Origin of the sequence: Citrobacter sp. RHB35-C21, from assembly GCF_013816515.1 — a bacterium.
GTDB lineage: Bacteria > Pseudomonadota > Gammaproteobacteria > Enterobacterales > Enterobacteriaceae > Citrobacter > Citrobacter braakii.
In genome coordinates this window covers 4022386-4137728 of the sequence record NZ_CP057147.1, presented here as the reverse complement: position 1 = coordinate 4137728, position 115343 = coordinate 4022386, and the positions used below count along the sequence as shown (strand labels likewise).

Annotated in this window: 113 protein-coding genes, 2 tRNA genes and 3 pseudogenes (2 of these 118 only partly in view); 77 read left to right on the top strand and 41 right to left on the bottom strand. The window is 50.5% G+C overall.

What is annotated here, in order from left to right; genetic code table 11:
• Positions 1 to 204: the 5' portion of a hydroxyacylglutathione hydrolase gene (gene gloB, locus HVZ39_RS20170; protein WP_181632895.1), read on the bottom strand. 552 nt of this gene lie to the left of the window's left edge; 204 of the gene's 756 nt are visible here — the first part of the coding sequence; the start codon lies at positions 202 to 204; its stop codon lies beyond the left edge, outside the window.
• Positions 205 to 237: 33 nt separating this feature from the next.
• On the opposite strand from gloB, the gene HVZ39_RS20165 reads away from it, so the two are divergent.
• Positions 238 to 960: a class I SAM-dependent methyltransferase gene (locus HVZ39_RS20165; protein WP_016155745.1), complete on the top strand. Its 723-nt coding sequence runs from the start codon at positions 238 to 240 to the stop codon at positions 958 to 960.
• On the opposite strand, the pseudogene rnhA reads toward HVZ39_RS20165, so the two are convergent.
• Positions 957 to 1535: pseudogene (rnhA, locus tag HVZ39_RS20160) on the bottom strand (ribonuclease HI). The gene HVZ39_RS20165 and the pseudogene rnhA sit on opposite strands and share 4 nt — an antisense overlap.
• On the opposite strand from rnhA, the gene dnaQ reads away from it, so the two are divergent.
• Positions 1489 to 2217, top strand: coding sequence for a DNA polymerase III subunit epsilon (dnaQ, locus tag HVZ39_RS20155; RefSeq protein WP_029139417.1), 729 nt, complete (start codon positions 1489 to 1491; stop codon positions 2215 to 2217). The pseudogene rnhA and the gene dnaQ overlap by 47 nt on opposite strands.
• A gap of 134 nt (positions 2218 to 2351) precedes the next feature.
• A tRNA-Asp gene (locus HVZ39_RS20150) sits at positions 2352 to 2428 on the top strand.
• Between the two features lie 155 nt (positions 2429 to 2583).
• On the opposite strand, the gene HVZ39_RS20145 is transcribed toward HVZ39_RS20150, so the two are convergent.
• Positions 2584 to 3102, bottom strand: coding sequence for a hypothetical protein (locus HVZ39_RS20145; RefSeq protein ID WP_016155747.1), 519 nt, complete (start codon positions 3100 to 3102; stop codon positions 2584 to 2586).
• A 1-nt stretch (position 3103) separates the two neighbouring features.
• A complete protein-coding gene (locus HVZ39_RS20140; RefSeq protein WP_223307926.1) occupies positions 3104 to 3787 on the bottom strand; it encodes a winged helix-turn-helix domain-containing protein in 684 nt (227 codons plus the stop codon).
• A 750-nt stretch (positions 3788 to 4537) separates the two neighbouring features.
• On the opposite strand from HVZ39_RS20140, the gene HVZ39_RS20135 reads away from it, so the two are divergent.
• The 9 genes from HVZ39_RS20135 to HVZ39_RS20095 all read left to right on the top strand — a co-directional run bounded on the left by HVZ39_RS20135 (position 4538) and on the right by HVZ39_RS20095 (position 13641).
• Entirely contained in the window at positions 4538 to 5086 is a 549-nt protein-coding gene (locus tag HVZ39_RS20135; RefSeq protein WP_181632893.1) for a fimbrial protein, read from the top strand.
• Between the two features lie 69 nt (positions 5087 to 5155).
• Positions 5156 to 5704: a fimbrial protein gene (locus tag HVZ39_RS20130; protein WP_019076063.1), complete on the top strand. Its 549-nt coding sequence runs from the start codon at positions 5156 to 5158 to the stop codon at positions 5702 to 5704.
• A 41-nt stretch (positions 5705 to 5745) separates the two neighbouring features.
• Entirely contained in the window at positions 5746 to 8217 is a 2472-nt protein-coding gene (locus HVZ39_RS20125) for a fimbria/pilus outer membrane usher protein (protein ID WP_016155751.1), read from the top strand.
• A gap of 26 nt (positions 8218 to 8243) precedes the next feature.
• The gene (locus HVZ39_RS20120; RefSeq protein ID WP_046275745.1) at positions 8244 to 9020 is read left to right on the top strand and encodes a fimbria/pilus periplasmic chaperone; all 777 of its coding nucleotides are present in this window, start codon (positions 8244 to 8246) and stop codon (positions 9018 to 9020) included.
• A 12-nt stretch (positions 9021 to 9032) separates the two neighbouring features.
• A complete protein-coding gene (locus HVZ39_RS20115) occupies positions 9033 to 9638 on the top strand; it encodes a fimbrial protein (RefSeq protein ID WP_019076065.1) in 606 nt (201 codons plus the stop codon).
• A complete protein-coding gene (locus HVZ39_RS20110) occupies positions 9635 to 10699 on the top strand; it encodes a fimbrial protein (protein WP_016155754.1) in 1065 nt (354 codons plus the stop codon). Before HVZ39_RS20115 ends, HVZ39_RS20110 begins: the two co-directional genes overlap by 4 nt.
• Before the next feature lie 9 nt (positions 10700 to 10708).
• Positions 10709 to 11251, top strand: coding sequence for a fimbrial protein (locus HVZ39_RS20105; RefSeq protein ID WP_181632892.1), 543 nt, complete (start codon positions 10709 to 10711; stop codon positions 11249 to 11251).
• Between the two features lies 1 nt (position 11252).
• A complete protein-coding gene (locus tag HVZ39_RS20100) occupies positions 11253 to 12920 on the top strand; it encodes an O-antigen ligase family protein (protein WP_181632891.1) in 1668 nt (555 codons plus the stop codon).
• Between the two features lies 1 nt (position 12921).
• Positions 12922 to 13641 carry an EAL domain-containing protein gene (locus HVZ39_RS20095; RefSeq protein ID WP_181632890.1) on the top strand — a complete coding sequence of 240 codons (720 nt, stop codon included), beginning with the start codon at positions 12922 to 12924 and terminating at the stop codon, positions 13639 to 13641.
• Between the two features lie 15 nt (positions 13642 to 13656).
• On the opposite strand, the gene HVZ39_RS20090 is transcribed toward HVZ39_RS20095, so the two are convergent.
• The 3 genes from HVZ39_RS20090 to fadE form a co-directional block, all read right to left on the bottom strand.
• The gene (locus HVZ39_RS20090) at positions 13657 to 14067 is read right to left on the bottom strand and encodes a Spy/CpxP family protein refolding chaperone (RefSeq protein WP_016155758.1); all 411 of its coding nucleotides are present in this window, start codon (positions 14065 to 14067) and stop codon (positions 13657 to 13659) included.
• 177 nt (positions 14068 to 14244) lie between these two features.
• Positions 14245 to 15012, bottom strand: a complete 768-nt coding sequence (locus HVZ39_RS20085) for an amidohydrolase (RefSeq protein ID WP_016151813.1) — start codon at positions 15010 to 15012, stop codon at positions 14245 to 14247.
• 110 nt (positions 15013 to 15122) lie between these two features.
• Positions 15123 to 17567 carry an acyl-CoA dehydrogenase FadE gene (gene fadE / locus HVZ39_RS20080; RefSeq protein WP_016151814.1) on the bottom strand — a complete coding sequence of 815 codons (2445 nt, stop codon included), beginning with the start codon at positions 17565 to 17567 and terminating at the stop codon, positions 15123 to 15125.
• 239 nt (positions 17568 to 17806) lie between these two features.
• Here fadE and lpcA point away from each other — a divergent pair, with 239 nt between their 5' ends.
• The gene (lpcA, locus tag HVZ39_RS20075) at positions 17807 to 18385 is read left to right on the top strand and encodes a D-sedoheptulose 7-phosphate isomerase (protein ID WP_016155760.1); all 579 of its coding nucleotides are present in this window, start codon (positions 17807 to 17809) and stop codon (positions 18383 to 18385) included.
• Positions 18386 to 18534: 149 nt separating this feature from the next.
• Positions 18535 to 19302, top strand: a complete 768-nt coding sequence (locus HVZ39_RS20070; protein ID WP_016151816.1) for a class II glutamine amidotransferase — start codon at positions 18535 to 18537, stop codon at positions 19300 to 19302.
• Here HVZ39_RS20070 and dpaA read toward each other — a convergent pair.
• Complete coding sequence (gene dpaA / locus HVZ39_RS20065) at positions 19273 to 20013, bottom strand: peptidoglycan meso-diaminopimelic acid protein amidase (RefSeq protein WP_016151817.1); 741 nt, start codon at positions 20011 to 20013, stop codon at positions 19273 to 19275. The genes HVZ39_RS20070 and dpaA overlap by 30 nt on opposite strands.
• Positions 20014 to 20362: 349 nt before the next feature.
• On the opposite strand from dpaA, the gene HVZ39_RS20060 reads away from it, so the two are divergent.
• Complete coding sequence (locus HVZ39_RS20060) at positions 20363 to 21124, top strand: C40 family peptidase (protein ID WP_016155761.1); 762 nt, start codon at positions 20363 to 20365, stop codon at positions 21122 to 21124.
• A gap of 38 nt (positions 21125 to 21162) precedes the next feature.
• Here the strand turns inward: HVZ39_RS20060 and HVZ39_RS20055 are convergent, their stop codons facing one another.
• Genes HVZ39_RS20055 through HVZ39_RS20025 form a run of 7 tightly spaced genes read right to left on the bottom strand, consistent with a single transcriptional unit; the run spans position 21163 to position 27420 of the window.
• Positions 21163 to 23256 carry a flagellar biosynthesis protein FlhA gene (locus HVZ39_RS20055; RefSeq protein WP_181632889.1) on the bottom strand — a complete coding sequence of 698 codons (2094 nt, stop codon included), beginning with the start codon at positions 23254 to 23256 and terminating at the stop codon, positions 21163 to 21165.
• Complete coding sequence (flhB, locus tag HVZ39_RS20050) at positions 23240 to 24379, bottom strand: flagellar biosynthesis protein FlhB (RefSeq protein ID WP_053389582.1); 1140 nt, start codon at positions 24377 to 24379, stop codon at positions 23240 to 23242. Before flhB ends, HVZ39_RS20055 begins: the two co-directional genes overlap by 17 nt.
• Positions 24369 to 25151 carry a flagellar biosynthetic protein FliR gene (gene fliR, locus HVZ39_RS20045; protein WP_046275396.1) on the bottom strand — a complete coding sequence of 261 codons (783 nt, stop codon included), beginning with the start codon at positions 25149 to 25151 and terminating at the stop codon, positions 24369 to 24371. The genes flhB and fliR overlap by 11 nt, the downstream gene beginning before the upstream one ends.
• A 1-nt stretch (position 25152) precedes the next feature.
• Positions 25153 to 25425 (bottom strand): flagellar biosynthetic protein FliQ, encoded by a 273-nt coding sequence (locus HVZ39_RS20040; protein WP_016151822.1) that lies wholly within the window; start codon positions 25423 to 25425, stop codon positions 25153 to 25155.
• A 12-nt stretch (positions 25426 to 25437) separates the two neighbouring features.
• On the bottom strand, positions 25438 to 26196 hold the full coding sequence (gene fliP, locus HVZ39_RS20035; protein WP_016151823.1) for a flagellar type III secretion system pore protein FliP: 759 nt from the start codon (positions 26194 to 26196) through the stop codon (positions 25438 to 25440).
• Positions 26193 to 26564: a FliM/FliN family flagellar motor switch protein gene (locus tag HVZ39_RS20030; RefSeq protein WP_016151824.1), complete on the bottom strand. Its 372-nt coding sequence runs from the start codon at positions 26562 to 26564 to the stop codon at positions 26193 to 26195. The genes fliP and HVZ39_RS20030 overlap by 4 nt, the downstream gene beginning before the upstream one ends.
• Positions 26557 to 27420: a FliM/FliN family flagellar motor switch protein gene (locus HVZ39_RS20025; RefSeq protein ID WP_019076071.1), complete on the bottom strand. Its 864-nt coding sequence runs from the start codon at positions 27418 to 27420 to the stop codon at positions 26557 to 26559. The genes HVZ39_RS20030 and HVZ39_RS20025 overlap by 8 nt, the downstream gene beginning before the upstream one ends.
• A 594-nt stretch (positions 27421 to 28014) precedes the next feature.
• On the opposite strand from HVZ39_RS20025, the gene HVZ39_RS20020 reads away from it, so the two are divergent.
• Genes HVZ39_RS20020 through HVZ39_RS19975 form a run of 10 tightly spaced genes read left to right on the top strand, consistent with a single transcriptional unit; the run spans position 28015 to position 38373 of the window.
• Positions 28015 to 29001 carry a sigma-54 dependent transcriptional regulator gene (locus tag HVZ39_RS20020; RefSeq protein WP_016151826.1) on the top strand — a complete coding sequence of 329 codons (987 nt, stop codon included), beginning with the start codon at positions 28015 to 28017 and terminating at the stop codon, positions 28999 to 29001.
• A gap of 47 nt (positions 29002 to 29048) precedes the next feature.
• On the top strand, positions 29049 to 29411 hold the full coding sequence (locus HVZ39_RS20015) for a flagellar hook-basal body complex protein FliE (protein WP_029139418.1): 363 nt from the start codon (positions 29049 to 29051) through the stop codon (positions 29409 to 29411).
• Positions 29412 to 29415: 4 nt separating this feature from the next.
• Positions 29416 to 31095, top strand: a complete 1680-nt coding sequence (fliF, locus tag HVZ39_RS20010) for a flagellar basal-body MS-ring/collar protein FliF (RefSeq protein ID WP_181632888.1) — start codon at positions 29416 to 29418, stop codon at positions 31093 to 31095.
• Entirely contained in the window at positions 31073 to 32089 is a 1017-nt protein-coding gene (locus tag HVZ39_RS20005) for a flagellar motor switch protein FliG (protein WP_003838846.1), read from the top strand. The genes fliF and HVZ39_RS20005 overlap by 23 nt, the downstream gene beginning before the upstream one ends.
• A 3-nt stretch (positions 32090 to 32092) precedes the next feature.
• Positions 32093 to 32803, top strand: a complete 711-nt coding sequence (gene fliH / locus HVZ39_RS20000; RefSeq protein ID WP_181632887.1) for a flagellar assembly protein FliH — start codon at positions 32093 to 32095, stop codon at positions 32801 to 32803.
• Complete coding sequence (gene fliI, locus HVZ39_RS19995; protein WP_046275400.1) at positions 32796 to 34136, top strand: flagellar protein export ATPase FliI; 1341 nt, start codon at positions 32796 to 32798, stop codon at positions 34134 to 34136. Before fliH ends, fliI begins: the two co-directional genes overlap by 8 nt.
• 2 nt (positions 34137 to 34138) lie before the next feature.
• On the top strand, positions 34139 to 34582 hold the full coding sequence (locus tag HVZ39_RS19990) for a flagellar FliJ family protein (protein WP_181632886.1): 444 nt from the start codon (positions 34139 to 34141) through the stop codon (positions 34580 to 34582).
• Positions 34579 to 34983 (top strand): adenylyltransferase/cytidyltransferase family protein, encoded by a 405-nt coding sequence (locus HVZ39_RS19985; protein WP_016151832.1) that lies wholly within the window; start codon positions 34579 to 34581, stop codon positions 34981 to 34983. The genes HVZ39_RS19990 and HVZ39_RS19985 overlap by 4 nt, the downstream gene beginning before the upstream one ends.
• Positions 34984 to 35040: 57 nt before the next feature.
• Positions 35041 to 37080 carry a glycosyltransferase family 9 protein gene (locus HVZ39_RS19980; protein WP_181633714.1) on the top strand — a complete coding sequence of 680 codons (2040 nt, stop codon included), beginning with the start codon at positions 35041 to 35043 and terminating at the stop codon, positions 37078 to 37080.
• A 36-nt stretch (positions 37081 to 37116) separates the two neighbouring features.
• Complete coding sequence (locus HVZ39_RS19975; RefSeq protein WP_181632885.1) at positions 37117 to 38373, top strand: class I SAM-dependent methyltransferase; 1257 nt, start codon at positions 37117 to 37119, stop codon at positions 38371 to 38373.
• 52 nt (positions 38374 to 38425) lie between these two features.
• Here the strand turns inward: HVZ39_RS19975 and HVZ39_RS19970 are convergent, their stop codons facing one another.
• From HVZ39_RS19970 to flgA, 5 genes are all read right to left on the bottom strand, one after another.
• A complete protein-coding gene (locus HVZ39_RS19970; RefSeq protein WP_181632884.1) occupies positions 38426 to 40987 on the bottom strand; it encodes a glycosyltransferase in 2562 nt (853 codons plus the stop codon).
• A gap of 56 nt (positions 40988 to 41043) precedes the next feature.
• Positions 41044 to 41988 (bottom strand): lysine-N-methylase, encoded by a 945-nt coding sequence (locus HVZ39_RS19965; RefSeq protein ID WP_137379578.1) that lies wholly within the window; start codon positions 41986 to 41988, stop codon positions 41044 to 41046.
• A 135-nt stretch (positions 41989 to 42123) separates the two neighbouring features.
• A complete protein-coding gene (locus HVZ39_RS19960) occupies positions 42124 to 42552 on the bottom strand; it encodes a flagellar protein FlgN (RefSeq protein ID WP_181632883.1) in 429 nt (142 codons plus the stop codon).
• Between the two features lie 12 nt (positions 42553 to 42564).
• Positions 42565 to 42852 (bottom strand): flagellar biosynthesis anti-sigma factor FlgM, encoded by a 288-nt coding sequence (gene flgM, locus HVZ39_RS19955; RefSeq protein ID WP_016151838.1) that lies wholly within the window; start codon positions 42850 to 42852, stop codon positions 42565 to 42567.
• 96 nt (positions 42853 to 42948) lie between these two features.
• A complete protein-coding gene (gene flgA / locus HVZ39_RS19950; protein ID WP_181632882.1) occupies positions 42949 to 43719 on the bottom strand; it encodes a flagellar basal body P-ring formation chaperone FlgA in 771 nt (256 codons plus the stop codon).
• A gap of 82 nt (positions 43720 to 43801) precedes the next feature.
• Here flgA and flgB point away from each other — a divergent pair, with 82 nt between their 5' ends.
• The 12 genes from flgB to HVZ39_RS19890 all read left to right on the top strand — a co-directional run bounded on the left by flgB (position 43802) and on the right by HVZ39_RS19890 (position 53871).
• Positions 43802 to 44149: a flagellar basal body rod protein FlgB gene (flgB, locus tag HVZ39_RS19945; RefSeq protein ID WP_016151840.1), complete on the top strand. Its 348-nt coding sequence runs from the start codon at positions 43802 to 43804 to the stop codon at positions 44147 to 44149.
• 2 nt (positions 44150 to 44151) lie between these two features.
• The gene (gene flgC, locus HVZ39_RS19940; protein ID WP_016151841.1) at positions 44152 to 44583 is read left to right on the top strand and encodes a flagellar basal body rod protein FlgC; all 432 of its coding nucleotides are present in this window, start codon (positions 44152 to 44154) and stop codon (positions 44581 to 44583) included.
• Complete coding sequence (locus HVZ39_RS19935) at positions 44583 to 45449, top strand: flagellar hook capping FlgD N-terminal domain-containing protein (RefSeq protein WP_181632881.1); 867 nt, start codon at positions 44583 to 44585, stop codon at positions 45447 to 45449. The genes flgC and HVZ39_RS19935 overlap by 1 nt, the downstream gene beginning before the upstream one ends.
• Before the next feature lie 26 nt (positions 45450 to 45475).
• Entirely contained in the window at positions 45476 to 46678 is a 1203-nt protein-coding gene (gene flgE / locus HVZ39_RS19930; protein WP_181632880.1) for a flagellar hook protein FlgE, read from the top strand.
• Positions 46679 to 46687: 9 nt separating this feature from the next.
• Complete coding sequence (locus HVZ39_RS19925; protein ID WP_016151844.1) at positions 46688 to 47425, top strand: flagellar basal body rod protein FlgF; 738 nt, start codon at positions 46688 to 46690, stop codon at positions 47423 to 47425.
• 30 nt (positions 47426 to 47455) lie between these two features.
• Positions 47456 to 48241, top strand: a complete 786-nt coding sequence (flgG, locus tag HVZ39_RS19920; RefSeq protein ID WP_019076088.1) for a flagellar basal-body rod protein FlgG — start codon at positions 47456 to 47458, stop codon at positions 48239 to 48241.
• A 68-nt stretch (positions 48242 to 48309) separates the two neighbouring features.
• Positions 48310 to 48975, top strand: coding sequence for a flagellar basal body L-ring protein FlgH (gene flgH, locus HVZ39_RS19915; RefSeq protein WP_029139421.1), 666 nt, complete (start codon positions 48310 to 48312; stop codon positions 48973 to 48975).
• Positions 48976 to 48989: 14 nt separating this feature from the next.
• The gene (locus HVZ39_RS19910; protein WP_016151847.1) at positions 48990 to 50111 is read left to right on the top strand and encodes a flagellar basal body P-ring protein FlgI; all 1122 of its coding nucleotides are present in this window, start codon (positions 48990 to 48992) and stop codon (positions 50109 to 50111) included.
• A gap of 8 nt (positions 50112 to 50119) precedes the next feature.
• Positions 50120 to 50422, top strand: a complete 303-nt coding sequence (locus tag HVZ39_RS19905) for a rod-binding protein (RefSeq protein ID WP_029139422.1) — start codon at positions 50120 to 50122, stop codon at positions 50420 to 50422.
• A gap of 98 nt (positions 50423 to 50520) precedes the next feature.
• Entirely contained in the window at positions 50521 to 51897 is a 1377-nt protein-coding gene (flgK, locus tag HVZ39_RS19900) for a flagellar hook-associated protein FlgK (RefSeq protein ID WP_094761461.1), read from the top strand.
• Positions 51898 to 51914: 17 nt separating this feature from the next.
• Complete coding sequence (gene flgL, locus HVZ39_RS19895) at positions 51915 to 52844, top strand: flagellar hook-associated protein FlgL (protein ID WP_131405636.1); 930 nt, start codon at positions 51915 to 51917, stop codon at positions 52842 to 52844.
• A gap of 25 nt (positions 52845 to 52869) precedes the next feature.
• Positions 52870 to 53871, top strand: a complete 1002-nt coding sequence (locus HVZ39_RS19890) for a hypothetical protein (protein ID WP_046275411.1) — start codon at positions 52870 to 52872, stop codon at positions 53869 to 53871.
• On the opposite strand, the gene HVZ39_RS19885 is transcribed toward HVZ39_RS19890, so the two are convergent.
• Together HVZ39_RS19885 and HVZ39_RS19880 are read right to left on the bottom strand one after the other, a co-directional pair.
• Positions 53868 to 54347 carry a hypothetical protein gene (locus tag HVZ39_RS19885; RefSeq protein WP_016151851.1) on the bottom strand — a complete coding sequence of 160 codons (480 nt, stop codon included), beginning with the start codon at positions 54345 to 54347 and terminating at the stop codon, positions 53868 to 53870. The two genes, HVZ39_RS19890 and HVZ39_RS19885, sit on opposite strands and share 4 nt — an antisense overlap.
• The gene (locus HVZ39_RS19880) at positions 54325 to 55272 is read right to left on the bottom strand and encodes a winged helix-turn-helix domain-containing protein (protein ID WP_181632879.1); all 948 of its coding nucleotides are present in this window, start codon (positions 55270 to 55272) and stop codon (positions 54325 to 54327) included. The genes HVZ39_RS19885 and HVZ39_RS19880 overlap by 23 nt, the downstream gene beginning before the upstream one ends.
• Before the next feature lie 555 nt (positions 55273 to 55827).
• Between HVZ39_RS19880 and lafA the strand changes: the two genes are divergently transcribed.
• The 11 genes from lafA (at position 55828) to dinB (ending at position 65112) form a co-directional block, all read left to right on the top strand.
• A complete protein-coding gene (lafA, locus tag HVZ39_RS19875) occupies positions 55828 to 56742 on the top strand; it encodes a lateral flagellin LafA (RefSeq protein ID WP_049040787.1) in 915 nt (304 codons plus the stop codon).
• A 196-nt stretch (positions 56743 to 56938) separates the two neighbouring features.
• The gene (gene fliD, locus HVZ39_RS19870) at positions 56939 to 58264 is read left to right on the top strand and encodes a flagellar filament capping protein FliD (protein ID WP_137367217.1); all 1326 of its coding nucleotides are present in this window, start codon (positions 56939 to 56941) and stop codon (positions 58262 to 58264) included.
• A 33-nt stretch (positions 58265 to 58297) separates the two neighbouring features.
• Positions 58298 to 58690, top strand: coding sequence for a flagellar export chaperone FliS (gene fliS / locus HVZ39_RS19865; protein WP_003843794.1), 393 nt, complete (start codon positions 58298 to 58300; stop codon positions 58688 to 58690).
• Positions 58691 to 58694: 4 nt separating this feature from the next.
• The gene (locus HVZ39_RS19860) at positions 58695 to 59012 is read left to right on the top strand and encodes a hypothetical protein (protein ID WP_016151855.1); all 318 of its coding nucleotides are present in this window, start codon (positions 58695 to 58697) and stop codon (positions 59010 to 59012) included.
• Entirely contained in the window at positions 59009 to 60184 is a 1176-nt protein-coding gene (locus HVZ39_RS19855) for a flagellar hook-length control protein FliK (RefSeq protein WP_181632878.1), read from the top strand. The genes HVZ39_RS19860 and HVZ39_RS19855 overlap by 4 nt, the downstream gene beginning before the upstream one ends.
• Before the next feature lie 7 nt (positions 60185 to 60191).
• Entirely contained in the window at positions 60192 to 60662 is a 471-nt protein-coding gene (locus HVZ39_RS19850; protein ID WP_047357630.1) for a flagellar basal body-associated FliL family protein, read from the top strand.
• 20 nt (positions 60663 to 60682) lie between these two features.
• Entirely contained in the window at positions 60683 to 61399 is a 717-nt protein-coding gene (locus HVZ39_RS19845) for a FliA/WhiG family RNA polymerase sigma factor (RefSeq protein WP_046275416.1), read from the top strand.
• A 29-nt stretch (positions 61400 to 61428) separates the two neighbouring features.
• On the top strand, positions 61429 to 62292 hold the full coding sequence (gene motA, locus HVZ39_RS19840) for a flagellar motor stator protein MotA (protein ID WP_016151859.1): 864 nt from the start codon (positions 61429 to 61431) through the stop codon (positions 62290 to 62292).
• A 2-nt stretch (positions 62293 to 62294) separates the two neighbouring features.
• Positions 62295 to 63293: a putative lateral flagellar export/assembly protein LafU gene (gene lafU / locus HVZ39_RS19835; protein WP_181632877.1), complete on the top strand. Its 999-nt coding sequence runs from the start codon at positions 62295 to 62297 to the stop codon at positions 63291 to 63293.
• A 55-nt stretch (positions 63294 to 63348) separates the two neighbouring features.
• Positions 63349 to 63990, top strand: coding sequence for a hypothetical protein (locus HVZ39_RS19830; RefSeq protein WP_016151861.1), 642 nt, complete (start codon positions 63349 to 63351; stop codon positions 63988 to 63990).
• A 66-nt stretch (positions 63991 to 64056) separates the two neighbouring features.
• Complete coding sequence (gene dinB / locus HVZ39_RS19825; protein WP_016155765.1) at positions 64057 to 65112, top strand: DNA polymerase IV; 1056 nt, start codon at positions 64057 to 64059, stop codon at positions 65110 to 65112.
• Positions 65113 to 65165: 53 nt separating this feature from the next.
• Here dinB and pepD read toward each other — a convergent pair whose 3' ends face one another.
• Positions 65166 to 66623 (bottom strand): cytosol nonspecific dipeptidase, encoded by a 1458-nt coding sequence (pepD, locus tag HVZ39_RS19820; protein WP_016151863.1) that lies wholly within the window; start codon positions 66621 to 66623, stop codon positions 65166 to 65168.
• A gap of 261 nt (positions 66624 to 66884) precedes the next feature.
• On the opposite strand from pepD, the gene gpt reads away from it, so the two are divergent.
• The 3 genes from gpt to crl all read left to right on the top strand — a co-directional run bounded on the left by gpt (position 66885) and on the right by crl (position 69145).
• A complete protein-coding gene (gene gpt / locus HVZ39_RS19815) occupies positions 66885 to 67343 on the top strand; it encodes a xanthine phosphoribosyltransferase (protein ID WP_003031380.1) in 459 nt (152 codons plus the stop codon).
• 98 nt (positions 67344 to 67441) lie between these two features.
• Positions 67442 to 68686: an esterase FrsA gene (gene frsA / locus HVZ39_RS19810; RefSeq protein ID WP_181632876.1), complete on the top strand. Its 1245-nt coding sequence runs from the start codon at positions 67442 to 67444 to the stop codon at positions 68684 to 68686.
• A gap of 57 nt (positions 68687 to 68743) precedes the next feature.
• Entirely contained in the window at positions 68744 to 69145 is a 402-nt protein-coding gene (crl, locus tag HVZ39_RS19805) for a sigma factor-binding protein Crl (RefSeq protein WP_123915716.1), read from the top strand.
• A 57-nt stretch (positions 69146 to 69202) separates the two neighbouring features.
• On the opposite strand, the gene phoE is transcribed toward crl, so the two are convergent.
• On the bottom strand, positions 69203 to 70258 hold the full coding sequence (phoE, locus tag HVZ39_RS19800; RefSeq protein WP_016151867.1) for a phosphoporin PhoE: 1056 nt from the start codon (positions 70256 to 70258) through the stop codon (positions 69203 to 69205).
• Positions 70259 to 70547: 289 nt separating this feature from the next.
• Between phoE and proB the strand changes: the two genes are divergently transcribed.
• The 15 genes and pseudogenes from proB (at position 70548) to HVZ39_RS19725 (ending at position 85914) form a co-directional block, all read left to right on the top strand.
• Positions 70548 to 71651: a glutamate 5-kinase gene (gene proB / locus HVZ39_RS19795; RefSeq protein ID WP_003031373.1), complete on the top strand. Its 1104-nt coding sequence runs from the start codon at positions 70548 to 70550 to the stop codon at positions 71649 to 71651.
• 11 nt (positions 71652 to 71662) lie between these two features.
• Positions 71663 to 72916 carry a glutamate-5-semialdehyde dehydrogenase gene (gene proA / locus HVZ39_RS19790; RefSeq protein WP_103765891.1) on the top strand — a complete coding sequence of 418 codons (1254 nt, stop codon included), beginning with the start codon at positions 71663 to 71665 and terminating at the stop codon, positions 72914 to 72916.
• Positions 72917 to 73197: 281 nt separating this feature from the next.
• Positions 73198 to 73917 carry a Crp/Fnr family transcriptional regulator gene (locus tag HVZ39_RS19785; protein ID WP_047498426.1) on the top strand — a complete coding sequence of 240 codons (720 nt, stop codon included), beginning with the start codon at positions 73198 to 73200 and terminating at the stop codon, positions 73915 to 73917.
• A gap of 595 nt (positions 73918 to 74512) precedes the next feature.
• The gene (locus HVZ39_RS19780) at positions 74513 to 75100 is read left to right on the top strand and encodes a common pilus major fimbrillin subunit EcpA (protein WP_046276283.1); all 588 of its coding nucleotides are present in this window, start codon (positions 74513 to 74515) and stop codon (positions 75098 to 75100) included.
• A gap of 52 nt (positions 75101 to 75152) precedes the next feature.
• A complete protein-coding gene (locus tag HVZ39_RS19775) occupies positions 75153 to 75830 on the top strand; it encodes a hypothetical protein (protein WP_046276284.1) in 678 nt (225 codons plus the stop codon).
• 47 nt (positions 75831 to 75877) lie between these two features.
• On the top strand, positions 75878 to 78370 hold the full coding sequence (locus tag HVZ39_RS19770) for a CS1-pili formation C-terminal domain-containing protein (protein WP_181632875.1): 2493 nt from the start codon (positions 75878 to 75880) through the stop codon (positions 78368 to 78370).
• Positions 78371 to 78374: 4 nt separating this feature from the next.
• On the top strand, positions 78375 to 79991 hold the full coding sequence (locus HVZ39_RS19765; RefSeq protein ID WP_181629151.1) for a fimbrial protein: 1617 nt from the start codon (positions 78375 to 78377) through the stop codon (positions 79989 to 79991).
• Positions 79988 to 80683 carry a fimbria/pilus periplasmic chaperone gene (locus HVZ39_RS19760; protein ID WP_047417050.1) on the top strand — a complete coding sequence of 232 codons (696 nt, stop codon included), beginning with the start codon at positions 79988 to 79990 and terminating at the stop codon, positions 80681 to 80683. The genes HVZ39_RS19765 and HVZ39_RS19760 overlap by 4 nt, the downstream gene beginning before the upstream one ends.
• Before the next feature lie 144 nt (positions 80684 to 80827).
• A complete protein-coding gene (locus tag HVZ39_RS19755) occupies positions 80828 to 81559 on the top strand; it encodes a winged helix-turn-helix domain-containing protein (RefSeq protein WP_181632874.1) in 732 nt (243 codons plus the stop codon).
• Entirely contained in the window at positions 81534 to 82007 is a 474-nt protein-coding gene (locus tag HVZ39_RS19750; protein ID WP_047498186.1) for a hypothetical protein, read from the top strand. The genes HVZ39_RS19755 and HVZ39_RS19750 overlap by 26 nt, the downstream gene beginning before the upstream one ends.
• A gap of 342 nt (positions 82008 to 82349) precedes the next feature.
• Entirely contained in the window at positions 82350 to 83798 is a 1449-nt protein-coding gene (locus HVZ39_RS19745; protein ID WP_181632873.1) for an EAL domain-containing protein, read from the top strand.
• Between the two features lie 313 nt (positions 83799 to 84111).
• Entirely contained in the window at positions 84112 to 84456 is a 345-nt protein-coding gene (locus HVZ39_RS19740; protein ID WP_249419251.1) for an isoprenylcysteine carboxylmethyltransferase family protein, read from the top strand.
• A 165-nt stretch (positions 84457 to 84621) separates the two neighbouring features.
• Positions 84622 to 84697 (top strand) — tRNA-Thr (locus HVZ39_RS19735).
• Positions 84698 to 84930: 233 nt separating this feature from the next.
• A pseudogene (locus HVZ39_RS19730) lies at positions 84931 to 85344 on the top strand (tyrosine-type recombinase/integrase); the annotation flags it as partial.
• Between the two features lie 51 nt (positions 85345 to 85395).
• The gene (locus HVZ39_RS19725; RefSeq protein WP_181632871.1) at positions 85396 to 85914 is read left to right on the top strand and encodes a hypothetical protein; all 519 of its coding nucleotides are present in this window, start codon (positions 85396 to 85398) and stop codon (positions 85912 to 85914) included.
• Positions 85915 to 86184: 270 nt separating this feature from the next.
• Here the strand turns inward: HVZ39_RS19725 and HVZ39_RS19720 are convergent.
• Positions 86185 to 86750, bottom strand: a pseudogene (locus HVZ39_RS19720) (integrase core domain-containing protein).
• 287 nt (positions 86751 to 87037) lie between these two features.
• Between HVZ39_RS19720 and HVZ39_RS19715 the strand changes: the two are divergent.
• Together HVZ39_RS19715 and HVZ39_RS19710 are read left to right on the top strand one after the other, a co-directional pair.
• Positions 87038 to 88717 (top strand): ATP-binding protein, encoded by a 1680-nt coding sequence (locus tag HVZ39_RS19715; RefSeq protein WP_053390072.1) that lies wholly within the window; start codon positions 87038 to 87040, stop codon positions 88715 to 88717.
• A complete protein-coding gene (locus tag HVZ39_RS19710) occupies positions 88714 to 89895 on the top strand; it encodes a hypothetical protein (RefSeq protein ID WP_181632870.1) in 1182 nt (393 codons plus the stop codon). The genes HVZ39_RS19715 and HVZ39_RS19710 overlap by 4 nt, the downstream gene beginning before the upstream one ends.
• A 698-nt stretch (positions 89896 to 90593) precedes the next feature.
• Here HVZ39_RS19710 and HVZ39_RS19705 read toward each other — a convergent pair.
• Together HVZ39_RS19705 and HVZ39_RS19700 are read right to left on the bottom strand one after the other, a co-directional pair.
• Entirely contained in the window at positions 90594 to 90938 is a 345-nt protein-coding gene (locus HVZ39_RS19705) for a hypothetical protein (RefSeq protein WP_181632869.1), read from the bottom strand.
• A protein-coding gene (locus tag HVZ39_RS19700; RefSeq protein ID WP_181632868.1) for an IS3 family transposase occupies positions 90925 to 92036 on the bottom strand; the annotation gives its coding sequence in 2 pieces (ribosomal slippage) (positions 90925 to 91775 and positions 91775 to 92036; 1113 coding nt in all). Before HVZ39_RS19700 ends, HVZ39_RS19705 begins: the two co-directional genes overlap by 14 nt.
• Positions 92037 to 92303: 267 nt before the next feature.
• Between HVZ39_RS19700 and HVZ39_RS26710 the strand changes: the two genes are divergently transcribed.
• A complete protein-coding gene (locus HVZ39_RS26710) occupies positions 92304 to 92591 on the top strand; it encodes a PfkB family carbohydrate kinase (protein WP_249419249.1) in 288 nt (95 codons plus the stop codon).
• Between the two features lie 578 nt (positions 92592 to 93169).
• Here HVZ39_RS26710 and HVZ39_RS19690 read toward each other — a convergent pair.
• Entirely contained in the window at positions 93170 to 94045 is an 876-nt protein-coding gene (locus HVZ39_RS19690) for an AraC family transcriptional regulator (protein WP_047498259.1), read from the bottom strand.
• A gap of 232 nt (positions 94046 to 94277) precedes the next feature.
• On the opposite strand from HVZ39_RS19690, the gene deoC reads away from it, so the two are divergent.
• The 6 genes from deoC (at position 94278) to HVZ39_RS19660 (ending at position 100073) form a co-directional block, all read left to right on the top strand.
• Positions 94278 to 94979 carry a deoxyribose-phosphate aldolase gene (deoC, locus tag HVZ39_RS19685; RefSeq protein ID WP_049281640.1) on the top strand — a complete coding sequence of 234 codons (702 nt, stop codon included), beginning with the start codon at positions 94278 to 94280 and terminating at the stop codon, positions 94977 to 94979.
• A 72-nt stretch (positions 94980 to 95051) separates the two neighbouring features.
• Positions 95052 to 95963 carry a ribokinase gene (locus HVZ39_RS19680; protein ID WP_047498266.1) on the top strand — a complete coding sequence of 304 codons (912 nt, stop codon included), beginning with the start codon at positions 95052 to 95054 and terminating at the stop codon, positions 95961 to 95963.
• Positions 95964 to 95992: 29 nt separating this feature from the next.
• On the top strand, positions 95993 to 96493 hold the full coding sequence (rbsD, locus tag HVZ39_RS19675) for a D-ribose pyranase (RefSeq protein ID WP_047498269.1): 501 nt from the start codon (positions 95993 to 95995) through the stop codon (positions 96491 to 96493).
• Positions 96494 to 96614: 121 nt separating this feature from the next.
• A complete protein-coding gene (locus HVZ39_RS19670) occupies positions 96615 to 97997 on the top strand; it encodes a sugar porter family MFS transporter (protein ID WP_181632867.1) in 1383 nt (460 codons plus the stop codon).
• A gap of 49 nt (positions 97998 to 98046) precedes the next feature.
• Positions 98047 to 99177 (top strand): Gfo/Idh/MocA family oxidoreductase, encoded by a 1131-nt coding sequence (locus HVZ39_RS19665; RefSeq protein WP_049281638.1) that lies wholly within the window; start codon positions 98047 to 98049, stop codon positions 99175 to 99177.
• Positions 99174 to 100073: a sugar phosphate isomerase/epimerase gene (locus HVZ39_RS19660; RefSeq protein ID WP_181632866.1), complete on the top strand. Its 900-nt coding sequence runs from the start codon at positions 99174 to 99176 to the stop codon at positions 100071 to 100073. Before HVZ39_RS19665 ends, HVZ39_RS19660 begins: the two co-directional genes overlap by 4 nt.
• A gap of 222 nt (positions 100074 to 100295) precedes the next feature.
• On the opposite strand, the gene cbdX is transcribed toward HVZ39_RS19660, so the two are convergent.
• The 13 genes from cbdX to puuD all read right to left on the bottom strand — a co-directional run bounded on the left by cbdX (position 100296) and on the right by puuD (position 113156).
• Positions 100296 to 100385 carry a cytochrome bd-II oxidase subunit CbdX gene (gene cbdX, locus HVZ39_RS19655; RefSeq protein WP_016151902.1) on the bottom strand — a complete coding sequence of 30 codons (90 nt, stop codon included), beginning with the start codon at positions 100383 to 100385 and terminating at the stop codon, positions 100296 to 100298.
• Positions 100386 to 100398: 13 nt separating this feature from the next.
• Positions 100399 to 101535, bottom strand: coding sequence for a cytochrome d ubiquinol oxidase subunit II (gene appB, locus HVZ39_RS19650; protein ID WP_181632865.1), 1137 nt, complete (start codon positions 101533 to 101535; stop codon positions 100399 to 100401).
• A gap of 11 nt (positions 101536 to 101546) precedes the next feature.
• The gene (gene appC / locus HVZ39_RS19645) at positions 101547 to 103091 is read right to left on the bottom strand and encodes a cytochrome bd-II oxidase subunit 1 (RefSeq protein ID WP_181632864.1); all 1545 of its coding nucleotides are present in this window, start codon (positions 103089 to 103091) and stop codon (positions 101547 to 101549) included.
• An 89-nt stretch (positions 103092 to 103180) separates the two neighbouring features.
• Complete coding sequence (locus HVZ39_RS19640; protein WP_016155779.1) at positions 103181 to 104038, bottom strand: hydrogenase expression/formation protein; 858 nt, start codon at positions 104036 to 104038, stop codon at positions 103181 to 103183.
• On the bottom strand, positions 104031 to 104438 hold the full coding sequence (gene hyaE, locus HVZ39_RS19635) for a hydrogenase-1 operon protein HyaE (RefSeq protein ID WP_016151906.1): 408 nt from the start codon (positions 104436 to 104438) through the stop codon (positions 104031 to 104033). Before hyaE ends, HVZ39_RS19640 begins: the two co-directional genes overlap by 8 nt.
• Positions 104439 to 104443: 5 nt before the next feature.
• The gene (hyaD, locus tag HVZ39_RS19630) at positions 104444 to 105025 is read right to left on the bottom strand and encodes a hydrogenase 1 maturation protease (protein ID WP_016151907.1); all 582 of its coding nucleotides are present in this window, start codon (positions 105023 to 105025) and stop codon (positions 104444 to 104446) included.
• Positions 105022 to 105756: a Ni/Fe-hydrogenase b-type cytochrome subunit gene (gene hyaC, locus HVZ39_RS19625; protein ID WP_181632863.1), complete on the bottom strand. Its 735-nt coding sequence runs from the start codon at positions 105754 to 105756 to the stop codon at positions 105022 to 105024. Before hyaC ends, hyaD begins: the two co-directional genes overlap by 4 nt.
• A gap of 18 nt (positions 105757 to 105774) precedes the next feature.
• Positions 105775 to 107568: a Ni/Fe-hydrogenase large subunit gene (gene hyaB, locus HVZ39_RS19620; protein WP_016155782.1), complete on the bottom strand. Its 1794-nt coding sequence runs from the start codon at positions 107566 to 107568 to the stop codon at positions 105775 to 105777.
• On the bottom strand, positions 107565 to 108692 hold the full coding sequence (gene hyaA, locus HVZ39_RS19615) for a hydrogenase 1 small subunit (RefSeq protein WP_046276297.1): 1128 nt from the start codon (positions 108690 to 108692) through the stop codon (positions 107565 to 107567). Before hyaA ends, hyaB begins: the two co-directional genes overlap by 4 nt.
• A gap of 208 nt (positions 108693 to 108900) precedes the next feature.
• Positions 108901 to 110181, bottom strand: a complete 1281-nt coding sequence (locus HVZ39_RS19610) for an FAD-binding oxidoreductase (RefSeq protein WP_016155784.1) — start codon at positions 110179 to 110181, stop codon at positions 108901 to 108903.
• 2 nt (positions 110182 to 110183) lie between these two features.
• Positions 110184 to 111671, bottom strand: a complete 1488-nt coding sequence (gene puuC, locus HVZ39_RS19605) for an aldehyde dehydrogenase PuuC (RefSeq protein ID WP_075846746.1) — start codon at positions 111669 to 111671, stop codon at positions 110184 to 110186.
• A gap of 137 nt (positions 111672 to 111808) precedes the next feature.
• A complete protein-coding gene (gene puuR, locus HVZ39_RS19600; protein WP_016151913.1) occupies positions 111809 to 112366 on the bottom strand; it encodes an HTH-type transcriptional regulator PuuR in 558 nt (185 codons plus the stop codon).
• A gap of 25 nt (positions 112367 to 112391) precedes the next feature.
• Entirely contained in the window at positions 112392 to 113156 is a 765-nt protein-coding gene (gene puuD / locus HVZ39_RS19595; RefSeq protein ID WP_016151914.1) for a gamma-glutamyl-gamma-aminobutyrate hydrolase, read from the bottom strand.
• Positions 113157 to 113367: 211 nt separating this feature from the next.
• Between puuD and HVZ39_RS19590 the strand changes: the two genes are divergently transcribed.
• Entirely contained in the window at positions 113368 to 114786 is a 1419-nt protein-coding gene (locus HVZ39_RS19590; RefSeq protein WP_046276299.1) for a glutamine synthetase family protein, read from the top strand.
• 386 nt (positions 114787 to 115172) lie between these two features.
• On the top strand, positions 115173 to 115343 hold the 5' end (the start) of the coding sequence (locus HVZ39_RS19585; protein ID WP_047498299.1) for an APC family permease. The gene runs 1218 nt beyond the window's last position; 171 of the gene's 1389 nt are visible here — the first part of the coding sequence; the start codon lies at positions 115173 to 115175; its stop codon lies beyond the right edge, outside the window.

Sequence of the window (115343 nt, the reverse complement as noted above, 5' to 3'; positions counted from 1 at the left end):
ATGTTGCAGAAGTTCTTTCACGCCGCCCACGTGATCCTGATGATGATGTGTCAGCAGAATGGCCTCGGGAACCCAGTTATGTTCTGCAATAGCTTTCAGAACAGGTGCTGCTTCACCCGGGTCCACAATCAGACAATGTTTGTCATTATTCGACAGGACCCAGATGTAATTGTCCTGAAATGCAGGAATACTGTTAAGATTCATAGATTACCTCTCAATGCGTAACGGAAGGTTGTGATGAAACCGGCAAGGATCCCTCAAACTGTCGTAGCGCCCGTTAGTTGGGATGATTTTCCCTGGGGCGAACACTATCGTCAGGCGCTGGAGCATCAGCTTAACCCGTGGTTCGCAAAAATGTACGGATTTCATCTGCTTAAGATTGGTAATTTAAGCGCAGAAATCAATTCTGAAGCGTGCGCGGTTTCTCATCAGGTAAATGTTTCTTTGCAAGGCGCTCCCATGCAGGTGACTGCCGATCCTTTACATCTGCCTTTTGCCGATAAGTCCGTGGATGTTTGTTTGTTGGCTCATACGCTGCCGTGGTGTTCCGATCCACATCGCTTACTGCATGAAGCCGATCGCGTGCTTATTGATGACGGTTGGTTGATTCTGAGCGGCTTTAACCCGGTAAGTCTGATGGGATTGCGTAAACTGGTGCCCGTATTGCGTAAAACATCACCCTACAACAGCCGGATGTTTACCCTCATGCGGCAGTTGGACTGGCTCTCATTGCTGAATTTTGAAGTACTGCACTATAGCCGTTTTCATGTCCTGCCCTGGAACAAGAAGGGCGGGAAAATGTTAAGCGCCCATATCCCTGCGCTGGGCTGTTTGCAACTGGTGGTTGCGCGTAAGCGAACCATTCCGCTTACGCTCAACCCGATGAAACAAAATAAAAGCAAAACGCCTATCCGCCAGGCCGTTGGCGCAACCCGGCAATACCGTAAACCAGACGTTTAAGCCTCAGCCTTATACCCAATATCATCCTGAGTGGGACGCATTGCTGCGGCGCGCGCAAGCTCATCACAGCGTTCGTTTTCCGGATGGCCCGCATGGCCTTTAACCCATTCCCATTTGATTTGATGCGGCCCCAGCGCGGTATCCAGACGTTTCCACAGATCGACGTTCTTCACTGGTTTTTTATCTGCTGTTTTCCAGCCGCGCTTCTTCCAGTTGTGGATCCACTGCGTAATGCCCTGGCGCACATACTGGCTGTCCGTGCTGAGTATCACTTCACACTGTTCTTTCAGGGCTTCCAGCGCAACGATTGCCGCCATCAGCTCCATGCGATTATTGGTGGTGAGGTTGTAGCCTTCGCTAAAGGTTTTTTCGCGCCCGCGATAGCGTAAAATCGCCCCATAACCACCTGGCCCTGGATTTCCCAGGCAAGAACCATCGGTGAAAATCTCTACCTGTTTAAGCATCTCTGGTAGACTTCCTGTTTTAGCAAATCGAAATCAAACGATAAGTCTGACATAAATGACCGTTATGAGCACTGGAATTACACGACAGATCGTCCTCGATACCGAAACCACCGGTATGAACCAGATTGGCGCCCACTACGAAGGCCACAAGATCATTGAGATCGGTGCGGTTGAAGTGGTGAACCGCCGCCTGACCGGGAATAACTTCCACGTTTACCTGAAACCGGATCGGCTGGTGGACCCGGAAGCGTTTGGTGTACACGGAATCGCAGACGAATTCCTGCTTGATAAACCTACGTTTGCCGATGTGGCCGATGAGTTTCTCGACTACATCCGCGGTGCGGAGCTAGTCATCCATAACGCATCGTTTGATATCGGGTTTATGGATTACGAATTCGCTAAGCTCAGGCGGGATATTCCGAAGACAAACGAATTCTGCAAAATTACCGATAGCCTGGCGCTGGCGAGGAAAATGTTTCCTGGCAAGCGCAACAGCCTTGATGCGTTATGCTCACGCTATGAAATAGACAACAGTAAGCGAACCCTGCACGGCGCATTGCTCGATGCCCAGATTCTGGCCGACGTTTATCTGATGATGACCGGTGGGCAGACCACGATGGCGTTCTCAATGGAAGGTGACAGCCAGCAGCAGAATGACACGGGGATCCAGCGTATTGTGCGACAGTCCAGCAAACTACGCGTTGTTTTCGCCACTGATGAAGAGTTAGCGGCCCATGAGTCGCGCCTTGACCTGGTGCAGAAGAAAGGCGGAAGTTGCCTCTGGCGGGCATAGTTTGTACGTTTTCCGTATGGAAATGACCATTCGGGTGATTTTTGCAGCAAACGATTAAAAAACGTGAGAAAAAGCGTTGACGAGGCGTGAGGCAATCCGTAATATTCGCTTCGTTCCCAAGCGGAACACAACGCGGAGTGGTAGTTCAGTTGGTTAGAATACCTGCCTGTCACGCAGGGGGTCGCGGGTTCGAGTCCCGTCCATTCCGCCACTATTCAGAAAGCCTGAATCAGAAATGATTCAGGCTTTCGTCGTTTTAGCCCGCCACAATAATAATCTCATCATCACACTTTATCGACCACGTCCGTGCTATCGGGCAGGCAACACATCAGGTCATCCTTAACCCGACGCATATCCAGGGGCAGATCAACCTGCGAAGTGATTCATCACGCAGGCGAAGCGGGGGGAAAAGTTATCGCCGATAAGCACCGTTTCTTCATTCAAGTGCTTTAGCATATACAGCTTGTCGGCACGTTCGTAAGCGTCGAAGAAGAGATAATCGACAGCATCCGTTGCTTCATCATCGGGAGATTTTTCACGTCCGTTGGGAGTGAGCATGAAAACACCGGCGGTATGGCCGAGTGGTCGGGCATAGCGAAAGAACAGTTTTCGGTTCACAGCAAACTCGCCATCATCACTTTTGAGTTTCCCTTGTACTGACAATGAAAGGTGTCCGGAGTTGTAGCTGGTAATCAGCATTATTCCATGGAGTACCTTTTTTGTATCCTGGATGTCGAGTATCGACGTGAATTCCGAGGAGCAGGAAAAACTGATTTCTTGTTTTTTCGCATTCCCGGCGATAATAAAAAAAGCGATAGCCGCCAGCCCAAAAATGGCAATCACGACTGACCATAGTAAAGGAGAGTGATCGCTTTCTTGCTTCATATCATTCCTCATGATGGCGATACTGGCTGATGCAATGGTAATAGCCGAGGTTCAGCCCGCATTCAGCGGCAAACGACCACTCAACCAGATTATGGTTGCTCGCCCAGGTATTGAGATACAGATCTTTTGGGTACGAACAGTCGGGGTTAATGCCCACGGACTTGAAAATATCCAGCGCTTTCTTTTCGGTTATGGTGTCGGTGAGGGCGTTTCCTAATATATGTACACGGCATTGTTCATAGTCGATAGTCCGCAGGATAGTCGCGTCCGTCATGGCGATTTCATTGGGTATCCATGTTAACCACGCTGTCGCCAGCACGGCGATTCCGGTAATTAACGCGGTTATCGCCACAGGCCAACGGCTTTGTTTCTTTTTGTTGAGCGTCGATGCAACATTGGCAATTCTGGCGGGAGCTTGCGCTTCTTCCAGTTGCTGAATATTGATATTAGCGTCGCCCATCCGAAATCCCATCCGCGGAATTGTGACGATGAGTTCTGCAGGATGACCCGTAGACGTTATTGCTTTGCGCAGAAATGAAATGTGCTGATTGAGATTCGCATCCGTCGCTCTGGCGCCATTATGCTGAAAAACATTCAGCAGAATTTCATCACGCGAGGATATCTCTTTACCATTTTGCAACAAATAGAGCAGTAATTGTGTTGCCACATTATTCAATGTGGCCATTTCACCAGATGCCAGGTCTTTTAGGGTATTTTTATGTGGTCTGAAAACTAAGCCATCACCAATAATTACGGATTTAATTTTGTTTATTGGTATATGAGAAATCACTGATGTCTCCTTTAAAGCAGGATATCTCGCATTCGAGTGGGTGAAGCAATAGCATAACATAATTCATTTATAAAAAATGGTTGTACCATAGATCGCTTTATTAATATTTATATAACAATATTTTAATATCTCTTATAGAATCCTCTTTTCTCCTTCCTCTCTTTCACTATCTTATTGTCATTACTCGCTTTTGATATCCAATTTCATTTTTACAAAAATTTCATAAATACATTTTGCCTGTTGTTCTGGCTAAATAAAAAAATAGTTGATAGATAAAAACTCTATAAAAATGCTAAATGATAGATACTAACACTGGCTAAGTCGTGATTTTTGGCGGTTTTTTAGGTAAACGATCGCTGTGCAGACAGTGTTACAACATGATTCCCTGAGTTTGATTAATACCGGATTTTTGCATTGTGTCATTTTCCCGTCGACTTAATATAAGCCCCGAAACAGCGTAAACAACTGTGGACGGTATTTCGGATGGAATACCAATGAAGTTCAAAATACGGGGCGGCTTGAGATGGATTGTTTGCAAGGATATGCGCTACCGCCACCTGCAGATCAGGATTTTCCGGACATAAATTATCTGCGGAAATAGATCTTCGGAATAACTAAAAAACAGATATAAGGTTAAGTAGTAATATGAAAATGAAAAACGTGGCTGTGGCCTGTGCGCTGATGGCGGGAATGACTTTTACTGCCTCTTCTGCTTTTGCTGCAAAAAATGTCGAACCGACTAACGGTAAAATTCACTTCACCGGTTCTCTGGTTAATTCCGCATGCGGTCTGGCGCCAGAATCCAGCCCGGTACAGGTTAATTTTGGTGAGATCCCAACTTCTCAGTTAAAAGACAACCAACGTGCTGGCGTTAAGCATGCCAAAATCGTTCTGCAGGGCTGTGATACGACCGTCGCGAAAACGGCCACTGTGACCTATACCCCGGCAACGATTGATACAGAGAACAACGCGCTGGCTGCATTCACCTCTGGTACTGCAAAGGGTGCGGGCATCGGTATGATTGACAGTGGCAACCAGGACGTGGAATGGGGTCAAGCCGCCTCTCAGGTCAACATTACCGATGGTGAAACCGACATTGATTTCGTCGCTTACCTGCAGGCAAACAACGCATCTGCCGCGGTAACTCCAGGTGATTTCGAATCTACCGTTAATTTCCAGATCGACTACCAGTAACGATCTGCAGCAGGCGCATTAACGCGCCTGCTTAACCCTTCCTGCGAATAACTGAAAGGAAATGCGGTGATGCCTGGATGGCGAATTTTACTGCTTTTTATCTTCATATCGCCTGCATGGGTTTTGGCTGACACCAATCGTCTTGTCAGTACGCCCGGCAAAATGCGCATGCGCGGAAATATTATTGAGGCTGCCTGTTATGTCGATCCACGCGACCGGTCGCTACTGGTTGAATTTGATGATCTCTCAGCGAGAGATATTTCCGGAAAACCAGAGAAAGTATCAGCGCATGATTTCAGCATTCATTTGTTGGGATGTTCATTAGGGGATTCTCAACACCCCGGGAATCTGTTTCAACGCGCCAATATTACCTTTTCTGGCGCACCGGATAGTGACAATCCTGATTATCTAAGCGTGCAATCGGAAACTGAAAATTTAGCGATAGAAATATATGACAGCAACGGACAGCAAATTCATCTGGGTGAGCCATCACCGGACTATGTGCTTAATCCAGGGAAAAATACGCTCAATTTTACGGCTTATTTGATCTCCCGCGACGGAAGAATGACATCTGGCGAATTTACTGCGGTCACGCATTTTGTTGTGAATTATCTCTGAGCTGCACTGCAATTCGGGTATCTGAAGGTATGCGAACGAAAATGATCACGCTGAAAACAGATAAAAAACGTCTGGCGCTTTTTATTGCTCTGGTCTGTGCCTCTTCATGGGCTGAAGCGGATGAGGCCATTGAATTTAATACCGACGTACTGGATGCCAGCGACAGGCACAATGTCGATTTGCAGCGTTTTTCCGAAGGCAACTTTGTGACTCCCGGAGAATATCTGCTGGATGTTCGTATCAACAGCCAGGAGATTCCACAGCAGTCGATCCGTTATATCGTCGATCCTGCCAACCCGCATAAATCCATGGCATGTCTGACCCCGCAACAACTCGAATTACTGGCGCTCAAAGAAGAAGCGCTGGCCTATATTCATCCGATTAGCGCGACCTGCTATGACATTTCCCGCCTGCCGGGTGTGGCGTTGAATAATAGCGCAGGCGTACTGGACATTATCGTGCCTCAGGCGTGGATGAAATATACCGATCCAGACTGGACGCCACCGGAACGCTGGGATAACGGCGTCGCAGGGCTGATTTTTGACTACAGCGTCTCGGGCCAGGCCACACATTATGAACAGGGCGGCGATCGTTATCGCTCTCTGTCTGGCTATGGGCAGACAGGTTTTAACCTCGGCGCGTGGCGATTTCGTGGCCAGTATCAGGCCAATTACGCTTCGGATGATAATCGCGGCCGTATCGACTGGGATCAGATCTATGCCTATCGACCGTTGCCGATGCAGGCTGCAAAACTGACGGTCGGCGAAATCTACCTGAATTCTCAGGTTTTTGATTCGGTACGTTTCACCGGGGCTAACCTCGCCAGCGACGAGCGTATGTTGCCACCGAATTTGCAGGGCTACGCGCCTGAAGTGCACGGCATCGCCCGCAGCAATGCGAAGGTTACCGTCAGTCAGCAGGGCCGTGTTATCTATCAAACTACCGTTCCCGCAGGGCCATTTAATATTCAGGATCTGCACGGTTCGGTACGCGGCACGCTGGATGTTCGCGTCGAGGAGCAGGATGGCAGCGTACACACTTTTCAGGTCAATACGGCCGATATTCCTTATCTGACGCGCCCAGGCTATGTGCGCTACAACGCCGCGGTCGGGAAGCCATCGCGTTATAACCACGACGTTCAGGGGCCTGCGTTTTATAGCGGTGATTTTTCATGGGGGGTCAGCAATGCCTGGTCGCTGTACGGCGGCGCGCTGCTGACTGGCGATCGCTATAACGCCTGGTCGATGGGGATTGGGCGGGACTTGAGCTGGCTGGGGGCGCTGTCGGCTGATGCGACGCAATCCGTGAGTCGGGTAAAGCATCAGGCTGAACAAAAAGGCATGTCTTTTAAGCTCAGCTACGCCAAAACTTTTGATGAGTACAACAGCGCCATCACCTTTGCCGGTTACCGCTTCTCACAGCGTAACTTCCGCACTTTCTCGCAGTTTCTCGACGAGCAGTATGAAAATAACAACAGTGCCGGCAACGAAAAAGAGATGTACACCATCACCGGCAACAAAACCTTCTTTGCTGACGACCCACTATTAGCGACCACGCTGTACCTGACCTATACCCACCAGAACTATTGGGATCGCGGTTCCCAGGATCGTTACGGATTATCGATGGGGCACAGCTTTTCATTTGCTGGCATCCAGGGGATCAGCGCCAACGTTGCGGCTTACCGCTCTGAGTATCAGGGCAAACGAGACGACAGTCTTTCGCTTTCAATCTCGGTGCCATGGAGCGATGGCCGCTCTATGGATTACGAATTGCAGAACAGCGGCAACCAGACCAGCCAGATGGTTTCGTATTCCGATAACCGCGACCGTAACAATCCGTGGCGTTTGCGCACAGGGGTTTCCGGTGAAGGGCGTACGGCGTTTGATGGCTATTACAAGCACCGCAGCATGATGGCGGAACTGGAATCTAACGTCAGCTGGCAGCAATCACGTTATTTCTCCGTTGGCGGCACGATGCGCGGCGGCTTTACCGCGACGCGTCACGGTGCGGCGCTGCACAACAGCCAGGCGTCGATGAATACCGCCAGAGTGATGGTTGATACCGACGGGGTGGCGAACGTGCCGCTGAACGGCGAACAGGCGCACTCAAACCGCTTCGGTATTGCCGTCGTACCGGACGTCGTTAGCTATCACAGCTTTGATACCCGTATCGATGTGGACGCAATGGACGAGGACATTTCCGCGACTAAAGCCATCGTGACCAACACTCTGACGGAAGGTGCGATTGGCTACCAGCATTTTGCCGTGGCACAGGGGCAAAAAATGATGGCGCTGCTGCGCCTGAAGGATGGTTCGGTACCGCCGTTTGGCGCCGAAGTGTTTAACGCTAACGGCGTTAGCGTCGCCATGGTAATGGAAAACGGTATGGCCTGGATTGCGGGTGTGAATCCGGCTGAGCGTCTTTCCGTTGCCTGGGCTGGCCGTGCGCAGTGCCACTTACAGGTGCCACAACAAATCAACCCGGAAGGTAACGTGCTGTTGCCTTGTGAATAATTTCAATAACCTGAATGAATTTTGTCATGAATAATCAAGCTTTTTACTCCGTGCAGCGTTGGCTTAAACCCGTGGCCTGTGGCCTGCTTTTGATTGCAGAGATCAACACCTCATGGGCAGGTATTGCGCTCGACCGTACCCGCATGATCATCACTGGTGATGCGCGCTCAGTCAGTGCGAACTTAACCAATACCAGCCCGAGCATTCCGTTTCTGGCTCAGTCGTGGGTGGAAGATGCCAACGGAACAAAAATTACCTCGCCGCTGATGGTCTTACCGCCGCTGCAACGAATTAATGGCGGGCAAAAGGGAATTGCCCGCGTGACGAAAACCAGCGGGATCAACGCCCTGCCGCAGGATCGCGAGAGCTTGTTCTACCTGAACGTACGTGAAATTCCACCTAAACCGGATAAGCCGAACGTGCTGCAACTGGCGATGCAGTCGCGCATCAAATTGTTCTACCGTCCGGCCGCCATTGTGCCGGAAACGCCGGGCGCCGTGTGGCAAAACCAACTGGTCTTTCACAAGCAGGGCCAGCGCTGGAGTGTGGATAACCCAACGCCTTACTTCGTCACCTTAATCGGCTTAAGCCGCAAGCCAGAAGCGCAGGGAGGCGGCAGATTGACCGACTTCCCCGGCGTTATGGTCTCACCAAAATCCTCTCTCGATTTCAGCGTCACGGACGGCAGCGTCAGCCAGTTCAGCATGATGTACGTGAACGATTTTGGCGGTCATCCCGAACTGAAATTCAGCTGCACAGGCAATGTATGTAAAGCATTGCCGATGGAGCAACAGCCCCGGTAACAGGAATCGTAAATGAAAAAGATGCTTTGCGCCCTGCTGATGGCGGGCATGGCCTGGCAGGTTCAGGCCACCAGCGGCCGCCAGGATATGAGCAACGTGTCCGGTGAGTATGGCAACGTCCGCTTTCACGGCCGGGTCTACGTGTCGCCGTGCGTGCTGGATATGGCCTCACGCGATCAGACCATCAATCTTGGTGATATTTCCGCCAGTCGGTTTCGCCAGGGCGGCGATCGCAGCGAACCGGTGTTGGTCACGCTGTACCTGAACGGCTGCTTAAAGGGCTCTGGTCATACCCTGAGGGATTTCCCCGGGCAGACCAGCGAAATGCCTGAGCTGGCGCACAGCACGGTGGAACGTGGCGTTTCGATGACGCTGATGGCCGAAGGCGCGCCGGAAAACAGTGACCTGGGGCGTATTCGTGGTGATGTGCGCGGCGCGGGCATTCGGCTACTGACCGAGCGTAATCAGCTGATCCATCTGAACCAACCGCAACGTATGTGGATCCTCAAACCAGGCGATAACGCCATTCACTTTCTGGCCACGCTGGAATCTTTTGGGCCAGAGGTGACTGCCGGAGAATTTAACGGCCTGGTGAGACTTAAGCTGGAGTATCTATGAGCGTATTACGCAAAGCGCTGTTGTGGGTTGCCCTGGCTGGCTGTCCACTGGCCGGGCAGGCATTTACACAGGGGGAAGGTGAGCCGGAGGGCGGGTCGCCGCATCAGTACGATATCGAATTGAGCTCGCTGGATGTCAGTAAAAACCACGTGGGTGGCAGAACGGATCCGTTTACCTGGAATCTGGGCAGTTGGTATGTGGTGAATTTCTATTGCGAGCAGGCTGACATCTCCCGGTCGCCGATTTACTACACCACCACGACTACGATGCCGCCTTCAAATCAGGGGGCGAACCGTTTTCGGCTAAATGAGTATCTGGATGTGGAAGTGCAGGTGTGGGTTGCCGGGGGCTATAAACAGTATGTTCAGGCGCCTTTTACCAACGTTTCAAACCGCAACAGCAATAACACTTGCAAAAAGCGCAAGGGCTACACGCGCGCCACTAACGTTGAAAGTGGTTCAAAAGGGAAAGTGACGTTTATTGTCACTAAACCCATTATCAACGGCATCAATATCACTTCCCAATCGCTGGTGGAGGTTGCCGGGCGCATGGGGAGCGCGGGACCTACGCCCACTACGGCGATTTCCCGTGTGGTGATTAAATCCGGGCTGATTACCGTACCGGACAAATGCACCTTCAACCGGGGAGACAAAATCAGTATTGAGTTTGGCGATCTGCCAGGATCCGCTGCCCGGCTCAATGGCACTAACTACAGCAAGTCGATCCCCATTCATGTTGTTTGTGAAGGCGGCAGCTTCGATCAGGGCGCGCTGAACATTAATCTTGGCGTACAAACTACCACGGCGTCAGGCACGGCGGGGTTCAACGATCATCTCCTCGGCACGCTGAGCGGCGGACAAAAGCGCGACGATCTCGGCATTATGCTTAAAGACGAGAGCGGTGGCACCGTCGTGCCCAATCAATTCTATAACGTGAAAGGTTTTTACCAGAATCAGGGCGACTGGAATCTCACCGCTGCACCGGTGGCAAAGCCGGGCGTGGGAAGCGTTAAGGAAGGTGAGTTTGAAGCCTCTGCCACCGTTGTTGCGCAGTTTCAGTAGGGGGATGCCATGAGATGTTCGGCGTTATTCGCGATCGGCGTGTTACTGCTTGGCGGCATGGCGCAGGCCGACACCAAACTGGTCGGCGGTGATATGTATTTTCACGGCACTATCAGAGCGCTGGCCTGCAGCCTGGCACCAGGAGGCGACAAAATCGAGGTCGATTTCGGGCAAATCGCAACGCAGGATCTCTATCTTTCGGGGCGCAGTAAGCCGGAAAAATTCAGCATTCAGCTACGCGACTGCAACCCCGAGGTTTTTCGCGGGATCTCGGTCACTTTCAGTGGTAGTGAGGATGCTGAACTGGACGATCATCTGGCGCTGGATAGCACTGAACAGGGCGGCGCGACAGGGATCGGTATTGGGATGAGCGAAGAGGACGGCACGGCAATCCGCCTTGATGAGAGCACGTCAGTCAAAGAGATAACTGCAGGCTCGATGACGCTAAATTTTTGGGCGTGGGTCGCAGCAGAGCCGTCGGCGATAAAAAATCAGTCTCTCGAATACGGTCCGTTCAGCGCCAGCGGAACCTGGACACTGAACTACCAGTAGCATGATGAACGCACTGAATCGTATTGCCCCGCTGCCTGCGCAGAAATTATTGCTCGTTATTAGTCTGTTTTTCTGGTGTGGGGTAATGCATCTCTACTGGCCGAATAACGGCGGCAGCGGTCTGTCGTTGCCGCTTAATATTACGAGCTGGATTTATGCCGTTGTGCTGGCTGCAAGCGCATCAGTGCTGGTGCCTCGTCAACGCTGGCGTATCACTGTCCCCGCCACGGTTTTTTCGATGGGGGCGCTCATCCTGACGCTGCTTTGTCTGCTGACGCCTGGCGTCTGGCAGTTCGAGGCGCAGCTGGTCGCAGGGGCGCTGCTGGGAGGCGTGCTCGTCTATCTGGTGACATTGCAGATTCCGCTTGCGGCAAACACCCTGACGGTACTGCTGACCCTGCTATGGGGCGCGAGCGTCATCGAATGTCTGGCGTTTTTGTATCAGTACTGGCATTTGCCGGGTGTTGATTACTGGGAGTTTGCCTGGCGACGCGGTACGCGGCCCTACGGTATTTTTCAGCAGGTCAATCTGATGGCCAGCTTCACTGCATCTGGTGTGCTGCTGTCAGCTCTGCTCTTTTTACGGCTACGCGACAGATATCGAATTGTCATCGGGGTTGCTCTGGTGATGATGGGCTTTGTGCTGCATGAATCCCAGTCGCAAACCGGCTATGTGTCTGTGGTGGTAGGTGAAGTCTTGCTGCTGGTGGTTTTCCCGGCGCAACGCCGTATGTTGTTGCTACTTCTGCTACCGCTGGCGTTAGGCATGGTGGCGGGCACGCTCGCTCGCCATTTTTTGTCCGTTGCTACAGTCGATCACCTGACCACTTCCCAGGTGCGCTGGACGGTGCTTAAAACGTCACTAGCATTATTTGCCGAACGCCCGTGGACGGGGTGGGGCGTGGGCAGTTTTGCCGCCGTGTTTCTCGAACGCGCGGGGCCGTTGGGGCTGAGCAGCATCTCGCATCCGCACAATGAGCTGGTGCTGTGGCTGGTGGAGGGCGGCCTGGTTGGACTGGCGGGGGCGCTGTGCTTTATTACGGGGGGCTTCTGGCTGTGGATGCACGGAAATCGCTGGCGTCGCGCCTGTCTGGTGGCGGCGCTGCCGGTGGTTATTCATATGTTGACGGAATACCCCGTCAGGCAGTCAACACCACACTGGTTACTGCTGATCCTGCTGCTTCGTTGTGCAGATAGCCCGCTAAAAGGGGCTCGCCTGACGCTTACGTCGACGTCGCTGATTCGTGCGCTGGCATTGATCTCGTTTTTAACCTTCACGCCATTGTTGCTTCTCTCACTGCACACGCAACAGCAGTTGACGCTGGCGGAGCGACAGTCAGCGCAGTGGCGTCTGGCCGAGTCGCTCCCGGTAGGAGGCTGGCTCCTTGCCCCTCGCTACCGGTTTGATGTTCAGATGGGGTATCTGCAACGGTATCAGCGTACCCGGGACGCTCGCTGGCTGGAAGCGGTTCGCCGCTGGGCGCCTGACTATGTGCGTGTTCACCCAGACCCAAATGTCTCCTTCACGCAAATCTTGCTGGCGTTACAGCAGCGCGACCTACCTGAGGCGCATCGTCTGGCGACGCGCTTTTACCTGACATACCCGAACGATCGTCGTATCCCGTGGCTGCAGGATGCACGACGTCCTTTCAATCAAAAAATGGAATGATATGAACAGATTCAGCGAACAGACCCGCCATGGGCCAGAGCTTCCCCGCAACGCCGAGCTGCTGCGGATCACCGGGATCCGTTTGCAGCGCATCCATTTTTTTGATGATGCATCGCTGGATGTCTGCGAGGTGTTAAGTCAGGTACGCACGCCGCTACCGCTCGATCTTTTTTTCAAGCACCTTTCCATCACCGCAAAACAGCAGCTATTTCTGTGGGAAATGCGGCAGGTACTGGCACTCTCAGGAAGTTATTCGCTGAATTTATCCGTCAGGATGCTGACCTGTCTGTCGTGGATTGCGCAGCTCGCCCGGCAGGCGCATCAGGGGCGGATTGTTATCGAAATACAGGATCCTGGCACCATGATGCGACTGGAAAAGGCAGAACAGCAGGCTGTATGCATTGCCGTCAAAACCCTGGTGCGTCACGGGTTTCGCGTGTGGCTGGATGATGTTTCGCCTGAGCTATTTTTTGTCTGGCGGCTGTCTGGCATCCGTTTCGATGCCATCAAAATTGAAAGCGGAATGTTTCATCAGTTCAGGACGTCGGAGTGGCAGTTGAGGGTACTGGTCAATCAATTTCGCGGGTTGGGAGAACGGGTTGTGATCGAGGGGGTGGAAACGCCGCAGGATTACGCCATTTGCCGTATGAGCGGCGCAGATGCTGTGCAGGGATTTTTGTTCGAGCAGGAAGTATTACCGAAAAGCCTGAATCATTGCTGATTCAGGCCATGGTCATTATTCGCTCAGCGTCTGTGCGATATCTTTTTGCACCTGCTGGCGCTGTTCTGGGGTCAGTACTTTGTTCAGGTCGAAATAGTATTTCACGCGGTAATAACGCGCCTGCTGTTCGATATTGCTGAACGCAGAAAGCTGTTTTTTGACGGCGGCTTCATCCCATTTCCCGGACTTGATGACGTCAATCAACGCGCCGTCTTTAACATCCTTCACCGATATCTGGCTAACGTTGGTTTCAAGCTGCTGGTGCAGTTTTTTAATCTGCGCAACCTGGTCAGTGCTCAGTTTAAGGTGCTGAACTACCGGGTCCTGAGCTGGAGCGGGTACATTGGATACGTTTGCTGCAAGCGTGCTAAAAGAAGCGCCAGCCACGGTTGCCGCCAGCAAAGTCATGCGTACGAAGTTCTTCATTTCGGGATCCTGATAAGGGAATTATTAACATTGTCTGTCACTCGCTGGTGACGAGTGATTATCCTTTGCAGAATACGATGCCCGAAGCACGTCGCCACGCGAATTTGTTTTGCGGTTGGTTACGGAGTGAAACAATCCCGCTACGCAAAACGTTGTGCAGCGGGAAGAAGGCGATATCTACAGCGTGAACGGGTCAGCGTCCTGCCAGGCGGGGAACTTCTCGCGGTACTCGCGCAGCGCCGAGAGTGACAGTTCAGCGTCAATGCGCGTAGCCTGATGCGGCTCGGCGGTGGCAATAATCTCCCCCTGCGGATTAATCACCCGGCTGTCACCGCGATAATGATGGCCGTTACCGTCAGTACCCACGCGGTTACATCCTGCTACATAAGCCTGGTTCTCAATTGCCCGTGCGGTGAGCAGAACCTGCCAGTGTAGCGAACGCGGCGCCGGCCAGTTGGCGACATACAATGCCAGGTCGTAATCGTTGCGGTTGCGCGACCATACTGGAAAACGCAGGTCATAACAGACCAACGGCAGAATGCGCCAGCCGCGCCATTCAAAAATAACCCGCGCGTCACCCGCCTGATAATGTTGATGTTCATCCGCCATGCGGAACAGGTGGCGCTTGTCATAGAAATGGACATTACCTTCGGGTTCGACCAGCAAAAAGCGGTTTACCGGGCCACGTTCAGACAGGAGAGCGGCGCTGCCTGCTATAAGGGCGTTCGTCTGTTGCGCCTTAGTGCGCATCCAACTGACAACCTCTTCCTGCGGCAGCGATTTGCTTGCCGCTTCCATGGCAAATCCGCTGGTAAACATTTCAGGTAACACAATGACATCACGTCCGGTGACGGTTTCCAGTTGGCGGTCGAAATGGCGCAGGTTAGCCGGGCCATCCATCCAGATCAGCGGTTGTTGCAGCAGAGTAATTTTCAAACCGGGCACGATCGAGGCTCCTCATTGAACAACATTTTGACACTGTAGCATGAGCTCTAACGGAAATGTGGCAATAAAAAGCCCCGCATTAAGCGGGGCTAAACGTTGTGCGTCTGTCGTTACGCGGCTTCGACTTTACGCACCTTCTCTGGCAGCTTTACCGGCTGAGTCGCCAGCGCCTCGGGTTCAAAGTCATCCACGTTGATGCTACGCAGACGACTCGCTTCGGCTTTCACCAGAATTGCGGCTTCGTCTTTATCAATCAGCCCTTTAGCCAGCGCATTGTGCGCCAGTTCATCCAGGCGGGTAAACGGCAGGTTTTTACCCAGCTCTTTGCAGATCCGCTGGTGGATAGGGTCGGCTGCAATCACATCCAGCAAAGCCTCTTCCAGCAAACCTACCGGGTTATGCTCGCTCGGCGTCAGGTATTGACCGCGGCCAAGGCGAGAACGAGTGGCGCTCGGAACCTGCAGAATCTTCGCGACTTTATGATCCAGCTTGTCAGACGGTGCATGGTAGTGGCGACCGGTAGGGAAGATAACCACATTCAGCAGGCCCGCGACCAGTCGGTTCGGGAAGTTTTTCAGCAGGTCGTCCATCGCCTGTTCCGCTTTGTACAACGCATCCTGAACACCCCAGTGAACCAACGGCAGGTCTGCTTCATTACGGCCTTCATCGTCATAACGCTTCAGTACCGCAGAGGCCAGATACAGCTGACTTAATACATCGCCCAGACGCGCGGAGATACGTTCACGGCGCTTCAGGCTACCGCCCAGTACGGCCATGGAGACATCCGAAAGCAGTGCCAGGTTAGCGCTCAGACGGTTCAGATGTTGGTAGTAACGTTTGGTCGCATCGCCGGTTGGCGTGCTGCTGGTTAAGCCGCGCGTCAGGCCCAACCAGAAGCTGCGCACTTTGTTACTACCGACGTGGCCGATGTGTTTGAACAGCAGCTTGTCGAATGCATTCACATCGTTACTCTGTGCCGCAGCCATCTCTTCCAGAACGTACGGATGGCAGCGAATCGCCCCCTGACCGAAGATCATCATGCTCCGGGTCAGAATGTTGGCACCTTCAACGGTAATGGCGATAGGCGCGCCCTGATAAGCACGGGCGAGGAAGTTGCTTTCGCCAAGCATAATGCCTTTACCGCCAGTAATATCCATTGCATCGATGATTGACTGCTGTCCACGGTGGGTACAGTGATACTTCACGATGGCCGACAGCACCGCCGGTTTTTCACCCAGCATAATACCGTAGGTAATCAGCGACGCCGCTGCATCCATCACGTACGCGTTACCCGCAATACGTGCCAACGGCTCTTCAATACCTTCCATCTTACCGATAGAGATTTTGAACTGGCGACGAATATGCGCATACGCGCCGGTTGCCATTGCGACCGATTTCACGCCGCCCGTCGAGTTAGACGGCAGGGTAATACCGCGTCCCACGGACAGACATTCCACCAGCATGCGCCAGCCCTGACCGGCCATTTTTGGGCCACCGATGATGTAATCAATCGGCACGAAGACATCTTTGCCCAGCGTCGGACCGTTCTGGAACGGCACGTTCAGCGGGAAGTGTCGACGCCCAATTTGTACGCCTGGCGTTGACGTTGGGATCAGCGCACAGGTAATGCCAAGATCTTCTTCACCACCCAGCAGTTTTTCCGGGTCGGAGAGTTTAAATGCCAGACCCAGTACGGTAGCGATAGGCGCCAGCGTGATATAACGCTTATTCCAGGTTAGGCGCATACCCAGCACCTGCTGGCCCTGCCAGTCGCCCATACAAACCACGCCGGTATCAGGGATCGCGCCTGCGTCGGAACCCGCTTCCGGGCTGGTCAGAGCAAAGCAGGGGATCTCCTGACCACGTGCCAGACGCGGCAGGTAATGATTCTTCTGCTCTTCGGTGCCGTAATGCTGCAGCAGTTCGCCAGGGCCTAAGGAGTTAGGTACGCCAACGGTGATCGCCAGGATCCCGGAAACGCCGGAGAGTTTCTGCAGAACGCGAGCTTGAGCATACGCGGAGAATTCCAGCCCGCCGTACTCTTTCTTAATGATCATCGCGAAGAAGCGGTGTTCTTTCAGATACGCCCACAGTTCCGGCGGCAGATCCGCGAGTTCATGGGTGATCTGGAAGTCGTTCGCCATGCGGCAGGCTTCTTCCACCGGGCCGTCAATAAACGCTTGTTCTTCAGCTGTCAGATGCGGCTGAGGATAGTTATGCAGTTTTTTCCAGTCTGGCTTGCCCTGGAACAGGTCGCCTTCCCACCAGGTTGTACCGGCATCAATCGCCTCTTTCTCAGTACGCGACATCGGCGGCATGACTTTACGGAAACCGCGGAACACTGGCGCAGAGATCATGGATTTGCGCATTGGCGTAAAGTTAAACGGTACGAGGAGAATGGCCAGAGGAACCAGCAGCCAGATTGACCACAGGCCAACCACGCCAAGCGCAGCTGTCCAGGCGAGCAAAATTAAGCTGCTGAGGAATAAGCTCACGCGGTGATAAAACAGAACGCTGAGCAGAACAACCGTAGCGATAATACTCAAAATCATCATAACGAAAAGCTCCCTTGCTTGTAGGAGGTCTGACCACTTGTGATGATATGGTTGTAGTGGATGTAAATTCTTTTAGCAATGTGTTTACAAAATAATTACAACAAAGCTCACATTGTTGCTGTTTTAACCGGCACAAAAAATCAAAAGCCGCAGCCATTCCTGTGGCTTGTACTTCTCGCTGGTAGCGCTATCCGGTACACTGCATCTTGTCATTTACATTCATGCTGAAGGATATCCTCATGTACCAGGATCTTATTCGTAACGAACTGAGCGAAGCGGCGGAAACGCTGGCTAATTTTCTTAAAGATGACGCCAATATTCACGCCATTCAGCGCGCGGCGGTCCTGTTGGCAGACAGCTTTAAAGCTGGCGGTAAGGTACTTTCTTGCGGTAACGGCGGTTCCCATTGCGACGCGATGCACTTCGCCGAAGAGCTGACCGGACGTTATCGCGAAAACCGCCCAGGCTACCCGGCGATCGCTATCTCTGATGTCAGCCATATCTCCTGCGTCAGCAACGATTTCGGTTACGATTATGTCTTCTCCCGCTACGTTGAAGCCGTGGGTCGCGAAGGCGATGTCCTGTTAGGCATCTCTACTTCAGGGAATTCCGCTAACGTGATTAAAGCGATTGCCGCAGCGCGCGAGAAAGGGATGAAAGTCATCACCCTGACTGGTAAAGATGGCGGCAAAATGGCGGGTAGTGCGGATATCGAAATTCGCGTGCCGCACTTTGGCTATGCTGACCGCATTCAGGAAATTCATATCAAAGTGATCCATATCCTGATCCAGTTGATCGAAAAAGAGATGGTGAAGTAAGAAGGCTATTTTATTTGCCATTTTGAATCCGGGCAGTGCCCGAAATCCTCACGTACTACGTGTACGCTCCGGTTTCTGCGCGCTGTCCGAATCTAAACTGGCTGCAACAATTACGCCTTCCCGCTTAAAGGCGTTTGTGGAGGTGATGTATGTGCGAACTGCTCGGGATGAGCGCCAATGTGCCAACCGATATCTGCTTTAGCTTCACCGGGCTGGTTCAGCGCGGCGGAGGTACCGGGCCGCACAAAGACGGCTGGGGTATTACGTTTTATGAAGGTAAGGGCTGCCGTACGTTTAAAGATCCGCAACCCAGCTTTAATTCGCCTATCGCCAAACTGGTTCAAGACTATCCCATCAAATCCTGTTCCGTGATTGCCCATATTCGTCAGGCGAATCGTGGCGAAGTGGCATTGGAAAATACCCATCCATTTACGCGTGAACTGTGGGGACGTAACTGGACGTACGCTCATAATGGACAGCTCAGCGGCTATAAATCGCTGGAAACCGGTAATTTCCGCCCGGTTGGGGAAACCGACAGCGAAAAAGCTTTCTGCTGGCTGCTCCACAAGCTAACTGAACGTTATCCGCGTACGCCTGGCAATATGACGGCAGTGTTTAAATATATCGCGATGCTGGCAGGAGAATTGCGTGAGAAGGGCGTCTTCAACATGCTGTTGTCTGACGGGCGTTATGTGATGGCTTTCTGCTCGACCAACCTGTTTTGGATCACCCGTCGTGCGCCGTTTGGCGTGGCGACACTGCTGGATCAGGATGTGGAAATCGATTTTAGCTCAGAGACCACACCCAATGATGTGGTCACCGTGATTGCCACTCAGCCGCTAACCGGCAATGAAACCTGGCAAAAGATTATGCCAGGCGAGTGGGCGTTATTTTGTCTCGGGGAGCGTATAGTTTGATGCCAGTTGCGGCTGAACCACTTCGTGACTCAACGGCTTGCTGATAACGTAACGGCCATCGACGACGGAAACGGTCGGTGGCTTACGCGTTTGTTCAAAGTAATCGTAGCCAGGCTTTAGCTGCGCCCAGAATTCTTTGTAATACGAGAACTTATGGCGCTGCATGTTGGCGTCGGTCATGCGGAATGGATAAATGCTAACCTGCACGCTGGACTGCCCAAACACCAGTGCGCCGGTGACAAACTGGAAAATCTCATCAATGCCGTTGTCGGTCATTGCGTAGCAGCCGACGGAAACGCAGGCGCCGTGGATCATCAGGTATTTACCTTCATAACCGTGTGCGCGGTCGTAGGCGTTAGGGAAACCAATGTTAATCGCTTTATAAAAGCGGCTATCCGGTTTCAGCTGTCCGCGCTGTACGCTGTAAAACCCTTCCGGGCTTTTGAAATCGCCCTGACGCTGTTTCGGACCTAAGCCGCCGGAATAATTGCAGATCTTATAGCTGTCGAGCAATTGGTACTGTTCGCCCATCTTGACGTACAGATCCAGCGTTCGCTCTTCTTTGAAGATCTGGATATAGACGGGGGAGCCCATTAATTGCTGCTTATATTCTTTGCTGACAGGCGTAGTCGGGCTGCTGCTGCTCAGCAAACCGGCAAATGAAACGCACGGCAATAAAAGCATCGCAAGAAAAAATGCGATTTTACGCATACTGCTTATTCCTTGATAAAACGATTACACACGCCAGGACGGCAAAAAGAGTTCCCAAATCGGATAAATCTGGATCTGGAGCGCTCACATTATCACCCAGAGAGTTTTTCGCAAGTCTCTCGTGCGGCGTTTACACTTTAGATTTTCTTTATACGGAAAATTGTGCTTAAAGGCAGTCAGACACTGACGTATTTTGTGGGTTAGCGCACGTCATTAAGTCTTCTGAGTGCAGAATTCCTAATATATTGAATTTAAAAAATTAATAATTTAATAATCGAATATTAAAATGGAATGCCCGGCAATAGCGGTAGACTGCGGCGAACGTGTTTGATTAGGTAGTGTTGTTTTCATGTCTTTTGTCTCTGCGCCCCGACGCTTTTTGCCGGGTCTGCTGTCTTTGTGTGTTGTGTTGTCCTCGCCGTCTGTCGCCAAAGTTCAGCCCCTCTTATCTGACGCCCATTTAAGCTATGCGGCGCAATTACGCATGCGTAACCGCGCCCGGCTGCTGAAGCAGTACCACGCGCAGGTAAAAAAGCAGGCAAGTTATGTGGTGGAAGGTAATGCGCAAAGTAAAAGCGCGCTGCGCCAGCAAAACAGGACGCTGATTAAACAGCACCCGGAGTGGTTCCCGGGGCCACTAAAAGCGAGCGATCAACGCTGGCAGGAGCTGGCTGAGAATGACCATTTTCTCAGTAGCGATCATCTGCACAACATAACCGAAGTGGCAATTCACCGTCTTGAGCAGCAGTTAGGTAAACCCTATTTGTGGGGCGGGACCAGCCCGGAACAAGGCTTTGACTGTAGCGGGCTGATCTTTTATGCCTACAACAAAATTCTGGCAGCAAAATTGCCACGTACGGCGAATGAAATGTATCACTATCGGCGGGCGACCATCGTCGCTAATCGCGACCTTCGTCGTGGTGATTTATTGTTCTTTCATATTCACAGTCGGGATATTGCCGATCATATGGGCGTCTATTTGGGGCAGGGACAATTTATTGAATCGCCGCGTACGGGAGAAACGATTCGGGTGAGCAATTTATCCGATGACTTCTGGCAGGATCATTATCTCGGCGCTCGTCGTATTCTGACGGAAAATACCATTCTGTAATCAAAAAGGCGGTGCGAATGGCACCGCCTCGTCAGGGGTTAACTCAACGCCCCCATAATCTTTAATTCCAGCTCATCCGGAACTTCGTTATATGACAACACCTGTAAGCCTGGTGCAAACAGGCGCGCATAGCGCGCAAGCAGAGGACGTAGCTGCGGTGCGACCAGCAGTACCGGCTCTTTACCCGCGGCTTTCATCTGTTCTTTAATCTGCGGCATATTGGTCTGGAACTGATTCAGCATATTAGGATCGACCGGTACGCTATCGAGCACCACTTTTCCACTTTGCTGAGCCTGATTCACTACATTAGCCAGCAGATTCTCCAGCTCATTATTCAGCGTGTAGACCGCCAGCTCATCTTTGCGCACAAACGGATGGGTAATGCTGCGACGGAGCGCCAGACGCACATCTGCCGTCAACAGAATATGATCTTTAGTGACGGCGCTACTGGCGACCAGTACGGTGGCAATGGTAACGATATCGCGCAGCGGCACGCCTTCGACCAGCAGCGCCCGATAAACCTTCAAGAGCTGGCTGTAATTCAGCGCCGCGCTCAGATCTTCCGCCAGACGGGGGGCCATCGAAGAGAGGCGGTTATGCAGTTGGGTAATATCATCGTAGTTAAACAGGTCGGGAATAAAGTTGCGAATGACCTTATTCACATGTGTCGCAATGACGCTGGCACTATCAATGACCTGATACCCCATATTTAGCGCTTTGGCTTTTTTCGCCGGGACAATCCACGTCACCGGCATACCATAGGCCGGATCGTGGCCTAAAACACCATCGATCTCGCCATACGTTTCACTGGAGGGCAGCGCCATCAGCTTATCTGAGGGAATATCAGCCTCATCAGCCTTGATCCCATTGATAAAAATGGCGTACTGGGTCGGTTTTAGACGGAAGTTTTCGCGGATGCGAATTTCCGGGAGCAGCACGCCGTTAGTGTCTGAGATAACCTGCCGTACACCGCGAATACGTTGAGTGAGCGGATTCCCTTTGGATTTGTCTACCAGCGACACCAGCTTGTACCCCAGGCTCAGGCTGATTGGCTCAATCAAAGGGATGGTTTCCCAACTGACCTGTTGCTCGGTGGTTTCAACGATGGTTTTGGTCAGCGTCTCAAGATTTTTCTCTTCAGTTTCAGCCACCTTCGGGCGCTTGCTCATACGCCAGGCGGTGAACCCCATCAGGGCGCTGAACACCAGGAACGGGAAATGCGGCATTCCCGGTACCACCGCCAGTACAAACATAATGCTGGTGGCGGTATAGAGTACGGAGGGGCTGGCCAGTAACTGGCTACGCACGTCTGTGGCGATATCACCGCTGTCGCTCACGCGTGTAACGATAATCGCCGCCGCCGTCGACAGCAGCAGAGACGGGATCTGGGCAACCAGACCGTCGCCGATGGTCATCAGTACGTATTGCTGGAATGCGGCTTCGGCGCTTAAATCGTATTTGAAAATACCGATACAGACGCCGCCTATCAGGTTGATGGCCAGGATCATCATCCCGGCGATGGCATCACCGCGTACGAACTTCGACGCACCGTCCATTGCGCCATAGAAGTCCGCTTCGCCCGCCACATCTTTACGTCGCGCCTGCGCCTGGGCCTGATTAATCAGGCCTGCGTTCAGATCGGCATCGATCGCCATCTGCTTCCCGGGCATGGCGTCCAGCGTAAAGCGGGCTGAAACCTCGGAGATACGCTCGGCACCCTTGGTAACCACGATAAAGTTGATGATCATCAGGATGATGAACACCACAAAACCGACGACAAAGTTACCGCCGATCACCACCTGACCAAAGGACTCAATCACCTTACCGGCAGCGCCTGCGCCCATATGGCCGTGCAGTAACACCACGCGCGTTGATGCTACGTTCAGCGTCAAGCGCATTAAGGTGGTGATCAGCAAAATGGTCGGGAACAGGCTGAATTCGAGCGGGCGTTTCGCGGAAACGGCCACCAACAGCACCATCACCGCCAGCACGATGTTAAAGGTGAACAGAATATCCAGCACGGCCGGTGGTAATGGCAGGATCACCATCGCCAGGATAGACAGTATGACCAGCGGAATGCCGATGTTACCGTTACGCAGCAGCGCGAGGAATTGTTTAGTTGTTTTCGGCATCCAGTTTAAGAACCTCTTTTGGAATGGAAATATGTCTGTTCAGCGAAGGGCGAGCTTGTGAACCGTCACGCCAGTGCTTCATTTGCAGTACATAGGTCAGGACGTGTGCTATCGCCCGATAAAGTTGAAATGGGATCTGTTGATTGACCTGGGTGGTGTAATAAACGGATCGCGCCAGCTTAGGAAATTCAACAATCTCAATATTGCTCTCCGCCGCCACCTGACGGATATACAGCGCGATTTCATCGGTGCCTTTGGCGACAACGAAGGGCGCGGCGGCGCGCGACTGGTCATACTGTAGCGCCACGGCATAGTGGGTTGGGTTGGTGATCACCACATCGGCTTTTGGCACCACCTTGCGAATTTGCCCCATCGCCATTTGCCGTTGCAGGCGACGGATCCTGGCCCGTACCTCCGGCTTACCTTCCTGATTTTTATACTCTTCCTTCACTTCCTGTTTGGTCATCTTCAACCCTTTGGTGAACATTTTTTTCGCCAGAGGAACATCAATCAGAGCGAAAAAAATAAACAGGATGACAAAGTTGCGCATGATGCTGCTGTACAGCGCCAGGCCATCGCTGACGGCCTGTTTGAAATACAGCTCCTGCAGTCCCAGAAAGGCGGCAACGTTATTGCGTACGCTAATCCACAGCATCACCAGCAGTACCATCGCTTTGAGCGTCATCTTGCCGGTGTCCACCAGATGGTCGGTGGAAAACAGACGGCCAATCCCTTTGAGCGGGCTTAATTTGCTAAAGTCCGGCAAAATTTTCTTCGGCAGGAACAGCCAGCCTCCGGGAATCAGCGAGGCAAACAACGCGGCGACCGGCATGGGTAACAGCGTCAGGATGAACTTGGCTAAAATCAGCAGATGGTGCTCAAGGAACTGGCCGATAATGTCCGGATCATTAATGTTCTGCGCATACTGATGCACACTGATAAAGCTTTCGCGGACAAAATCTTCATACCAGGGGAAGCTGCTGGAGATCACCATAAATGCGGCAAACATACTGGCGGCAAGCCCCATATCTTTTGAGCGCGGAATTTGCCCCTCTTGCCTGGCTTTGCGAAGTTTTTGCGCCGAGGGTTTTTCTGTTTTTTCTTCGCTGCTGCTATCCGCCATAGTGCCCCTTGAGCGCGTCAAGTTGCTGCAAAACGAAATTTGCCAGGTGCAAATAGTGGTCGGGCAGGTTGTAAAGCAGAGTCGCAAAGCAGACAAGACCCGCCAGCATGTTGATCGGAAAACCTAACGAGTACAGGTTGAGCGGAGGCGCAATGCGGTTCAACAGGCCAAAGCAGCCCTGGACAATCAACATGATAAAGGTTGTCGGCAGCGCCAGCAGGGTGGCCGCGGCAAACACCCAGCCCAGCCCCAGGGAAATGGTGCGCAAAGATTGTGGATGCAGCGCATTACCAATCGGCCAGTAAGTAAAGCCTTTGAATAAAATGCTCACCAGCAGCAAATGCCCATCCATCGCAAAGAACAGGATCACCGCGTAGATGTTGATCATCTCCGCCAGTACCGTCGTTGATGCGCCGCTGCTCGGGTCGTTCATCACCGCCATGCTCATCCCCATATTGAAAGAGAGGATCTGGCCGGCCAGCTGCAACGCTAAAAATAAAAACTGCAGCATCAGGCCGAAAAGCATGCCCCACAGAAACTGCTCTGCGGTCAAAATAATGCTGTTGATCGACAGCAGGCTGTCAGGAACCGGATGGGGAATAAGCGGCGTAATGATAAAGGCCAGCGCCAGGGACAAAATTATGCGTATTCGCACCGTGAGCGCCGCGTTATCCAGTACCGGCGCGTAGTGAATAAACGCCATAATGCGCACGAATGGAAACCACATGCCCAGTATCAGGTTACTTAACTGTGTAACGTCTGTTTCGCGCATGTCAGTGCACCAGAATGGCGGCCTGAGTGAACAGATGCACGCAGAGATCGCTTAACTGGACGATCATCCATTTTCCGCTAATGCCCAAAACTGCGAGGGTGACGATAAGCCTGGGCAAAAAGCTGAGCGTTTGTTCGTTAATCTGCGTAACGGCCTGAAAAATGCTGACCAGCATCCCCACCAGCAGGCTGGGAACGACCAACACGCAGACTAAAATGATCACGACTTTTATGCCGCTGGCGACGATATCTGCGGCTACATCAATGGTTAACATATCCGATCTCCGTTAGCCCAGTCCCAGACCGCGAATACTGGAGGTCAGCGTACCGACGGTCAGCGCCCAGCCGTCAATAAGCACAAACAGCATCAGCTTAAAGGGGAGGGAAACGATCAGCGGGGACAGCATCATCATCCCCATCGCCATCAGCACGCTGGCGACGATCAGGTCGATCACCAGGAACGGGATGTAAATCATGAAGCCTATCTGGAAGGCGGTTTTAAGTTCGCTCAGCACATACGCCGGAACGATAATGGAGAGATCCTGATCGGCTGCATTACCTTTCGCGTTGGCGATCGTCATGATCTGCGCAATCGCTTTTTTGTTGGTCTGCGCCAGCATAAAGCGCTTCAGGGGCGAGGCGGCGGTGCTCAGGGCGTCAGGGAGTGTGATTTGATCGTTTTCAAAAGGCACAACCGCATGGTCGTAAATATTGATCCAGACCGGACGCATCACCAGCATGGTTAACGACAGCGCAATGCCTATCAGTATGCGGTTGGGCGGCGTTTGCTGTAGCCCCAACGCCTGGCGCAGCAGGGAGAGAACAATAATAAAACGCGTAAAGCAGGTCATCATCAGCACCAGGGTTGGCAGAATGCCCACCAGGGTCATCAGGATTAGGACCTGGATTTTTACGCTGTATTCCTGGCTATTACCGTGTGAAATCACATTCAGCAACGGGATATCTCCCCCTTGCGCGCAGGCAAAGGGAGAAAGGATGAGTAATGAGATACCCAGTATGAGCGTGAGGGTTGGTGCGCGTTTCATGGTGCCAGGTCGTTGATTTCATGCGTGTTGAATTCAAGGACGCGCAGGCCATATTTTTCATTGACCACCACCACTTCAGCCTTGCCCAGCAGGATGTTATTAACCTTAATATCCAGCGGTTCACCGGCAAGCTTGTCCATCTCAATGACGGTGTCGTCATCAATGTTCAGCAGATCGGACAGCATCACTTCCACGGATGACACTTCCAGCGTTAGCGTGACCGGAATACGTTTGAGTAATGACATCGACTCGGAAAAGCGGTCTTCTAAACGCGCCACCAACGTTTCTGTTGCCGACGGTGCCGTTGGCGTGGTTGTTTCGGGCGCTAACTCGAAACCTTGCTCTAAAATATCTTCTGGCTTACTCATAGGATTTCTCCGTCTTGCTCGTTAATTCGGATAAAAACAGTTTGTCTTTGTCCTCTACGATCAGGGCATTAAATAATTCGGATTTCCCAATATAAACAGGGAAAGTTTCAGGCATTGCGATAGGTAAAATATCCCCGGGTTTAATTGTCGTCAGGTCGGCGACATTGAGGGGAATTTCTGCAATCTTGACGTTCATGGTCAGCGGCAGCGTATGAATGATTTCTTTAATCAGCGTTTTTTTACGCATCTCAACGTTGGCTTTATCAACCTGCTTTTTCTTCTCGCCGTGCTCGCTACGGCGGATTAAATTCAGAATGTAATCGGTATGGGAATCGTCCAGTAAGATGCGGAAACTGCAATTCTCCTCATCACCTAAAACAAAAGTGAGCTGATAAGCCCAATGTGTTTGTACAGTACTGCTGTCAGGTTTAAGCGTCAGCGGAATGCCTGATATGTTTTTATTAAAGATGATATTGCTAATATCCAGCGCCAGCCTGCTTCTCAGCCGGGTTTCCGTCTTGGTTGGTAAATCATCTTCTGAATTTTCGTCCGCAAGCGATGAAGTCAGGCCATAAAAGTTACCTAATAACATTAACAATAATGCGCGATCGATATCAAAAGCCAAATGTCCAACCTGCGAGACTAATAACTCAGCGCTTTTATTGATAACGTCCATCTCACATTGTATTTTTCTGAGTGTTATATTTGTGCGATGTTTTTTCAGAAAATAGTTTCCGAGATGTGATTCAATTGTATCAAAATTACCCGTAAACATAGTCGGCAGACGATGATAAGGACGCCCAAGCCGGTTGCCTTCAAGTTTAAAGATTCCGGGCGTTTGACTATATTTCAGCATGGTACGCTTTCTCAGCTGTAATTTCTGGGGCGGATGAGTTGATATCAAATCCCGCGGTTATAAAAGAAAATACTACTCCATTTAATTTATGGTTCATCCTTGACGCTTTCTCATATTGTTGAAGTCCATTAGATATGAAATGCAGTACCTACTCTCGTCTCTGATGTAGGGCTGGACATTAGATATTTTACCTCTCTCCTCTGCAAGTTATTAATGGCGTCAGGTTATAATTAAAAAATAATTAATTACGTATACGTGATGCTCCCCGCTAATCCTCTTACCTTGGTAAGTCACGTCTTGCGTGCCTTGGTTTTATACCCATATATCCATAACTTGTTGTTTTTTATGTAATAATAATTTTATTATCTTTTAATTTAAGATTGTTAAAGGCACCGGTGTTACTATTTTTTTAGGAAAAACCCTATTTTGAAATAGTCTTCGATAGGGCTGCCCTTTGATGGGGCGGTAAAACATGAGCAAGGATGGGATTAAAACATGGCACGGGCGATATCTATTATTCGATGATTGTGCTTTGGAATGATTTGTATATTTCTCGTAACGGATGTTAACTTTACTTCTAAGTGTAAAATAATCATGTTTGAACTTATTGCCGAAGCAGCCTCCAGTATCAATGTTTTTTCAATGGCAAGGCGTATTGCTGCGTTTAATGTTCCAGTGCTTATCCATGGTGAAACCGGTACTGGTAAAGAATGTATCGCCAAATTTATCCATTCAATTACGTTTGCGCAGGAGCCACAGGCCCCCTATATCGGGGTGAACTGTGCCGCTATCCCTGAAAATATGCTCGAAGCCACGTTGTTTGGTTATGACAAAGGGGCATTCACCGGAGCAGTGGCGACCGTGCCGGGGAAAATGGAATTAGCCAATAACGGTACATTATTACTGGATGAGATTGGCGATATGCCTTTAGCGCTACAGGCTAAAATATTGCGTGTATTGCAGGAGCAACAGGTTGAGCGCTTAGGCAGTAACCGTTTAATCAAACTGAACTTCCGTTTAATTGCCTGTACCAATAAAAATCTTGAAGAAGAAGTGGCTGCAGGACGCTTCAGAGAAGATCTCTATTATCGGTTGTCAGTTATTCCGTTGACGATGCCGCCGCTGCGCGAGCGTATGGAAGACATTATTCCGCTGGCGGAGTCGTTTATCAAAAAATACTCCACGGTACTGGTTAAAAATATCAAGCTTTCTGAATCATCACGCCGGGCGTTACTCAGCTACGAATGGCCGGGGAACGTGCGTCAACTTGAGAACGCTATCCAACGGGGAATGATCCTGAATCGTGATGGTGTCATTTATCCCGATACCTTAGGTCTGCCATCCATTGAATCTGATTCCTGGAGCGAACCGCAATGGCAGCCAAAGCCCAGTATGCCAATAACGACCAGCGATAATCTGGGTCAGCATGGCCGTAGCGCGCAGTATCAATATATCGCTGACCTGATGCGTAAATATCAGGGTAATAAAACCAAAATTGCTGATTTATTAGGCATTACCCCACGCGCGCTTCGTTATCGTCTGGCGTCAATGCGAAAACAGGGAATAGAGATCTTTTCCTGAATCAGTCTGTGGTAGCGAGAACGCTTTTTTAATTTTAAGAGTAGGTCATGAGCATAAATACGATAGCCCCAGCCAGTACGATGCAGACGCAAATGATGCAGGACATGCAGCAGATGAAAGCGGTCGCTCAGGCGCCTGTCCTTTCGCCGATGCAGATTAACGCCGTGGGCGCCCAGTCGGCATCATCTCCGGTCTCGTTCGACCACGTCATGCAAGGCGCGCTGAATCATGTTGATCAATTTCAGCAGGTCGCGGAGCAAAAACAAACGGCCATTGAGATGGGGAAAAGCGACGACCTGGCGGGGGCCATGATTGCCAGTCAGCAGGCATCGTTATCGTTTTCTGCTCTGGTTCAGGTCAGAAATAAAGTCGCTTCCGGATTCAATGACCTGATGAGCATGTCAGTCTAACGCTATGAATGAATTAATAAAAAAACTCACTCAGTTTTTACCCTCGTTCTCTTTTCGCCTGGATGGTAATAAACGTCTGGCGTTACTGGCGGCAGCGGCCATTGCGGCGACTGCCATTATTGTCAGCGTGCTGTGGAACAGCAATCACGGCTATGTTTCGCTGTACGGTAGTCAGGAACATCTCCCGTTTTCACAAATAGTCACCGTGCTGGATGGTGAAAAGCTGGAATATCGTATCGACCCGCAAAGCGGGCAAATTCTGGTTCCGGAAGAGGCGCTGTCGAAAACGCGGATGACGCTGGCGGCGAAAGGCGTGCAAGCCATGCTGCCCAGCGGCTACGAGCTGATGGATAAAGACGAAGTGCTGGGCGCCAGTCAGTTTGTGCAGAACGTCCGCTATAAGCGGAGCCTGGAAGGTGAACTGGCGCAGAGCATCATGACGCTGGACGCCGTCGAGAGCGCCCGCGTGCATCTGGCGCTGAATGAAGAGAGTTCATTTGTCGTCAGCGATGAGCCGCAAAACAGCGCTTCAGTAGTGGTGCGTCTGCATTATGGCAGCAAGCTGGACATGGACCAGGTAAATGCCATTGTGCATCTGGTGTCCGGCAGTGTGCCCAATTTGAATGCCTCGAAGGTTAGCGTTGTCGACCAGGCGGGGAATTTACTGTCCGACGGTATTGGCGCGGGAGAAGCCGTTTCTGCGGCGACGCGTAAGCGCGACCAGATCCTCAAAGATATTCAGGATAAGACCCGCGCCAGTCTCGCCAATGTCCTCGACTCGCTGGTCGGAACCGGCAATTACCGCGTGAGCGTGATGCCAGATCTCGATCTGAGCAATATCGATGAAACCCAGGAGCACTACGGTGACACGCCGAAGGTTAATCGTGAAGAAACGGTACTCGATAGTGATACCAACCAAATCGCCATGGGGATCCCCGGCTCGCTGAGCAATCGTCCTCCGTTGGCAGCAAACCAGGTGGGAAATGGCGCCACAGGGACGACGCCTGAGGATTCACGCCAGCCAGCCGCGCTGTCAAAACATAGCGAGAACAAACGCGACTACTCCTGGGACCGTAGCGTTGAACATATCCAGCACCCTGGATTCGACATCAAACGTTTAAATGTGGCCATAGTCCTCAACCAGAGCGCGCCGGCATTAAAGAACTGGAAACCGGAACAAACCACGCAGCTGACGGCGCTGTTGAATAACGCTGCCGGGATTGATGCAAAGCGTGGCGACAATCTGTCCTTATCCCTGCTCAACTTTGTGCCGCAGTCGATCCCCGTCGAGCCGACGCTGCCTTTATGGAAGGATGACAGCATTCTGGCCTGGGTTCGCTTAATTGGCTGTGGCCTGCTGGCGTTACTGCTGCTGCTGTTTGTCGTGCGCCCGGTCATGAAACGATTGACTGTCGAGCGCCGCCGGACCTCTACGCCTGAACTGGCGCTGGACGCCGCACCGATCGCGATCCCTGCGGACAAGCCCCATTTTGCGGCTGCTGAAGATGAACGCAAAAATATCGAACTGCCTTCTTTCCCTGGTGACGACAGCCTGCCTTCGCAGAGTTCCGGCCTGGAAGTGAAGCTGGAGTTCCTGCAAAAACTGGCGATGAGCGACACCGATCGCGTAGCTGAAGTTCTCAGACAATGGATTACCAGCAATGAGCGAATTGACAATAAATAACGGCAGTAACAACAGCTACCTGGAACAGGCCGCAATTTTATTGCTGTGTCTGGGCGAGGAGGCGGCAGCCACGGTGATGCAAAAGCTCAGCCGTGAAGAGGTGGTTCGTCTGAGTGAAAACATGGCGCGTCTGTCTGGCGTGAAAACCAGCATGGCGAAAAAAGTGATCAATAACTTTTTTGATGAGTTCCGCGAGCAGAGCGGCATCAACGGTGCCTCGCGTTCCATGCTGCAAGGGATCCTCAATAAAGCGTTGGGAACAGAAATCGCCAGCAGCGTGATCAACGGCATTTATGGTGATGAGATCCGCTCGCGGATGGCGCGTTTACAGTGGGTGGAACCGCGCCAGTTGGCGATACTGATCTCAGAAGAACATTTGCAATTGCAGGCTGTCTTCCTTGCCTTCCTGACGCCGGAGATCTCGGCCACGGTACTGTCTTACATGAATGAGTCGGTGCAAAACGAGATCCTCTATCGGGTTGCCAAGCTCAACGATGTGAATCGCGATGTTGTGGATGAGCTGGATCGGTTGATCGAACGTGGGCTGTCGGTGCTGTCCGAACATGGTTCGAAAGTGAAGGGGATCAAGCAGGCCGCGGATATCGTTAACCGCTTCCAGGGTAACCAACAGGTGATCCTCGATCAGCTGCGTGAACGCGATGAAGATGTTCTTGAGCAGTTGCAGGACGAAATGTACGACTTCTTTATCCTGAGCCGCCAAAGTGATGAGGTGCGCCGTCGTCTCCTTGATGAAGTGCCGATGGAAGACTGGGCTGTGGCGCTGAAAGGTACCGAAGCGCTGTTGCGCCGGTCGATTTATGCCGTGATGCCTAAGCGTCAGGTACAACAGCTGGAGGCGATAACGTCGCGCCTGGGTCCGGTTCCGGTGAGCCGTATTGAACAGATCCGCCGTGAAATCATGGGGATTGCCCGCGAGCTTGAGGAAGCGGGTGAAATTCAGCTACAGCTGTTTGCTGAACAGACGGCGGAGTAACACATGGCGATTGAAACCATTCGTGGTCGTTACCGACTGCACCGCTTTCCTCCTCGCCAGCGCCATTTGCAGGCTGAACAGCTCACGCCGGGGATCACGCCTGCGGATTATCAGCGCCAACTGATGGACGGCTTCCAGGAGGGCCTGCAAAAAGGCTTTGAACAGGGGATGACGGAAGGTCAGGAGCAGGGCTTTCAGGAAGGTCATCAGAAGGGGCACGATGAAGGCCGTCGTCAGGGATACACTGAAGGCAGCCTGGCCGGGCAACAGGAAGGGCGTAAGCAGTTTGAGCAAGCAGCGCAACCGCTGGAAACCATCACTGGCAAAGTGAACGACTACCTGGCGCACATTCAGCGTAAACAGCGGGAAGATCTGCTGCAACTGGTTGAAAAGGTCACTCGCCAGGTGATTCGTTGCGAGCTGGCGCTGCAACCGACGCAGTTACTGTCGCTGGTTGAAGAGGCGATTTCGGCCTTTCCTGCGATGCCTGAGTCGCTACAGGTCCTGCTAAGTCATGAAGAATTTAACCGTATCAAAGATGCAGCCCCGGAGAAGGTCGCTGAATGGGGGCTGACCCCATCACCCGAACTGCAGGCGGGCGAGTGTCGGGTGATTACCGATAAATCCGAGCTGGATATTGGCTGCGAACATCGACTCGACCAGTGCATGTCGGCGCTCAAAGAGTCGCTTTTGCCGGAGCCGACGGGTGAGTGACCTGTCCAGCGTTGACAACGCGCTGCGTTCCATTGAGTCGATCCCTTTAGCCCGGGTTGCCGGGCGACTGGTGCGCGTAAACGGCATTTTGCTGGAGAGCGTGGGCTGTCCGCTGGCGACTGGCCAGCTGTGCCGCGTCGAAAGCGCCGACCATACGTTGATCGACGCGCAGGCGGTGGGGTTTAACCGCGATATCACCTACCTGATGCCCTTCAAGCATCCCGTCGGACTGATGGCGGGGGCGCGCGTTTTCCCCGAAGAAAAAACCCAGGAGATCCTGATTAGCGAAAGCTGGCTGGGGCGGGTAGTTAATGGCCTGGGCGAACCGCTGGATGCCAAAGGGCGTCTGACGGGCAATGACGTATTGCCGCCTCAGGCACCTTCCATTAACCCCCTCACGCGTCGGTCGGTGAACCAACCGCTGGATGTTGGCGTTAAAGCAATCAACGGTCTGCTAACTATCGGCAAAGGCCAGCGCGTGGGCTTGATGGCCGGCAGCGGCGTGGGAAAAAGCGTACTGCTGGGGATGATCACCCGCCAGACCAAGGCCGACATCGTGGTGGTGGGGTTAATTGGCGAGCGTGGCCGCGAGGTGAAGGAGTTTATCGATCACGCTCTGGGCGCGGAAGGGTTGGCAAAATCAATTATCGTGGCGGCGCCTGCGGATGAGTCACCGTTAATGCGTTTGAAAGCCACCGAGCTTTGCCACTCTATTGCCGCCTGGTTTCGCGATCGCGGACATCACGTTTTGCTGCTGGTGGATTCGTTAACCCGTTATGCCATGGCGCAGCGCGAGATTGCGTTGTCACTGGGTGAACCTCCGGCGACGAAAGGCTATCCACCGTCGGCGTTCGGCATGATCCCAAAGCTTGTGGAAAGCGCTGGCAACAGTGAAAGCGATGGGTCAATGACCGCCATTTATACGGTTTTGGCGGAAGGAGACGATCAGCAGGATCCGATCGTCGACTGCGCGCGTGCGGTGCTGGACGGGCACATTGTTCTGACCCGTAAGCTGGCGGAGGCCGGACATTATCCGGCTATTGATATCGGGCAGTCGATCAGTCGATGCATGACCCAGGTAACGCCCCACGCGCACCAGCAGTCGGCCCGCCTGCTCAAACAGAACTATGCCGCCTATATGGAAATTAAGCCGCTGATCCCGTTGGGCGGATATGTTGCAGGAGCCGATCCCGGCGTGGATAAGGCCGTCAAAGTGTTCCCCGCCATTGAGCGTTTTCTGCGCCAGGAAGTCAGTGAACCGGCCTCTCTGGAGCTGGTGCAAAGCCGCTTACAGGCCCTTTTCCCGCAGGCAAAGAAAACGGAAGGTAAATAATCATGCGGCAAATTATCGATACTCTGGCGCAACTGCAGCGCCTGCGGGGTAAATCAGTCAAAGATATGACGGTACAGCTGGCTAAACAGCAACAAGTTTGCATCGGTTTTGACAATAACATCAAAGCGCTGGGCTACCTGATTCAAAAAACAGGCACCGGCGTGGAGGTGCCTTGCGTTGAATCGCTCAAAAATGTGACCGGATACAAAGGCACGCTGCGCACGGTTATTGCCTGGCAAGAGCAGGAGAAAACGCTGGCTAAAATCAAAGAACAGCGTATTCAGAAAAACCTGGTGTCAGCGGCATGCGAAGAGAAAATTGTCGCCATGACGCTCGATGATAAGCGCGATGAACTGAGCAATGAGGCACTGGTTAAAGAGCAAAAAGCCGTAGATGAAATTGCCGCACAATGCTGGCTAAGACAGAAGACGCTTGGAGTGGTATGAAAACGATCATTACTTTCGGCACCTTTGATGTTTTTCATATCGGGCATTTGCGTATTCTGCAACGTGCCGGACAGTTGGGGGAGCGACTGATCGTCGGTATCTCTTCAGATGCGCTAAATATGCAGAAAAAAGGTCGGATGCCGGTTTACAGCCAAAGCGATCGCATGGGGATTGTTGCCGGGCTGAAATGTGTGGACAGCGTGTTTCTCGAAGAGTCGCTGGAGAAAAAAGCGGACTATATTCGCCAGTTTAACGCCGATACGCTGGTGATGGGCGATGACTGGGCAGGGCGCTTTGATAGTTTGTCGTACCTGTGCGAAGTGGTCTATTTTCCCAGAACGCCATCGATATCCACCACCTCGATTATTGAGGTAATTACCAACCAAAATCAAAACCTGTAAAATAATATGAAAATAAGACTATTCATTGAAACTAAAGAAGTTACGCTGCCGCTTCAAATGTCTAATTTTATTCAAGATATGTATGGAGTAGTTAATATATTATTTATTTGTTCTGATAAATTGAGTGAAAAATGGCTGGAAAAGAATTCAAATATTGTTTTTAAATATAATGAATCCACACTACTGCCTGCGCTGGATAAAATATCACATGTACTAACTAAGCTCTCGCCAACAGCACTAGATATCCATGCGGCGCTGGCTGAAAGCTATGACTTACTTATTCCGTTGTTGATGAGATTAAACTCTCTTCGGTCGCTAATCCATCTTCATGTTTATGAAGGAGAGATAGCTGAGCTAGTTGCTGCTTCTGCACTTGAAAAAATCCCAGTAAATTTATTTAATAAATTGGTCACTGGATATGGTAATACCATAAGTATGGCATTAAATAATAATCATAACATGCCAAAAGATGAGTGGAATATTGCCGCCGGATATGCTTGGCATAAAGTGTTAACAACAACTTATTATCTACAAGAGAATAGCTCATTCAAAAATTCAAAGAAATTGCCTTGTGGTAATGTACCGGCAATCGATGAAAATAAAATAACGGATTTTCTGGAACTATTCAAGATACCAAATGGTATTTATTCTCAATTACGAAAGATAAGCTCGTCATCTCTACTATTACTCAGCACTTCACCTCGTTTTCCCTCGCTGAAAAAACAACATCAAGAAGCGCTTGTGGACGTTATTCAGCATGCAATCAATGAATTTGCAATTTCTGAAGAGAAAATCCTCCTCTTCCGCGAAAAGAAAGAGGGTGAAGTCGATGGTGAAATATTACGTCAGTTGGGATGCAAGGCTATCAAACTCCCTGAGTTAATTACTCTTAATTTTTTAAAGGTTCTAGAAATATTACCTTTAGCCATTGCCGGATATTTTTCAGATGAACTATATCAAGCGCCAGAGAAAAGTATTCTATTTTTTCTAACAACAGAGTTACCAGAAGATACTGATAAGTACGCTGGTCACATCAACTTTAGCAATAAGAAAATTTATCATGTAAATGAGTTGGTTGGTGTTAAACCCGGTTCGTTTAAGAAAAGGGTATTTTATTGTCCTGGGTCGATGGGGGACGCGATCTACGCGTTGGGTTGCCTCACTGCATTTAGAGAATGTCATGATGAGGATTTTATCTTTATTGCACACAAATTGTATCATGACCTTATCGCTTCAAGTCCTGTGGTGGCACAGTATTGGGATATCAATGCGCTGACAGAAGATGCTTTTATTGATATTGCGATTGCGCGTCAGGAAAATAAATTTCATTTCCTTGGCCACTGGGAGGATATAGTAGCATCTGAACATATGACGGATGCTTTTATCGGTGATAGTATTCATAATCATTCCTTGTGTAATAAGCAGCCTATGATTTCATTGGCGTCATTGGATAAGAAAAACGTCAATGATTTTATTCATAATCATCATTTGCAGAAAGAAAAAACAGTCTTATTACATCCCAATATAGGCTCTCCAAACCGGACGTGGACCGAAAAGGGATGGAATCAACTCGCGAAATACTTTATTGCTGCAGGCTGGAAAGTTGTCATTATTGGCAGCGATAATAATAAGTATCAAGAGAAGAAGATGATGGATATAGATATCCCGGAGGCTATCAATTGCATTAATCAGTTCTCTATGCTTGAGATGATTTATTTGATGGAGCGGTGTCAGCTACTGGTTGCTTGTGATTCTGGTCCTGTCGCACTTGCTGGACTCACTTCAATTGCTATTTGCGCGTTGTACTCTATTATTCCGGCCAGTTACCGATTGCCCTACAGGAATGGTCGGTATGGGTGGAATGCTATGGGTATTGATACAGAATGTCAGTTTGGTCAATGCGGTCACCTTATCATGAGTCCGCAATTCGTTAAAAACAAACTGGGCAAAGAATTTACACGTCCACGAGGTGATGAATTTTCTGTCTGGTGTCCGAATGATAAAAAATATCGGTGCATGAAGAAGGTTACCGCCGAATATTTTTGGCATCAGATTCAATTATTTTTGAGTTCTGATGATTATGTGAAAAATTCTTAAGTATTTCTATGATTAAATATTCTAAATGGAGTGGTTATGGGGTTTTTAGGTCGTTTTCCTTTACGCAAAATAGTTGAAAAATACCAGGTGACGCATTTGGTTGAAACTGGGTATGGTATTGGTAACTCATGTCGTATGGCATTGTCGGCAGGTTTTCACCATGCGTTGTCCTGTGAGATATATCAGCCATTGTATGAAAAAGCACTACAAGAAAAAAATGAAAATATTACAGTTTGTCCGGATGATAGCTTATCATTTCTGAACTCGGAAGCGGTCAATGATATTTTGAGGAGCCGCCGTAGTCTCATTTTTCTGGATGCTCATTATCCTGGTTCAGATTACTGCAATGAACACTATCGCAGTGACGAATGGGATAAAGATATTCGCTTGCCACTAATTAACGAGTTGCGAATTCTGGAAGGCAAAATTGATAATGCGATCGTTATTATTGATGATTGCAGAATATATTTGAAAGACTTTGCCGTGACAAGTGGTACTTTACCCGAATATGCCGATCATGGGTTTGATCGTGCTAATGAATTTATTGGACTATTAGAGAGTTTTGCCGATACACACTCCTTGCACTGGTATCCTGAAGATACTGGATACGCAGTTTTATGGCCTCATAGTTTAGCTGGTGAAGCGATTAAACCACTCATTTTACCTGGGGATGTTACCAGTAAGTTTCTGATTAACCGGGGCGTTGTGGGGACGACCAGTATGTCTGTAAATCGTCGACTTATGGATGCACGGTTTACTTCTCGTTGGTTTGTTGGCGCTGGTTTGGATATAGGTGGAGGACCGGACAGTATTGGGATTTACCACTCGCTTTTCCCTCTAATGAGAACGGTGACGGTCTATGACTTACCGCAAGGTGATGCCCAATACTTAGATAATGTTAGTGATGATAGTTTTGATTTTGTGTATTCTGCACACTGTCTGGAACATGTGGTTGACCCGTTCATTGCTATCAATAACTGGATGCGAGTGCTTAAACCAAATGGTCATCTCATTATTACTGTTCCTGACGAAGATATGTATGAACAAAAAGTATGGCCATCGACTTTTAATACCGATCACAAGCATACTTTCAGTATCTTCAAAAAAAGTAGTTGGTCACCGGTATCGATAAATGTATTGGAATTGATTCAGACGATAACCGCAAATCATGACGTTCAGAAAATTGAATTACTAAATCATAGCTATTTGTCTGGTCTCCCTCGGTTTGATCAAACTCGCACACCATTTGCGGAAAGTGGTATCGAGATTGTTATAAAAAAACGACCACAATAAAATTAAAACCACCGGTTTAACGGTGGTTTTATCGCCAATTCATATCAGAAATTTAGCTAAAAAGTTTTCTCTGTAGACTATGTAATAGCGTATTACTGTGGGCATTCTCTGTTTCCGTAAGCAAAGCGGCGATCTCCTGAGCCGCCCGTTTCCCCGCCTGACCATCCCTAAACGCATCGCAATAATGGTGGCGAATCTCCTCCAGTGGCGCTTCCAGCGCAGCCCAGTCAAATGCGGATGACAGGGCGTGGCGCAACGTCTGTATATCCTGTGCCACCGGGAGAACATCGCGAATACGCTGATCAGCGCTGTCAGGAGTAGAGAAACTTTGTTGACCATCGAGCAGCAAGGGCATCTCTGACCAGCTCAGTAAAATGACGCGTTTATTCATATGAATGGCGTCAAAAATAAAGCCGCTGCTGTCTGTCAGGACGTAATCCGCCTGCGCGATAAGCGCCAGCAGATGCTGTGGATCGTCAATTCGGTTTTTTAAATAGCGCTGCGCCAGCGCCAGAGAGGCGGCTTCTTCCGGTCTGTGCAGGGTGCCATGATGTAGTTTGGTGACGACATTGTATTCATGACTTAACCGGCTGAGCTGTTCCGCCCAGTGAGGGAGAGAGCTTAGCGCGCCATAGGTTGGCGCATACAGGATGGTCTGCTTTTTCGCATTCAGCTTCAGGCTTTTTGGCAGCGCAGTATCGTAAGTGTGATTATGCCACTCATCGAAACGGGGATTGCCCACCACTTTGGCGCTGCCACCGATATCAAGCGCGTGCTGGCTATAGTGGCTGTAACACAGGATGCGGTGATAAAAGGCGTTCCACCAGGCATGATTCCACTCTTCTTTCGCCAGGCCATACAGGGTGCGTACATGGGTATCCGCCAGCCCGTTCAGCAGTGGCGTGTAGTAAGGGCTGACCAGGCACCGGAAGCGCTGACGGTTCTCAATGACCGCTGAAAGACGCGTACCGCCGAGCGCAGGGTCGTTGATGGCTTTAATCGTCGCGGTCATCTCATCCAGAAACGATTTAGGTATTTTGTCACTGACCAGCAGCGAGCAGGTATGGCCCATCGCCTGAAGCGCGGTAATGATAGGGCGGTAGACCGCGTAGTGCAGCGAGGTTTCCATATAGAAGCCAATGGCATCTATCTGTGTGGATGCCGTAGGAAGCGGGTTGCTTACCAGCGTGTTGACGGTGGCGGGTTTCTTATTGATTTTGTTGAAGTAGTAACCGATGTTATCGGTTTCTTTTTTCTCAATATCGCTGTATCCCGCGCGCTGATAGCAGATGCTCGGATAACAGGAGAGCCATTTCCCTTCACGCAGCAGCGGCTGCCATTGCCCTTCGAGCGTATCTGAGAGGTCATGCTCCATCTGCTGAGCCAGCACCGGATAATAGCTGCTGTTGACCAGATAGGCGCAAACCTTATTGCAGTCGCGGGCATGGATCATGCCATTGAGGCTTTTGAGTTCGCGGCCTTGTTTAATTTCTCCGCCGAGGATAACCACTTCCCACGGAAAGCCAGGCAGCGCGTTCAGAAGCGAGTTGAGTACCCGAATATGCTTTTCCTGCTTCAGGATCACGCTATCGTCTTCAAGTAGCAGGTAGTTTTTCCAGCCGTTACGCTGTGCCAGTTGCAGCGCCTGCAGATGGGACTGGCGGCGACCAGCCTGGCCGTTAGTGGCAACGGACGCCGCAAGGCGGGTGATCTTTTGCGCCGGGAAATTGAGAAACGCCAGCTCTTGCTGGATGTGGGCTAAACGATCCGGGCGTGAGTCCAGATTCACGATCACCACCTGATCGATGTCATCCCACTGGATCGGCTGATGATGGGTGGCGTTATGCAGACTTTGATACCAGTTTTTCAGCATCGGGTCTGTAATCGCCTGTGCCAGCGAGGTTTCCAGCGGCTCGCTGCTGCCCAGCACAAAGTCTTTATCGAACGTATTTTGACTGTGCGAGATACAAATAATGGTGCGCTCGCCCGGCAATTGCAGCGGGTTTGCGGTGAATTGATTAGTGAATCCTTCCTCTTCGCCTAAGTTACATTCATCATCGTAACGGTGCTTTTTTAAATAATTGCGGTGGTAGCAAAAGGTGCCGTTGAGAATGTTCTGCGGGCCAAAGCTGCGGCTTTTGAACACGCGGTTGATATGGCTATACCAGATGGGGATCTGATCGGAACCTGAAATCAACGCCCGGTGGCGCTGCATCATGTCGATGGTGTAGGAGATCTTATCCGCCGGATAATAATCATCGTCATCCATACAGAGAATATATTCGCCTAACGCCAGCGCATTGAGCATGTTGCGCTTTTTTCCCAGCGTCAGTTTTTCCGCATGGTAGATATAACGAATATTGAATTTCTCCGGGTGATTCTGCGTCAGCCTGTCAATGATTGACTGATGGCTTTGTGGGGAATCATCCAGGATCACCAGCTCCCGGCGGTCGGCAGGGTAGTCCTGATAGCGGAACATATACAGCAAATAGGGTAAGAAAGCGCCGCGGTTCCACGTGGGAGTAATGACGCTGATAAACGGTTTTTCGCGACCAGTGTCGAGCGTTTTAACGATGCCGGTCAGGGCGGAACGTGCTTTGGAGGATTCAGACATGGTGATGTGTATTCGCGATTCGAAAAAGGACCGGGTATGCACCCGGCCAACAGGCGCTAACGTGTAATCAGGGAAAACGCCGAGAGCAGAGGATCTCCCGGCAGCATATCCAGAATATGCTGACGTAACGAGTGGGCATTCTCGCTGTTGCGCCACGCTTCAAACAGCGCGAAAAGGGCGTAGATTTCGTCATGGCTCAGCGTGGAATCATCCATTGTCCACAGGCAAAATAGGGTGCGAAGCATAAAGATGTCAGCCACCAGCCAGAAGAAGCGCTGCAGCGCGCTTTCACTCTCGTGCTGCGGGAAGGTATCGTGATACAGGCGATAAATCAGATAGTTACTGAATATCCATGCGTCATGGGCAAAGTAGCGCTCATAGGTATTTAACCACTGATCCTGCAACTGCTGCTGAAGCATAGCCTCACTGTTTGCATCCTGGAGCATCAGCAGACTTACCTGCAGAGGTAAGGTCAGCTTGCGCGTGCTTTCCGGCAACAGATCCCAATTGAACTCACAACTGCCCATTTGGGTGATCAGCTCCCGCTGCAGCTGGGGCAGGCTGGGCAGTTGCACGAACTGCTCCTGCAGTTTTCCGCTTTGCGCGTGGGCGGCCAGAACCTGCGGCAGCGAGGCCAGTTTTTCAAGCATAGGATCGCTGTCGCCAGGGCATTTCTCGGAAAAAGAGAGCATGATGCCCAGCGCATACAAGCGCAGTTCCGGCGACAAACCGGGGAGCGTGATGGTATGCAGAGCAGATTGATTAAGTACCTGATCGCGTGGAGATAACGCCGGGCTGTCCGCATCGGCTGCACATTGCGAGGTATGCAGCACAAAGGCGTTGGGATCGCCTAATGCAGCCTGACAGCTGGCCGGATCGGTTAATACCAGACTCTGACGTACTTCCGTTTTCCAGCGCATTTCGGCCAGTAAAGCGGAATCCGGATGGTGGGATAAAAACAACCGGACAAAGTCAGGTTCATAACAATCAATCATACTCATAATGTGTTCTCAGCAATCCCTAAATTCAAAATCTGGCTACATCATTGCAATATCCATGCCTGAATTTTTATTGTATTTATATCAATTAGTTAGGGTGTGCGCGGAAAGTCGTTTTCCGCGTCAGGGAAGGAAGGTTTAGCGCTGGTAAATAAAATCCGGCTCGGTGCCTAAAAAAGTCTGAATAAATTCATACTGGCGGATCAGCAACTCGCCGTTTTTTTCGTTGTACGCCTTGCAGCGTTTCGCTTTTTGCTCAAGGCTCTGCCACCAACTCTTTGCGGCATTTTTCTGTAAGCCCGGCAACCAGCTAAATACCTGTTCCATCCCTGCACGATCGACGCTTACGCCCAGCAATTGCAGGATTGAGCGGCGCTGCTGGCTGCTGTTTTGCAACTGCTCATAATGCTGTTTAATCGTCTCATTGACCGCCAACAGCTCTTCACTGGCGCGACGGATCATGCACAGACGTTGTTGTTCCAACTGCTGTCTGAGCGCGTCATATCGCGTCCCGTCCTCCCGGATACCCTGAAGCAGCGTTTTCACCTGCTGTAGCCTGGTACTCACAATTTTGGCCTCTTATTTCTGGAAAAAGCTGAGCATGTCACCAGCCAGTTGCTGGGTATCAACCTGCATGTCGCCTGCGGCCAGCATGGCCTGCATTTGCGCCACTTTGTCGTAATCAACGTCGCTTTGCGGATCGCTGTTCAGCGTTTGCTGCGCCGTTTGCAATCCCGCCTGAGTAATATCGTCGGCGGAAAGCGTCGCGGCGCTGGAGGTAGTGGTCTGCGTGCTGCTCTTGTCTGAACGCGTCTGCCCGGTTGTAGATGCAGGGCGATCGCCTGGCAGAGTCGGGGTAATTTTCATAGCAACCTCGTACATATTTCGTTGGGTTGGTTATCTGTTATTGGCTAAAAGCGACGGTAAGAGAGGAAAACTTTAATCCCATCACAAAAAATCCCTTCACTGCTCGGCCGTCAGCGTGGTGACCACGCCGATATCGTCCACCATCCCGCTAATGATCCGCTGGCTGCTGCTGTTGCGAATTTTTATCACATCCCCTTTGCGCCCGTTCTTCAACGCCACGCCCGGCATCGAGGCGGTAATTCCGGCCGTATGGGAGACGATCATCACCGGTTGGTCGCGTTTGACCAGCACCGGTTGAACCAGTTCGCTCCGGGTAATCGGTTTGCCCGGTTGCAGGGCGCGCTTGCTGGTGAGACCAATCGCCTCATCCATATTTGTCATTAACCCTTCCCGCTGGTTGCTGATATTGAATTTTTTAAGCTGCAGGTCGTTGACCGTAATTACCGTATCTCGGGCAATCAACGACTTTGGCATCACTACCGGCACCGACACGTCGGGGCGTACCGCAACGTTAAATTGCCAGCCCGCGCTGCCCGGACAACTGACCACAAAGTTCATTCGCGTCAGGGCCATTCCTGGGGATGTGTTGGAGGTGATCTGGGGCGCTGTTGCGCATAGCGCGCTGGTGCTCACCGTTGAGGGAATATAGACGTTGAACGTGTAGCGATAGTCCTGCCACTGTTGTTTTTTCGCCAGCGCGTCAATTTCATGACCGGCGGCAGTTATGACCCGCGCGTTGATCTGTTCCCGGGCGCTGTGCTGAATGGGATGGACGGCGGCATGTGCGGGTAAGACACAGCATAACGCCAGCATTATTTCCGCGGCAAAGGGGAAAGAAGGCTTCCTTATGTCGAAGGGGAATTTCATAAAGTCATTTCTCATCAATCACTTAAAAGTTGGCATACATATTGCTAATAACAGCGATATCTACGCAGGAGTGATGCAAGAAATGGGAATCAGTTTTCAGCAGGCATTGGGTGTACATCCGCAGGCAGTGAAGTTACGTCTTGAGAGGACCGAGCTACTGACTGCGAATCTGGCAAACGTCGATACACCAAATTTCAAAGCTAAAGATATTGATTTTGCCGCTGAGATGCAACGGGCAAGTCGCACAAATGTGCTGCCCGAGGCTGACGTGAAATACCGTGTGCCGATGCAGCCCTCAGAGGATGGCAATACCGTAGAGCTGAATACCGAGCAGGCCCGGTTTTCACAAAATAGTATGGATTATCAAAGCAGTCTGACCTTTTTGAACCTGCAACTTAGCGGTATCAAAGAGGCCATCGAAGGGAAATAACCATGTCGTTTACTGATATTTACCAGATTTCCGGCTCGGCGATGACGGCGCAAACCATCCGTCTGAATACCGTCGCCAGCAACATGGCGAATGCGGAATCTCCCGCCAGCAGCGAGGCGCAGGCCTATAAGGCGCGCAGCCCGGTTTTTGCCGCGGTTTACCACAATAGCCTGATGGGTGGGCATAACCGCCATGCCATTGATGGTGCCAGCGTACAGGTACAGGACGTCATGCAAAGCGGCGGGGCGGTGAAGCGTTATGAGCCACACCATCCGATGGCGGACCAGAACGGTTTCGTCTGGTATCCGGATGTCAATGTGGTCGAGCAAATGGCCGACATGATGTCCGCCTCACGTGATTTTGAAACTGACGTTGATGTGCTGAATAACGTCAAAAGTATGCAGCAAAGCTTACTCAAACTGGGAGAAGTGTAATGAATACCCTGACTCTGTATGCCCAATCTCAGGCGCAGGCTCCTTCTTCGGAGAATACGGCGGTGGCTGAAAATAACGTCGGCGCCACAGCGCAAAGCAGCAATCTGGGAGACAGCAGTTCTTCCTCAACGTCGTCAACAACGAATACCAGCGGGACAAGCGGTACTCCAACCACGACAACGTCCACCGAAACGTCCGCGGTTGATACGTTTTTGACGCTGTTCGTGGCTGAAATTGAAAACCAGGACCCGACCGATCCAACCGATCCTACGGCCTATATCGATCAGCTCGCCTCCATGGCGCAGGTTGCCATGATGGAAGAGATGAGCGTTGAGGCAAACACTAACGCCGTACTGATGAGCAACATTCAGGTGATGGCGCTGGGGAATATGGTCGGCGACGACATCATGGTGCAAACCACCTCGCTGGATATCGAAGACAACAGCAAAGAAATCCAGGGACGCGTGACGCTGGATGACAGTTGTACCGATGTGGATCTGCACTTTACCGATGAAGCCGGTGATGACTACACCGTGTCGCTGATCCCTGAAGGTGAAACCTCCGTCGGGCCCGGCCAGGTGGATTTCGACATCAATCCTGCGGATTACGGCATCCCGCCGGGCGATTACAGCGTATCCGTGGTGACCAATACCGGAGAAGAGGAAGTGCCGATTGAGGTGACCGGAACGGTGGAAGATGTGCGTATTCCGCTCGATGGCAGCACGCCAGTGCTCAACGTTGACGGCGTTGGCGAAGTGCCTTTCACCATGATCACCCAGTTTGGCGTTCCGGACAGCACTGATGACATCACGCCGCCGGATACTGACGGCGGCGGCGATAACGCCGACAGCAACACCGTGATCTGATCTCGTTTACATTACAGGAAGAAACAATGAGTTATGAAATTGCAGCGACGGGACTGAACGCCGTCAACGAACAGCTTGATGGCATCAGTAACAACATCGCAAACTCCGGGACGGTCGGGTATAAATCGATGACCACCCAGTTTTCCGCCATGTATGCCGGAACGCAGGCGATGGGCGTGAGCGTGGCGGGTTCGGCACAAAGCATCTCCACCGGCGGCTCTATGGTTTCAACCGGCAATGCGCTGGATCTGGCGATCAACGACGATGGTTTTTTTGTGATGTGCGACAGCGCCGGGAACATCTCCTATACTCGCGCGGGTTCCTTCGTGACGGACAAAAACGGCTATATCGTCAATGCGTCTGGCGATTACCTGCAGGGCTATCCGGTTGATGACAGCGGCACGCTGCAAACCGGTACCGTTACCGATATCCAGATTAAAACCGGCAACATCCCGGCGCAGGCCACAGACAGTATGACCTTCACGGCAAACTTTGACGCCAGTGATGAAACAATCGATCGCGCAACCGTGCCGTTTGATGCCAACAACAGCGATACCTACACCGACAGCTACACCACCACCGTGTATGACTCGCTGGGTAATGAGCACTCGGTTAGCCAGTACTTTACTAAAACGGCGGATAACACCTGGGAAGTGCAATATACCTTTGATGGTGAAGCGCAGAGCGGCGTACCGCCGACTACGCTGACCTTCGACCCAAATACCGGCAAGCTGACGGCTCCAACCACGCCGCAAACCATCACCTTCACCACCGATGAAGCCGCACCGATCTCAATGACCGTCGATTACACCGACTGTACCCAGTACGGTTCTGACTTCTCGGTTACCACCAATTCCGCGACCGGATACGCATCGGCAACGCAAAACGGCGTGCAGGTCGATGACGACGGTAAAGTGTACGCCACCTACAGCAACGGTGAGCGCATGCTGCAGGGCCAGGTTGTACTCGCCACCTTCCCGGATGAGAACGGACTGGAAGCAGTGAGCGGTACTGCCTGGGTACAGACGGGCGAATCCGGTACGCCGCTGATAGGTACGCCTGGCTCCGGCTCCTGCGGCACGCTCTCCTCCGGCATGCTCGAAAGCTCTAACGTGGATATCACCAACGAACTGGTCAATCTCATGACCGCCCAGCGTAACTACCAGGCGAACACCAAGGTGATTTCCACCAGTACGCAGCTGGATCAGGCTCTCTTCCAGGCGATGTAAGGCTAAGAAATGGATCGGTTGATTTATACCGCGCTGAGCGGCGCCACCCAGACGTTGCAAGAGCAGCAAATTAGCGCCAACAACCTCGCCAACGTCAACACCAATGGTTTTCGCGCGGATATGGCGATGGCGAGTAATGACAAAGTGAAGGGCGGTGGTTTTGATACGCGTTTTATGGCGAAGGAAAGTCCCAGCGGCGTCAATGACAGCACCGGCGTGGCGGAAAAAACCGAGCGCCCGCTGGACGTCGCCATTCAGGGGACGGGCTATATTGCCGTGCAGGACAAAGCCGGAAACGAGGTCTATACCCGCAACGGCAATATTCAGCAGGACGATCAAGGGCAGCTGACCATCGACGGTAACGTGGTGCTCGGAGATAACGGCCCGATTATTTTGCCGCCGAACGCGATTGCCTCTTTCGGCAGCGACGGCACGCTCTCGGTTACGCCTGACGACGGTGATGTTACCGCCACGATGGATATCGATCGGCTGAAGCTGGTGGATATCCCGGTCGCCAATCTGGCGAAAAACAGCGAGGGAATGCTGGTGACGGCGGATGGCGTACCGGCCCAGCGTGATGAAAACATCAAAGTAAGCGGCGGCTTTCTGGAAGGCAGTAACGTGTCTGCGGTGAGCGAAATGATGTCGTCCATTGCGATGAACCGCCAGTTTGAAGCGCAAATCAAGATGATGAAAACCGCTGAAGATCTCAGCGACTCCGGCAACAGGCTGCTACGCGGCTCCTGAGTCGTAGCCTTTAATCAGGGATAAAGTTTTATGAACGCAGCGTTATGGATCAGTAAAACCGGCCTGTCGGCGCAGGATGCTGAGATGAGTGCGATTGCCAACAACATCGCCAACGTCAACACCACGGGCTTTAAGCGTGACCGCGTGATGTTCCAGGATCTGTTTTATCAGACTCAGGAAGCGCCGGGCGCCATGCTCGATCAAAACAACATCATGCCGACCGGAATGCAGTTCGGTAGCGGTGTGCGCATCGTTGGAACCCAAAAAACCTTCACCGAAGGGAATGTGGAAACCACCGACAATGCGATGAACGTTGCCATCATGGGGCAGGGGTTCTGGCAGGTGCAAAAGGCCAACGGGGATATTGCGTATACCCGTGACGGCAATATGCAGATTAACGCCGACGGCGTGCTAACCAACGCCCAGGGCTTGCCGCTGCAACCGGAAATTGATGTTCCCGCTGGTGCGACCAACGTGGCATTTGGCGAAGATGGCACCGTGACGGCGATCCTGCCCGGCGACAGCGATCCGACCGAACTGGGGCAACTAACGCTGGTGAATTTCGCCAACCCGGCGGGGCTTTCAGCCGAAGGCGACAACCTGTATCTGGAAACGGCAGCCAGCGGTCAACCGACGGAAGGTATTCCGGGGGAAGATGGTCTGGGCACCTTGCAGGACAGCGCGCTGGAAGGCTCGAATGTGGATATTGTCAACGAAATGGTGGCGATGATTAACGTGCAGCGCGCCTATGAGATGAACGCCAAAATGGTCTCTGCGGCAGACGATATGCTGCAGTTTATTAGTCAGACGCTGTAATTCAAGAATGTGAAATGCCGGATAGCGGCTTCGCCTTATCCGGCAAATTTAAAGTAAACAGGCAGAACGTGAAAAATTATCTCTGGCTGGTGGTACTGCTGCCCCTGTTAAGCGGGTGCGAATCGCAGGCCCTCCTGGTCAAAAAAAATGACGAATTCTTTGCTCCTCCCAAAACCGAGTTGCCGCCAACGGCGGATGGTCGCGCGGGAGGGGTGTTCGAAACGGGTTACAAGTGGTCGCTGACGGCAGACCGCCGCGCCTATCGGGTGGGCGACATCCTGACCGTGATGCTGGAAGAATCCACCCAGTCGAGCAAACAGGCGAAAACCAATTTCGGCAAGAACAATACCGTTGATATCGGTGCACCGACTCTTTTTGGGCATACCAAAGATAATCTTTCCGCTTCCGTGGACGCCAATCGCGACTTCAACGGGACGGCGACCTCGCAGCAGCAAAACAGTTTACGTGGCGAAATTACGGTGTCGGTGCACTCGGTACAGTCGAACGGCATTCTGGAAATTCGCGGTGAAAAATGGCTCACCCTCAACCAGGGGGATGAGTACATTCGCCTGAGTGGTCTGGTACGCGCCGATGATATTCAAAACGACAACTCCGTTTCATCGCAGCGCATTGCCGATGCGCGTATCTCCTATGCGGGCCGTGGCGCATTGAGCGATGCCAATGCGGCGGGCTGGCTGACGCGTCTGTTTAACCATCCTCTCTTCCCGATCTAATGCAGGATTTTAATATGCAACACATAAGCGGGCGCTGGATGAAGGCGTTAAACGGCATCGTTATCGCCCTGAGCCTGGTGCTACCCGGCACTACGCAGGCGCAATCTCTGGAGTCGCTGGTCAACGTCCAGGGGATCAGGGAAAACCAACTTGTTGGCTACAGCCTGGTGGTGGGGCTGGACGGAACCGGGGATAAAAACCAGGTCAAATTCACGAACCAAACTATTACCAACATGCTGCGCCAGTTCGGGGTACAGCTGCCGGGTAAAATCGATCCGAAGGTGAAAAACGTCGCGGCGGTAGCGGTCAGCGCGATGCTGCCGCCAATGTACTCGCGTGGGCAGACCATTGATGTCACGGTCTCGTCGATTGGTGATGCCAAAAGCCTGCGCGGCGGTACGTTATTGCTCACCCAGCTACATGGCGCAGATGGGGAGGTTTATGCCCTCGCACAAGGGAGCGTGGTGGTGGGTGGGATGAACGCGACCGGGGCTAGCGGCTCCAGCGTGACCGTGAATACCCCCACAGCCGGACTGATACCGAATGGCGCGTCGGTCGAACGTGAAATTCCCAGCGATTTCCAGATGGGTGACACCATTACGCTTAATCTGAAACGTCCCTCCTTTAAAGATGCCAATAACATTGCGGCGGCGATCAACGCTTCGTTTGGCGGCATTGCTACGGCACAAAGCTCGACCAACGTCAGCGTTCGTGCGCCAACCAGCCCAGGGGCGCGCGTTGCCTTTATGTCTCAGTTAGATGATGTCCAGGTTCAGGCAGAAAAAGTACGCGCCCGCGTGGTGTTTAACTCGCGTACCGGCACGGTGGTGATGGGGGATGGCATTGCCCTGCACGCGGCGGCGGTATCGCATGGCAGCCTGACGGTTTCCATCAATGAAAGCAGCAACGTCAGCCAGCCGAATGCCTTTGCCGGCGGTCGTACGGCGGTGACGCCGCAGAGCAATATTTCGGTGAATCACGCCCGACCGGGGATGATTACGCTGCCTGAATCCAGCAGCCTGAAAACGCTGGTTAATGCGCTCAACAGCCTCGGGGCCACGCCGGACGACATTATGTCCATTTTACAGGCCCTGCATGAAGCCGGGGCACTGGATGCCGATCTGGAGGTCATTTAATGGCCGACATCAAAGTGAATCATAGCGGGGGCATTGACGGTAGCGATGCGTTAATGGGCCCGAAAATTAAAGATAACGATTTACAGAAAGCCGCTCAGCAGTTTGAAGCCATTTTCTTACGCAACATGCTGAAAGAAATGCGTAAAACCAATGAGATCTTCGACTCCAAAGATAACCCGTTTAACAGCGACTCGGTGCGCATGATGCAGGGGTTTTACGACGATCAGTTATGTAACAGCCTGGCCCAGCAGCACGGTATTGGGATTGCGGCGATGATCGTTAAACAGCTCTCCCCGCATCATAAAGGATAAAGGTTGCGCGGCGGCTTAAGAACTGAGGTTTTTTCGCCGCTTTTAATCGGCAAGGTTGTTAACGACAGACCGGGGAACTGACCGGCGAGGACTCTTTGATGGACATGATTAACATTGGCTACAGCGGCGCATCTACTGCGCAGGTGGAGCTTAACGTAACGGCGCAAAACACAGCGAACGCCATGACCGACGGTTATACCCGGCAGGTGGCCGTCACCAGTACCATTGGCGCCAGCTCAGGCTCGGCGAACAGCGCGGGTAACGGTGTGCAGGTGGACAGTATTCGCCGGGTATCCAACCAGTATCAGGTGAACCAGGTCTGGTATGCCGCCAGCGATTACGGCTATTACAACACCCAGCAGACGTATTTAACTCAACTGGAAACCGTGCTCAGTGATGATAACAGCAGCCTGAGCGGCGGCTTTGACAACTTTTTTGCCGCGCTAAACGAAGCCACCACCAGCCCGGATGACTCCGCTCTGCGTGAGCAGGTGATCAGCGAGTCCGGCGCGCTGGCGCTGCGCGTGGATAACACCCTCGATTATATCGATTCGCAAAGCAGTGAAATCGTTAGTCAGGAGCAGGCGATGGTGGCGCAGGTGAATACGCTGACCAGCGGTATTGCCAACTACAACCAGCAGATCACTGAAGCCGAAGCCAACGGGGATAACGCGTCTGCGCTCTACGATGCCCGCGACCAGATGGTGGAAGAACTGAGCGGCATCATGGATGTTCAGGTCAATATTGATGATGAAGGTAACTACAACGTCACGCTGCAAAACGGTCAGCCGTTGGTGAGCGGGCAAGAGAGTTCCACCCTCGAACTGGAAACCAACGCCGACGGCACGCAGAGCATGTCGCTGACGTTCGCCGGAACCACGTCATCCATGAACACTGATACCGGCGGCTCGCTGGGCGCGCTGTTTGATTATCAGAATGAGGTACTGACGCCACTGACGGGGACGATTAACAGCATGGCAGAGCAGTTTGCCGATGCGGTTAACACCCAACTGGCGCAGGGCTACGACCTGAACGGAAATCCCGGCGAGCCGCTGTTTATTTATGACGAAAACTCCTCGGATGGCCCGCTGGAAGTGAACCCCGATATCACCGCCGATGAGCTGGCGTTTTCCAGTTCGCCGGATGAAAGCGGCAACAGCGATAACCTGCAGGCGCTGATCAACCTCTCAACCGAACCGTTAGATATCGAGGGGCTTGGTAGCGTAACCGTGGGCGAAGCCTGTTCATCAATCATCAGTAACATCGGTATTTACAGCCAGCAAAACCAGACGGAAGCGCAAGCGGCGGCGAACGTGTACTCCGAAGCACAGAACCAGCAGAGCAGCGTCAGCGGCGTCAGCATGGATGAAGAAGCGGTGAACCTCATTACCTACCAGCAAATTTACGAGGCCAACCTCAAAGTTATCTCAACAGGCGCAGATATTTTCGACTCTGTGCTGGAAATGTGTAGTTAATCTGGAGGGCTATTATCATGCGCGTGTCTACCCAACAATCCTATGTGTCTATGACGCAGAGTTTTAACGACCTTTCCAGCGATCTTTCCCACGTTGTCACGCAGATGGCGACAGGGAAAAGTATTCTGCTGCCGTCAGACGATCCTATCGCTGCGACACGAATCACCCAGCTTAACCGCCAGCAATCGGCTCTCGATCAGTATCAAACCAATATTGATTCCGCCTCGGCGGGGATGAGCCAACAGGAGTCTATTCTGGATGGCGTGAATAACGATCTGTTAGCGATTCGCGACGATCTGCTGGAGGCCGCCAACGGCACCAACACCGCCGAGTCGTTATCCAGCCTGGGGCAGGATATTCAGTCGATGACCGAAGCGATGGTCTCGGCGCTGAATTATCAGGATGAAGACGGTCACTATGTGTTTGGCGGGACGGTGAACGATCAACCGCCCATTGTCGCGGTAGATGAGGACGGTGACGGGGTGACCGACAGTTATACCTATCAGGGTAACGACGATCATCGCCAGACCACGGTGTCCAATGGCGTTGAGGTTGATACCAATGTGGCAGTCAGCGATTTCTTCGGCGATAGCCTCGACGTTCTGAACACTCTGACGTCGCTGTCGAAAGAGTTACAGGATCCGTCGGTTGACCCTGCCGATCCACAGGTGCAAAGCGATATTCAAAATGCCATTGATACGGTGGATGCGGCCTCTGACGCGCTCAACGCCTCTATAGCCACCATTGGTGAAACGCAGAATACGATGAGCATGCTGAGCAGTGCTCAGACGGATATCACTACCTCCAACGATCAGCTTATCAGTCAGTTGAGCGATCTGGATTATGGCCCAGCCTCCATTACCTTTACCGGTCTGGAAATGGCGATGGAAGCCACCTTAAAAACCTACTCCAAAGTGAGTGAGTTAAACCTTTTCAGTGTGATTTAACAGTTAGCAGTAGCTCAGGAATAGTATGCAGGTCGGTTTAAATACAACATCACTCTCCGGTAGCGGAGCGCTTAATCCTTCTGTGCAGCAGCATACCGTTGCGCAGAATGCCCCTGTCCGTCAAAAGTTACCCGCAACGGCGAGTGATTACCCGGCCTCACCCCTTATTACTACCCGGCCTCAGCGCTACAGCGTGCAGCTTAACGATCAGCTCACCACGCTGCAGCAAGCTGACCACTACCTGGGTCAACTGGAGCAGCATTTGCTGGACTTTCGTCACGCTTCTCGCCGCGGCGGACAGGCGCTGCAGCAGAAGGGGGCTGAACTAACTCAGTGGCTGGAAAAACGGCCAGCATTGTCCGGTGATGCGGTCGACAGGCAGTTGCGTCCGGTTTTACAGGGTGAGGCACGCGTCACTTTTCACTCGCCTGAACTGGCGCAGATGCTGCAAAAAAACGCGATAAGTTCACGCATGTTCAGTGTTTCTGACGGGCGGCAGACGCAGCACTCTGCGGTAGTGGTAGGCGAGGACCTGGATCCTGGTCAATACAAAATGATGATGAGCAACGCGCTGCGCCGTGTCGGTGTACAGGTGCACGATCAGCAGGGGGCGCTGAGCTTTTCCACGACGGAGAAGCAATGGCAGCAGATCCAACAAACCCTGAGCGTACGTGATGTTGACGCGAAGTCCTCGGCGTTTACTCTGCTAAAGACATTTGCCGATCCCTCTCGTTCAGATGAGCTTCTGCAACATATCGCGCAGGGCAGTTCCCGCACTCAGGATGGGTTACAGCAGGCGCTGGATGCGATTGGCGATCAGCGCGCGCAAATGGCCGCGCAGCAGGAGAAGGCCCGGCAGCTGATTGACGGTATGGCGCGTTTTCCACAGGCAGAAAGTGCGGTTAAAGCATCTGAATCACTGGGCGGGGTACTGGATCATGCTAATCACAACTATCAGGTTTTAGCCCAGGCGGTCAACGGACAAGCCCGGCTTTCCAGCCAGACTGTCCGTAGCTTATTAAGTTAATTCTGCTGACAAGATGTTGTCGAAAAGGTAAATGCCGAGGGGTCTGTGATTAACAGGCCTCCTACATCCTGAGTGAAGAGCAAATTTTGCTGCGGGTTTAAATGAATCCACCACGTATGAAGGTTATGCTCAACAATAAAGGAACTGAAATTGGATAAGCGGAGATCGTTATTATCCGCTTTCGCATCGCTAAAATGAAGCTCACCTTGTTGAGATGATTCTGTAGAACGATTAAGGCAAGTGGAGATCTCGAATACTGAAGGAACCTGGTTATTATGTTCCAAAGGGATGAGCGTAAGGGCCGTATCCTTGTGCTGTGGGCTCAGAATAAGTTGGTAATGTGCATTCCTTCCGGCGTTAAGATCATAATAGGCAATAACCGTGTGCTCAATGTGGGCATGGGCCAGAAAACTAAAAAATAGGGAGGAAATAGCCAGGATATAAAAAGCGTAATTATTTGCATTTTGGCATTTCATTTAACATTTTCTCCACTTCTTTAATTAAAATACCATTCATTTCGTTATCTTTATTTAGCCAGTTATCAAAGCTTAGTGCTAACTGCCAGCTATCATTGCATTGATTGCTCATCACAATATCAAGTGCGAGTTTGTTCAACGAGACCCGATAATAAAGGGTCATCGAGGCGCTATGCGCGACCAACAGTTGATTGATTTGCTCTATACCAGGAAGAATATGTTTTGAAACAAGCGATAACGATTTCTTATTCTCACCTGGATCGTAAAGTTGATAGACCGTAATACGGTTGGCATTTTCAAGCGTTTCTTTAACCAGTTGTGGGGTTTCTTCCGTTTTCGTGGCTGATGGCGCTTTAAAATAAGAGATCAGAGCAAACAGCGACAGAGCGACAACGATAACGGGCAAGGTAATCAGAACAGCCCGATAAGGATGATGTTTGGTTGCCAGTTTTTTCTTGCTGACTTCATGTAATGAACTGTTATTTAAAGTTATTTTTTCTGTTGTTGATGGCAGTTGCTCCTCAGACGCGAGGGTTTCAACCACCTCAGCATTCTCTTCGGTTACCTCACTGGCGCGGTCATCAACCTTATTTTCATTAGGAGCAATGATTTCAGTTAGATAGAGTTTATTAAACAAATACCCTTTTTTTGGTATGGTTTTTATAATTTCTTGTTGTTTACCATCATCATCAATAGCGACGCGCAGGGCATGAACGGCTGTCGGCAGACTATTTCCACCGACGATGCGATTCTTCCAGACAGCGGTCATTAAAAATGAACGAGATAAAACAACATCGGCATTTTTAGCTAATGTCTCTAACAGAATAAAATGGTATTCGCCCAGGCGACGTATCTCACCTGTTTCACAGTGGATTAACGCATTAAGCGAAGAGTCCATCCGCCAATTGTTGACTACAATACTCATGGTTTATTATACCCGCGCAAGATTTTTATATCCCTGGTGCCACACCGTTAAAAATCAGTGCATTAAAATTCTGGAGAAATTGAGATGTCTTCTGCCTGAGAAACAGCAGGTAAATCGGTATTGAGTGTTTTTTATGCTGTGCAAAAGAGGATTGGAAATGTAGCGAAAGTGTCTGAGACTCACAATATAAAAATACATGGCATTTGCAACCAAATGTAAAATAAAGTTATAACCAGGCTCTTTAAAACATTTTTATCTAAGCATAATCTTATTTTTATCATAAGGTTAACATAGCAGGTGCGTAATCGATCGGTTCGTTATTAGATATTTCTAATAATCTTTTAATTAAATCTTGATTGAGATCTTCCTTATGCAGTGATTGTTTTGGTGAGGAGCACGGAAAGCTAAAATAGAGGTGGGAGACGTTTTATCTCTCGCGTTAACGATGTTGTGCAAGGCGTAAAAAATTTTTCTGCAGCGCTTTAAGTTTTCCGAAGGGGTGGTCGTTTTTACAGAGTATCGAAACGAAAACGATTATTCCCAAGGAGCAGTACCATGTTATCGATTAATACTAATACCGCATCAATGTCCGCTGTTAACGCTATCAACAAAAGCAGCGCATCACTGTCTACTTCTATGGAACGTCTGGCGACAGGTAACCGTATTAACTCTTCTGCAGATGATGCTGCGGGCAAACAGATTGCCAACCGTCTGACTGCGCAGTCCAGCGGTATGGGCGTTGCGCTGAGCAACATTCAGGACGCGACTGCGATGCTGCAAACTGCAGACAGCATGTTTGACGAAATGACCGACGTACTGGGCCGTATGAAAGACCTGTCCACTCAGGCAGCGAACGGAACCTACAGCGACGAAGATTTGCAGGCGATGCAGGACGAATACGACGAACTGGGTCAGCAGATGTCCGATATGCTGCAGAACACCACTTACGGCGGCACCAACCTGTTCGGTGTTTCCGGTACCAGCAACACCGGCAAAGACGGTCTGTTCCAGGGGGCGGTAACCTTCCAGGTTGGTGCTGAATCTTCTGACACCATGACCGTTGATATCTCCAGCCAACTGGACTCTCTGGTTACCGATTTAAAAAGCGTTAGCAACTCTTTCGAAGCTGATCAGTTAGATGCGACCGGTACTGCAGGCATTTCCGGTGGTACTGAGCTGACCGCTTCTGGTTCTGCAAACCAGATGATCACTACTATCCAGACTGCAATGGACGACGTGTCTAAGATCCAGTCCAAACTGGGTGCATCTATCAACCGTCTGAACGATACCGCCGCTAACCTGACCAGCATGCAGGACAACACTGAAGTGGCGATCGGTAACATTATGGATACCGACTACGCGACGGAAGCGTCCAACATGACCCAGCAACAGGTGCTGATGCAAACCGGCATCACCATGCTGAAGCAGTCCAACAGCATGTCCAGCATGGTTTCCAGCCTGCTGCAGTAATTCCTGACTTAACGTCATTTACAACACCGCCACCCGGCGGTGTTGTGCTTTTAGCGACCAGGCTTTTACCTGGAAACCTTCCTGGGGAAGGGAAAAATCATTTCCGCTACTAAGTTAACTCACTGAATTTTAATTATAAAAATTATTGGCATGTATTTTGCTTTTACATAAATAACGTTGCACGGAGTCATTGATCATGAGCTATACGAGTCCGATCCAAAAATTAGCACAACAATTTGCCTACGCCGATATTGCCACCCAGGCGACGAATCTGCAGAACCAACAGAACGAGTTGAATGCTGAGAGCAGCGGTCTGGACTCGCTCAGTAGCGCGCTGACTGATTTTCAGACGGCAATCGATGCGCTGAACAGCGACACCGACGGCCCACTGACGTTTTCCGCCACCACAAATAATGAGTCGAATACGGTGTCGGCAAACTCGCAGGCACAGGCGGGGACCTACTCATTTTATGTTTCGCAGTTAGCACAGGGGCAACAAACCACGTTCAGCATGAGCGACGATACTTACGCCGCGACGGGTTCATTTGAGATAACCATGGATGACGGCACAACCATGGATATTGACCTGTCTACGGTCGATGAGGATGGCGATAACTGTGTTGATGCCAGTGAACTGGTTGATGCGATTAATAACTCGGACGATAACCCAGGCGTGTCGGCGGCATTGGTTAAGACCGACGGCACGACCACCATCATGCTGACCTCTGATACCACCGGTGAGCAAAGCGGTTTTTCGGTGAGCGTTTCGGGTAACACCGATCTGGCTACGGCGGAATCCTCCAGTGAACAACAGATAACGCAAGCGCAGGACGCCATTATTCACCTCGGTAACGAGGATGGCCCTGCGATCACCAGCAGCACCAATACCTTTGACGATGTGATCCCCGGCGTGACGATGACTTTTTCTGAGGTTAGCGATCCTGATGATCCTAACGATGTGACCACTTTTACCGTCGCGGAAGACTCCAGCGGATCGCAGGCCAAAGTGCAGACCTTTGTTGATGCCTACAACACCTTGGTCGACACCATCGATTCACTGACCAGCTATGGCGATGACGACACGGCGTCCGGGGTTTTTGCGGGTGACGCCGGGATGAATTCGCTGGCAAATCAGATGGATGATATTGCTCACGCGTCTTACGGTGGCGTGTCGATTGTTGATTATGGCATCACGCTGGATTCCGACGGTCACTTACAAATTGACTCCACTCAGTTCAGCGAAGCAATGGAAGAAAACCCGGACGGTTTGACCGCTATTTTTGTCGGGGAGGACAGCATGGTCGCGCAGATGGACGACCTGATGGAAAGCTATCTGGATTCCAGCAACGGCATCATCGCCCTGCGCCAGGAAAACATTGATGACCAGCAGAGCAAAATTCAGGACGAAAGCGATCAGCTGACTGAAACCTATAACACCAACTACGAGCGCTATGTGGAAGAGTACACCAATACGCTGGTGGAAACGTACACCATGAAAATGAGTATGGCCGCGTTTATGTAACCGGCTGATTTAAGAGAAGGATTGAGAATCAATATGTACGACACGCAGGATGGTTATTCGCAATACAAAGAGATGGATCTTGCTGCGCGTACCGCAGCAGCATCGCCATTAGAGCTGGTGCTGGTGCTGTTTTCGGGGCTGATGGACGAGCTGGAACGCGCCAAAAGCCACATTGAGAACAAACGCTATGAGCGCAAGGCGCAAAGCATCAACAAATGCATCGATATTCTCAACGCCTTAACCAGCTCGCTGGAGTTTGAAACGGGCGGCGAGTTGGTGGTGAATTTGTCCCGGCTGTATGACCACTGCGTCTACCGCCTGTATGAAGCCAGCGGCGAATTGTCGCTGGAAAAAATTGATGAAGTGATCCTCATCCTGACCAATCTACGCACAGGCTGGGAAGGTCTGTCGGCAAAGCTGGGATAAGACGATGGAAAGAGAGCGTCAGCAACAGCAGCTTTATGCCCTGGTAAAAGAGATGAACGAGGCGCTGGATCGAAAGCGTTGGCGCCGATTACCCGGCCTGCATCAGCAGGTGATGCGCGTTTTTCATGATTATGCCGCCTGGGAAACCGATGCCACCGCGTTGCGAGAGGTCAAAGACACCCTGCATGCGGCGTTTGAGGTGCTGATTGCCCGACGAACGCAGCGTGCGGAAGAACTCAAAGCGCGCATGGATCAACATCAGCAAAACCAGGAAGGAATGTTGGCGTACTCAATGGTTAATTTAATTTCGGAGAAGGCATGAATCCTGTATTACTGGCCTCGGCCAGTGCGTTGGCAGAGGCCACACCGGAAAAGGCGGCTATTTCGGCCCCAACAACGTCAACGAGCGGCAGCACGTTTTCTTTACCGCAGGCCGGGCTTAACGCGGTGGCTGAACGTTTGATCGGCACAAAAATAAACCAACAGCAGGCGTCGTTGCCTGAGCATCAACGCGATGATGCAGATCCTGCGGCCATGCAGGCATTGCTGGCGATGTTACTGGCGCAACCGGCACAGCCGTTAACGCCTGCGGCGGCGCAGAAGCAGCCTGACGGTGAGATGCTGAAAATGCTGACGCAGGCGCAAACTACGGGGGCGGGGTCTGCGCTTTTGCGCCAACTGGCGAGCGCGATGGCCGGGCAAGGAAAACAATCCATGCCGTCGGCTGAGCAGCACGCCACGGATTTATCGTCACTGTCGCCAAAGCTGCAAACGTTACTGGCATCGATCACCGAGAATTTGCCCCAGGCAACCCCGGATCAGCAGGCCAAACTGGCGACATTCTCCGCCCAGGATCTGCGCGCGATCGCGCCTGAACCTGTCTCGCTTTCGACCTCACAGCAAATTTCCGCCCGGGTGAAGTCAGCGGATCACGCCGTTCCTCGCCCGATGGCGGTGAGAAAAACGGATAGCGTAACGGTTAACCCATCGCTTGCGTCGCAAAGTTTGCTCAATACGGCGGTGCAGGGAACTCAGCCGGTAAATGCCCTGAGCGACCACAACGTGGTGTCGACGCAAGTTTCCGCGCCTACCACGCTGTCAACAGAGGAGCTCGGCGAGAAGCTCACCGCGCTGCTCAAAGACAGAATTCAGTTCCAGTTGGGTCAGCAACAGCAGGTGTCGACCATTCGTCTAGACCCGCCATCGCTGGGCAAACTGGAAATTGCCGTGCAGCTGGACGCAGGAAAGCTGATGGTGCACATCGGCGCAAATCAGAGTGATGTCTGCCGCTCGTTGCAGCAATTTAGCGAGAACTTACGCCAGCACCTCACGGCGCAGAACTTCATGGAAGTGAATGTTCAGGTCTCTTCCGAGGGACAATCGCAACAGCAACAACAGCAGTCAGGTCATCAACAGGACGAGGTGACGTCGGCGCTAACGCTTAACGACGAACCTCAATTTCAACAGAACGAATCCGTTCTGATCAAAGTGTAAAAGCAAGATGAAGAAAATTGTTATTGCGTGTGTGATCAGCTCTGTCGTTGCTCTGGGTATTGCTGGTGGGGCTGGATGGGGTATTTATCATTTTATGAATAAAGGTGCGACAGCTAAGGCAGCAAAACCCGCTGAGATACCCGAAGAAAATCAGGATGAGAGCAGCAGCATATTTGTCTCTCTGCCGGAAACGGTGGTTACGCTTCATGATAGTGAAGGGACAGACCGATACATGGTGGCAGAGCTGGTAATGGTCGTTGATTCAGAGAAAGACGCTGAAAAAATTAAGAAAGACGAACCGCTCTATCAAAGTATTACGGTAGATGAACTTTCGAATATGAAATATGAAGAGATTCGGGCGCTGAAGATCTCCGATATCAGAAAGAAAGTTTTTGAAAATCTGAAAATTGAATTAGCGAAACGCAAAATGGCGACACCGTATAAGGACATATTGGTGAAAAAAGTCGTGTTTCAATAAGCGACAAGCCAGGAAATAACATGATCCAGGATGCTTACGAGTCAGAAGATTTTAATGCGACGCCCGTGCTAACGCCAAAGCAAGAGAGCCATTATTTACAGGCTTATCTTCCTTTGGTGCGCAAAGTGGTGCGTCAACTTGCGCCGCAATGTACCTGCGTTATGGACAGGCAGGATATGGAGCAAACGGCGCTGATGGGATTGCTGAATGCGATTCGCCGCTATGGTCAACCGGATGAGGGCTTTGCCGGTTATGCCGTCCATCGTATCCGCGGAGCCATACTCGATGAGCTGCGCAGCCTCGACTGGCGGCCTCGTCAGCTACGACAAAAATACCATCAGATTAAAGATTTGATTCGTGATGCGCGTACTCAGCTCGGGCATGAACCCTCATGGGAAGAGCTTTCCCGGTTGGGTTTGTCGTCTGAAGATTATCAGGAATATCAACAGCTGGAAGGTGCTGAATCGCTGGCCAGCCTGGATGAATTACTGAATGGCGATATACCGATTGCGCCGCTCGAAGGGCGGGGGCTTGAAGAACAATTCGTCACGCAGGAAATGCTGGGTTATGCCCTGAGCCAACTCAGCGAAAAGGAGGGACTGGTGCTCTCAATGTATTACCAGCACGATATGAATTTAAAAGAAATCGCGCTGGTATTAGGGCTGACTGAAGCTCGAATTTGTCAAATGAATAAAAAAATCACGCACAAGATTCGTGATTGTTTATATCCAGATTAACAATTCCGAATCAACATGCGGAGGACGTAATGCAAAAGATTTTTGGTTTATTGGTGGTTTTAGGCTGCGTATTTGGTGGCTACTTTGAGGCTGGCGGACAGTTAATTGCTATCTGGCAGCCGGCAGAAATTATTATTATCGTGGGGGCCGGTCTGGGGGCGATGATTATCGGTAACCCAATGCATGTGCTTAAAGAGATTGCTCACCAGATCAAAGGCGTGGTCAGCAAAAAGAAAATGGGGCCGGAGTTCCAGCGTCAGTTGCTGATGTGCCTGTATGAACTGCTGGAAATGGTGCAAAACGGCGGTCTGCGTATGTTGGATCAGCATATCGAACAGCCGGAAGAGAGTACCATTTTCCAGAAATACCCGCTGGTACTGACCCAGAAACGACTGGTGACCTTTATCGCCGATAATTTCCGTCTGATGGCGATGGGGAAAATTGATGCCCACGAGCTGGAAGGGATCCTCGATCAGGAACTGGATACCGCGGAAGAATCGCTGTTAACCCCTTCGCGCTCCCTGCAGCGTACCGCCGAGGCGATGCCTGGCTTCGGCATTTGCGCGGCGGTGCTGGGTATCATCATCACCATGCAGTCAATCGATGGTTCCATTGCGCTTATCGGCCTGAAAGTGGCGGCGGCGCTGGTGGGGACATTCTTAGGGGTCTTCATCTGTTATTGCGTGATGGATCCGCTGGCAAACGCCATGGAACAGCAGGCGCGGGCGGAACATTCGCTGCTCGAATGTGTACGTACCGTGCTGGTGGCGCAAGCGGGCGGTAAGCCGACGCTGCTGGCGGTTGATGCGGGACGTAAACTTCTTCATCTGGCTTCCAAACCCACATTCGCCAATCTGGATGCGTGGGTGAATGCGATGCTGGAGCAAGAATAAGCATGAGGAAGGGGCCAAATCGTCGCGATCGCGGCGCGAAAACCACCATTATCCGCCGACAAATCAAAAAGAATCATGCAGGTCATCATGGGGGAGCGTGGAAGGTGGCATTTGCTGACTTTACGCTGGCGATGATGGCGTTGTTTATGACGTTGTGGATTGTGAACAGCGTCAGTAAAGCTGACCGCGAAAATATCGTGGCGGCGCTGCATGGTCAGTCAATCTTTAACGGTGGCGGTATGGCGCCGTTAAATAAGCTGGGCAAGCAGCCGATAGCGCCGGGAGCGCAGAAGAAAAACGTCACGCGCAACAAACTCGATAAAACCGTCAACCCGCAGGAGACGGCGAAAATTACGGAAGAGAACGCGAAAAAGGCGCTGGATGTGAATGAAAAAGCGGTGCTGCTGAAACAAAAATCAGCCCGCGAATTGGGCGAACTGGCGACCGACATTAACGTTATCGCCCGCAATGCGCATATGGAAACTAACCTTGAGATGGAGATTGTTCCTCAGGGGCTGCGCGTACTGATTAAAGATGACCAGAATCGCAATATGTTTGAGCGCGGTAGCGCCAGGATTATGCCGTTCTTTAAATCGCTGCTGGTTGAACTGACTCCCGTGTTTGACTCGCTGGATAACAAGATAATCATCACCGGGCATACAGACGCGATGAGCTATAAGAGTAACATTTACAACAACTGGAACCTCTCCGGCGACCGCGCTTTGTCGGCGCGACGCGTGCTGGAGGATGCCGGAATGCCGCAGAATAAAGTCATGCAGGTCAGCGCGATGGCGGACCAAATGCTGCTGGATGCGAAAAATCCGGAAAGTGCCGGGAACCGTCGCATTGAGATCATGGTGCTGACGCAAAGCGCTTCCGATACGTTGTATCAATATTTTGGCCAGCAGGGAGAGAAGGTTGTGCAACCGCTGGTGGATAAGCTGGACAAGCAAAAGCAAGTGACTTCTTTACGTCAACAACCTGCTCCCGTCACTCATTAATTCTGTTCTCGTCCCCCACGCAACGTGGGGGCAATTTATTCCTCAGGAAGGCAATGTGATAGATGTAACCCATATTATTCCATTGGAGATTCATACTGATAACGTCACCGATGTAGCCTGTCAGGGGGCGCATTTCGACAAGGTCTCAGGTATCTGGTACACCGAACCCCACGAGCTAAACGGGGCGCTTCGTGACTATGTCTACGACACCGACAATTTTAATATTGTCGCGCCGTACTATCTGGTGATTACCTCGAAGATGCACTGCTGGAGCTGCCACCAAATTACCCGCATCCATGGCGTGATGTTTACCCGCTTTATTAAGAAAAATCAGGATGGTCAGGGCTGGCAGTCGGTCAGGCGTAACAGCTTTTTGTTCCACATTAATTCTCTGCCTGAAGAGATAAAAAAGAACATCAAAGCCAGCAATTACTACCTCGATAAAAGTAAAACCACCGGGCTACGTTACTGGATGAATCACTGTGAAATTTGTGGTGAACGTCTGGGCGACTACGAACTTTTCTGCGTTGAAAATGATGCCTTCCGCCTGATGACAATCGAAAAACTGCTGCGGGCAAATGTTCGCAAAGTGAATAAACTGTTTGTCAGTACGGCGGGTAATCCCGCAGAACATACGAAAAAGGATATTGTGCGTTACCTGTGCGATGCCCGCTTCGTCATGAATGGTCCGGCGTAAGGAATAATCATACTTCTCACACTATAAAAATACTGTATACTTAAACAGTGTTGTGGGAGGCGAGTAATGCGCAAAATCATACATGTTGATATGGACTGCTTTTTCGCAGCGGTGGAAATGCGCGATAACCCCGCTCTGCGTGACATTCCCATTGCCATCGGCGGCAGCCGGGAGCGCCGGGGGGTTATCAGTACAGCCAATTACCCGGCGCGCAAATTTGGCGTGCGTAGCGCGATGCCAACGGGAATGGCGTTAAAGCTATGCCCGCATCTTACCTTATTACCCGGTCGCTACGAGGCTTACAAAGAAGCCTCCCGCCAGATTCAGGCGATTTTCTCCCGCTATACCTCGCTGATTGAACCCCTGTCGCTGGATGAAGCCTATCTGGATGTAACCGACAGCACCCACTGCCACGGTTCTGCCACGCTGATCGCCCAGGAGATCCGCCAGACGATTTTTAACGAGCTGCAGCTAACCGCCTCCGCCGGGATTGCGCCGGTTAAATTTCTGGCAAAAATAGCCTCCGATCTCAACAAGCCCAACGGGCAATATGTGATTACCCCTGCCGATGTTCCTGAATTTCTCAAAACGTTACCGCTCGGCAAAATTCCCGGCGTCGGCAAAGTCTCCGCCGCGAAGCTGGAATCAATGGGATTGCGTACCTGCGAGGATGTTCAAAAATACGACCTGGCAATGCTGCTCAAACGTTTTGGTAAGTTTGGTCGCGTGCTGTGGGAGCGAAGCCAGGGCATTGACGAGCGGGACGTTAACAACGACAGACTGCGCAAATCCGTCGGCGTGGAGCGCACGCTGGCGGAAGATATTCATGAGTGGTCAGAATGCGAGGCGATTATTGAGCGGCTTTATCCCGAACTGGAACGGCGTCTGGCCAAGGTAAAGCCGGATCTCCTTATCGCTCGCCAGGGGATAAAACTCAAGTTTAATGATTTTCAGCAGACCACGCAGGAGCACGTCTGGCCGCGCTTAAATAAAGATGACTTAATTGCGACGGCGCGTAAAACCTGGGAAGAACGTCGGGGAGGGCGAGGCGTGAGGCTGGTGGGATTACACGTCACGCTACTGGATCCCCAACTGGAAAGACAGCTGCTGTTGGGGCTGTGACTCTGATGGATTGCCGGATAAGCGTAGCGCTATCCGGCATTTAGCGCAGAATCTTACTTCGCCGGAATCGACTTCAGCAGTTCAGTCAGCAGCGTCCAGTAGTGACCAACGCTTTCGATATGAACCTGCTCATCCGGGGAGTGCGGACCGGTGATGGTTGGCCCGATGGAAACCATGTCCATTTCCGGATACGGTTTCTTGAACAGACCACATTCCAGACCGGCGTGAATGATCTGGATGTTTGGCGTTTTGTTGAACAGACGCTGGTAGGTTTCGCGAACCAGGTGCATAACCGGAGAGTTAGCATCCGGCTGCCAGCCTGGGTATCCGCCTTTGGCCTGGGTTTTCGCGCCAGCCAGTTTACCCAGTGAATCCAGCATGCTCACCACGTAGTCTTTACCGCTGTCGATCAGGGAACGGATCAGGCAGTGAATTTCAACGTTGTCGTCAGTCATGGTTACAACGCCGACGTTCAGGGAGGTTTCTACCACGCCTTTGGCTACGTCGGAATTGCGGATAACACCGTTCGGGGTGGCGTTCAGCAGACGTACGAAGCTGTCGCGAGACTGAGTGGTCAGCGCGGCTTTGTCGTGAGTAACGGCATCCAGCAGCAGAGCCAGGTTCTTCTCTTTGGCTTCCAGTTCGTTTTTCAGGATTTCCTGGTAGGTGTTGACCAGCGCTTTTAACGCATCAACTTTATCTGCCGCCACGGCGAGGGTGGCAAAGGCTTCACGCGGAATCGCGTTGCGCAGCGTACCGCCGTTGAAATCAACCAGACGCAGATCCAGCTCTTCAGCGTGACCCGCCAGGAAGCGTACCAGCAGCTTATTAGCGTTACCGAGACCAACGTGGATTTCGCCGCCGGAGTGACCGCCTTTCAGGCCTTTCAACGTCAGCTTAAAGCTCTGGAAGCCAGCCGGGATTGCTTCACGGGACAGCGGCAGGTTAGAGGTAAAGTCGATACCGCCTGCGCAACCCATATAGATCTCACCTTCTTCTTCAGAGTCGGTGTTGATCAGAATATCTGCCTGCAGCCAGTTAGCCTGCAGACCAAACGCGCCATCCATACCTGCTTCTTCGGTCATGGTCAGCAGCACTTCAAGCGGACCGTGCACCACGTTGTCATCAGCCAGAACGGCCAGTGCGGACGCCATACCGATGCCGTTATCCGCACCCAGCGTGGTGCCACGGGCTTTTACCCATTCGCCGTCAATATAAGGCTGGATAGGATCTTTAGTGAAGTCGTGCACGGTGTCGTTATTTTTCTGCGGGACCATATCCAGGTGCGCTTGCAGAACGACCGGCTTGCGGTTTTCCATTCCTGCGGTAGCGGGTTTGCGAATCAGGATATTACCGACCTGATCGCGCTCGACGTGGAAACCTTTCTCTTGGGCCCAGCTCAGAATGTGTTCAGCGAGCTGCTCTTCATGGTAGGACGGATGAGGAATAGAACAGATTTTGGCAAAAATATCCCACAGCGGTTGCGGGGATAACTGAGACAGTTCAGACACGTTGAGTCTCCTTGGCGATGTCCTACAAAACTTGCTTGCAGGCCACAGGGTTAGCAGAATTAAAAACATCACAAGTCAGGCTTGCGCGATGCGATTGAGAATACCACTTTCTCCGCTGACGGCTAGCATAAAGCATGCAAAAAGAGGCGCGGATTCCGCGAAACACTGGTTTTTAGTGCGTCAGATCTCTATAATCTCGCGCAACCTATTTCCCCCTCGAACACTTTTTAAGCCGTAGATAAACAGGCTGGGACACTTCACATGAGCGAAAAATACGTCGTCACCTGGGACATGTTGCAGATCCATGCACGTAAACTGGCAAGCCGCCTGATGCCTTCTGAACAATGGAAAGGCATTATTGCCGTTAGCCGTGGTGGTCTGGTGCCGGGCGCATTGCTGGCGCGTGAATTGGGTATTCGTCATGTCGATACCGTATGCATCTCCAGCTACGATCACGACAACCAGCGCGAACTGAAAGTGCTGAAGCGTGCCGAAGGCGACGGTGAAGGTTTCATCGTAATTGATGACTTGGTTGACACCGGTGGTACCGCCGTAGCGATCCGCGAAATGTACCCTAAAGCGCATTTCGTCACTATTTTCGCTAAGCCGGCAGGTCGCCCGCTGGTGAATGATTATGTTGTTGATATCCCTCAGGATACCTGGATTGAGCAGCCGTGGGATATGGGCGTAGTGTTCGTTCCGCCGATCTCGGGTCGCTAATCTAAAAAGTTTTCAACGCCCGCACTGTCGGGCGTTGTTCTTTTTGTGCTGTGTCAGGTTACACTATGCCTTAGTGAGTACTCATGGAGGCTGCAATCATGTCACAGGCTAACCTCAGCGAAGTCCTGTTTAAACCCCGCTTCAAACACCCTGAAACGTCAACGCTGGTTCGTCGTTTTAATCACGGCGCGCAGCCGTCCGTACAATCGACCCTGGATGGCAAAACCATCCCGCACTGGTACCGTATGGTGAACCGCCTGATGTGGATCTGGCGTGGCGTCGATCCGCGCGAAATCCTCGAAGTGCAGGCACGTATCGTCATGAGCGAAGCCGAACGCACCGATAAAGAGCTTTACGACACGGTTATCGGCTATCGCGGCGGAAACTGGATTTACGAGTGGGCGAAGCAGGCGATGGACTGGCAACAGAAAGCCTCTATGGAAGAGGATCCGCAGGTGAGCGGACGCCACTGGCTGCATGCTTCCACGCTCTATAACATCGCCGCTTATCCGCACTTAAAAGGCGATGAGCTGGCAGAGCAGGCGCAGGCTCTGGCCAATCGCGCCTATGAAGAGGCCGCACAGCGTCTGCCGGGCACGCTGCGTGAGATGGAATTTGCCGTTACCGGCGGCGCGCCGATTACCGGCTTCCTGCATATGCCAAAAGGCGACGGTCCGTTCCCGACGGTGCTGATGTGCGGTGGCCTCGATTCCATGCAAACGGATTATTACACTCTGTATGAGCGCTACTTTGCCCCGCGCGGTATTGCCATGCTGACGCTGGATATGCCGTCGGTCGGGTTCTCGTCAAAATGGAAACTGACCCAGGACTCCAGCCTGCTGCACCAGCACGTATTAAAAGCGCTGCCGAATGTTCCATGGGTGGATCACACCCGTGTGGCGGCCTTCGGCTTCCGCTTTGGCGCCAACGTGGCGGTACGCCTTGCGTATCTGGAATCATCACGTCTGAAGGCGGTGGCCTGTTTGGGTCCGGTGGTTCATGCGCTGCTTAGCGACCCGCAGCGTCAGGCAAGCGTCCCGGAAATGTACCTTGACGTTCTGGCCAGTCGTTTGGGGATGCACGACGCATCCGATGAAGCGTTGCGCGTTGAGCTTAATCGCTATTCATTAAAAGTGCAGGGCCTGCTGGGCCGACGCTGCCCGACGCCAATGCTGTCGGGGTTCTGGAAAAACGATCCGTTTAGCCCGGAAGAGGAGTCGCGTTTAATCACATCTTCATCTTCTGACAGTAAGCTGCTGGAGATTCCATTCAACCCGGTGTATCGCAATTTTGACAAAGGGCTGCAGGAAATAACCGGTTGGATCAATCAGAGATTGTGTTAAAAGTTTGCTAAATTTTATCGATTTGGTAAAACAGGTGCTTCACCTAAGGAGATCGTAATGACGTTACCGAGTGGGCATCCGAAAAGTAGATTGATCAAGAAATTCACCGCGCTTGGCCCGTACATCCGGGAAGGGCAGTGCGAAGATAATCGGTTTTTTTTCGATTGTCTGGCTGTTTGCGTCAATGTGAAACCCGCCCCAGAGAAACGCGAGTTTTGGGGCTGGTGGATGGAACTGGAGGCGCAGGAAAAACGCTTCACGTACAGCTACCAGTTTGGCTTGTTTGATAAAGACGGGAACTGGACTGCAGTGCCGGTGAAAGAGATTGAAGTGGTAGAGCGACTGGAATATACCTTACGTGAATTTCATGAAAAATTACGTGGGTTGTTAACGTCGCTGAATCTGGCGCTGGAGCCTGCTGACGATTTTAACGATGAACCGGTTAAATTAACGGCATAATGAACAGTAAAATGCCGGATGGCGGCGCAACCCCATCCGGCATTTTTTTATGCTATATCAGAACTGATAAACCATACCGACAGCAACGATATCATCATTGTTGATGCCCAGTTTATTGTCGCTATCGAGCTGGTTGATTTTATAATCGACAAACGCGGACATATTTTTGTTGAAATAGTATGTTGCGCCAACGTCGATATAATTCACCAGATCCTCATTGCCTACGCCTTCAATATCTTTCCCTTTTGACAGCACATAACCCAGTGACGGACGCAGACCAAAGTCAAACTGGTACTGAACTACCGCTTCGAAGTTCTGTGTTTTATTAGCGAAGCCACCGGAAATTGGCGTCATATTGCGCGTTTCAGAATAGAACGTCGCAATATAAATATCGTTAGCATCATATTTTAAACCGGTTGCCCAGGCTTCTGCTTTATCGCCAGTCCCACGCGTTTGCAGATTCTGTTGGTTGGTACGATCGGAGTTGGTATACGCACCGCTCACCGCGAAATCGCTGCCGCCAAAATCATAGGTAACGGAAGTACCAAAACCGTCGCCATTTTGTTTTTTCACATCGCGGTCCTGATTTTTCCCCTGGTATTGCAGGGTGAGATCCAGACCATCCACGACGCCGAAGAAGTCGGTGTTACGGTAGGTCGCCAGGCCGCTGGCGCGTTTGGTCATAAAGTTATCGGTCTGCGCGGAGGAGTCGCCGCCGAATTCCGGGAACATATCGGTCCACGCTTCCACGTCGTACAGCGCGCCGAGGTTACGACCGTAATCAAACGAGCCAAGGTTTTTTAATTTCAGACCGGCAAAGGCCAGACGGGTTTTTTGCTGGTTTGAGTCGCTTTCGGCTTTATTGCCGGCGAACTCTGCTTCCCAGCGGCCATATCCCGTCAGTTCATCGTTAATTTGCGTTTCGCCTTTAAAACCTAAACGGATATAGCTCTGGTCGCCGTCTTTGCTGTCATAATCCGTCATGTAATGCATGGCTTTTACTTTGCCGTACAGGTCCAGTTTATTACCGTTCTTGTTATACACTTCCGCTGCCTGTACGGATGCCGACGCAGTAATACCCATCACCACTAATGCCAGAGTGCTCTTTTTCATTTTCATTCCTGATTAAAAGTACGCGCTAATATTCACTGGGTGTGATCCCCGTTAAAAGACAGGAGGGTTTTTAACGTCTGGTAATGAACGTTTTATGACAAAGTAAGAATATTTTTAAAAAAGGATGTTTTTTTGTTTCTGTAATAAATGCGTCAAAATCTGCCGCTACGCTTGCTGATCCTGCGCAATAAAATTTCATGCTTTGTGCGCTGGTTGTTGGCAACCGGGGCCAGTCCTGCTAAAACGTTCGTTTGATATCATTTTCCCCAATTTTGAATGGCAGAGAATCATGAGTGACAGCCAGACGCTGGTGGTAAAACTTGGCACCAGTGTGTTAACGGGCGGATCGCGCCGCCTGAACCGCGCCCACATCGTAGAACTGGTTCGCCAGTGTGCGCAGCTCCATGCCGCAGGGCATCGTATTGTTATCGTTACCTCGGGCGCGATTGCCGCCGGACGTGAGCATCTGGGTTACCCTGAGCTCCCGGCAACGATAGCCTCGAAACAGCTGTTGGCGGCGGTAGGGCAGAGCCGATTGATTCAACTATGGGAACAGTTGTTCTCGATTTACGGTATTCACATCGGACAGATGCTGCTAACGCGTGCGGATATGGAAGACAGAGAGCGCTTCCTTAACGCCCGCGATACGCTACGCGCGCTGCTGGATAACAACATCGTTCCTGTCATTAATGAGAACGACGCCGTAGCGACTGCCGAAATTAAAGTCGGTGATAACGACAACCTTTCAGCGCTGGCGGCGATTCTGGCCGGGGCCGATAAGCTGCTGCTGCTGACCGATCAGCAAGGGCTGTTTACCGCCGATCCGCGCACCAACCCGCAGGCTGAGCTGATCAAAGACGTTCACGGTATTGATGATGCGCTGCGCGCCATTGCCGGTGATAGCGTCTCGGGTCTGGGAACCGGCGGTATGGGGACTAAACTGCAGGCCGCTGATGTTGCATGCCGCGCCGGGATTGACACCATTATTGCCGCAGGCAGCAAGCCGGGCGTAATTGGCGACGTGATGGAAGGCGTTTCCGTTGGGACGCGTTTCCATGCACAGGCCTCTCCGCTGGAGAACCGTAAACGCTGGATCTTCGGCGCACCGCCAGCCGGGGAAATTACCGTTGATGAGGGGGCGACCGCAGCGATTCTGGAGCGTGGCAGTTCATTACTGCCAAAAGGCATTAAAAGCGTGACAGGCAACTTCTCTCGTGGTGAAGTGATCCGCATCTGCAATCTCGAAGGGCGCGATATTGCCCACGGCGTTACCCGCTATAACAGCGATGCGCTGCGCCGTATTGCCGGACATCACTCACAACAGATCGACACCATCCTGGGCTACGAATACGGTCCGGTTGCTGTCCATCGCGACGACATGATTACCCGTTAAGGAACAGGCATATGCTGGAACAAATGGGCATTGCTGCCAAAGCTGCGTCATACAAGCTGGCGCTGCTCTCCAGTCGCGAAAAAAACCGCGTACTGGAAACGATAGCTGATGAGCTGGAAGCGCAAACGGAAAGCATCCTCAGCGCGAACGTACAAGATGTTGAGCAAGCGCGAGCCAACGGCCTGAGCGACGCGATGCTCGACCGCCTGGCGCTGACTCCGGCGCGTCTGAAAGCGATTGCCGACGATGTGCGTCAGGTATGTAATCTCGCCGACCCGGTCGGGCAGGTGATTGACGGCGGTCTGCTGGATAGCGGCCTGCGTCTCGAACGTCGTCGCGTTCCGCTGGGCGTGATTGGCGTGATTTATGAAGCGCGTCCAAATGTCACCGTTGACGTTGCTTCCCTGTGCCTGAAAACCGGTAATGCGGCGATCCTGCGCGGTGGGAAAGAGACGTACCGAACGAATGCTGCAACCGTGGCGGTTATCCAAAAGGCGCTGGAAGCCTGTGGTTTACCCGCTGCAGCCGTGCAGTCGATAGATAACCCGGACCGCGCGCTGGTCGCTGAAATGCTGCGTATGGATAAGTACATTGATATGCTGATCCCTCGCGGCGGCGCGGGTCTGCATAAGCTGTGCCGTGAGCAGTCGACTATCCCGGTCATCACCGGCGGCATTGGGGTCTGTCATATTTATGTTGATGATAGCGCGGAGATCGACCCGGCGCTGAAGATTATCGTCAACGCCAAAACCCAGCGTCCGAGCACCTGTAACACCGTAGAAACCCTGCTGGTGCATCAGGATATCGCTGCGCGTTTTCTGCCTGCGCTGAGCCAGCAGATGGCACAAAGTGGCGTCACGCTGCATGCCGACGACATCGCGCTGGCCACATTGCAGGCAGGGCCCGCTAACGTGGTTGCGGTGAAAGCCGAAGAGTATGACGACGAGTTTCTGTCGTTGGATCTGAACGTGAAAATCGTTACCGATCTGGACGATGCTATCACCCACATTCGCGAGCATGGGACCCAGCATTCCGATGCCATCCTGACGCGCACCCTGCGTAACGCCGATCGTTTCGTGAATGAAGTGGACTCTTCTGCCGTGTACGTTAATGCCTCTACTCGTTTTACCGATGGCGGCCAGTTCGGACTAGGGGCGGAAGTGGCTGTGAGTACGCAAAAACTGCACGCGCGCGGCCCAATGGGTCTGGAAGCACTGACCACCTATAAGTGGGTTGGCTTCGGTGACGACACGATTCGTGCGTAATTGAAAACGGGCGATGCCATAATAGGTCTATGATTTTCAGGTCTGTTAAGGCATTGCTCGGTTAATTCTACTCTTTACCCCGCTACCGCATTTGTTTTCTATCCTGTGTTTTATCATCATCCGCATCAGTCTGGTTTTTAGCCATGTGCTCCCCGGCGTCGAAAAGGCGACGTATCACAGAATTTTCCCTACCAGCATGAATTTTCTGGGTCTGCGGCTCACGTATTGTTCCTATGGTCCAATCTATTAGAATCAGTCTCATTTTTATGAGGAGTCGTTGCGTGAAATCGGATATTCACAAACATAGCATTCCTGTTGTGCCACTCGGCAACCCGTTTCCCCCCCGCCATTGTTCACTGTGTCCAAAGGGCGCGGCGATTGATCGTGATAATCAATACCGATTAATAGACAAAAGAAGGAAGTTTAAAGCGGGGGAGATACTCGCCCGCCAGGATGGAGCCGCGGACATGCTTTTTGTTATTCACGAGGGGTACTGCACGTCCAGCGTGGAATGTGGTGATAACGATTTTATCAGTCGCTTTTATGTTCCGGGAGACATCATGGCGCTGGATGCCGTTGAGGGGGGTAAGTATCTGACAACGATCAAGGCTGCAACGGCTGCGGAGGTATGTCATATCGATATTGCGCGGTTATTCAAGGCAGCAGAAAAGGAGCCGTCGGTTGCAGCGGCAGTCATCAAGTTTCTCTGCAGGGACAATGGATTCATTGTTGAAAAACTACGGCGTTATGCCAATAAACATGCTGAGGCCAGAATCGCTGCTTTCCTCGTGGAGTTTTACGAAATGCATTTACGTATTGGCAGGCCAGAAACGACGCTTCGCTTGCCATTCTCGCGGGAGGAAATTGCCAGTTATCTCGATCTTAAAATTGAAACCGTTAGCCGCTCATTAAAATCCCTCGAACATCAAAAGTTGATTAGCTTACATCGGGTCCGTACGGTAACAATTAATAGTTATTTGGGGTTGAAAGGTTTCAGCTAACGCTATCTTTGCCGTGCGTTATTTATCTCTTGATATTCCAGGAATATTCATTTTATATAGAAAATTCCTGGTTTTATTTATGTGGAATAATTATCAATTCGAATGATAATCCTACAGGTCAGCGCTATTTTTATAAGAATATTCCCCCTTAAATAAATATTTCATGAGAATTTTCTTGTGAAGTTAAAAAATTAGCATGATTGCAACAAATAATAAACATTATAGAGAGAGTATGTGGATGTTAATTATCTTTATGTTTTTTAAGGGTTTTACTCCTGGGCTATTTGTATGATCTTTTTGATATTTATCAAAAACTTAAAAAAGATGAATTGTTTGGTTTTTATTGTTCGTGTGGATAATAATTCTAAAAATGTACGTATTTTAAGTAATTATATCTTAGGAAACTTCTTAGATAATGTTTTTTATAGGAAAATTCTTAGTGTTTTGTAATTTTTACGTTTTAGGGTTTGTTGAGATGTTACTTAATCCAAATGATAATTTTCTGGCGCGGCAATTCTGGCTCGCAATTAATGGAACCGCTGGAGTGACTTAATAATAAGACTCGGTGGTGAGTTTGTTCTTAGGAGAAGATAAAATGAAAAAAATATTATTAGTAACATCTCTGGCTTCTGTATTTGTTGCAGCAAATGCAATGGCAGATGTTACTGCTTCTGCAACAGCCTCGTGGGACGCGACGGCAACGAAAGATACCACCAGCATGTTGGTTGTCACCCCGCTGAACTCTTTAACTTTCCAGTATGCTGAAGGGCTGAATGCCTTCAACTCTCAGGACGGTGCTTTTGATGTGACGATTCAGGGTCAGGAGACGGCAACTGATTTTGAACTGACTGCTCAGATTATTAGTAACACTCTGATCAACGCCAGTGGTGATGCTTCTACCCTGAACGTAGGGGTGGCATGGAATGGCACTGCGCTGACTAATTCATCAGATACTGTCCTTGTTAACTCCAGCTCCACTTCTGGTCTTGAAAGCTTGATGGCTGATGGCGCTTATAACGGTGCCGATCGTGTCAGCGATCAATCCAACTTCAAATTCACCATCGCGTCAGCGACTTCTGATGGTAGTCAGACAGTAGCAGATTACTCTGCACTGCCAGACGGCTATTGGACTGGCGATGTAAAAGTACAGTTCAATGCAACCTGGACGACTCCGTCTGCCTAAGTAATAAAAATTCGGGAGAATTTGTTCTCCCGAATTTATCAGGAATGGTGTCATGAAAAAATATTTACCGGCAGCAATGTTGGTAGGGTTAGTAGCATCTTTTCCCGGATGGGCAATTAATGTTGGTGAAATTACATCGATCATGACTTCTGCTGAGAGTTCATTATCGAAAGAAATTATCAATACGACAGATGCGGCGCGTTATGTCAGTGTTTCGGTAAAACAATTGTCATCACCTTTGGCGGGGGGAATCGAAATAAAGCCCGTTAATTCCGGAGAATTACTCTCTACACCTGCCAATCTTATTCTTCCAGGTCAGGCGAAGGATGTTTTTCGTTTCTTTTATAAAGGACCTGCAGATGATGTCGAGCGTTATTATCGTCTGCAATGGATAGATGAGCCGGTCACCGAGAGCGCGGAAACCCGGGCGAATAAAATGGCTGTTGCAACAGCGTCGGCTGAAATTGGCACTATTTTGGTAGTCGCGCCGCGCAAGGAGCGTTTTGAATATAGCCGAAATGGCGATGTTATTACCAATACCGGCAATGTTTCGTTTCGTGTGATCGCCTATGGGGCTTGTAAAGATAAGGCTCGCGATCGGGGGCGAGGCTGTCGCGAACGTTATTACATTATGCCGGGTACAAAAATAAAATTACAGTTTACCGACATTAGTAATAGCCGTTCACGCATCGGTATCTGGCACGGTAAGCAGTTTATTACAGTGAAGTGATGGTCAATAGCAGGGATAAATAAAATTACCGGAATGTAAGGATGCAGATGACAACAACAAATATTGTCGGCGGTAGCATTTGTCTTTTTCTTGCGCTGACACCAGGATTTTCACATGCAGCCCCAGTAAAAGTGGGTAATTATGTTATCCCCAGCGCTTTCGCCCGTTCACTGGAGCAGGGAATGACGGTGCCGGTATATATTCGTTACAACGAGACTGATGAGAAAAGTCAGCAAAAAGTTGCCGATGCGGTGATTTCCCTTGTTGATGGCAATATTACGGTTAAAGCCTTGACTCTTGCTGAATTGCCCAATAATGCCGTGTTATCTGGAAAAACCCGCGCGTTGGTGGAAAAAATTCGTGATGTGAAGTTTCACGATAACACCAACATCGAGCTATCGAATGATGCACGTCTGCAACTCAACGTCTCCTCATTTCATCTGGAGATGATTGTCAGCAAAGATGCGTTAACTGAAGCGATTGTCGCACGCAGCAGCCTGCTTGGACCTTCCAGCGTGGAGACTCTCTCTAACGTCCTGAACTATAACTTTGGCACCTACTACAACGATTATCATAACGGCAGCAGTACCCGCAGCTATCTGACGATGGACAATACAACATCGCTGCGTGAACACCATGTCAACATTAACGGTTCGTTTTACGGCATAGGCGACAGCAACAGCACCAGTAAACTCTATCGCGCGATGTATGAGCGTGATTATGACGGATATCGACTGGCGCTCGGGATGCTCGACACCTGGAATGTCCAGTCTATTGCCAGCCTGAATGCGCTGAATGGTGGGAAAATTTACGGCGTAAGCTACGGAAACAAAGGAAGTACGGTTGTTGAGAATACCTCGCTTTCGCTCACGCCAATTACCGTATTTTTGCCAGCCGCTGGCGAGGTTCATGTATTTCGTGACGGGCGTTTGCTCAGCGTACAGAACTTTAATATGGGCAGTTATGAAATTGATACCAGTCGTTTTCCGTATGGTGTTTATGATGTCACGGTAGATATCGTGGTCAATGGCCGGACAATTAATAGTCGTATCAGTCGGGTTAATAAAATCTTTGCCCGCCAACAGGCAGCCGGAATTGATCAGCTCTCATGGCAACTGTTTGGTGGCTCACTGGATTATGACCGTGTGAGTTATAAGCGAAACCACTATCAGGATTTAGGCAATGAGCAGACCTGGATTGCCGGCGGTGCCGCATCGGTGACGCTGGCGATATTGTCGGGGCTGGGCCTGAAATCTACGCTCTACGGTTTTGGCAACAATGCGGTTAATGAAACGGATGTCACACTCAATGTGAACGAATACGTAAGCATTGGCAATCAGACGCTGGTAGCGAACGATTCGTCATGGCGAAATATCAGTAATATCAATCTCAATGTCCCCGAGGGATATGGTTCCCTTTGGGCATCTCGTGAAGACAGTAAAATTGGCGACCGTCTGCCCGTGCAGGAGCGTGACAATTATTCCATTGGTGGCACTCTTAACCTCGGAAAGTTTATTCCTCATGGCGGCTCGCTTACCGTGAGTCAGACGGAGAATCGCTACTCGGGAAATAAATATCGTAACCTGGACTACAGCACGAACCTTTATTCAGGCAAGTATGCCACGGTTGGGTTGCGCGCAGGTATTCAGCGTTATTACTACAACAACCGGAATGACGATGGGCGACAGGAACGTTATGTCAGCCTGGATTTATCGTTGCCGTTGGCGTCCTGGATGAGCATGGGCGTCTCCCGGGATCGCTATGGCAGCACTCAGGGTAATCTCAGCGCGCGCAAGCAGTATGCTGAAGGCCCCATTAAATCTGTCGGATTGTCGGCTTCAACACGCCTGAGTGGCGAGCAGTATTACGACAATAATTATTCGGTAAACGGCAATCTGAGTTATGACACGAAATATAACGCCGGCACCGTATCGGTAACGCGTTCTGCGGACAACTCCACCAATATGAACTTCTCTTCTCAAGGTTCCCTGGCGTGGGCAGGAAAAGATTTCGGTCTGAGTAAAGAGAGGCAAAGGTCAGGCATTATTGTGAAAACCGATTTGACCGGCGAAGGGAAACTGGCTGCGAAGATTAATAACCGAAATTATCTTCTCAGCGGTAAATCAAATTTCATTGCACTGCCGCCTTATGCTCAGTACAAGCTGGAGATCCTCAATGATAAAAACTCTGAAGACAGCTTTGATATTGTTTCAGGGCGCAAACAGGAACTGACGCTATATCCGGGTAACGTGGGTGTTATCAACCCTGAAGTGAAAAGTATGGTCACCGTATTCGGGCGTATTCGTTATCCCGATGGGCAGTTGGCTGCAAACACCGATATTCATAATCACATCGGTAAAACGCGTACGGATGAAAAAGGGGAGTTTGCTATCGATATCGATAAGAAATATCCAGTCATCACGCTAATTTCAGCCAATGGCAGCCTATGCGAAGCCGATCTCGATTTGGAAAAAGCACGCGGCGCAGCGTGGGTTGGTGATGTGAAATGTTCCACGCAAACCACGATGGCGCAGAGGTAATAAAATGAAAGTATTAATTAAAGTAGCTACTGTAATCTGTGCCGTGGGGATTTTCACGCCTGCGCCTGCTTTGGCTTTGAATGCAGTATCTTCCGGCTCAGTCAGTAATAACTATTTGTTTATTGAAAATGCCATTGATAGTGAATACTTTATCACCCCCTCCGCACTCGACCCTCGTTTCAGCGGTTCAAACACGTGGATAAAATACGGTACCTCTCAGGTGAGTCTCGGGTATTTAGGTTTTGTCATCTGGACTGCGCCAGGAAATTATTATCAGGACATGTGGATTGATAATTCCCCGATTAACGGGCCTTTTCGGGGGATCCGTTGTTATAGCGGCAGCCAGTGTCCATCAACTGGATTTATTGCCGGGCAAGGCACTGATAAAAACGGTTTTTATCATGCGCAGGTGGGATCTGTCGCAGGTGTTATTGGTGGCGCCTACGGATTCGCTTCCCTGACGGATACTGCCTATGAGTACTTTCGCAATGTGCCTACCGGTAGCAGCGAAACCTATGTGTTCAACCGTTGTTATACTTCCGTGGATTATGATTATTCTTCCGGGCAACGTTGCAAAGATCAATCGAAAGGATTATGGAATTACGTCAATTATACGTTAACCAAACGCGGTCATCTGTCACTGGTATCGACTAATGCATTTCAGGAGCTTTGGGTTGCCAGCGACGGTACGCCGAGCATCACCAAAGACTCTGGTTATTGTGAGCTTGGCGTGGTGGGCGGCGCTGACGGCGTGATTTGCAAAATGGTGAGTTATAACCTGCAACAAACCGCCAATCTGACCGCCTCCCTGACGTTTCGCGCTTATGTCGACACGGCGATGCTTGGTTTTACGCCTGGACCGGCCACCGTGAAATACTCCGGGAATGGTTCAAACTGGTATAACTATGGTACTTCAACTGCTTATTACAACGTTTTCACGACCTCTGGAGAGTACATATATATTTTTCTGTCAAAAGTATTCCTGAAAAAACTCGTCGATTCAGGAATCAGCATTACTAACACTCAACCGTTTACCTTCGGTTTTTATAATGGCTTAACACCTGAGTCAGGGCACTACCAGTTTACGCCTTCGCTACAGATCAATATTGTGCCGAAGGAGTATGGGATCAGTATCGTCTCTTCAGACAACACCGCTTCTGCGAGCGGCAGTGGCACGATTGGCGACGCCGCTCCTATAGAAATAGATTACACCGTGACAGTCTCCGGTCCTCGTCAGGCTGATAGCATTACCGCGCAAGTTATCGGAGAAAGTACGACGATAAACAGTGTGCCTTACTGTCTGTTTACCTCCCCTCAAGGCGGGCTGTCAGTCCCAATCCCCGCCTTTCTGCAGTACAACAGTCAGTCGGGGGGCGTGGTGAAGAAACGAAATAGCTGTAGTGAAGCAGCAATCAATATGAGCGATGCGCAGTGGCAACAGACGCCTTGGGACGCAAATAACAATGATGATGGAAGCTATTATGCTACTGATTTAAAATTGCTTTTCCCAATGAATGATTCACGGTCGATGTTAACTGTTTCCGGAACAGATTGGGAAGGTGTCGTCAGTGCCAGTGGAGAGATAAAAGTCACGGCGAATTGGGTGGGAGTGACGCCATGAACCGCTGCCGTTTGGTGTTTAGATGGGTATTTATCTTACTTTCCGGGTTGACTATATTCTCCGCACAGGCTGTCTACCTGGAGTCGACCATTTATGAGATGCCATCGGATAAATCATTTATCAGCAAACGGATCTATAACGATAGCCAGAAACAGAATTTGTACAGTATTGGCGCAGTAAAAATTGATAAGCCTGGACCGGGAGGTGAAAACAGAAGTGCCATTGCTGAAGGCGAACTTCTGTTTACGCCGCTGAATTTTTCACTGGCTCCGCAGGCGAGTGAGTTTTTTAAGATTTTCTACCGTGGACCGCAGGATGATAAAGAACGCTATTACCGAATTCTGTTTCGTGAAATGCCGATAACGCTGTTTACCGAGCGTAATCAAGGGAAAGGAGGGCAGGCTCTCCCGGTGATCGCTATGGACACCATATTGGTTGTTCGCCCGAGAAAAATGAATCTGGCCTACACCATTGATGAGGCAAACGGAACACTGAAAAACACCGGGAATACTTTTTTTAAAATCATCGTACACCTGGGGTGCAACTCAACCGATGATGAAGCCACCATGCGTTATGTGTTGCCGGGTGAAACCTGGCGTAGTAGCGAATTGAAATCAAAAAACCGGAAATTTATCGTTGCATTGCAGAAATACATACCAGTAGGTCAGGGGTGCTTCAAACTCAATCAATAGTAAGCATTAAGTCTGATCCGATATGTCATGGTTAGATATCGAACCTATACTGTAACTATCTTTATACAATGCAGTGATCAGCTCGGCACAGATGAAATTTTAGTCATTTGCACTCAACGTCACGGTAATTAAGAGTCAGGTAGTATGAACAGTATAATTAATGAACAGGTTGAGTATGATTCCACCAGAAAAAGCCTGAAACATCGCGATACGACAATAATTCTTTCGGCGTCTACCTCGAGACTACTTGAGCTATTCATTGCCCATAAAAATCAACAAGTCCACCGCGAGTTTATCATTGAAGAAGTGTGGAAAAAGCATGGCATGGCCCCATCGGGTCATAGTCTTAATAAAAGCATCAGTATTTTGCGAAAAGCATTTAGTGAGCTGGGGGCGGGTAATCCCATTGAAACGCTGCCTCGGCAGGGATTTTTGTTCCATGCTTCGATCAGCGATGAATCGTCATCTTCCTGTGAAGATGAAACTGTGCGTTCGGTAACTGAGACGGTGAACTCATCCGTAAGACCAAAACGTAAAAATATTATTCTGTTCATTTTATTATTTGCATTTCTTGGAAGCGCTATTTTTATATTTTCAGCACTTAATTTAAGCTCCAAAAATTTTATCTATATCAGGGCAATAGATGATTGTGAACTTTATACTGCCGATGACAATAATGCTGATAAAACGAAAGCATTTTTATCTTCTGATATGTGGCGAAAAGTAAATGCGGCTTGTCATGATGGCAAGAAAACAATTGTTTTTTATGATGATAATAATTTATCAGCCGGCAATGATCTTAGAGTGAATTTGCTTGGGGTTTGTACGTTAGAGAAAGGAGGCGTTGTCCGTGAATGTGAAAATTTTGTTTATTAGTGGGGCAATCTTTCTTGCAGCGATAACAGCATATTTTTTATATCGCCATCAAGAACCTGAGACGCTGACCTGCTCGGCAAAAACTTACCTGCATCTGGAGGCGCAAACTCAGGGGGTAAAAATTGAAGGTGAAGTTCTGCTGGTTTTTCGTATTTCTTCTGCTACCGAAGGGCGGGTATCTCAGGTAGGAAGCCTCAATATTCAGGGTAAAAATTATGCTGTAGATCGTAATGTTATCCTGAATTTTATTGGTAAAGATCGTGATGGTTACCTGCAGACCCGTCGTGTAGCTATTGTTAAAAATAAAAATGATAATGTTCCTGATGACGTTACCGAACAACTCATGTCACGACAGGAAATTTTTTATTATAAGATCATCCATATCGCCAAAAATGTCTATGCGATCAGAGATCTGCGACGTACGTTAATGGTTTGTCGGGCAGCATAAGTAACAATAATATGTTATCCTTACGGTTTTAGTAGTTTTATATTTTGTCGTTTTTAGTGTTCGTGGTTTTTTGTTTTGTCTTACAGTGAAAATGAGCAATAGGATTTGTATTGATGAAGAATTAGGATTTTTCCTTTTTCAATAATTAAAATGGCCTTAACATTTAATGGTAATATTCATATGGATAATCGTGATTATAAATTCTGAAACTGCGTGAGATGACTTATGGATAAAGTTAATTCGCGGGCTGCATTGTAATTTCTGGAGGCTAAAGGTGTTGTATATTCTCTCGTGTATAAAACGAGGGACCTGCCATGCCATAAATTTAAGTTGGTGGTAACTATGAATACGAAAAAGGTTTTTCTGCTCAGTTATGATATTTTTCTTTTCTCAGGGATAAAAGCGTGGTTGCCAAATCTGGTGTTGGTCGATGCGCGGGCATTTATTTCTGGTTCACAGTCAATTATTCCACGGTATCCATCCTGTTTACTGGTGATCGATAACCGGTTACCATTATTCCAGGTCAGGAAGTGGTTTCAGAGAAATAGCACGCAGTTTATCAATATAAACTGTATTGTTCTTCGGATGAATGAAAACCGTTCTATTAATCGGGGATATGAGGAGTATGCATTCATTAATGGACGGGAATTATCGGATCAGCTGATTTCTCAGTTGAGAGCCAATCTAATGGCTCCCAATGAGGTTGTGGAAGTCACTAAAGGTTCAGCGATATTTACTTTTCATTTGACTGAGTTTGAAGAGAAAATGCTGTATGCATCTTTCACAAAGGAAAAATTGCACGATTTTTGTCATGCTAACTCGATAACAATTAAGTCAGTGTATCGATATCGGGAACGAATTACCGCTCGCCTGGGATTTTCTCATTTTAATGAAACTATCATTTTTTTAACCAGGAATAATCTATTGCATGAAGGTTCCTCGACGAACAGTCATTCTGGTAAGAATGTAATATACGGCGAAGCATATGATGTCTCAGATTCTAGTCGACTGAGTATGGCAATAAGGAATGAAGAAATCATTCCTTATTTTCAACCCATCGTAAATATCAACGAAGATGTCTGTGGTGTTGAGGTTTTGGCTCGTTGGCCACAGGGAGATAATTATGCTATTTCTCAGCGTGAGTTTATACCGCTGGCTGAAAAATGTGGCTTAATGAATGAGTTAACGAGCTATTTAATGAACACCGTCGCGCGTAATCTGGTCGACGGAAGCGAGGATTTCAATAAAACTTTATTCGTCTCTTTTAATGTGAGTCCATCAGGTTTAAGTAACCCCGTCTTTTATTGGGAGTGTCTTAATTTTATGGAAATAACGCAAAGGCTACCGATAAAATTGATGATTGAAATAACTGAAAACCAGACTCTCACTATTACTCCTGCAATCAAAGAGCTGATACGATCGTTGCGAAACAGAGGGGTTCTGTTTGCTTTAGATGATTTTGGGACGGGATACGCTAACCTTTGCTATCTCAATGAGTTAGACCTGGATGTTATAAAAATTGATAAAATGTTCATCAAAGCTATTAAAGAAGTTGAGCAACATATCCCTATGCTCGAGTCAATCATTCACCTTTCCGGACTCCTGGGGTTACGCATGGTGGCGGAGGGCGTTGAATATGGCTATCAGCAGCAATGGTTGGGGAAAAATAATGTTGATTACCTGCAGGGTTATCAATTTTTACCGCCAGTGACGTTTGATGATTTTATGCGTTACTACAAGCAGTCTTTAGATTTTTTTGAATCAGCGTCGGATTCTACTTTCTCAACGTAAAGCCTTTCGGGAACATCAGGGGCGGATGCCTCTGATGCAGGTATTTTTGTCGAGGTGAGTACGACAACTCCCGCCTGTCTGGTGAAGGAGACAGTCTGTTGTTAGTGAAGCATCGTTTGTTTATGTATCTAATACGGGGTATTTATAGCGGTATCAGCGTTAATTAAACCGATGCCGAGGTGAGTTCCTGGCCATGCGACATTTCCTGACAAAATTAAGAGTCTGGTTTCCGCCGCCTCTTATCTTAGTACTTTTTCTCGTTGCGGATGTGCTGACGGCGAGTCCGCGTTTCACATTCGGTGAGGTGAATATCGTGATAAGCGCATTGCTGGCCGGCGTCAGTCTGTTGGTGATATTGCATTCCGCGTGGCAGATGCGGATGAAACGTACGACCCTGAATCCGCTGCATGCACATAAATCGACCACGCTTGTTACCGACGGATGTTACGCCTGGAGCCGCAACCCGATCTACCTTGGTATGAGTGGACTCCAGTTGGCCTTTGCTCTTTGCATCGGTAGCCTGACTGGAGTACTGGCTGTACCGGTGTTTATGCTGGCGGTTGCCAGATTGCATATCGATTTTGAAGAGGAACAACTGCGAAAACATTTCGGGCTGGAGTGGGAGCGCTATGAACAACACGTTCGCCGCTGGTTATAGTAATACCCGACCGCGTATAAGCATGCCTGTAACGACACGATTCGTGCGTAATTGAAACCGGATGATGCAAAAATAGGCGTTTGATTCGCAAGGCCATTGACGCATCGCCCGGTTAGTTTTAACCTTCTACCCCGTGCTCGCATTCGTGGACATGTCCTTTTCAGGGCCGATATAGCTCAGTTGGTAGAGCAGCGCATTCGTAATGCGAAGGTCGTAGGTTCGACTCCTATTATCGGCACCATAAAAATCAATGAGTTACAGCTTTTCATCTGCATGTAATCCTACTGTTTTCTCCCCCGCGTACTTACTGGCGTACTTATTTAGCATTACATAGCTGAATGCCATGTGCCCGTTCTCAAACAGATTCTGACCTTACAGACGCTTTTTCATCCCGAGGGCTGGGTGAGGTTAAGTTGCTGTTTTAAGCACAACAGTTAAATGTGTTACGTCAGATCGACTGGACGGGGCGTCGCTCTTGAGAAAAGCACTATTCATCTGAGAGAAACCAAAACAGAGGTAGAACGCTACGTACAGCTATCTGATCAGACAATCGACTTTCTTAAGGTACTACGCCTTACCTCCGACAAATATCTATTTCCTTCACAGGCGACTAAAAAGCCAATCCAGCAGAAGTACCTGACCGAGAATTCATGGCGTTTACGTGAAAGCGGTCAAATGCTTGATATACCTCATTGGACGCCCCATGATCTGCGCCGTACAGTACGAACGGGGCTATCTCGTTTGCAGTGTCCAAATGAGGTAGCAGAGGCCGTATTGGGGCATACACGTGGCGGCGTTGAAGGGATTTATAATTTGTATAAGTATGATGCGGAGTGCCGGAAATGGCTGCAGGTATGGGCGGATTACTTGGATGGCCTGATAAAATAACAAATACAGATGTATTATTAATTTATGTTGCTGCAATAGAAGGGATTATTCATGCTTAGCGATTTCAATACCGAACAGCAAACTCTAATTGAGAAATTATCATTAGTTGATGATCTAGAAACTTGGGCAACTTATACCAGACATCTTGAAAAAGAAGTCAAGAAAAGCATCTATGAGTGTGCCAGACGTTTGTGGATAAAACGTAAAATACTTGATGGTAGTTTGCTTTTACATCCTAATGTTCGAATTGATTTAATTGAGCGGGAGTATAGGCCACTATCTATTCACAAGAAAATGATCTGGGCTAGTGTATTAGTCTCTTATAAGGGTGATGATAGTAAGGAGTATTTTAAAAGAGTAAAGGGGAAGATAATTAGAAAGTATGGTCTCAAATGGTGGAAAGATGTTGATAGTAGAATAAAGCCAGCTTATGCAGCGCAGCAACGTATTTTAAAGCGTGTTGGTGCTCTTGGCCCGGGAGTAAAATACTTTGCCTCACAAAGTTTGTTTGTAGGCAGCATGTTAAATGATGAACTTGAGGCAGCATTAAGAATGATTCCAGAGGATTAAGAGAAAATGCAATGAAGTTACCTTTTAGACGTTGAGTTGTGATTTTTTAATCATCGCATTGATATTTAATGTTTTTATTTTTTAATTATATTAATATACTCACATACGTACTCACTTTAGTTGATGCTGTCAACTCAGACTAGCTATCACAACTTCTGTTTACCCATTCTTCTTACTAAGAGAATATCCTTTGTCGCTGATGACCTGCCCACAGTATTAGATAGATCTGTTAGTAATGCCGATTTGTTTACCTTCTAATCTTCCATTTCTTCAGCTTGTAGAAAATTCAGCCGGCGTCTGATAATTCAGCGATGAATGAGCTCTTTATCCGTTAAAGTCCTGCCGCAGTCATAAATTATTTTCCGAGTATGACGAACAACGCCGAACCAGGGCTCATTCAGGCATTAATCCCGAAAGCGGCCATTAAAACTCTCGATAAATCCGTTCTGGGTTGGCTTACCCTGCTGGATTAGGCGCAATTCCACACCATGTTCAAAGGCCCATTGAACGAGTGCACGGCAAATAAATTCCGAGCCCTGACCAGTCGCCACGAAACAACGCGATGCTGTCCAGAATACGTTTCACTTGAAGTGATTCCTTATCCAGCATGGCTTTAGCGAGCCGCTTTTTGAGGCTGGAGTTCTCCTCTTCTAGTGACTTGAACCACTTCACTTCGGGGAATTACATGCACCAAACTTCTTGCGGCAGGTACAGAAGGTGGCGTCTGAAATAGCGTGCTTGCGGCAAAGTTCCCGGGCCGAAACTTCGGCTTCGGCTTCGCGGAGGATACTGATGATCTGCTGGTCGGAAAACGATTCTGCATGGGACGTTCTCATGTAGCTTATGCAGACATTACTAACATCGGGGGTGTACTAAATCAACGGGGAAGCTAGTCACAAGGCTGGTAATCGTTCATGAAATCACTAGGCTAGGGCATTAGGCTCGATGGTAACTGTTACGAAAACGCGGTGCAGAAAACTTTTTCCTGCAAAGATACTGATGTTAGTATTGACGGGAAGGTTGTAATTACTTTAGAAATTAATGCTGATCTTCATAGAAGGTTACAATTTATTCGATAGCAGTTGTTATATTTCTTGCTTTTAATAATTTACAAGGTGAAGTTATGGAACTGGTTTTTGTTTATGTTGAAGAACATAAGATATTGAAAAATATTGGTGCTTCATTTAGTTCCAATTATAAAACTACTTATGTAGATAATGTGCTAAAAATTGTAGGTGCTGAGGATAAAACATTCGATTACTATAGGGGGTGTAATATAAAGGCTATAGTTGGCCAAAATGGTACTGGCAAGTCATCTATATTGGACTTTATAGAAACATCATGCTCGAAATATACCGAGTCAAGTGGCTTTATTGTTTGGTATGATTATGATGAAAGGGTTTTTTTAGTCCATGATCTAAATGATACTCTTAAAGAAGTAAGGATTGAGTGTTGTTCGGATTATAAGGTGGTGAAAAATAACAAAAGATATCTTATAAATACAGAGACCAAAATATTCAAAATTAACAACATATCTTCAGTTGGTTTGTACGGGCTTAATAAAAAAACATCAAATGTAGTAGACTACTCATTAGGTACGCAATCAAAATATCGAGGAAAAAAAAGAACTGTAAATTTGGGCCGAATGCTTAACTTTTTTAATAATAGTGAGTGGTTGAAAAGCAAGCAAGCCGGATATAAGTATGTATTTGAGTTCAAACTGCCAAGTTCTACTATAAGAAAATGGGTGTTTAGTCTCCTTGACGAGATAAATAAAGATTTGAGTGAAAAAGAGTTGAAGAGTAAAAATAGAGCTTATGAAATGGAACTTTTTGAGTTAGAACCTATTTTTTACGCTAAAGATTCTATTTCTGTTGAAGATATTTTTCAGGGGCTTTTAAAGAGGAATATTTTCAGTTTTGTCAGAGCAATGCCTTCGATGAGAATCACTTCATCAAAAACTGCTGACTCTATATGTATTGAGCTAATCAATAGTGGCGTATTATTAGAACGAATTAACAATAAAAAAATAATTGATATAGTTAAATTAGTTCATGAAAGATGTTCCAAAGATACCCGGACTGGGATATATGATTTGTTCGATTATAATGAAATTCTGGACTTACATTTTTCTAGGTTCTTAGATTCATTAATGAATGTGTCACACGCTATAGCGGATGCAATAGCACTTCAGTCGAAAGGATACGCAGATAAACTTGAATCAAATAATTATGAGTGCATTATAAATTTACTTGATTCATTCACAGCACTACATACTTCCATTGTAAATAATTTTAATTATGGCTGGGAGGGGTTTAGCACAGGTGAGTTGGCTAAGCTTAATATATTTTCTTCACTTTATAATATCTATAGTGAGTTTGAAGGGAGAAATGCATTAATTATAGTAGATGAAGTTGATTTGTTTCTTCATCCTGAGTGGCAAAGAACATTTCTAAATGAATTAGTTTCTTTTATCGAGGGGACGAATTTTAATGCTAAATTACAAATTATACTGACAACGCACTCTCCTATAATAATAGGAGACTTTTTACCGAAGGATATAGTTTCCTTACGCCTGAATGAAGATAATATTCCAGTGATAGTTGATTCTTACGGCTTTGGTACAGGAATTACCGAATCGTACATCTTAGGTATGCATATCAAGTCAACTTACGGAGAACTATCGAGACTAAAGTTAAGCGAGTTGATAAATAATAAAATAAAAGGTGTGTTATCAGACAAAGATAAAATATTTATTGAGCAAATATCTAATTCTGAGCTAAAGGAGAGCATGTTGAAATGATCAGTTTCGCATATTCTTTTGATAAGAAGTTTATAAAAGGCATCATTAATGATTTTTTTATACCTAAAAGTTTGAATAAGGCTGATGTGGTTAAGAGAAGCTGTTTTCTACATGATAGGCGCAACTATAAAAATTTATGTGCTATTTTAGAACAATATAGCTTACAAAAGATAATTTTTTGTAAGCCACAAAACTTTAAAAACACTAGTATTAAAGTATTTAGAGATCTTCCTATTTTGGCTGATTTTTATCATCCAGCCTGCATATTTAAATATGCAATAGTCGATGATTCAATTCTTACGCTGAAAGGTAGAGCAGCACAGGATGCATATACTATATCCTATATTAATGTGGTTTTAGAACTTAAGCGAATGCAAGTCACCTATAATTCTTATAGAAGTGGTTTTCTTTATAATGAGCTTATTAGCAATCCTAGCGTCTCTACACTTACAAGAATCATCAGAAAAGTAAAGTTATTGAAAACAGTAGGTTGTAAATTAACTAAAAAGCAGGTATCTGAATATCCTGAATGGGTGACGTTATTCCAAACAATTTTTGATTATAAGGATTTAAGTAAATGCTTTGGGTATGATATTGTTAAGTCGAGTAATTTGGAAGTGTGTCCATACTGCAATGCCGAAGATATAAGGCTTATTGAAGGTGAAAAAAAACACAGGCCTGATATCGATCATTTTTTACCACAGTCAAAATATCCTTTCTTTGCAACATCCTTGTATAATTTTGTCCCCGCAGGTGCCGCATGCAACCGTTCATTTAAAAGAGATGTCGATTTGATAAATGGTTACATTCATCCATTATTGCAAGGGATAGAAAAAATTAGGTTATTTGATTTTTCCTATATTGATGTTGAGGGAAAAGTAAATATTGAGTTAAACGATATTCCGGCCTTTAATTCAAATGTTAAGTTATTTGAATTGCATGCAGTCTACAAACACAGAAAATATTATCAAAGGTATTCAGAACTTAGGAATATTTATCAGGAAATGTTATTGATTCTTGCGCAGGGAGATATCTCTCGCAAGAAGGGGTTGATGGAAACGTTCTTTCATACTAGTAAGAGTTATAGAGTAATGAAAGATAAGAAATTTGAAGCCGAAGCATTGGATCATATAATAGAAAAGTTTGAGCTAGTCAGTCAGCAACTGGGACGATCATGAGGATCATGTGAGTCTAAAAATCTGGTAGCCACTCCGTTGTTAGAGCAGTGGCTAACTATATGTATTTTTTCCTATTTTAGGGTTTGGTCTTTTCACTTTTTCGGGAGGCACTACAGCCATGGAAAGACCCTGCTATTCCAATCACAACGGGCAGGAGGACACAGTAGTGTGGCTGCCCAGACTTATCGACATGCTACACTCAAGTGAAGTTTCAGTGTGGCGACGGAACTACAGTAATGCTTGATTATAATGACAGCATATAGTCTTCATATACCTATGGACTTAATTAACCTTCAGAACCTGGTCTACTAATCGTCTGAGTCTGATTGAAAATTTGATTGACGTATTTGCATCCAAGTTCGTAGGATAAGTAAATTCCGTGATCAGTAATCAGCTGTACTGGAAGTGATTACAGTCGCAATGCCGATTTTACACGCTATGACAGGTTTATTTTGTTTTATATCTGTAGCAGTTAGTTGTTAATGTACTGACTCTACATGTGCTTGGCAGGTTAGATTTAATAATAATAGGAGCATTAGTTAGGAGATTTTTTCTTGGTTCAGTTGTATGGCGTGTAATGAGTCAACTGAATACAATAATAGCTACAATGGAAAATATGATGATCGTTTCATGGAGTTTCCTTTTGGGATAAAGCATTAACTACTTCACCCAAAAGGAACCTGAATGTTATTCAGTGATTATAATCCTGATACGTTTATATAAAACTGACCTTTACCCTCATCTGTTTTTTGTATCCGGTAAGTTACTGGTAGAGAATTTTGCAGATCAGGTTTTGTGAACGTTAAATCAGCCGCGCACTGATAAACATCCAGATCTGATTCATGGCTAATTGTTCTGACATTTTCTACAGAAATACGCACATCCTTATCCAGCGTCATACCTTTCTCGATGGTCTTTCTGGCAATATCTACGACAAGATTTTTTGCATCGTCACTACTACATTTTGGCGTTTTCTCGCCGCAACCAGCCAGCAAACCAGCTGCTATTAATAATGTAAATAGACCCGTTTTAGTTCCATGCATTTTTTGAGATCCCGGCCAAATAATGGTGCTGTCGGTATTCCTCCGGTGTCATATTGTTCAGTGATTCATGCGGGCGTTCACAGTTATATTCTGACAACCATTTCTCCGTAATTTCCCGCACTTCACTCAGCGTTCTGAACAGATAAAAATCGAGTATTTCTGTACGGTATGTCCGGTTAAAGCGCTCAATAAAAGCGTTCTGCGTCGGCTTACCCGGCTGAATAAATTCCAGTTTTACTGCATGTTGCTCTGCCCATTCAGCCAGTGCCAGAGAGATAAATTCCGGACCATTATCCATGCGTAGCATGACCGGATAGCCGCGATTTGCCGCAATCCTGTCGAGTACACGGACCACGCGCAAAGCTGGCAGATTCAGATCGATTTCAATCGACAATGCCTCACGGTTAAAGTCATCAACGACATTGAACGTGCGAAAACGACGGCCACAGACCAGAGCATCATGCATAAAATCGACAGACCAGCTCTGGTTCAGCGCTTCCGGTGTGGCCAGTGGCGAGGGATTACGCACCGGCAACCGTTGTTTGCCTTTACGGCGAAAATTCAGCTTCAGCAGACAATAAATACGATGGATCCTTTTGTGATTCCACGGGTATCCCTGCCGCCGCAGAACCTGGAAAAGTTTTGGAAAACCGTATCGTGGGTATCGCTCTGCCACTGCCTGCAACGCGACAATAACAGGTTCGTCACGCGTGGTATCCGGACGGTAATGGTAAACCGTTCTGCTCAGGTTCAGACTCCGGCAGGCCTGACGGATACTGAGTCCAAATGTCGTTATCAGATGAGTGACCAGCTCACGCTTAAAGGCTGGTTTTAAAGCTTTTTTTCGATAACGTCTTTCAGCGCCCGGTTCTCAAGGCTCAGGTCGGCAAACATCTGTTTGAGACGTCGGTTCTCGTCCTCAAGATCCTTGATCTTTTTAATATCAGAAGCCTCCATGCCGCCGTATCTGGACTTCCAGTTGTAGTAGGTGGCTTCAGAGATACCGGTCTCCCGGCAGACATCTTTAACAGTTCGTCCGGCTTCAACCGACTTAATCACAGCGATGATCTGATGCTCAGTAAAACGGGCTTTACGCATAGCGATCTCCTTCGTTGGCAGATTGATTATGCCGGATGATCTCTAAATGTGAATGGCACGATTATGCGGGATGTTTACAAATTTACGAGAGCAAATGTGGCTCGATAAGCATGAAATGGTCGAGACAGTGCGTCATTTCTCCTCACAGGTCGACATTCTTAAACTCTCGGAAGAAGAATGGTACTGGATAACAGATACGCATGATTTTACCTTGGCGCTTGACAGCCTTAAGGCGCTTCCTGCGCAACTGAAAGGGCGCAGGGGGCCATGGTGCTATGGCGCGATAGCGTCATACATTTCAACGGTTATACCGTCGACAGTGTTGATACGACTGGGGCTGGCGACGCGTTTGTAGCAGGTTTGCTGGCCTGGATTGCACATAGTGGGATGCCGCAGAGCGTTGAACAGCTTCGCCAGTCGATTGCTCAGGCCAGTGCCTGTGGTGCCCTCGCGACAACGTGCAAAGGGGCACTGACCGCACTGCCGGATACCAACGCGCTCAATGCTTTCATTACTCAATTTTCTCTACCTGACTTCGAGGTGAAAAAACTCTAAAAATGATAGCTGCAGGTTAAGGGCTCATGTTGGTGGCAATAAGACGTTAGTTCACAGCTCCAGAGTACGTCTGACTAGGTTCCTGATGCAAAAACAGAAACAACTGCAGGAATTGCGGCAACAACACCAATTTTTTCATTAGTATTAACCCATGACGTGTCAGATAATTTATTAGACAGGATAAAACTTAACAAATGCTTATCCGGATAACGCTGATTAGGGGGGAACAAATACTTCGGACAGTTCGCGAAAGAACTTACTCTCGATGTTTTGTATAGTGTTCTTTCCAATGTCAGTATTCCTAAAACATTAATATTTTATCTGGCATTTCTTCAACAATTTGTTGGCGATGGAGGTGACGATCCCGTTGTTAAGATGTTAGCCGTGGGGCGTATTCGCCATGTTAACTTTTTTAGTTACGCCACTGATTTACGCTCATGTAAACCCCTGCGTAATATTTGATTTTGATATGGAAACAAGGTTACCGAACGAGGTGGTTACCTAAAAGTTGGCAATTATCGCTCCCTTATCGGGGCAGCTCGTTTACGGACCGTAAGTAACGAAGTCTGATGCAAATGTCAGATTGTATGCGTCCCTTCCAACTGCTCCTGCTTGCGAAACGCGCTGGGCGATAACCCAACCGCGCGATGAAAATCCCGCGAGAAGTGCAGCGGATCGTTATATCCCACCTGAACCGCAATTCGGCTGATACTTTCCTGGGTTTCGACCAATAATCGCCGAGCCTGAGACAGCCGGTAATTCTTGAGCCATTTCAATGGGCTCTGGTTAAACGTGGCCTGGAACAAGCGAAACAGCTGTGACTTACTTACCTGACAATAGTGCATAAATTTCTCGATATTCCAGTCATCATTGTAATGGCTGTGAATCTGATACAGCAGCTTGCCCAGCCCGCGATGGGTGATTACCTGCGACTGCGCGGCTTCGTAGCTGCGATTTTCCAGCAGGGTAAATATCAGTTGGCTGCACAGCATATCGCAGTGCGCATCGGCCACCAGGGTGTAGCTGTTCATCAGATCAAAAATATGGTGATAAATTTCAACGATCTTTTCCGGCTGCTCGAACTGGAAAACCGGACGTTGAGGTACGTCCATTATCTGCATGATATTGTTAAGTTTTGAACCCTCTATCCGCAGCCAGAGGATTTCCCACGGAGACTGTTTGTCGGGGTAATGCTCATGCGGCCAGCGCACCGGCAACCAGGCGAGTTGCCCTTCCCGCACCGGATAATGCCGGTCTTCAATGCGAATAAACCCTGCTCCGCGCAGGCAAAACAGCAGCTCATGGCCTACCACCGACTGGCGATGAACGTGGAAATCTGCGGCGGCTTCAATATGCCCGGCGCGTAAGATCCGGTAGTTCATCAGGGTGGAAAACTCGTCGGAACCCCGATACCAGTTGGCGATCGCGCGGGTGTGTTGTTTTTGCTTTGACATAGTTGCCTGGTTTGTTATCTGCCCGTTTCGCCCGCTATGGTGGCATTTTTCGCCGTCCAGTACTCAGTTGATTGTGACTAATTTTTGAGCTTGCTCACATTTCCGTTGACATGGAAATTTCATCCATGTTTGAGAGAATTCTGCCTATCACGCTTAGTCGCCATCCTGCCTACAGTAACGACATATTCACTGCGCACTTAAAGGTTTTTTACTTACCAGACAGGAGCTGTCCATGATTGATTTTAACGATCCGCGCCAGATCGCCAGGGCGATTCAGTACACCAACGTCAACCCGGATTTGACGCGCGAAGGGGTGATTCAACATCTGGAAACCTGCATGCAGTATCAATTTGATGCCGCCATGATTGCACCCTGCTGGGTTTCCCTTGCCAAAGAAATGCTGAAAGGTAGCGGCGTGCGGGTGGCGACCACAGTCAATTTCCCGATGGCCAACGACACCACGGCGATGAAAATAGCGGTGGTACGCGAGCTGGCGAAAGAGGGGGCCGATGAGTTCGACTTCCCGCCAAACCCTGGCTATCTGTTGGGCGGCCAGGAAGATCTCTATTTCAACGAGCTGAAAAGCGTGGTCCATGTGGCCCATGACCTGGGGATGAAAGTCAAAGCCATGCTGGAGTTTGGTTTCATCACCGAAGAGGCGCTAAAAATCAAAGCCACCCGTTATGCCTTTGAAGCCGGTATTGATTGGGTGAAACAGTCCAGCGGCTGGGGCAAGGGCGGTTGCGAAGCGACGGTAGAAGATGTCCGACTTCTCAAAGCCAATATTCAGTTACCGTGCCGGGTAAAAGTATCAGGTAAGGTCAATACCCTGGAAAAAATGAAAGCGATGTTCGAAGCCGGGGCCGAACTGGTCGGCACCAGCTCCGGGCCGGAACTGGTTAAAGGCCTGACCGGGGATATCAACGCCTATTAATGTTTTGCCGCCGCAAGCGTAATTGCGGCGGCGCAGCGTTGTGCAACTTTCAGTCGAAAAGGGGAATTACTAATGAGTATTTTTATCTTTGGCAGTTATGCCAAAGCGCTGGTCATGACGGCAGATCGCATCCCCATGGTGGGCGAAACGTTAATCGGCGACGATTTTCGCCAGACTTGGGGCGGAAAAGGCTCGGATATGGCGGTGCAGGCGGCTCGGCTCGGGGCAAAAGTGGCCTATGCCGGGGTGGTGGGCGATGACACCTTCGGCCATGAATTTGTGACCCTGATGCGCGACGAAGGCGTCAATATCGATGCGTTAACCTTAACCCCAGAATTACCCACCGGAGCGGGCCTTATTATCAAAGATAATCAGGCTCGTAATGTAATTGTGGTGGATATGGGGGCCAATAAACTGTTCAGCCCGGCGCACGTGGATGAGGCAAAGGCGCTGATCGAGCAGAGCCGCGTGGCGCTCGCGCAGTTGGAGATCCCGTTGGAGACCGCGCTCTATGGCCTGAATCTCGCTAAGCAGCTCGGCAACATCACCATTCTCAATCCCGCCCCGGCCAGGGACTTACGCGGCGTAAACCTCAGCCATATCGATTACCTGACGCCAAACGAAACCGAAGCCCGCGTGGTGCTTGGGCTGGCTCCCGACGATACTCGCAGCAACCGGGAAATTGCTGATTTACTGCTGGAGACCGGCTGCCGATATGTGGTGATGACGCTTGGCGAAGCGGGCAGCGCGGTGTTCAGTCGCACCGATACCCTGGAAATCCCGTCCTGCAAAGTGGACGTGGTAGACAGCAACGGCGCGGGAGACAGCTTCAACGCTGGATTAGCTGTCGCGCTCAGTGAAGGGCAGTCCGTCGATAAAGCGGCATTTTTCGCCAATGCCACCGCTGCATTGTGCTGCTGCGACTGGGAAACCGTGCCCTCCTACAAAACGCGTCAAGAAGTCGAACAATTTCTCGGTTGTTAATTATAAAAACTCAATTCGGAGAGATAACCATGAGACCTGAACGTATCCTACATCCCCAACTCGCGGCGGCGCTGTCCACCCTCGGTCATACCGATATTATCTTGGTGACCGACGCTGGTTTCCCTATTCCGCCAAACGCGAATCGCATCGACCTTGGTTTCTGGCCGGGTATTCCCGACGTAACCGATATTCTGCGTGTGCTGCGCCATGAAGTGTTTATCGAAGATATTAAATTTGCTCGCGAAGTCCGCGACTGCAATGGCGATTTGTACCGCCAGGTGCAGGATATCTTTACTGGCTCCGGGACGGATTTCAGCGAAGCCAGTCATGAAGTGCTGTGCAATGAACTGGCCTACAAAGCCAAAGTCGTCATTCGTTCCGGCTCATTTAACCCGTGGGCCAATTTCGCGCTGGTGGCCAGTACCGATCCGTTCGCATGGTTTGCCGAAGGCACTAATGTTCAGCCGCTGCCCGACTATGTGACGCGCCGCCAGCGGATTAAAGAGAATTACGTTCCGGAGCTTAACTAATCAGTCGGCTGTTGGGTAACCGCAACAGCCGAATTAATAGCGGATTATCGCAGGCACACGACAGGGCGATAGGGGCAGCTTTTCCTTTCATAGATCCCGTATCCCGGTAAGGATTGTGACGATGAAATATCCATTCTATTTGTACTTTAGTTGCTGCGTTGCCATTTTCGGCGGGATCATGTTTGGTTTTGATATCGCGATAATTGCTGGCGCTATTCCTTTTATCCAAAGTTATTTCAGCTGGAATGAACTCCAGCTTGGATGGGGCGTAAGTTCATTACTTGTAGGTTGTATTATCGGTTCATTCGGGTCGGGATACGTTACCAATAAATTTGGCCGCAAACGCGTTCTGATTGTTGCCGCGATTATATTTGGTATTTCCTGTGCGGGAACTGGCATCGCCACCAATGAGACCACATTCATCCTTAATCGTCTATTAGGCGGGATTAGTGTTGGCGCAATTTCAGTGCTTTCGCCGATGTACGTGGCGGAGATGGCCCCGGCGTCAATGCGCGGGCGGATGACCGCGGTTTACCAGTTGTGCATCATGTTGGGTATTTTGCTCTCTTATATGACCAATTATTTTCTAAAGGATTTGGAAAATAACTGGCGGCTGATGTTTATCTCCGGTGTGGTTCCCGCAGCGGTGTTTTTTATTGGACTACTGTTTATTCCGGAAAGCCCGCGCTGGCTGACCATCGGTGGACAAAAACAAAAAGCGCTGGCGATACTGCAACGGTTTTATTCGCCAGGCGAAGCACAAAGCATTACCAATGACGTAGAGAAAAATCTCGCTGCTCATCACGCAGCCAATGCCGGTGCGCTGTTTGACAGAGATTCACGCAACAGCATTGTATTAGGGTTGATTTTGGCGGTGCTGGTGCAGTTAATTGGCTGTAACGCCGCGCTAGATTATGCACCGAAGATTATGATGGCCGCCGGATTTTCTATTAGTTCAGCGCTCTATTTCAATATCTTTATGGGCGTCATCAATTTGATCGCAACCGTAATCGGTGTGGTGTTAATTGACCGGGTAGGGCGGCGGCCACTCTATTTCTATGGCTCGTTGATTATGGGCGTGTCGCTGTTTTTCCTGGGCTTCTCGTTCCATCACTTCTTGCCGGTGCTGGTGACGCTGCTCTTTTTATTTTCCTATATCGCCTGCTTTTCCGCCTGCATCGGACCGGTATTCTGGACCTTGGTCTCGGAAATGTTTCCCAATGCGATACGCAGCAAAGCCGTGGCGCTGGTTTCCTTTACCCAGTGGATATTCAATTTCCTGGTGGTCTGGCTGTTTCCTTTTACGCTGGCAACATTCGGCGGCAATAACACCTTCTATTTCTTTGCCGTGATGTGCCTGATTCAACTGGCGATTGCCAAATTTATGTTGCCGGAAACCAAAGGAAAATCGCTGGAAGAGATCGAGCAGTTCTGGCTGCAAAAACAGCGCCATGCTTCTCCGCTTGCGGACAACGCGTCGGTGAAGGGAAATACGCTGCGCTGAATATTTCCGGCGAGACGAGCTCTCGCCGCCAAACATAAACGGGGTCATTATGGATTCGTTAGAGCGCTTATTAGAGCAGGTGACACGTCCGGCGTTACCACAGCGAAAAGACTACAAAATCGGTATTATCGGCGCGGGTTTTATCGTTGAGCATTGCCATCTGGTGGCTTACCAGAAAGCGGGGTTTACGCCATATGGGATAACCTCGCTGGAAAATGCCCACAGCCAGCGACTGGCCCGGGCATTTAACATCCCTAAAACCTACGCTAGCTGGCAGGAGATGGTGTGCGATCCGAAGATCGAGATTATTGATATCGCCGTGCCGCCGCATATCCAGTTAGCGATAGTGCGTTTTATCTGCGGCAAACATTCTCCGGCGAAAAACGTGAAGGCCATTCTGTGTCAGAAACCGCTGGCGATGTCGCTGGAAGCTGGCCGTGAAATCGTCCGTCTCAGCAAAGAGAGCGGTATCCCCATCGCGGTGAACTCCAATATGCGTTACGACCCGTCGATCCGGGCGCTGAAGTACATTCTCGATAACCAACTGATCGGCACGCCGGTGCTTGCCAGCATTGATATGCGCGCTATTCCCGACTGGCAGCAGTTTCTTCAGCAGTATAAAAAGCTCGAACTGTATGCCATGGCGATCCACCATATCGATGCCTTCCGCTTCCTGTTTGGCGATCCGGTTAAAGTCACCGCTGTTTGCCGCACCGATCCGCGTACCGCTTTTGAACACACCGATGGCATCACCCAGTACACCTTCCAGTATGCCAATGGCCTGATCGCCACCAGTCTGGACGACGTCTGGGCCTGGCCGGGTGGACTCTGCGCTAAAAATAATTATATCAACTGGCGGGTGGAGGGCACCGACGGGTTGGCGGAAGGCGATTTCGGCTGGCATCGCCGTCCGCCGGAGTATTGTGGCAGCACCTTAAAACTGGCGTCACGCGAGTATCCCGAGCGCTGGATCGCCCCGCAATGGAAACGCCAGTGGTTCCCGGATGCGTTTATCGGCACCATGGCGAGCCTGCTGTGCGCTCTGGAACATGGCGCACAGCCGGAAATCAGCGCTGAGGACAACCTCGGCACGCTGGCCTGTATTGAAGCCTGTTATGCCTCTATTCAGGAAGAGCGAACCGTTTATCTCAATGAAATCCTTCAGGAGAATACAAAATGATTAATGTAGGCATCTTTACTGGTTACTACCCCTACTCCTTGGAAGAGACCATCACGAAGATTAAGCAGGCGGGGATGGGTTGCGTGCAGCTTGACCTCGAGTTTACCGATATCGATCTGAGCCGGGGGCATATCACCAAAGCGAAAGCGCACCAGGTGCGCGACGCGTTTCGCAAAGCCAATCTGCCTATCGTCGCTATTTCGGCGTATACGAACCTTGTGCATCCGGAACCGGTGAAGCGTGCCGAGAATATCGCAGCGGTGAAAGAGATCCTCGCTCATGCGCGGGACTTCGGTACGCCGTATGTGATCAGCGAAACCGGCACTTATAACGTCGATAGCGACTGGTTGTATGATCCGCGAAACAGCACTGAGGAGGCGTATCAGGAATTTAAAGCCATCGCCCGCGATTTGGCTGCTTTTGCCTACGATCACGGCGCGGTATTCCTGGTGGAAAACTACGTGAACAACATTATCGGCTCGGTCAGCCAGGTGGCGCGACTGATGCGCGATATCGATCACCCCGGCCTGGGGCTGGCGCTGGATCCGACCAACTATTTTGATGATAAAAATATCGACGCCATTGATGAAACACTGCACAGCATCTTCAATGTACTGGATAGCAAAATTAAAATTGCCCATGCCAAAGATTGTAAGAAAACCGACGTGGTGATTGAGAAATTCGGGGACGGCGCAGCGGAGCATAACAGCTTCCGTGGAGCCGGTTTGGTGGAGCTGCCCGCAGCAGGGCTAGGGTCGCTTAACTATTTGCTGTATGTGGAACTGCTCGCGAAAAACCACCCAAATATTCCGCTGATCATTGAACACGTCGACGAATCGGATATTCCGCGCGCCAAAAACTTTGTAGATGATATGTTGATGGTGACCGGGGCGTAATTCCTAATGTGAATCAGGCATTCCGCGGAACAGGGGGGATGCCTGCGTTAACTGACGCAAAACTCACCACTTAAATCATAAGTCCATTGCAGCACCACACTGCCGTTTATAGAAAAGCTTGGTGCTAACCAGGGTTTGGGTACAGCCATGCTGCTTTTGTGCGAACGAATAAAGACTCCCCGAATAAACAAGGGAGCCAGGAAGCGTAACGCACGCGCAGGGCTATTTCTGCCGTGACTCAAGCCAGACCAGCGCCAGCGTGGAGAGCGTGCACATCAGCAGAATGCCGACAAACCAAAACAGATACCACATCGTACAGTCCTCCCTAATAAAGTTCGTGGTTGTGGCGGCGGATGGTTTCTACGTTGATTCGTCCTAGCATCTTGTAATAACTCCACAAGGTATAAAGCAGAACTATCGGTAGGAAAATCAGCACGATAACCAGCATGATACTGAGCGTCATCTGGCTGGAGGTACTGTCCCACACCGTCAGGCTAGAGAGTGGATATGCGCTGGATGGCATCACAAATGGAAATAGGGTGATTCCAGCGGTGAAGATCACGCAGGTCTGGGTCAATGAAGCAAACAGAAATCCCCACACGGCCCGACGTTGCCCGCAGGCATAGATCGCGAGCATTGGAAAAATCATGCCCAACAGCGGAATAACCAACAGTAGTGGTGAATTTTCAAAGTGCGCCATCCACGCGCCCGGTGCGGTCGTTACTGCCTTTAATAGCGGGTTGGACGGACCATTAGGATCCTGGCTAAGCAGCACATAGCCATTAATCCCCGTCCACAGCCAATACCCGGCTAACAGGAAGCAGAGCACCACTAACATCGCGCTGCGGCGGGTGGCAGACAGCGCGCGCAGGTGAAGAAGGCCGTCGGTTTTCAACTGGAGCCAAACGCCCCCCTGCATAATGACCAACATCAGGCTTAATGCGCCGCACAGTAGGGCAAAAGGAGAGAGCAAATCCCAGAAAGTGCCCAGATATTGCACATGTAATTGTGGTGTGAACACAAAAGGCACCCCCAGGAACAGATTGCCGAAGGCGACGCCGAAGATAACCGGTGGCACCAGGCTGCCGATAACCAACCCGGTGTCCCACATGGCGCGCCAGCGTGCATTCGCTATTTTACCGCGATAATCAAAGGCCAATGGACGAAAGAAAAGGGCGCACAGCACCAGAATCATCGCCACATAAAACCCCGAAAATGCGGCTGCATAGACGCGCGGCCAGGCTGCGAATAATGCGCCGCCCGCCAGAATGAGCCACACCTGGTTACCTTCCCAGTGCGCCCCTACGCTATTGATTAACACCCGACGTTCATCATCGTTGCGCGCGATCAGCGGTAACAGGCAGCCGACCCCCATATCAAACCCGTCAGTGACCATAAAGGCCACCAGAATAATGCCAATCAGCAGCCACCAAATGAGCCGCAACGTTTCATAATCCAACATGATGCTCTCCTTTATTCCTGTTGTTGTGCCGGTTGTTGACGTTGCATCGCATCTGGACCAAGACGCGCGTATTTTTGCATCAGGTAGACTTCGGCAATTAAAAACAGGGTGTAAAGCGTGAGGATTAGCCCCATGGAGAAGGCCAGTTGGCCCGCGCTCAGCGCAGAGTGGGCGTACCAGGTCGGCAAAATATCCTGAATCGCCCACGGCTGGCGGCCAAACTCCGTCATAAACCAGCCTGCTTCAATGGCAATCCACGGTAGCGGCAGGCTCCACAGCGTTATGTGCAGTACCCAGCGATGCTGGTCGATACGCCAGCGTAAGGTCTGTATCAGCGCAATCGCCATCACCAGCAGCAGAAGGGAACCGCACCCAATCATGATGCGAAAGCTCCAGAACACGGGGGCAACTTGCGGAATAGCGCCGCGTTGTGCGGCCTGATATTGCGCTGGCGTGACATGGTTCATGTCAGGGGCGTAGTTTGCTAACAGGATGCCGTAACCCAGATCTTTTTCCACGGCGTGAAAAGCGTGCAGTAGCTGAGGCGTGCGGTTACCTTTGGCGATTTCCTGCATCAGCAACCATGCTTCCCGGCCCCGCTGCAGGCGGGGTAGCGCGTCTGCCATCAGGTTCTTCAGCCCCGGAACTGGCGTATCTAAAGAGTGAGTCGCCAGGATACCCAGCAGGGCCGGTATCTTCACGGAAAAGGCGTTACGCTCTTGCTCCTGTTGCGGCCAGGCTATCACATGAAAGGGCGCAGGAGCCGGTTCGGTTTGCCATTCCCCTTCCATTGCCGCCAGTTTTACCGGCTGGCGTTGGGCGACCTCATAGGCTGAGCTATCTCCCAGTTGCAGAGTGCCGAGGATAGCCAGTGTGCCAAAGACGGAACCTACCGCGAAGGAGCGCAGGGCGAACTCGCGAGCGCGACCACGCAGCAGATACCAGGTGCTGATGGACATCACAAACATGGCGCCTGTGACATAACCGGACATCACGGTATGCACAAATTTCACCTGGCTGATGGGGTTAAAAACCAGCGCGCTAAAGCTGCTCATCTCCATGCGCAGGGTATCAATATTAAAGTGAGCGCCCGTTGGATATTGCATCCAGCCGTTGGCGTTGAGGATCCACAGGGCCGAGATATTGGAGCCAAACGCTACCAGCCAGGTCACCAGTAAATGCTGGTACTTGTTTAAGCGCTGCCAGCCGAAGAAGAACAGCCCCACGAATGTGGATTCAAGAAAGAAAGCCATCAAGGCTTCCATCGCCAGCGGAGCACCGAAAATATCGCCCACATAGTTGGAATAGAGCGACCAGTTAGTCCCGAACTGAAACTCCATGGTCAGGCCAGTCGCCACACCGAGCGCAAAGTTAATACCGAATAACTTTCCCCAGAAACGCGTCATGTCGCGGTAGACTGTTTTGCCCGTCACCACGAACAGGGTTTCCATGATGGCCAGCAAAAAAATCAGCCCCAGCGTCAGGGGAACAAACAGAAAATGGTACAGCGCGGTCAGCGCAAACTGCCAGCGCGATAAGTCAATGACGTCCCACATGCGAACTCCATCAGGCATTAGAGAGTGAACAGATAAGGAAGAAAACGCCAGACCCGCAGCAGAAAAGTATGCGGGTCGGGAGAAGGGGATCAGGCCGGCGGGCCGGATGCCAGCCAGCTACAGACTTCATCCAGGCGCTGGAGCGAGTCGAGCAGATCCTCCGGAGCAGCCAGTACCAGTTCCGGTAATGGACAGATCTCATAACTCTCGAGCAGAAGCCCTTTCAGGGTATCCAGACAGCGCACATGCCAGACATGGCGCAGCGCCGTGGCGTCGATTTGGCTCTCGCCGTAGCCGATGGTGCGGATCTGAATGCGCCCTTCGCCACACAGGCGGGAGAGGAACTGGCGATCCGCATCGCTAACCGGGAGTTGGGTGAGGTTAATGCTATGAGGTTGCGTGGCCGGATCGCGCACGTGCGCCAGCAGTTCCTGAGCCAGCGTCAGGCCATTCATCAACCCATCGACGGGCGGAGGCAACAGGCTATCGTCTGGCAGCGTCGTGATTGTTGCTGCCTGCCACAGCGCCCGTGGCGCGCTGCCTGCCTCCAGATGCTCCTCCCATTGACCCAAGTCATTCTGGCAACGCACCCGCCAGATTCCGCAGAAAATAGACTCCTGAATCTCACTCGCCCTGCCGTCAGCCTGCTGGATACGCACGGAAACTTCGCCTTCGCCGAGCAGCGTATTCAAAAACGTGAGGTCGTCTGCGTTGAGCGTGGATAAATCCCATCCCAGCACGTCCTGTTTTACGGGGATTTTCTGGCTAAGCTGGTGGCGCACGTCGGCTAACAATGCCATCACCGCCGGGCTGTGCGGACAGTTTTCCAGCCTCGCCATGCTGGGGCTGCTGTTGACCTGGCAGGTGAGGGGCAAGGGATTCATGCTGAAGCTGTCATCGCCCGGCTGGGTTCCCGGCCCCAGCAGATGAAAAAAGGTATCACTCATCTTGCAGGCTCCGGGGGATACGTTCTTCAACGAGGGGGCGCATCAGGTTGAGCAGGTCGGCCCACGGGTGGATGCCGCTGAGAATGCCGCGCAGCTCGCCGTGGATAAATACCAGCGTGGCCGGGAAGCGAAATACGCCAAAACGATCGCCGATAGCCTCGCTGTGCTCGAGATCCGCCATAGCGATTTGCCAGTCAAACTGGGGAAACTCGCGGAGCAACTCGGCAATCATTACTGGGTTATCGCTGACTTCTGGCGTGCGGCGGGGATCGCTACTGAGCAGCACCACGCCATCACGCACACGCGTTACCCAGTCATCCAGTTCAGATGCGGTCAGCGGTTGCCAGCCGCGCGCCAGCATGCGTTGCCATAGCGCAGAAAATGGTTTGTCATTCAACATGTTGCTTATCTCTCCAGCGTTACACGATACTGGCGAATACGCACGCCTTCATAGTTTTCCAGCGACAGGCATTCATAGTTCAGGCAACGCGTTTCATCGATTGTCTGTGGCGCGATGCCCCACGCGGCCAGTTGCGTTAGCGCGGCTTGTTCTGCCGCCGGGAGCTGAGCGCGCGCGATGTCGGTCAGGCTGCCGCCATAGTCGTCCAGCTGCACCGGCTGTAGTCCTACGAGGGCGATGTGGGCGGGTAGATGACCGCGAATCTCCGCCAGAGCAAGCACTTCGGAGAAGCTGTTCTGATGCAGACTCATTTTTTTGGCGCTGAGGTAACTGGGGACTTGTTCACCGGCGTAGGATTGCAAAGTGCCTGGCGCGAGTCCGTAGTCGATGGCGTCCAGCAGCAACAAATGGCTGGCCTGCTCAACGTAGCCCAGCAGATTCAGCCCTTGCGTGCCGCCGTCGACAATCTCTACCCATTCTGGCCAGTGATAGTGGGCGTACAGGCGTTCGGCAACGCGAATGCCAAATCCTTCATCTGCCCACAGCAGGTTGCCTAAGCCCATCACGATGACGTTAGGTTCGCTCATGACGCCTCCTTATCGTGCTGGCGTTTGGCAAATTTGTGGCTACGGTAGCCGTTGATCATGGTTGAGATGACGGTATCGTCAGACATGATGTCCTCGCGGATAGCCATATACACATGACCGATGATGAAGGCCGCGATGAACCACATCCCCAACCGATGCCAGCTGTGGATATCGAGAGAGTTACCGCCGGTCCAGTAGAAAAACTCCGTCACATAGCGGAAGGGGGTAAAAATGGCGTACTGGCTATGCTCGCTGTATAAGGCAAAACCGGTGAGGATCATAAAAACTGAGAGCAGGAAATAACCGAACATCGCCGCCTGCGCGACGGGGTTATGGCCGATATCTTCTCCCGGTTTTTTTTCCAGAAACAGATACCAGCGCACCACTGAAAAGGCACCCTGCCACCAACTGCGACGCCAGACCGGCACGATAAACAGCTCGCGTGAATAGCGATTGCCGATGAAGGCCCAGTAAATGCGACCCAGCAGTATCACCGTAAACACCATGGCTGCGGCGAAATGCACTAACCGGATGTCGCCCATGTAGAACAGGTAAGTGGCTTCGCCGTTGACCGACGGCAGTGGTCGGCCAATGAAGTATCCGGTTACCATCAAAACCAACATGCAGCCCACTGTCAGCCAGTGCCACAAGCGTACGGGCGCTTCAAACACATAGTGGCTGACGGCGGTATCACGCGCCTCCCCGACGCGTGGGGATATCTTTCCAGTCATCGTTCCGTTCCTTAACGCTTAGCGAACCTGGACTGCGATAAGTTCGCTGCCGTCGTCGCCGAGGACGTGGGTTGAACATGCCAGGCAGGGGTCGAAGCTGTGCAAGGTGCGCAGGATCTCCAGTGGTTGATCCGGTATCGCCATTTGGGTGCCCATCAACGCCGCCTCGTAGGCGCCAATTTGCCCCTTCGGATCGCGCGGGCTGGCATTCCAGGTGGTCGGCACCACGCACTGATACACGTCGATCTTCTGGTCGCGAATCGACGCCCAGTGACCGAGTGCTCCGCGCGGCGCCTCGGTAAAACCGATCCCACGGCACTGCTGCGGCCAGCTTGCAGGCTCCCATTTTTCGGTATTCGCCGTAGCCAGATTGCCGTTTTTCAGGTTGGTCATCAGCTTGTCGAAGAAATATTGCAGCTTGCTCACGGCCCACTGCGCCTCGTGCGCGCGGCACAAAATACGCCCCAGCGTCGACTGCATACCCGACAGCGGCAGTTTGAGTGCGGACATCATGCGATCGACGGATTCAATCGTGGCGGCATCCCCTTTGTGATAGGCAATCAGCGTACGCGCCAACGGTCCAACTTCCATGGCGTGTCCGCGCCAGCGCGGGGCTTTAATCCACGAGTAGCGTTCCTGTTCGTTGAGCTGCTGGATATCGGTATCGCTGCCTTTGACATCGCCGGGGTTGTACCAGGGTTCAGTAATCCCCTCGAACGGGTGACGACCTAATTGATCGTCCGGATAACGGTACCAGGCATGATCGACAAACTCCTGAATTTGCTGCTGATCGGCCAGATCCACCGGCATGACGTTGTTAAAATCACCGTTAATGACCGCGCCGCCAGGCATCAACAGGCTCTTCGCGCTGAAGTCGTTGGCAATATCTGGGAACGCGCCGTAGCTTAAGACGCACTTATCAGACAGCCCGGTGCCAATCTGGCTCCAGGGTTTGTTGAACTGGCCGATAGCCAGCGCGTCAGGAACCATGACGTTGTTGATGAAGTCGGCGGTGCGGGTGATGATCGACTGTACCAGGTTAAGGCGTTCCATATCGACCGCACCAACCGCGCCGCTCTGATCGATATTGATAGCGCATGGCATGCCGCCGACAATCCAGTTAGGATGCGGATTCTTGCCGCCAAACACCGTATGGATTTTGATAATCTCGCGCTGAAAATCGAGCGCTTCCAGATAATGGGCAAAGCCCATCAGGTTAGCCTCTGGCGACAGTTTGTACTGCGGATGCCCCCAATAACCGTTGCGGAAAATCCCCAACTGACCGCCATCGACAAATTTCTTCAGGCGGTTTTGTACGTCAAAGAAGTAGCCCGGGGAGGACATCGGCCAGGCTGAAAGGCTTTGTGCCAACTGTGATGTTGCGCGCGGGTCGGCTTTCAGGGCATTCAGAACGTCAATCCAGTCCATTCCGGCTAGCTGGTAAAAGTGGACCAGGTGGTCGTGGCACCACAGCGTCGCCAGCATAATATTGCGAATGATGTTGGCGTTGTCGGGCACCTTGATGCCAATGGCATCTTCAATGGCATAGACCGATGCGAGCGCATGTACGCCAGTGCACACTCCGCAAATTCGTTCGACAAACGCCCAGGCATCGCGCGGGTCGCGCCCTTGCAGAATAATTTCCAGTCCACGGAACATGGTGCCGCAGGAAACCGCGTTGGTGATGATGTTCTGCTCATCAATGTTCACCTCACAACGCATATGGCCTTCAATGCGCGTAATGGGGTCGACAACCAGGCGCCGGCCGGCATTATTGACCGTATATCCCTGGGTTTGATACGAATTGCTCATGCCTGTTTATCCTCATTGTCTGGCGACTGTTGTCCGGCGTCGGCTAATTGCTGTTTGTGGCGGTTATGTTGATTGACGGCGCTGGCGACTGCGTGGACACCGACGCTGGCGGCCACCACGCCAAGCGCGGTGAGGCCCACGGTATCGGCGGTTGAATGCGTCCCCATCTGCGGGATATCGACCACGCGGCTGTAGAACGAACCGCGATCCCAGAAGCCGTTCTCTGAACATCCCAGACACCCATGACCGGACTGGATGGGGAAAGAAACGCCGCCATTCCAGCGGGTGGTGGAGCAGGCGTTATAAGTGGTAGGCCCTTTGCAGCCCATTTTGTACAGGCAATAGCCTTTTCGGGCAGCGTCATCGTCCCAACTCTCAACGAACTCCCCGGCGTCAAAGTGGGCGCGGCGGTAGCATTTGTCGTGAATACGCTGACCATAGAACATCAGCGGACGCCCCAAACGATCGAGTTCAGGCAGACGATCAAACGTCACCATATAGGTAATGATGGCGCTCATGACATCCGGAATCGGCGGGCAGCCGGGCACTTTCACGATTGGTTTATCGGTGATCACCTTATCGATCGGCGTTGCCTGGGTTGGATTAGGCCGTGCGGCCTGCACGCAGCCCCAGGAGGCACAGGTTCCCCAGGCGATAATCGCGCTGGCGCCTGCCGCGGCTCTTTTTAGCTTTTCAATAAACGGTCGCCCGCCGCTGATGCAGAACATTCCTTGTTCACCCAGCGGAGGATTGCCCTCGACGGCCAGAATGTATCGGCCGTGGTAGCGGCTCAGAATGTCTTCAAATACCTCTTCGGCCTGCGTTCCGGCGGCGGCCATCAGGGTGTCGTCGTAATCAAGAGAAATCAGGGAGAGGATGACGTCTTTGGCGAGTGGGTGAGAGGAGCGGATAAATGATTCAGTGCAACAGGTGCATTCCAGCCCGTGGATCCAGACGACCGGGATCCGGGGTTTGTTTTCCAGCGCCCAGGCTATTCTGGGCGTCATTGCGGCTCCCAGCCCAAGCGATGTTGCTGCGAGGCTGCAATATTTGAGAAAACTGCGTCGACTCACCCCTTTGCGGCGCATCGCCTGATAAAAGGTCTCCTCGTTATTCGTATTCATAACACGCGTTTCTTCCCCCGTTGAGTTCTGGCCACATCGCCAGCGATAATCTAAAAAAGCCTATCCGATCAGCGGGGAGAAACAATGCAAAGTGTAGGGTTATGTCCTATTGCGATATTTTCGTGCCCGTTACCTGTTTTTCACTGTCCGGGAATAAAAAAACGCACAGGGGAGACCGCCCTGTGCGTCGGGTTTATTGCGGAAGAACTTAAACCCCAAGGCGATCGCGTAAGCTGTAATATGCCGCCCCCATGGCGGTAAACGGAATGCGCAGGCTGCGACCCCCTGGGAACGGGTAGTGCGGCAGTTTGGCGAAAGCGTCAAAGCGCTCGGCATCCCCGCGCAGCAGTTCAGAAATCAGACGTCCTGCCAGGTGGGTACAGGTCACGCCGTGGCCGCTGTAGCCCTGCATATAGTAAATGTTGGTATCAAGACGGCCGAACTGCGGCATGCGAGATAGCGTTAACAGGAAATTACCGGTCCAGCGGTAATCAATTTTTACCCCCTGCAATTGCGGGAAGGTTTTCAGCAGTTTCGGCATTACCAGACGTTCAATATCGTCCGGATCGCGGGCGCCGTAGACCACGCCGCCGCCGTACAACAGGCGGTTATCGCCGGTCAGACGGTAGTAATCCAGCAAATAGTTACAATCTTCTACACAGTAGTTTTTTGGAATCAGCGAGCGTGCCATCTCCGCAGACAACGGTTCGGTGGTTAATACCTGTGTGCCGCATGGCATGCTGCTTTTTGCCAGCGCTGGTTCCAGTTTGTCGCCGAGGTAGGCGTTGCCCGCGACGATCACAAAGCGGGCCGTAACCTGACCTTTTTCGGTGCTGACCACCGCCGGGCTGGTGTGCTGGATACGGGTGACCGGCGACTGTTCGAAGACGCGCCCGCCGTTCAGACGAATGGCGTTAGCTTCGCCAATCGCCAGGTTCAGCGGATGAATATGACCACCGCTGTGGTCGAGCAGCGCGCCGACATAACGATCGCTGCTGACTTCGCGACGAATTTCGCTGCTGTCTAACAGTTCAAGCTGCGTGTTGCCGTAGCGTTCCCAGTTCGACTTCTGCTCCTCCAGCGTTTCCATCTGCTTGTGGTTCAGCGCCACAAACAGTCCGCCGGGGCGATAGTCGCATTCGATCTGATAACGCTTGATACGTTCGCGGATGATATTACCGCCTTCAAACATCATGCTGCCAAGCATTTTGGCGGCGTCCGGGCCATAGGTGCGCTCGATGACGTCGATATCGCGACTGTAGGAGTTCACCAACTGACCGCCGTTACGTCCGCTGGCCCCGAAGCCAATACGTGCGGATTCCAGTAGCACTACGTCGTAACCCATCTCCGCTAAGTGCAGGGCGGAGGAGAGACCGGTATATCCACCGCCCACGACGCAAACATCACAGCTAACCGACTCGCTAAGGGTGGGAAACGGTTCATACTGATTGGCGCTTGCGGCGTAATAACTGCTGGTATGTTCAGTCATGATTAAGGCTCCAGGGAGATCCAAATGGTTTTCAGTTCGCTAAATTTTTCCAGTGCATGCAGGGACTTATCGCGCCCGTTGCCGCTTTGCTTATAACCGCCGAACGGCACAGTCATATCACCGTCGTTGTAGTTATTAACGAAGACCGAACCGGCCTTCAGGCGACGGCTCATGCGGTGGGCGCGCGACAGATCGCGGGTCCAGACCGCGGCCCCCAGGCCGTAGTCACTGTCGTTGGCCAGCGCCAGAGCTTCGGCTTCGCTGCTAAAACGGGTGATGACCAGCACCGGGCCGAAGATCTCATCGCGGCTGACGTGGGCTTGCGGGGCTGTATCGACAAAAATAGTCGGGCCGATAGCCGCTGGGTGTACGTGGCTGCGACCATCCAGCGCCAGCGTGCCTTGCGCTTCACCGTCGCGAATAAAACCATGCACGGTGTCGGCATGCGCGTTGTCGATAAGCGTGCCCATCGTGGTTTCCGGATCCAGCGGGTTGCCCGGCTGCCAGTTTTTCGCCTGCTCTTTCAGCAGGGCAATGAACTCGTCGGCAATACTCTCTTCCAGTAACAGACGCGTACCGGCGATACAGACCTGACCCTGGTTATAGAAGATGCCTGCTGCAGCATTGGCGGCGGCTTTCGGCAGATCCGGGCAGTCGGCAAAAACGATGTTGGCACTTTTACCACCGGCCTCCAGCCAGACGCGTTTCATATTGCTGTCGCCAGCGTCTTTGAGCAGTTGCTTGCCGGTGCGGGTCGAGCCGGTAAAGGTGATCACATCAACATCCGGATGCTGCGACAACGCCTGGCCCGCTTCGTGGCCATATCCGCTCACCACGCTGAGAACGCCATCTGGCAAACCGGCTTTTTTTGCCAACGCAGCAAGGCGAATGGCGGTCAGCGGTGATTTTTCTGAAGGCTTGAGGATCACGCTGTTGCCTGCAGCCAGTGCCGGGCCAAGTTTCCAGCAGGCCAGCAGCAGGGGAAAATTCCACGGCACGATGGCCGCAATGACGCCTACCGGCTCGCGCACAATCAGCGCCAGATCGCTCACCGAGGTGGTGGCCACTTCGCCATAGACTTTATCTATTGCTTCGGCGTACCAACGGATGGCGCGTGCCGCGCCTGGAATATCATCACGCAGGCTATGGCGAATCGGTTTACCGGTGTCGAGCGTTTCCAGTAGCGCCAGCTCCTCGTGATGCTGCTCCATTAAATCGGCGAACTTGTGCAGGACTGCCTTGCGCTCTGCGGGTGATGCTTGCGACCAGTCTCCGCGTTCAAACACGGTGCGGGCTGCGGTGACCGCGCGGTCTACATCCGCTTTTTTGCCGCGGGCGACTTTGGCGAGCGGACGTTGTCCTGCCGGATCCTGCGTAATAAAGGTTTCGTTATCGGCGGCTGCGCAATATTCGCCGTTAATAAATAAACGGGTCTCCGGCGAATAATGGCTGGCTTTTTCACGCCAATATTTGAGATTCTGAAAGTTCATAGCTACTCCTTTTATATCAATAAGATAAAGTTCGTTGCTGATCTTTTCAGGCAAAATCAGGCTGCACGATGCCCCAGGGATGTACCCTGTTAATGCGCGTTATTTAAGAAGGCCTGAGAAACTCAGGCCGCTACTTATTAGAAAGTGGTAGGAGTGTGGGCACTGATGATGCGGCAGATCCCTGCCGAGGTGTTGCTGAAGCTGTGTGGTATACCGGTGTTAATGGCATAACTTTGCCCTGCAACAAGATGATACGTTTGACCGTTGATGGTCAGTATCACTTCACCTTCCAGTATTGTCCCAATCTCTTCACCCTGGTGTTTAATTCTCTCCCCGGTTGTCGTACCTGGCTGATAGGTTTCAAACATCATGGCCAGCGTACGATTCGGATTTCCGTTGTGTACCAGCTTCATGGATACTCCCTGACTCCCGATCTCAATCAAATCATCCTGATTGATAACCACCTGCGGTTCGTCAGGCTTTTCCGGTTCCGCGAAGAACTCGGAGAGCGACAGCCCATAAACTTTCAATAGCTTTTGCAGCGTACTGATGGCAGGACTGACTTTATCCTGCTCTATGGTGCTGATGGCGCTATGCGTTAACCCAGACAGTTCGGCGGCACGACGCTGTGAAAGACCCAATTGCTGGCGGATCTCTGACAAACGTTTACCCGGCGCCAGGCCGTCATCGCTCATAATTGCATTTCCTTAACTGTAGTGGTCAGAGTCGCTGTTTTTCAGCGAGGTGGTTCTGACAAGCGGTGATAAAACCTTCAAGTAACAAACGCGACAGGGCGTATTCGCTACTGTTCCATTCCGGGTGCCACTGCACACCAAGCGCGAAAGGATGGTCGTGAACGCTGGCTGCTTCCACTAATCCATCCTGCGAGCGTGCTTCCACGCGCAGTTGCGGGCCAAGGGTTTTTGCGCCCTGACCATGCAAGGAGTTAACCCAAAACGTGCTGCAACCTGGTATTAGCTGAGATAGCAATCCTCCCTGTTGAACCTGGACTTCATGAGATGGCGCATATTGCTGCTCCACCGGGAGTTCCGCATCTTCACGATGTTCCAGGAACTGTGAGTGATCGCACAGGCGACGATACAGAGTCCCGCCAGTGGCGACAACTAATTCCTGTAAGCCCCGGCAGATGGCGAAAATGGGAATGCGCCTTTCGAGCCCGGCGGTAATTAGCGCCATGCTCAGAAGATCACGCCCGGGATCGGCGTCAGACTCATCGCCATTTTCACCATAAAGGTGCGGCTGCACATTGCTTGGGCTTCCTGGCAGGAAGATACCATCCAGTTTCGGTAACAGTGCGTTCAGTAATTCGGGTTCCGCAAGCGCATGGGGAATCGCTATCGGTAATCCACCGGCGTTCAATACTGCATTCAGGTACTTTTCTTGCAGAGTCTGGGTCTCGTGACCCTTAAGCCTGTTCCTACACATCACTACACCAATAACTGGCTTGTCAAATATATTGCCCATGATCGACCTCACGTTTTGGAATAAATTATTGCCAAACGGTTCCTTGTTATGCCATTCCGTTCATTATTTTCTCAATCTAGCAGCGGAATAACCTTCTAGCAAACTTAATTTAACATTTGACAAACAATTTATTTGCATCCAGAGTCGAAGAGTGGACATTATATTTAACAGTCAAATCACAGAACAGCTTACAGGCCAACGGCGGTGAATCATGGAAACCAATATCGTAGAAGTTGAGAATTTTGTTCAGCATTCTGAAGAGAGACGAAGTAGCGCGTTTGCGCGTGAAGTTAAGCAGTATCTGGAGCGCTATCCCAACACGCAGTTCGTGGATGTGCTGTTAACCGACCTGAATGGTTGTTTTCGGGGTAAACGCATTCCCGTTGCGGGATTACACAAGTTAGAGAAAGGCTGCTATTTCCCGGCATCCGTTTTCGCGATGGATATTCTTGGCAATGTGGTCGAAGAGGCGGGATTAGGCCAGGAGCTTGGCGAACCGGATCGGACCTGTGTCCCGGTGCCTGGCACGTTAACACCTTCGGCCGCCGATCCGGAATGTATTGCGCAGATGATGCTGACGATGCTGGATGAAGATGGCGCTCCCTTTGACGTTGAGCCGCGGAACGTACTTAACCGACTCTGGCAGAAACTTCGCCAGCGCGGTCTGTTCCCCGTCGTAGCGGTAGAGCTGGAGTTCTATTTACTCGATCGTAAGCGCGATCCCGAAGGTTATCTGCAGCCGCCGTGCGCGCCGGGAACGGACGATCGGAATACGCAAAGTCAGGTTTACTCGGTTGATAACCTGAACCACTTTGCTGATGTGCTAAACGATATCGATGAACTGGCCCGTTTGCAGCTGATCCCGGCTGACGGCGCGGTGGCTGAAGCCTCCCCTGGGCAGTTTGAAATCAACCTCTACCATACCGATAACGTACTCGACGCCTGCGATGACGCGCTGGCGCTGAAACGCCTGGTACGGCTGGTGGCGGAGAAACATAAGATGCATGCCACGTTTATGGCAAAACCTTATGAGGAGCATGCCGGTAGCGGGATGCATATCCACATCAGCATTATGAATAATAAAGGCGAGAACGTGTTAGCCGATGCGAATGGCGATGATTCCGCGTTACTAAAGCGTGCGCTTGCCGGGATGATTGATCTGATGCCTGCGTCAATGGCGCTGCTGGCGCCGAATGTGAACTCTTATCGCCGCTTCCAGCCGGGGATGTATGTTCCGACCCAGGCTTCCTGGGGGCACAACAACCGTACGGTGGCGCTGCGCATTCCCTGCGGCGATCGTGATAACCATCGGGTTGAATATCGCGTGGCGGGGGCTGACGCCAACCCGTATCTGGTGATGTCAACCATTCTGGCGGGGATCCTGCATGGTCTGGATAACGAGCTGCCGTTGCAGGAAGAGGTGGAAGGCAACGGCCTGGAGCAGGAAGGGCTACCGTTCCCGATCCGCCAGAGCGATGCGCTGTGGGAGTTCATGCAAAATGACAGTCTGCGTGAGTTGCTCGGGGAGCGTTTTAGCCATGTGTATCACGCCTGTAAACACGATGAACTGATCCAGTTTGAACGCCTGATTACCGACACTGAAATTGAGTGGATGCTAAAAAACGCCTGATAGGAATGTGGCCCGGCGGCGTAATGTTTGTCGGGCCTGTCGCATTGTTTAGTCATTGAAAAAAAGAAGTCGCATCATGCGGTCTGAGCGGAGCCAGCCCGTCAATATTGCAGGATCACCTGCCATTTCCCGGATGTCGCGTAATGGAGCGGCTTGCGACAACGGGTCTTCAGATAACCGACAGAGTTTGTGACGAGGAAATGTGATGATGCCAATGTTTAAAAACCCGCCCCGCGTGAGCATCCATGGCTCCCGCAGTAAGTACGGACCGCATCTGTGCCGTGCAACATTGACGCCTTTCTTTTGGCTTTCCACCCCGACACGACCCAGGTCTGCTGTACCCACGTTTCGAACGCAGATCTTGGCCCGTGGCGGGGAGGAAAGCTATGTCGACTAATTCTTCTGTGGATCTCGCGGCCCAGCCGGGCAAAGCACAGTTGCGTAAATCCCTCAAGCTGTGGCAGGTGGTGGTGATGGGGCTGGCCTATCTCACACCGATGACGGTATTTGACACCTTTGGTATTGTTTCGGGAATCAGCAATGGCCATGTTCCGGCC

Coding starts and splice junctions, on each gene's coding strand:
- fliP (WP_016151823.1), bottom strand. CDS start 26,196: ATGAAACGCGCACCAACCCTCACGCTCATACTGGGTATCTCATTACTC.
- fliS (WP_003843794.1), top strand. CDS start 58,298: ATGTACGACACGCAGGATGGTTATTCGCAATACAAAGAGATGGATCTT.
- HVZ39_RS20095 (WP_181632890.1), top strand. CDS start 12,922: ATGAACAGATTCAGCGAACAGACCCGCCATGGGCCAGAGCTTCCCCGC.
- HVZ39_RS20130 (WP_019076063.1), top strand. CDS start 5,156: ATGCCTGGATGGCGAATTTTACTGCTTTTTATCTTCATATCGCCTGCA.
- HVZ39_RS20140 (WP_223307926.1), bottom strand. CDS start 3,787: ATGGCCACATTGAATAATGTGGCAACACAATTACTGCTCTATTTGTTG.
- HVZ39_RS19780 (WP_046276283.1), top strand. CDS start 74,513: ATGAAAAAAATATTATTAGTAACATCTCTGGCTTCTGTATTTGTTGCA.
- hyaE (WP_016151906.1), bottom strand. CDS start 104,438: ATGTTGAATGACAAACCATTTTCTGCGCTATGGCAACGCATGCTGGCG.
- fliF (WP_181632888.1), top strand. CDS start 29,416: ATGAATGAATTAATAAAAAAACTCACTCAGTTTTTACCCTCGTTCTCT.
- flgK (WP_094761461.1), top strand. CDS start 50,521: ATGGACATGATTAACATTGGCTACAGCGGCGCATCTACTGCGCAGGTG.
- HVZ39_RS19880 (WP_181632879.1), bottom strand. CDS start 55,272: ATGAGTATTGTAGTCAACAATTGGCGGATGGACTCTTCGCTTAATGCG.
- HVZ39_RS20090 (WP_016155758.1), bottom strand. CDS start 14,067: ATGAAGAACTTCGTACGCATGACTTTGCTGGCGGCAACCGTGGCTGGC.
- HVZ39_RS19665 (WP_049281638.1), top strand. CDS start 98,047: ATGGATTCGTTAGAGCGCTTATTAGAGCAGGTGACACGTCCGGCGTTA.
- HVZ39_RS20125 (WP_016155751.1), top strand. CDS start 5,746: ATGATCACGCTGAAAACAGATAAAAAACGTCTGGCGCTTTTTATTGCT.
- hyaB (WP_016155782.1), bottom strand. CDS start 107,568: ATGAGCAATTCGTATCAAACCCAGGGATATACGGTCAATAATGCCGGC.
- gpt (WP_003031380.1), top strand. CDS start 66,885: ATGAGCGAAAAATACGTCGTCACCTGGGACATGTTGCAGATCCATGCA.
- HVZ39_RS20055 (WP_181632889.1), bottom strand. CDS start 23,256: ATGCCGAAAACAACTAAACAATTCCTCGCGCTGCTGCGTAACGGTAAC.
- HVZ39_RS19885 (WP_016151851.1), bottom strand. CDS start 54,347: ATGAAATGCCAAAATGCAAATAATTACGCTTTTTATATCCTGGCTATT.
- lpcA (WP_016155760.1), top strand. CDS start 17,807: ATGTACCAGGATCTTATTCGTAACGAACTGAGCGAAGCGGCGGAAACG.
- HVZ39_RS19690 (WP_047498259.1), bottom strand. CDS start 94,045: ATGTCAAAGCAAAAACAACACACCCGCGCGATCGCCAACTGGTATCGG.
- rbsD (WP_047498269.1), top strand. CDS start 95,993: ATGAGACCTGAACGTATCCTACATCCCCAACTCGCGGCGGCGCTGTCC.
- HVZ39_RS20060 (WP_016155761.1), top strand. CDS start 20,363: ATGTCTTTTGTCTCTGCGCCCCGACGCTTTTTGCCGGGTCTGCTGTCT.
- deoC (WP_049281640.1), top strand. CDS start 94,278: ATGATTGATTTTAACGATCCGCGCCAGATCGCCAGGGCGATTCAGTAC.
- HVZ39_RS19975 (WP_181632885.1), top strand. CDS start 37,117: ATGGGGTTTTTAGGTCGTTTTCCTTTACGCAAAATAGTTGAAAAATAC.
- HVZ39_RS19890 (WP_046275411.1), top strand. CDS start 52,870: ATGCAGGTCGGTTTAAATACAACATCACTCTCCGGTAGCGGAGCGCTT.
- cbdX (WP_016151902.1), bottom strand. CDS start 100,385: ATGTGGTATCTGTTTTGGTTTGTCGGCATTCTGCTGATGTGCACGCTC.
- HVZ39_RS19850 (WP_047357630.1), top strand. CDS start 60,192: ATGAAGAAAATTGTTATTGCGTGTGTGATCAGCTCTGTCGTTGCTCTG.
- HVZ39_RS19755 (WP_181632874.1), top strand. CDS start 80,828: ATGAACAGTATAATTAATGAACAGGTTGAGTATGATTCCACCAGAAAA.
- HVZ39_RS20105 (WP_181632892.1), top strand. CDS start 10,709: ATGAGATGTTCGGCGTTATTCGCGATCGGCGTGTTACTGCTTGGCGGC.
- HVZ39_RS19640 (WP_016155779.1), bottom strand. CDS start 104,038: ATGAGTGATACCTTTTTTCATCTGCTGGGGCCGGGAACCCAGCCGGGC.
- phoE (WP_016151867.1), bottom strand. CDS start 70,258: ATGAAAAAGAGCACTCTGGCATTAGTGGTGATGGGTATTACTGCGTCG.
- HVZ39_RS20020 (WP_016151826.1), top strand. CDS start 28,015: ATGTTTGAACTTATTGCCGAAGCAGCCTCCAGTATCAATGTTTTTTCA.
- dpaA (WP_016151817.1), bottom strand. CDS start 20,013: ATGCGTAAAATCGCATTTTTTCTTGCGATGCTTTTATTGCCGTGCGTT.
- HVZ39_RS19970 (WP_181632884.1), bottom strand. CDS start 40,987: ATGTCTGAATCCTCCAAAGCACGTTCCGCCCTGACCGGCATCGTTAAA.
- appB (WP_181632865.1), bottom strand. CDS start 101,535: ATGTTGGATTATGAAACGTTGCGGCTCATTTGGTGGCTGCTGATTGGC.
- fliD (WP_137367217.1), top strand. CDS start 56,939: ATGAGCTATACGAGTCCGATCCAAAAATTAGCACAACAATTTGCCTAC.
- HVZ39_RS20100 (WP_181632891.1), top strand. CDS start 11,253: ATGATGAACGCACTGAATCGTATTGCCCCGCTGCCTGCGCAGAAATTA.
- HVZ39_RS19985 (WP_016151832.1), top strand. CDS start 34,579: ATGAAAACGATCATTACTTTCGGCACCTTTGATGTTTTTCATATCGGG.
- flhB (WP_053389582.1), bottom strand. CDS start 24,379: ATGGCGGATAGCAGCAGCGAAGAAAAAACAGAAAAACCCTCGGCGCAA.
- HVZ39_RS19715 (WP_053390072.1), top strand. CDS start 87,038: ATGGAACTGGTTTTTGTTTATGTTGAAGAACATAAGATATTGAAAAAT.
- HVZ39_RS19610 (WP_016155784.1), bottom strand. CDS start 110,181: ATGACTGAACATACCAGCAGTTATTACGCCGCAAGCGCCAATCAGTAT.
- HVZ39_RS19680 (WP_047498266.1), top strand. CDS start 95,052: ATGAGTATTTTTATCTTTGGCAGTTATGCCAAAGCGCTGGTCATGACG.
- HVZ39_RS19670 (WP_181632867.1), top strand. CDS start 96,615: ATGAAATATCCATTCTATTTGTACTTTAGTTGCTGCGTTGCCATTTTC.
- HVZ39_RS20165 (WP_016155745.1), top strand. CDS start 238: ATGAAACCGGCAAGGATCCCTCAAACTGTCGTAGCGCCCGTTAGTTGG.
- HVZ39_RS20005 (WP_003838846.1), top strand. CDS start 31,073: ATGAGCGAATTGACAATAAATAACGGCAGTAACAACAGCTACCTGGAA.
- HVZ39_RS20070 (WP_016151816.1), top strand. CDS start 18,535: ATGTGCGAACTGCTCGGGATGAGCGCCAATGTGCCAACCGATATCTGC.
- puuD (WP_016151914.1), bottom strand. CDS start 113,156: ATGGGCAATATATTTGACAAGCCAGTTATTGGTGTAGTGATGTGTAGG.
- HVZ39_RS20015 (WP_029139418.1), top strand. CDS start 29,049: ATGAGCATAAATACGATAGCCCCAGCCAGTACGATGCAGACGCAAATG.
- HVZ39_RS20145 (WP_016155747.1), bottom strand. CDS start 3,102: ATGAAGCAAGAAAGCGATCACTCTCCTTTACTATGGTCAGTCGTGATT.
- HVZ39_RS19710 (WP_181632870.1), top strand. CDS start 88,714: ATGATCAGTTTCGCATATTCTTTTGATAAGAAGTTTATAAAAGGCATC.
- HVZ39_RS19590 (WP_046276299.1), top strand. CDS start 113,368: ATGGAAACCAATATCGTAGAAGTTGAGAATTTTGTTCAGCATTCTGAA.
- HVZ39_RS26710 (WP_249419249.1), top strand. CDS start 92,304: ATGGTGCTATGGCGCGATAGCGTCATACATTTCAACGGTTATACCGTC.
- HVZ39_RS19765 (WP_181629151.1), top strand. CDS start 78,375: ATGAAAGTATTAATTAAAGTAGCTACTGTAATCTGTGCCGTGGGGATT.
- HVZ39_RS19990 (WP_181632886.1), top strand. CDS start 34,139: ATGCGGCAAATTATCGATACTCTGGCGCAACTGCAGCGCCTGCGGGGT.
- crl (WP_123915716.1), top strand. CDS start 68,744: ATGACGTTACCGAGTGGGCATCCGAAAAGTAGATTGATCAAGAAATTC.
- HVZ39_RS20040 (WP_016151822.1), bottom strand. CDS start 25,425: ATGTTAACCATTGATGTAGCCGCAGATATCGTCGCCAGCGGCATAAAA.
- HVZ39_RS19845 (WP_046275416.1), top strand. CDS start 60,683: ATGATCCAGGATGCTTACGAGTCAGAAGATTTTAATGCGACGCCCGTG.
- hyaA (WP_046276297.1), bottom strand. CDS start 108,692: ATGAATACGAATAACGAGGAGACCTTTTATCAGGCGATGCGCCGCAAA.
- proA (WP_103765891.1), top strand. CDS start 71,663: ATGCTGGAACAAATGGGCATTGCTGCCAAAGCTGCGTCATACAAGCTG.
- fliR (WP_046275396.1), bottom strand. CDS start 25,151: ATGCGCGAAACAGACGTTACACAGTTAAGTAACCTGATACTGGGCATG.
- HVZ39_RS20030 (WP_016151824.1), bottom strand. CDS start 26,564: ATGAGTAAGCCAGAAGATATTTTAGAGCAAGGTTTCGAGTTAGCGCCC.
- HVZ39_RS19705 (WP_181632869.1), bottom strand. CDS start 90,938: ATGCATGGAACTAAAACGGGTCTATTTACATTATTAATAGCAGCTGGT.
- appC (WP_181632864.1), bottom strand. CDS start 103,091: ATGTGGGACGTCATTGACTTATCGCGCTGGCAGTTTGCGCTGACCGCG.
- HVZ39_RS19965 (WP_137379578.1), bottom strand. CDS start 41,988: ATGAGTATGATTGATTGTTATGAACCTGACTTTGTCCGGTTGTTTTTA.
- flgG (WP_019076088.1), top strand. CDS start 47,456: ATGAACGCAGCGTTATGGATCAGTAAAACCGGCCTGTCGGCGCAGGAT.
- puuR (WP_016151913.1), bottom strand. CDS start 112,366: ATGAGCGATGACGGCCTGGCGCCGGGTAAACGTTTGTCAGAGATCCGC.
- HVZ39_RS20110 (WP_016155754.1), top strand. CDS start 9,635: ATGAGCGTATTACGCAAAGCGCTGTTGTGGGTTGCCCTGGCTGGCTGT.
- HVZ39_RS19910 (WP_016151847.1), top strand. CDS start 48,990: ATGCAACACATAAGCGGGCGCTGGATGAAGGCGTTAAACGGCATCGTT.
- HVZ39_RS20115 (WP_019076065.1), top strand. CDS start 9,033: ATGAAAAAGATGCTTTGCGCCCTGCTGATGGCGGGCATGGCCTGGCAG.
- lafA (WP_049040787.1), top strand. CDS start 55,828: ATGTTATCGATTAATACTAATACCGCATCAATGTCCGCTGTTAACGCT.
- hyaC (WP_181632863.1), bottom strand. CDS start 105,756: ATGACTGGAAAGATATCCCCACGCGTCGGGGAGGCGCGTGATACCGCC.
- fliH (WP_181632887.1), top strand. CDS start 32,093: ATGGCGATTGAAACCATTCGTGGTCGTTACCGACTGCACCGCTTTCCT.
- flgL (WP_131405636.1), top strand. CDS start 51,915: ATGCGCGTGTCTACCCAACAATCCTATGTGTCTATGACGCAGAGTTTT.
- HVZ39_RS20120 (WP_046275745.1), top strand. CDS start 8,244: ATGAATAATCAAGCTTTTTACTCCGTGCAGCGTTGGCTTAAACCCGTG.
- HVZ39_RS19760 (WP_047417050.1), top strand. CDS start 79,988: ATGAACCGCTGCCGTTTGGTGTTTAGATGGGTATTTATCTTACTTTCC.
- HVZ39_RS19855 (WP_181632878.1), top strand. CDS start 59,009: ATGAATCCTGTATTACTGGCCTCGGCCAGTGCGTTGGCAGAGGCCACA.
- fadE (WP_016151814.1), bottom strand. CDS start 17,567: ATGATGATTTTGAGTATTATCGCTACGGTTGTTCTGCTCAGCGTTCTG.
- flgC (WP_016151841.1), top strand. CDS start 44,152: ATGTCGTTTACTGATATTTACCAGATTTCCGGCTCGGCGATGACGGCG.
- HVZ39_RS19745 (WP_181632873.1), top strand. CDS start 82,350: ATGAATACGAAAAAGGTTTTTCTGCTCAGTTATGATATTTTTCTTTTC.
- HVZ39_RS20025 (WP_019076071.1), bottom strand. CDS start 27,420: ATGCTGAAATATAGTCAAACGCCCGGAATCTTTAAACTTGAAGGCAAC.
- flgM (WP_016151838.1), bottom strand. CDS start 42,852: ATGAAAATTACCCCGACTCTGCCAGGCGATCGCCCTGCATCTACAACC.
- motA (WP_016151859.1), top strand. CDS start 61,429: ATGCAAAAGATTTTTGGTTTATTGGTGGTTTTAGGCTGCGTATTTGGT.
- hyaD (WP_016151907.1), bottom strand. CDS start 105,025: ATGAGCGAACCTAACGTCATCGTGATGGGCTTAGGCAACCTGCTGTGG.
- HVZ39_RS19935 (WP_181632881.1), top strand. CDS start 44,583: ATGAATACCCTGACTCTGTATGCCCAATCTCAGGCGCAGGCTCCTTCT.
- flgE (WP_181632880.1), top strand. CDS start 45,476: ATGAGTTATGAAATTGCAGCGACGGGACTGAACGCCGTCAACGAACAG.
- HVZ39_RS19770 (WP_181632875.1), top strand. CDS start 75,878: ATGACAACAACAAATATTGTCGGCGGTAGCATTTGTCTTTTTCTTGCG.
- HVZ39_RS19775 (WP_046276284.1), top strand. CDS start 75,153: ATGAAAAAATATTTACCGGCAGCAATGTTGGTAGGGTTAGTAGCATCT.
- dnaQ (WP_029139417.1), top strand. CDS start 1,489: ATGAGCACTGGAATTACACGACAGATCGTCCTCGATACCGAAACCACC.
- HVZ39_RS19925 (WP_016151844.1), top strand. CDS start 46,688: ATGGATCGGTTGATTTATACCGCGCTGAGCGGCGCCACCCAGACGTTG.
- HVZ39_RS19860 (WP_016151855.1), top strand. CDS start 58,695: ATGGAAAGAGAGCGTCAGCAACAGCAGCTTTATGCCCTGGTAAAAGAG.
- proB (WP_003031373.1), top strand. CDS start 70,548: ATGAGTGACAGCCAGACGCTGGTGGTAAAACTTGGCACCAGTGTGTTA.
- HVZ39_RS19660 (WP_181632866.1), top strand. CDS start 99,174: ATGATTAATGTAGGCATCTTTACTGGTTACTACCCCTACTCCTTGGAA.
- HVZ39_RS19980 (WP_181633714.1), top strand. CDS start 35,041: ATGTCTAATTTTATTCAAGATATGTATGGAGTAGTTAATATATTATTT.
- HVZ39_RS19725 (WP_181632871.1), top strand. CDS start 85,396: ATGCTTAGCGATTTCAATACCGAACAGCAAACTCTAATTGAGAAATTA.
- HVZ39_RS20135 (WP_181632893.1), top strand. CDS start 4,538: ATGAAAATGAAAAACGTGGCTGTGGCCTGTGCGCTGATGGCGGGAATG.
- flgA (WP_181632882.1), bottom strand. CDS start 43,719: ATGAAATTCCCCTTCGACATAAGGAAGCCTTCTTTCCCCTTTGCCGCG.
- flgB (WP_016151840.1), top strand. CDS start 43,802: ATGGGAATCAGTTTTCAGCAGGCATTGGGTGTACATCCGCAGGCAGTG.
- frsA (WP_181632876.1), top strand. CDS start 67,442: ATGTCACAGGCTAACCTCAGCGAAGTCCTGTTTAAACCCCGCTTCAAA.
- lafU (WP_181632877.1), top strand. CDS start 62,295: ATGAGGAAGGGGCCAAATCGTCGCGATCGCGGCGCGAAAACCACCATT.
- puuC (WP_075846746.1), bottom strand. CDS start 111,671: ATGAACTTTCAGAATCTCAAATATTGGCGTGAAAAAGCCAGCCATTAT.
- dinB (WP_016155765.1), top strand. CDS start 64,057: ATGCGCAAAATCATACATGTTGATATGGACTGCTTTTTCGCAGCGGTG.